This window comes from Saccharothrix xinjiangensis, assembly GCF_039527585.1.
Taxonomy (GTDB): Bacteria; Actinomycetota; Actinomycetes; order Mycobacteriales; family Pseudonocardiaceae; genus Actinosynnema; species Actinosynnema xinjiangensis.
Genome location: NZ_BAAAKE010000010.1, coordinates 131,014 through 246,356, shown reverse-complemented (window position 1 = coordinate 246,356; position 115,343 = coordinate 131,014). Strand labels below are relative to the sequence as shown.

Annotated in this window: 92 protein-coding genes, 2 pseudogenes and 6 CRISPR repeat arrays (2 of these 100 only partly in view); of the genes and pseudogenes, 43 read left to right on the top strand and 51 right to left on the bottom strand. The window is 68.5% G+C overall.

Going from position 1 to position 115,343, the window contains the following annotated elements:
- Window positions 1-65, bottom strand: the start of a protein-coding gene (locus ABD223_RS22455) for an alpha-galactosidase (protein WP_344038355.1). The gene continues 2,017 nt to the left of window position 1, outside the view; the window shows 65 of its 2,082 coding nt (coding positions 1-65); it begins with the start codon at window positions 63-65; its stop codon lies beyond the left edge, outside the window.
- A 263-nt stretch (window positions 66-328) separates the two neighbouring features.
- Between ABD223_RS22455 and ABD223_RS22450 the strand changes: the two genes are divergently transcribed.
- Window positions 329-1,357, top strand: coding sequence for a LacI family DNA-binding transcriptional regulator (locus ABD223_RS22450; RefSeq protein ID WP_344038337.1), 1,029 nt, complete (start codon window positions 329-331; stop codon window positions 1,355-1,357).
- Window positions 1,358-1,361: 4 nt separating this feature from the next.
- Here ABD223_RS22450 and ABD223_RS22445 read toward each other — a convergent pair whose 3' ends face one another.
- Entirely contained in the window at window positions 1,362-1,637 is a 276-nt protein-coding gene (locus ABD223_RS22445; protein ID WP_344038336.1) for a hypothetical protein, read from the bottom strand.
- Window positions 1,638-2,126: 489 nt separating this feature from the next.
- Here ABD223_RS22445 and ABD223_RS22440 point away from each other — a divergent pair, with 489 nt between their 5' ends.
- Window positions 2,127-3,113 carry a winged helix DNA-binding domain-containing protein gene (locus ABD223_RS22440; RefSeq protein WP_344038335.1) on the top strand — a complete coding sequence of 329 codons (987 nt, stop codon included), beginning with the start codon at window positions 2,127-2,129 and terminating at the stop codon, window positions 3,111-3,113.
- A gap of 55 nt (window positions 3,114-3,168) precedes the next feature.
- Here the strand turns inward: ABD223_RS22440 and ABD223_RS22435 are convergent, their stop codons facing one another.
- Window positions 3,169-6,051: a carbohydrate binding domain-containing protein gene (locus ABD223_RS22435; RefSeq protein ID WP_344038334.1), complete on the bottom strand. Its 2,883-nt coding sequence runs from the start codon at window positions 6,049-6,051 to the stop codon at window positions 3,169-3,171.
- 947 nt (window positions 6,052-6,998) lie between these two features.
- Here ABD223_RS22435 and ABD223_RS22430 point away from each other — a divergent pair.
- The 5 genes and pseudogenes from ABD223_RS22430 to ABD223_RS22410 form a co-directional block, all read left to right on the top strand.
- Window positions 6,999-7,229 carry a hypothetical protein gene (locus ABD223_RS22430; RefSeq protein WP_344038333.1) on the top strand — a complete coding sequence of 77 codons (231 nt, stop codon included), beginning with the start codon at window positions 6,999-7,001 and terminating at the stop codon, window positions 7,227-7,229.
- Between the two features lie 17 nt (window positions 7,230-7,246).
- Window positions 7,247-7,741 carry an integrase core domain-containing protein gene (locus ABD223_RS22425; RefSeq protein WP_344038332.1) on the top strand — a complete coding sequence of 165 codons (495 nt, stop codon included), beginning with the start codon at window positions 7,247-7,249 and terminating at the stop codon, window positions 7,739-7,741.
- 68 nt (window positions 7,742-7,809) lie between these two features.
- Window positions 7,810-8,010: an ArsR/SmtB family transcription factor gene (locus ABD223_RS22420; protein ID WP_344038331.1), complete on the top strand. Its 201-nt coding sequence runs from the start codon at window positions 7,810-7,812 to the stop codon at window positions 8,008-8,010.
- A gap of 174 nt (window positions 8,011-8,184) precedes the next feature.
- Window positions 8,185-10,167 (top strand): ATP-binding protein, encoded by a 1,983-nt coding sequence (locus ABD223_RS22415; protein WP_344038330.1) that lies wholly within the window; start codon window positions 8,185-8,187, stop codon window positions 10,165-10,167.
- Between the two features lie 91 nt (window positions 10,168-10,258).
- Window positions 10,259-10,692, top strand: a pseudogene (locus ABD223_RS22410) (transposase family protein); the annotation flags it as partial.
- 296 nt (window positions 10,693-10,988) lie between these two features.
- Here the strand turns inward: ABD223_RS22410 and ABD223_RS22405 are convergent.
- A complete protein-coding gene (locus tag ABD223_RS22405; RefSeq protein WP_344038329.1) occupies window positions 10,989-14,939 on the bottom strand; it encodes an nSTAND1 domain-containing NTPase in 3,951 nt (1,316 codons plus the stop codon).
- Between the two features lie 16 nt (window positions 14,940-14,955).
- Window positions 14,956-15,900, bottom strand: coding sequence for a hypothetical protein (locus ABD223_RS22400; RefSeq protein WP_344038328.1), 945 nt, complete (start codon window positions 15,898-15,900; stop codon window positions 14,956-14,958).
- Window positions 15,901-16,076: 176 nt separating this feature from the next.
- On the opposite strand from ABD223_RS22400, the gene ABD223_RS22395 reads away from it, so the two are divergent.
- Window positions 16,077-16,211: a hypothetical protein gene (locus ABD223_RS22395; RefSeq protein WP_344038327.1), complete on the top strand. Its 135-nt coding sequence runs from the start codon at window positions 16,077-16,079 to the stop codon at window positions 16,209-16,211.
- Window positions 16,212-16,525: 314 nt separating this feature from the next.
- Window positions 16,526-17,042: a CRISPR direct-repeat array (repeat unit 28 nt; unit sequence CTCGACCCCGCGCACGCGGGGGTGTTCC).
- 970 nt (window positions 17,043-18,012) lie between these two features.
- The gene (locus ABD223_RS22390) at window positions 18,013-18,837 is read left to right on the top strand and encodes an NB-ARC domain-containing protein (protein WP_344038326.1); all 825 of its coding nucleotides are present in this window, start codon (window positions 18,013-18,015) and stop codon (window positions 18,835-18,837) included.
- A 19-nt stretch (window positions 18,838-18,856) separates the two neighbouring features.
- On the opposite strand, the gene ABD223_RS22385 is transcribed toward ABD223_RS22390, so the two are convergent.
- Window positions 18,857-19,849, bottom strand: a complete 993-nt coding sequence (locus ABD223_RS22385; RefSeq protein ID WP_344038325.1) for an IS630 family transposase — start codon at window positions 19,847-19,849, stop codon at window positions 18,857-18,859.
- Window positions 19,850-20,081: 232 nt separating this feature from the next.
- Here ABD223_RS22385 and ABD223_RS22380 point away from each other — a divergent pair, with 232 nt between their 5' ends.
- Together ABD223_RS22380 and ABD223_RS22375 are read left to right on the top strand one after the other, a co-directional pair.
- A complete protein-coding gene (locus ABD223_RS22380; RefSeq protein ID WP_344038324.1) occupies window positions 20,082-20,852 on the top strand; it encodes a hypothetical protein in 771 nt (256 codons plus the stop codon).
- Window positions 20,849-23,005, top strand: coding sequence for a cell division protein FtsK (locus tag ABD223_RS22375; protein ID WP_344038323.1), 2,157 nt, complete (start codon window positions 20,849-20,851; stop codon window positions 23,003-23,005). Before ABD223_RS22380 ends, ABD223_RS22375 begins: the two co-directional genes overlap by 4 nt.
- A 901-nt stretch (window positions 23,006-23,906) precedes the next feature.
- Here ABD223_RS22375 and vsr read toward each other — a convergent pair.
- Window positions 23,907-24,299: a DNA mismatch endonuclease Vsr gene (gene vsr / locus ABD223_RS22370; protein ID WP_380647192.1), complete on the bottom strand. Its 393-nt coding sequence runs from the start codon at window positions 24,297-24,299 to the stop codon at window positions 23,907-23,909.
- A 522-nt stretch (window positions 24,300-24,821) separates the two neighbouring features.
- On the opposite strand from vsr, the gene ABD223_RS22365 reads away from it, so the two are divergent.
- The 15 genes and pseudogenes from ABD223_RS22365 (at window position 24,822) to ABD223_RS22300 (ending at window position 45,539) form a co-directional block, all read left to right on the top strand.
- Window positions 24,822-26,393 (top strand): nuclease-related domain-containing DEAD/DEAH box helicase, encoded by a 1,572-nt coding sequence (locus ABD223_RS22365; RefSeq protein ID WP_344038321.1) that lies wholly within the window; start codon window positions 24,822-24,824, stop codon window positions 26,391-26,393.
- Window positions 26,394-26,431: 38 nt separating this feature from the next.
- The gene (locus tag ABD223_RS22360; RefSeq protein WP_344038320.1) at window positions 26,432-29,551 is read left to right on the top strand and encodes a helicase-related protein; all 3,120 of its coding nucleotides are present in this window, start codon (window positions 26,432-26,434) and stop codon (window positions 29,549-29,551) included.
- Window positions 29,548-31,335, top strand: coding sequence for a DrmB family protein (gene drmB / locus ABD223_RS22355; protein WP_344038319.1), 1,788 nt, complete (start codon window positions 29,548-29,550; stop codon window positions 31,333-31,335). The genes ABD223_RS22360 and drmB overlap by 4 nt, the downstream gene beginning before the upstream one ends.
- Entirely contained in the window at window positions 31,332-34,490 is a 3,159-nt protein-coding gene (locus ABD223_RS22350; protein ID WP_344038318.1) for a sigma-70 family RNA polymerase sigma factor, read from the top strand. Before drmB ends, ABD223_RS22350 begins: the two co-directional genes overlap by 4 nt.
- Window positions 34,487-36,232, top strand: a complete 1,746-nt coding sequence (locus ABD223_RS22345) for an AIPR family protein (protein ID WP_344038317.1) — start codon at window positions 34,487-34,489, stop codon at window positions 36,230-36,232. The genes ABD223_RS22350 and ABD223_RS22345 overlap by 4 nt, the downstream gene beginning before the upstream one ends.
- 147 nt (window positions 36,233-36,379) lie before the next feature.
- Window positions 36,380-38,248, top strand: a complete 1,869-nt coding sequence (locus ABD223_RS22340) for a DNA cytosine methyltransferase (RefSeq protein ID WP_344038316.1) — start codon at window positions 36,380-36,382, stop codon at window positions 38,246-38,248.
- 19 nt (window positions 38,249-38,267) lie between these two features.
- Window positions 38,268-39,266, top strand: coding sequence for a hypothetical protein (locus tag ABD223_RS22335; protein ID WP_344038314.1), 999 nt, complete (start codon window positions 38,268-38,270; stop codon window positions 39,264-39,266).
- Window positions 39,267-39,707: 441 nt separating this feature from the next.
- A pseudogene (locus ABD223_RS43605) lies at window positions 39,708-40,195 on the top strand (IS30 family transposase); the annotation flags it as partial.
- Window positions 40,196-40,443: 248 nt separating this feature from the next.
- Window positions 40,444-40,767, top strand: a complete 324-nt coding sequence (locus ABD223_RS22330; protein WP_344038313.1) for a hypothetical protein — start codon at window positions 40,444-40,446, stop codon at window positions 40,765-40,767.
- Complete coding sequence (locus ABD223_RS22325; protein WP_344038312.1) at window positions 40,767-41,180, top strand: hypothetical protein; 414 nt, start codon at window positions 40,767-40,769, stop codon at window positions 41,178-41,180. The genes ABD223_RS22330 and ABD223_RS22325 overlap by 1 nt, the downstream gene beginning before the upstream one ends.
- On the top strand, window positions 41,177-41,626 hold the full coding sequence (locus ABD223_RS22320) for a hypothetical protein (protein WP_344038311.1): 450 nt from the start codon (window positions 41,177-41,179) through the stop codon (window positions 41,624-41,626). The genes ABD223_RS22325 and ABD223_RS22320 overlap by 4 nt, the downstream gene beginning before the upstream one ends.
- Window positions 41,627-41,635: 9 nt before the next feature.
- On the top strand, window positions 41,636-43,201 hold the full coding sequence (locus ABD223_RS22315; RefSeq protein ID WP_344038310.1) for a hypothetical protein: 1,566 nt from the start codon (window positions 41,636-41,638) through the stop codon (window positions 43,199-43,201).
- A 35-nt stretch (window positions 43,202-43,236) separates the two neighbouring features.
- Complete coding sequence (locus ABD223_RS22310) at window positions 43,237-43,833, top strand: RNA polymerase sigma factor (RefSeq protein WP_344038309.1); 597 nt, start codon at window positions 43,237-43,239, stop codon at window positions 43,831-43,833.
- On the top strand, window positions 43,823-44,548 hold the full coding sequence (locus ABD223_RS22305) for a helix-turn-helix domain-containing protein (protein ID WP_344038308.1): 726 nt from the start codon (window positions 43,823-43,825) through the stop codon (window positions 44,546-44,548). The genes ABD223_RS22310 and ABD223_RS22305 overlap by 11 nt, the downstream gene beginning before the upstream one ends.
- 97 nt (window positions 44,549-44,645) lie before the next feature.
- On the top strand, window positions 44,646-45,539 hold the full coding sequence (locus ABD223_RS22300; protein WP_344038307.1) for an ImmA/IrrE family metallo-endopeptidase: 894 nt from the start codon (window positions 44,646-44,648) through the stop codon (window positions 45,537-45,539).
- A 205-nt stretch (window positions 45,540-45,744) separates the two neighbouring features.
- Here the strand turns inward: ABD223_RS22300 and ABD223_RS22295 are convergent, their stop codons facing one another.
- Entirely contained in the window at window positions 45,745-46,272 is a 528-nt protein-coding gene (locus tag ABD223_RS22295) for a flavoprotein (RefSeq protein WP_344038306.1), read from the bottom strand.
- Complete coding sequence (locus ABD223_RS22290; protein ID WP_344038305.1) at window positions 46,269-47,483, bottom strand: helix-turn-helix domain-containing protein; 1,215 nt, start codon at window positions 47,481-47,483, stop codon at window positions 46,269-46,271. The genes ABD223_RS22295 and ABD223_RS22290 overlap by 4 nt, the downstream gene beginning before the upstream one ends.
- A gap of 180 nt (window positions 47,484-47,663) precedes the next feature.
- On the opposite strand from ABD223_RS22290, the gene ABD223_RS22285 reads away from it, so the two are divergent.
- The 3 genes from ABD223_RS22285 to ABD223_RS22275 are packed head-to-tail and all read left to right on the top strand — an operon-like array spanning window position 47,664 to window position 49,218.
- Window positions 47,664-48,038, top strand: a complete 375-nt coding sequence (locus ABD223_RS22285) for a hypothetical protein (RefSeq protein WP_344038304.1) — start codon at window positions 47,664-47,666, stop codon at window positions 48,036-48,038.
- Window positions 48,035-48,895, top strand: coding sequence for a bifunctional DNA primase/polymerase (locus ABD223_RS22280; protein ID WP_344038303.1), 861 nt, complete (start codon window positions 48,035-48,037; stop codon window positions 48,893-48,895). Before ABD223_RS22285 ends, ABD223_RS22280 begins: the two co-directional genes overlap by 4 nt.
- Window positions 48,892-49,218: a hypothetical protein gene (locus ABD223_RS22275; RefSeq protein WP_344038302.1), complete on the top strand. Its 327-nt coding sequence runs from the start codon at window positions 48,892-48,894 to the stop codon at window positions 49,216-49,218. The genes ABD223_RS22280 and ABD223_RS22275 overlap by 4 nt, the downstream gene beginning before the upstream one ends.
- A 45-nt stretch (window positions 49,219-49,263) precedes the next feature.
- Here the strand turns inward: ABD223_RS22275 and ABD223_RS22270 are convergent, their stop codons facing one another.
- The 3 genes from ABD223_RS22270 to ABD223_RS43600 all read right to left on the bottom strand — a co-directional run bounded on the left by ABD223_RS22270 (window position 49,264) and on the right by ABD223_RS43600 (window position 50,399).
- Window positions 49,264-49,776 (bottom strand): plasmid mobilization protein, encoded by a 513-nt coding sequence (locus ABD223_RS22270; protein ID WP_344038301.1) that lies wholly within the window; start codon window positions 49,774-49,776, stop codon window positions 49,264-49,266.
- A 151-nt stretch (window positions 49,777-49,927) separates the two neighbouring features.
- On the bottom strand, window positions 49,928-50,146 hold the full coding sequence (locus tag ABD223_RS22265) for a helix-turn-helix transcriptional regulator (RefSeq protein WP_344038300.1): 219 nt from the start codon (window positions 50,144-50,146) through the stop codon (window positions 49,928-49,930).
- Window positions 50,136-50,399, bottom strand: coding sequence for a helix-turn-helix domain-containing protein (locus ABD223_RS43600; protein WP_380647176.1), 264 nt, complete (start codon window positions 50,397-50,399; stop codon window positions 50,136-50,138). The genes ABD223_RS22265 and ABD223_RS43600 overlap by 11 nt, the downstream gene beginning before the upstream one ends.
- A gap of 104 nt (window positions 50,400-50,503) precedes the next feature.
- Here ABD223_RS43600 and ABD223_RS22260 point away from each other — a divergent pair, with 104 nt between their 5' ends.
- Both ABD223_RS22260 and ABD223_RS22255 read left to right on the top strand, forming a co-directional pair.
- Entirely contained in the window at window positions 50,504-51,088 is a 585-nt protein-coding gene (locus ABD223_RS22260; protein ID WP_344038299.1) for a hypothetical protein, read from the top strand.
- Window positions 51,089-51,108: 20 nt separating this feature from the next.
- Window positions 51,109-52,278 (top strand): tyrosine-type recombinase/integrase, encoded by a 1,170-nt coding sequence (locus tag ABD223_RS22255; RefSeq protein ID WP_344038298.1) that lies wholly within the window; start codon window positions 51,109-51,111, stop codon window positions 52,276-52,278.
- A 453-nt stretch (window positions 52,279-52,731) separates the two neighbouring features.
- Window positions 52,732-54,101: a CRISPR direct-repeat array (repeat unit 28 nt; unit sequence CTCGACCCCGCGCACGCGGGGGTGGTCC).
- A gap of 282 nt (window positions 54,102-54,383) precedes the next feature.
- A CRISPR array of direct repeats spans window positions 54,384-54,839; the repeat unit is 28 nt.
- A 653-nt stretch (window positions 54,840-55,492) separates the two neighbouring features.
- Here ABD223_RS22255 and ABD223_RS22250 read toward each other — a convergent pair.
- From ABD223_RS22250 to ABD223_RS22240, 3 genes are read right to left on the bottom strand one after another with little or no spacing between them, the layout of a single operon-like run.
- Window positions 55,493-56,350 (bottom strand): diguanylate cyclase domain-containing protein, encoded by an 858-nt coding sequence (locus ABD223_RS22250; protein WP_344038297.1) that lies wholly within the window; start codon window positions 56,348-56,350, stop codon window positions 55,493-55,495.
- Window positions 56,347-56,580: a GH25 family lysozyme gene (locus ABD223_RS22245; protein ID WP_344038296.1), complete on the bottom strand. Its 234-nt coding sequence runs from the start codon at window positions 56,578-56,580 to the stop codon at window positions 56,347-56,349. Before ABD223_RS22245 ends, ABD223_RS22250 begins: the two co-directional genes overlap by 4 nt.
- Before the next feature lie 39 nt (window positions 56,581-56,619).
- Window positions 56,620-56,895, bottom strand: a complete 276-nt coding sequence (locus ABD223_RS22240) for a hypothetical protein (protein WP_344038295.1) — start codon at window positions 56,893-56,895, stop codon at window positions 56,620-56,622.
- Between the two features lie 254 nt (window positions 56,896-57,149).
- Here ABD223_RS22240 and ABD223_RS22235 point away from each other — a divergent pair, with 254 nt between their 5' ends.
- Window positions 57,150-57,512, top strand: a complete 363-nt coding sequence (locus tag ABD223_RS22235) for a hypothetical protein (RefSeq protein WP_344038294.1) — start codon at window positions 57,150-57,152, stop codon at window positions 57,510-57,512.
- On the opposite strand, the gene ABD223_RS22230 is transcribed toward ABD223_RS22235, so the two are convergent.
- From ABD223_RS22230 to ABD223_RS22210, 5 genes are all read right to left on the bottom strand, one after another.
- Window positions 57,502-58,248 (bottom strand): hypothetical protein, encoded by a 747-nt coding sequence (locus tag ABD223_RS22230; protein ID WP_344038293.1) that lies wholly within the window; start codon window positions 58,246-58,248, stop codon window positions 57,502-57,504. The two genes, ABD223_RS22235 and ABD223_RS22230, sit on opposite strands and share 11 nt — an antisense overlap.
- A 12-nt stretch (window positions 58,249-58,260) precedes the next feature.
- Entirely contained in the window at window positions 58,261-59,499 is a 1,239-nt protein-coding gene (locus ABD223_RS22225) for a hypothetical protein (RefSeq protein ID WP_344038292.1), read from the bottom strand.
- A gap of 283 nt (window positions 59,500-59,782) precedes the next feature.
- Window positions 59,783-60,649 carry a hypothetical protein gene (locus tag ABD223_RS22220; RefSeq protein ID WP_344038291.1) on the bottom strand — a complete coding sequence of 289 codons (867 nt, stop codon included), beginning with the start codon at window positions 60,647-60,649 and terminating at the stop codon, window positions 59,783-59,785.
- A gap of 6 nt (window positions 60,650-60,655) precedes the next feature.
- Complete coding sequence (locus ABD223_RS22215; protein ID WP_344038290.1) at window positions 60,656-61,948, bottom strand: phage tail protein; 1,293 nt, start codon at window positions 61,946-61,948, stop codon at window positions 60,656-60,658.
- Window positions 61,949-63,262, bottom strand: coding sequence for a hypothetical protein (locus tag ABD223_RS22210; RefSeq protein ID WP_344038289.1), 1,314 nt, complete (start codon window positions 63,260-63,262; stop codon window positions 61,949-61,951).
- Window positions 63,263-63,423: 161 nt separating this feature from the next.
- On the opposite strand from ABD223_RS22210, the gene ABD223_RS22205 reads away from it, so the two are divergent.
- The gene (locus ABD223_RS22205; RefSeq protein WP_344038287.1) at window positions 63,424-63,609 is read left to right on the top strand and encodes a hypothetical protein; all 186 of its coding nucleotides are present in this window, start codon (window positions 63,424-63,426) and stop codon (window positions 63,607-63,609) included.
- Window positions 63,610-63,677: 68 nt separating this feature from the next.
- Here ABD223_RS22205 and ABD223_RS22200 read toward each other — a convergent pair whose 3' ends face one another.
- From ABD223_RS22200 to ABD223_RS22190, 3 genes are read right to left on the bottom strand one after another with little or no spacing between them, the layout of a single operon-like run.
- Window positions 63,678-63,857 (bottom strand): hypothetical protein, encoded by a 180-nt coding sequence (locus ABD223_RS22200; RefSeq protein WP_344038286.1) that lies wholly within the window; start codon window positions 63,855-63,857, stop codon window positions 63,678-63,680.
- Window positions 63,854-64,849 (bottom strand): SU10 major capsid protein, encoded by a 996-nt coding sequence (locus ABD223_RS22195; RefSeq protein WP_344038285.1) that lies wholly within the window; start codon window positions 64,847-64,849, stop codon window positions 63,854-63,856. The genes ABD223_RS22200 and ABD223_RS22195 overlap by 4 nt, the downstream gene beginning before the upstream one ends.
- A 16-nt stretch (window positions 64,850-64,865) precedes the next feature.
- Window positions 64,866-65,525, bottom strand: a complete 660-nt coding sequence (locus tag ABD223_RS22190) for a hypothetical protein (protein ID WP_344038283.1) — start codon at window positions 65,523-65,525, stop codon at window positions 64,866-64,868.
- A gap of 218 nt (window positions 65,526-65,743) precedes the next feature.
- Between ABD223_RS22190 and ABD223_RS22185 the strand changes: the two genes are divergently transcribed.
- On the top strand, window positions 65,744-66,223 hold the full coding sequence (locus ABD223_RS22185) for a hypothetical protein (protein ID WP_344038282.1): 480 nt from the start codon (window positions 65,744-65,746) through the stop codon (window positions 66,221-66,223).
- A gap of 50 nt (window positions 66,224-66,273) precedes the next feature.
- Here ABD223_RS22185 and ABD223_RS22180 read toward each other — a convergent pair whose 3' ends face one another.
- Both ABD223_RS22180 and ABD223_RS22175 read right to left on the bottom strand, forming a co-directional pair.
- Window positions 66,274-67,257, bottom strand: coding sequence for a hypothetical protein (locus ABD223_RS22180; RefSeq protein ID WP_344038281.1), 984 nt, complete (start codon window positions 67,255-67,257; stop codon window positions 66,274-66,276).
- A 5-nt stretch (window positions 67,258-67,262) separates the two neighbouring features.
- On the bottom strand, window positions 67,263-68,810 hold the full coding sequence (locus ABD223_RS22175; protein ID WP_344038280.1) for a phage portal protein: 1,548 nt from the start codon (window positions 68,808-68,810) through the stop codon (window positions 67,263-67,265).
- 389 nt (window positions 68,811-69,199) lie between these two features.
- Between ABD223_RS22175 and ABD223_RS22170 the strand changes: the two genes are divergently transcribed.
- Complete coding sequence (locus ABD223_RS22170) at window positions 69,200-69,415, top strand: hypothetical protein (protein WP_344038279.1); 216 nt, start codon at window positions 69,200-69,202, stop codon at window positions 69,413-69,415.
- 215 nt (window positions 69,416-69,630) lie between these two features.
- Here ABD223_RS22170 and ABD223_RS22165 read toward each other — a convergent pair whose 3' ends face one another.
- Together ABD223_RS22165 and ABD223_RS22160 are read right to left on the bottom strand one after the other, a co-directional pair.
- On the bottom strand, window positions 69,631-71,271 hold the full coding sequence (locus ABD223_RS22165) for a terminase large subunit (RefSeq protein ID WP_344038278.1): 1,641 nt from the start codon (window positions 71,269-71,271) through the stop codon (window positions 69,631-69,633).
- Between the two features lie 100 nt (window positions 71,272-71,371).
- On the bottom strand, window positions 71,372-71,827 hold the full coding sequence (locus ABD223_RS22160) for a phage terminase small subunit P27 family (protein ID WP_344038277.1): 456 nt from the start codon (window positions 71,825-71,827) through the stop codon (window positions 71,372-71,374).
- A 310-nt stretch (window positions 71,828-72,137) separates the two neighbouring features.
- Between ABD223_RS22160 and ABD223_RS22155 the strand changes: the two genes are divergently transcribed.
- On the top strand, window positions 72,138-72,665 hold the full coding sequence (locus tag ABD223_RS22155; protein ID WP_344038276.1) for an RICIN domain-containing protein: 528 nt from the start codon (window positions 72,138-72,140) through the stop codon (window positions 72,663-72,665).
- A gap of 425 nt (window positions 72,666-73,090) precedes the next feature.
- Here the strand turns inward: ABD223_RS22155 and ABD223_RS22150 are convergent, their stop codons facing one another.
- Both ABD223_RS22150 and ABD223_RS22145 read right to left on the bottom strand, forming a co-directional pair.
- Window positions 73,091-73,504, bottom strand: coding sequence for a hypothetical protein (locus tag ABD223_RS22150; protein ID WP_344038275.1), 414 nt, complete (start codon window positions 73,502-73,504; stop codon window positions 73,091-73,093).
- A complete protein-coding gene (locus tag ABD223_RS22145) occupies window positions 73,488-74,117 on the bottom strand; it encodes an adenine nucleotide alpha hydrolase family protein (protein WP_344038274.1) in 630 nt (209 codons plus the stop codon). The genes ABD223_RS22150 and ABD223_RS22145 overlap by 17 nt, the downstream gene beginning before the upstream one ends.
- Window positions 74,118-74,377: 260 nt before the next feature.
- Between ABD223_RS22145 and ABD223_RS22140 the strand changes: the two genes are divergently transcribed.
- On the top strand, window positions 74,378-74,512 hold the full coding sequence (locus tag ABD223_RS22140; RefSeq protein ID WP_344038273.1) for a hypothetical protein: 135 nt from the start codon (window positions 74,378-74,380) through the stop codon (window positions 74,510-74,512).
- Window positions 74,513-75,096: 584 nt separating this feature from the next.
- Here the strand turns inward: ABD223_RS22140 and ABD223_RS22135 are convergent.
- The gene (locus ABD223_RS22135) at window positions 75,097-75,258 is read right to left on the bottom strand and encodes a hypothetical protein (RefSeq protein ID WP_344038272.1); all 162 of its coding nucleotides are present in this window, start codon (window positions 75,256-75,258) and stop codon (window positions 75,097-75,099) included.
- Between the two features lie 450 nt (window positions 75,259-75,708).
- Here ABD223_RS22135 and ABD223_RS22130 point away from each other — a divergent pair, with 450 nt between their 5' ends.
- Window positions 75,709-76,047 carry a hypothetical protein gene (locus tag ABD223_RS22130; protein WP_344038271.1) on the top strand — a complete coding sequence of 113 codons (339 nt, stop codon included), beginning with the start codon at window positions 75,709-75,711 and terminating at the stop codon, window positions 76,045-76,047.
- Between the two features lie 119 nt (window positions 76,048-76,166).
- Here the strand turns inward: ABD223_RS22130 and ABD223_RS22125 are convergent, their stop codons facing one another.
- The 4 genes from ABD223_RS22125 to ABD223_RS22110 form a co-directional block, all read right to left on the bottom strand.
- A complete protein-coding gene (locus tag ABD223_RS22125; protein WP_344038270.1) occupies window positions 76,167-77,081 on the bottom strand; it encodes an esterase/lipase family protein in 915 nt (304 codons plus the stop codon).
- A gap of 127 nt (window positions 77,082-77,208) precedes the next feature.
- The gene (locus ABD223_RS22120; RefSeq protein ID WP_344038269.1) at window positions 77,209-77,961 is read right to left on the bottom strand and encodes a thioesterase II family protein; all 753 of its coding nucleotides are present in this window, start codon (window positions 77,959-77,961) and stop codon (window positions 77,209-77,211) included.
- Window positions 77,958-85,439 (bottom strand): SDR family NAD(P)-dependent oxidoreductase, encoded by a 7,482-nt coding sequence (locus ABD223_RS22115; protein ID WP_344038268.1) that lies wholly within the window; start codon window positions 85,437-85,439, stop codon window positions 77,958-77,960. Before ABD223_RS22115 ends, ABD223_RS22120 begins: the two co-directional genes overlap by 4 nt.
- A 17-nt stretch (window positions 85,440-85,456) precedes the next feature.
- The gene (locus ABD223_RS22110) at window positions 85,457-86,287 is read right to left on the bottom strand and encodes a class I SAM-dependent methyltransferase (RefSeq protein WP_344038267.1); all 831 of its coding nucleotides are present in this window, start codon (window positions 86,285-86,287) and stop codon (window positions 85,457-85,459) included.
- A gap of 368 nt (window positions 86,288-86,655) precedes the next feature.
- Here ABD223_RS22110 and ABD223_RS22105 point away from each other — a divergent pair, with 368 nt between their 5' ends.
- The 3 genes from ABD223_RS22105 (at window position 86,656) to ABD223_RS22095 (ending at window position 88,982) form a co-directional block, all read left to right on the top strand.
- Window positions 86,656-86,976, top strand: a complete 321-nt coding sequence (locus ABD223_RS22105) for a hypothetical protein (RefSeq protein ID WP_344038266.1) — start codon at window positions 86,656-86,658, stop codon at window positions 86,974-86,976.
- Entirely contained in the window at window positions 86,973-88,481 is a 1,509-nt protein-coding gene (locus ABD223_RS22100) for an ABC1 kinase family protein (RefSeq protein WP_344038264.1), read from the top strand. The genes ABD223_RS22105 and ABD223_RS22100 overlap by 4 nt, the downstream gene beginning before the upstream one ends.
- An 87-nt stretch (window positions 88,482-88,568) precedes the next feature.
- A complete protein-coding gene (locus ABD223_RS22095; RefSeq protein ID WP_344038263.1) occupies window positions 88,569-88,982 on the top strand; it encodes a hypothetical protein in 414 nt (137 codons plus the stop codon).
- Window positions 88,983-89,043: 61 nt separating this feature from the next.
- On the opposite strand, the gene ABD223_RS22090 is transcribed toward ABD223_RS22095, so the two are convergent.
- Entirely contained in the window at window positions 89,044-90,375 is a 1,332-nt protein-coding gene (locus ABD223_RS22090) for a Vps62-related protein (RefSeq protein WP_344038262.1), read from the bottom strand.
- A 705-nt stretch (window positions 90,376-91,080) separates the two neighbouring features.
- On the opposite strand from ABD223_RS22090, the gene ABD223_RS22085 reads away from it, so the two are divergent.
- Window positions 91,081-92,157, top strand: coding sequence for an integrase core domain-containing protein (locus ABD223_RS22085; RefSeq protein ID WP_344038354.1), 1,077 nt, complete (start codon window positions 91,081-91,083; stop codon window positions 92,155-92,157).
- Between the two features lie 178 nt (window positions 92,158-92,335).
- On the opposite strand, the gene ABD223_RS22080 is transcribed toward ABD223_RS22085, so the two are convergent.
- On the bottom strand, window positions 92,336-94,936 hold the full coding sequence (locus ABD223_RS22080; RefSeq protein WP_344038261.1) for an NACHT domain-containing protein: 2,601 nt from the start codon (window positions 94,934-94,936) through the stop codon (window positions 92,336-92,338).
- 245 nt (window positions 94,937-95,181) lie between these two features.
- Window positions 95,182-95,635: direct repeats of the CRISPR family, unit length 28 nt.
- A 218-nt stretch (window positions 95,636-95,853) separates the two neighbouring features.
- Between ABD223_RS22080 and ABD223_RS22075 the strand changes: the two genes are divergently transcribed.
- Window positions 95,854-96,924, top strand: a complete 1,071-nt coding sequence (locus ABD223_RS22075; RefSeq protein ID WP_344038260.1) for an integrase core domain-containing protein — start codon at window positions 95,854-95,856, stop codon at window positions 96,922-96,924.
- Between the two features lie 30 nt (window positions 96,925-96,954).
- Window positions 96,955-97,715: direct repeats of the CRISPR family, unit length 28 nt; unit sequence CTCGACCCCGCGCACGCGGGGGTGTTCC.
- Between the two features lie 287 nt (window positions 97,716-98,002).
- Here ABD223_RS22075 and cas2e read toward each other — a convergent pair.
- The 15 genes from cas2e to ABD223_RS22000 form a co-directional block, all read right to left on the bottom strand.
- Entirely contained in the window at window positions 98,003-98,281 is a 279-nt protein-coding gene (gene cas2e, locus ABD223_RS22070) for a type I-E CRISPR-associated endoribonuclease Cas2e (RefSeq protein ID WP_344038259.1), read from the bottom strand.
- Complete coding sequence (cas1e, locus tag ABD223_RS22065) at window positions 98,278-99,273, bottom strand: type I-E CRISPR-associated endonuclease Cas1e (RefSeq protein WP_344038353.1); 996 nt, start codon at window positions 99,271-99,273, stop codon at window positions 98,278-98,280. Before cas1e ends, cas2e begins: the two co-directional genes overlap by 4 nt.
- Before the next feature lies 1 nt (window position 99,274).
- Window positions 99,275-100,045 (bottom strand): type I-E CRISPR-associated protein Cas6/Cse3/CasE, encoded by a 771-nt coding sequence (gene cas6e / locus ABD223_RS22060; RefSeq protein ID WP_344038258.1) that lies wholly within the window; start codon window positions 100,043-100,045, stop codon window positions 99,275-99,277.
- A 4-nt stretch (window positions 100,046-100,049) separates the two neighbouring features.
- Window positions 100,050-100,961, bottom strand: coding sequence for a type I-E CRISPR-associated protein Cas5/CasD (gene cas5e / locus ABD223_RS22055; protein ID WP_344038257.1), 912 nt, complete (start codon window positions 100,959-100,961; stop codon window positions 100,050-100,052).
- Window positions 100,958-102,091, bottom strand: a complete 1,134-nt coding sequence (gene cas7e / locus ABD223_RS22050; protein WP_344038256.1) for a type I-E CRISPR-associated protein Cas7/Cse4/CasC — start codon at window positions 102,089-102,091, stop codon at window positions 100,958-100,960. The genes cas5e and cas7e overlap by 4 nt, the downstream gene beginning before the upstream one ends.
- A gap of 56 nt (window positions 102,092-102,147) precedes the next feature.
- Window positions 102,148-102,720, bottom strand: a complete 573-nt coding sequence (gene casB / locus ABD223_RS22045; RefSeq protein WP_344038255.1) for a type I-E CRISPR-associated protein Cse2/CasB — start codon at window positions 102,718-102,720, stop codon at window positions 102,148-102,150.
- 1 nt (window position 102,721) lies between these two features.
- Window positions 102,722-104,476 (bottom strand): type I-E CRISPR-associated protein Cse1/CasA, encoded by a 1,755-nt coding sequence (gene casA / locus ABD223_RS22040; protein WP_344038254.1) that lies wholly within the window; start codon window positions 104,474-104,476, stop codon window positions 102,722-102,724.
- Window positions 104,477-104,739: 263 nt separating this feature from the next.
- Window positions 104,740-107,712, bottom strand: coding sequence for a CRISPR-associated helicase Cas3' (gene cas3 / locus ABD223_RS22035; protein ID WP_344038253.1), 2,973 nt, complete (start codon window positions 107,710-107,712; stop codon window positions 104,740-104,742).
- A 527-nt stretch (window positions 107,713-108,239) separates the two neighbouring features.
- Window positions 108,240-109,488: direct repeats of the CRISPR family, unit length 28 nt; unit sequence GGAACACCCCCGCGTGCGCGGGGTCGAG.
- A gap of 316 nt (window positions 109,489-109,804) precedes the next feature.
- A complete protein-coding gene (locus ABD223_RS22030) occupies window positions 109,805-111,004 on the bottom strand; it encodes a tyrosine-type recombinase/integrase (protein WP_344038252.1) in 1,200 nt (399 codons plus the stop codon).
- 63 nt (window positions 111,005-111,067) lie between these two features.
- Window positions 111,068-111,448: a helix-turn-helix domain-containing protein gene (locus ABD223_RS22025; RefSeq protein WP_344038251.1), complete on the bottom strand. Its 381-nt coding sequence runs from the start codon at window positions 111,446-111,448 to the stop codon at window positions 111,068-111,070.
- A complete protein-coding gene (locus ABD223_RS22020) occupies window positions 111,445-112,347 on the bottom strand; it encodes a deazapurine DNA modification protein DpdA family protein (protein WP_344038249.1) in 903 nt (300 codons plus the stop codon). The genes ABD223_RS22025 and ABD223_RS22020 overlap by 4 nt, the downstream gene beginning before the upstream one ends.
- Entirely contained in the window at window positions 112,344-112,835 is a 492-nt protein-coding gene (locus ABD223_RS22015; RefSeq protein ID WP_344038248.1) for a VUT family protein, read from the bottom strand. The genes ABD223_RS22020 and ABD223_RS22015 overlap by 4 nt, the downstream gene beginning before the upstream one ends.
- Window positions 112,836-112,939: 104 nt before the next feature.
- Window positions 112,940-113,893: a hypothetical protein gene (locus ABD223_RS22010; protein ID WP_344038247.1), complete on the bottom strand. Its 954-nt coding sequence runs from the start codon at window positions 113,891-113,893 to the stop codon at window positions 112,940-112,942.
- A complete protein-coding gene (locus tag ABD223_RS22005; protein WP_344038246.1) occupies window positions 113,890-115,176 on the bottom strand; it encodes a DNA cytosine methyltransferase in 1,287 nt (428 codons plus the stop codon). Before ABD223_RS22005 ends, ABD223_RS22010 begins: the two co-directional genes overlap by 4 nt.
- A 62-nt stretch (window positions 115,177-115,238) precedes the next feature.
- A protein-coding gene (locus ABD223_RS22000; RefSeq protein ID WP_344038245.1) for a TRM11 family SAM-dependent methyltransferase crosses the window boundary here: on the bottom strand, window positions 115,239-115,343 show its 3' portion. Its footprint extends 1,113 nt past the window's final position; only the last 105 of its 1,218 coding nucleotides appear in the window; its start codon lies beyond the right edge, outside the window; the stop codon is at window positions 115,239-115,241.

Here is a 115,343-nt window from a genome sequence, read left to right as displayed (position 1 = left end):
TCGGGACCGAGGTCGGCACCCCAGTGCAGGATCTCCGGCAGCCCGGAACTCTTGCACCGCAGCACCAAGCTCACGCCGTCGGCTCGCAAGTGGACGATTCGGCCGACGACGCCGACCCGGTCGACATCCGGTGCGGGGACCGGTGGGGCGGTGGACACACAACCTCCATGCGGTGAAGCGCTCGTCACATTTAACGTTCCATGGACGATGTCAGCCGTGAGCGCGGCGGGTCAACGGCCACCACGGTCACGAGCACGTAACATTTAACGTTCCATGTGCTCGAGCCGTCACATACGGTGAATGATGTTCTGGGACGAGGAGGTGACCTGTGCTCAAGGCCGGCATGGAGCAGGGACGGCGGCGCGTCGGCATCGTGGACGTGGCCGCAGCCGCGGGCGTGTCGCGGCAGACCGTGTCCAACGTCCTCAACGGCCGCGACGAGTACTACTCCGCCGCGACCTACGAGAAGGTGACCAGCGCCATGCGGGCCTTGGGCTACCAGCCCAACCGCGCCGCGCAGACCCTGCGCTCACGACGCTCCATGCAGATCGGCTACCACATCTTCGGCGAGCAGCTTGACCGGGCGCAGGGCTTCACCCTGCACTTCCTGCTCGCCCTGGTGAAGGCCGGCTCCGACGTCGACCACCAGGTGCTCGTCTTCACCCACCACCACGACGACCCGCTCGGCGTGTTCAAGGACCTCGTCGCCCGGCACGCCGTCGACGCCGTGGTGCTGTCCGAGTCCGGTGTGGAGGACGCGCGGGCCCGCTTCCTTGCCGACAGCAACATCCCCTTCGCCTCCTTCGGCCGCCTCGCCCCGGACCTGCCCCAGCACTGGGTGGACGTCGACAACGCCGCGGGCATGGGAGCGATGGTGGACCTGCTCGTCGCCGAAGGTCACCAGCGGTTCGCCTACCTCGGCACCGACGGCGACCAGTACTGGAAGGCCGAACGCCTCGACGGTTTCCTCCAACGCCTGTCGCACCACGGCCTCCGCCTACCCAAGACCTCGGTCTTCCTGGGCCCCGACCAGGGCATCCGCCGCCGCGCGCAGCAACTGCTCACCACCAAGAACCCACCCAGCGCCATCGTGACCAGCAGCGACGCCGTCGCCGCGACCGTCCTCAGCGTCGCGCACTCCCTGGGCCTGCGGGTCGGCACCGACGTGGCGATCACCGGCTTCGACGGCGGCGCCGTCGGCCTGGTCACCGAACCCACCCTCACCACCGCCCGCATCCCCGTCGAGCGCATCGCCCGCGAGCTGATCGCCCGCTGCCTACGCCAGGTCGAGCACGGCCACGACGGCGAACCCGGCCTCCTCCTACCCACCGACCTGGTGCGCGGCGGCAGCGCCTGACAGGTCACGAGGCGAACGAAAGGGAGGCTGACCGGCACGTTTTGCGTTGTTCTTCAACAACTTTCTCCCTGCGGCCCCACAGTGCGGTGAGGATCGAATGTTCGGCTTCGGCGGCGATCGAGAAGTAGACCTTCCGCTTGTTGTCGTCAAGGGTGGGGCCGAGGCGTGCGGCTTGGGCGACCTCGATCAGCGCCGATGCGATCGTGACCGGTTGCTCGCCTGCACGACGACGGTACTGTCGGTTCACCGCCGACGCGCGCCGGGCGTCGTTCCGCTCCACCACACCAGCCTTGCGAGCACGCCAGGCGATTCGGCCGCCCGCACCCGTCCACCATCCTGGCCGGCAGGGGCCGAATCGGCTCCACCGCGACCTCCCAAAGCGTCTGTCACGACGGTATTCTGACTTCCGGCGCGAACACCATCTTTTGCCTTCGGCACAACTGATCCGGCCCACCACGCCGTCAGCCCGAGGCTGTGCCTCGACAAGGGACCCATCACAACCCCGCAGTCAGCGCGCGTGCGCAATCGCTCCACCGTCACGCGGTGCGCACCCGGCACGTCCGGCGAGGAGAACCCGCCTACCGCAAGGGATCGGTGACGTCTTGAGTTCCCACAACCTGCGAAGAACCCGCCAGCGGCTGAGTGTGACCGCGCCGGCTGCGGCTCTGCTGCCGGCGACGACGGTGGTCCCGGCCATCGGCGCCCACACAGGACAGCGCTACCGTGTCATCCGCGCCGTTCCGACCCGCACGATGGACACGGCGCCGAGATGACCGCCGACAGGGCAAGAGCGCTGCGTATGCGGGCACAGCGACTGACGACGCCCGACCGCTCACTGCTCGGGCTGCTGCGCGACGTGCTTGCCGTGCAGGCACAGGACCTCGCCGCCGCCGGGCTCGCGGTGCGGGCTCGCACTACCGGCGTCACGCCCGCCGAGCTCGCCGCCGCGCTGAACTCCGGTGATGTCGTGCGCACCTGCGCCATGCGCGGTGCGGTGCACCTGCTGCGGCGCGAGGACGTGGGCTGGTTGGTGGCACTGCTCGGCCCGGTGAACCTAGCCCGGTCCCAACGCCGCCGACGGGAACTCAGGCTGACCGACGAACTGTGCGCGCGGGCGTTGGACGCACTGCGGGAAGTGCTGACCGAGCCGCTGACCAAACCTCAGGTCGCCGCCCGGCTCGCCGAGGCGGGCGTGGTGCTCGACCCGACCACCGAGATGGTGTCCTACCTGCTCGCCTACGCCGCGAACAAGGGCGTGCTGTGCGCGGGCCGGTCGACCTACCGATTGCTCCCCAGGTCCGACCGGATCCCGCCAGGTGCCGCACCGCGCGGCGTCGCGAGGTTGGTCCGCCGGTATCTGAAGGCTTACGGTCCCGCCACGGTCGAGGATTTCGTCGCGTGGAGCGGGTTGCCCGCCGCCGAGTCGCATGCCGCGTTCCCGTACGACGAATTGGTGCATGGCGAGCACGGTTGGCAGCTGCCGGCCGCCGACGCCCCCGATCTCGACGGCACGGTGCGGCTGCTCGGCCCGTTCGACACGTTCCTGCTCGGCTACCGGGACCGCGATCTGCTGCTCGACCCGGCGCATGCGCCGCTGGTGCAGGGCGGCGGCACACCGGTACCGCACGTCGTGGTGGACGGCCAGGTGCGCGGCACGTGGGGGCGGCCTGACGGCCGGGTGGTGGTGGAGCAGTTCGGCTACATCCCGGTGTCCGAACTCCACGCCGAGGTGGAGTCGGTGCTGGCCTGGCGCTGAACCAGTGGGATCCGGCGGGCGGGCGGTGGGGAGAGGCACGCCCGCCCGCCGGAAGTCACTTCAGGTAAGGGCCGTCCGCGCCGACCTTGCCCGGGGCCGGGTTGCCCGGCAGGTCCAGCACGTAGACCCGTGCGTTGCCCTTGCCGCCGGGGTTCGCGGTGAGGCTGCCGCCGGTGACGGTCTTGGTGTCACCGGTGACGGCGTCGCGGTAGGTCCCGTTGGGTACGCCGGTGAACGTGGCAGAACCCGAGATCGCGACCAGCGCGAAGCTGTCCACCGCGCCGGAGGTGTAGCGGCGCTTGAACGCCATCCCGCCGGACACGCCCTCCGTCGAGTACTGGCCCTTCTGCAGCGCGGGCACCGCACGGCGGATCTGGTTGAGCCGCTGCACGTGCTTGACCAGCGGCTTCTGCAACGTGGTCGCCACCGTGCCGGACGCGAACGACACGACGCCGTAGTCCGACGCCGTCACCGAGCCCGCCAGGTGGTCGCCGTAGTACGCCCGCCCGGTCGTCGCCAACGGGCAAGTCGGGCCGCAGTCGATCGGCTTGCCGGCCTGGAACTCGATCTCCGAGCCGTAGTAGAGCGTCGGGATGCCCCGGAACGTCCACATCAGGCTCATGTTCTCCGCCCACGCGTCCGTGCCGCCCGCGTAGCGCACGCTCGACTTGTTCGGCCCGAAGTCGTGCGAGTCCACGTAGGTCACGTTGTAGGTGGCATCGTTGGTGGAGTCGTCGGAGTCCTTCGCGTTCCAGAACGCGTTGTTCGCGTCGCCGAAGTTCATGTGCATGCGCATGTCGATGATGTTCATGCCGGAGAACTTCGAGTGGTCCGGCGCGTGGTAGGCGTTGCCATCGAGGAACGCGTTACGGCTCGTCGGCTGCCCGCCGGTACCCTGGGCCTGCTCGTAGTCGTACTGCTCCAAAGCAGCGGTGGCGTCGTCGGCGCTGTAGCCCCGGCGTTCCTTCCAGGTGAAGAACTGCGCCGAGTGGTTGACCGAGCCGCGGTTCCACTTGTCGTTGACGAACGCGGCCACCTCGCCGAAGACGAAGAAGTCCCGGCCCTTGTCGCCGAACCTGGCGGTGGCGTGCTGTTGGATCGCGGGCAGGAACCGGCGGTTCCAGGTCACCCTGGGGATGTGCACGGCGGTGTCCACGCGGAACCCGTCAACACCCATGTCGATGAACCGGTTGTAGGCGTCGATCAGGTACTTCTGCACGATCGGGTTCTCGGTGTTGAAGTCGGCCAGGTCGTCGTGCAGCCAGCAGGACCGGGAGTCCTCGCCCTCCCAGTTGCCGATCCAGCAACGGTGGTAGAGCTGGGCCGGGAACATCCCCGAGGTTGGGCTGGGCCACTGGCAGTTGTAGATCCGGTAGCCCTCGGGGCTGCTGTACTGGGTGGGCTTGCCCCAGTCGACGCACGTATTGCCGGTCGGTTCGGTGGTCGACCACAAGTCGCCGTTGTAGTAGGACTTGCCGGTGTTCGGGTCGATCGTCAGGCCGTCGTACTCGAAGCCCTGCACCGGCTGGTCGTAGTGCCAGCTCCACTGGTTGTCGCGAATGCCGAAGACCTTCGCCTGGAACAGGCCCTTCGCGCCCCACCGCGAGCTGTGGTTGTAGACCACGTCCTGGTAGATCTTCAGGCCCTTGGCGTGCGCCTTGTTGATCAAGTCCTGGTACGACGCGCCGGGGGTCTCCAGGCGGGGGTCGACGCGGTAGAAGTCCCAGCCGTGGTAGCCGTGGAAGTCGTAGTCCGAGCGGTTGAGCACGACCGGCGTGATCCAGACCGCGGAGAAACCCAGGCCCTTGATGTAGTCGAGCTTGTCGACCAGGCCCTGGAAGTCGCCCCGGAACATCGGATCGTTGTTCGCGGCGTTGCCCGAGCGCACGTGCTGGCTCCCGCCCCGGTTGTTGGTGCTGACGCCGTCGTTGAAGCGGGCGGTCATCACGAAGTAGATCGAGTCCTCCCGCGGGTCGCCGCCCAATGGCGTGCCACCCGGTGGCGCGGGCGGGGCGTCGCCGGTCGTCACGGAGGCTGACGCGGTGGCCGCGGACTTGTTGCCCGCTGCGTCGTAGGCCTTGAGCGCGTAGGTGTATGTCGTGTTCGCGGTGAGCGGCCCATCGGCGAAACCCACCGTGCCGGTGTTGCGCACGACCGTGCCCAGCGCGCCGCCGGTGCGGGTGATCTCGTAGCCCGCCACCGCGACGTTGTCGGTGGACGCGGTCCAGGACAACGACACGGTGAGCGCGGACGCGGCGGCCCGCAGGTCGGTGGGCACGCTCGGCGCGATCGTGTCCTGCGGGGCAGGGGGTCCGCAGGGATCGGTCGCGGCCGGCGTGACCACGCCGTCCTTTACGGTGCTGCGCCCGGTCCGCAACGCGTAGTCGGCACCGTTGTTGTTGTCCCACTGACCGGAACCGTTGTTGAATGCCGCCTTGAGACCCGAGGCCTGGCCCAGATCCACCGAAGCGCGAGCCCAGTCCGCGCAGACCTGCTCCATCGCCACACCCGGCACCGCGGTCCACGTGCCACCGGTCGGCTGGTAGTGGATCCGCGTCGAAGTCCAGCTCCGGGACTTGGTGAAGTAGTAGACCTCGGCGTTGTTCGTCGGTCCCGGATCCGGATCGGGTTCGGTCCCGCACGGGTCGCCGACGCCGGTCACCCCACCCGCGACAGTGACGGTCCCGGTGCCCAGGCTGTAGTTCCGCCCGTTGTTGTTGTCCCACGTGCCCGAGCCGTTGTTGAACACCGCAACCAGGCCGGTGGCGTCGCCCAACGACACGGCTTTGCGCACCCAGCCCGCGCACGCCGCCGGTTCCATGCGTTCGCCCGGCACGGCCGTCCACGGTCCGTTGCGCGGCTGGTAGTGGATGTTGGCCGCCGGCCACCCCGAAGGCAGCCGGTAGAAAACGGTCGTGGTGTTCGCCGCCGTCGTCACGGCTGGTCGTGGCGTCGAGTCCTCGGCAAAACCACTCGGCGCGGCCCAGCTTGCTGCGGCCGCAGCCGCAGCCGCCAACAAGGCTGTGAGCCGTCGTGAACGTGCTCGCATCATCGCTCCCATCACGCACCTTTGCGCAAAGTGCTGCAACTGTTTGCAGGGTAAGCTGGCGGCTACAGACTGACAACGGCGTGAAGAGCAGTTACGTAAGACGATCTTTGAAAAAGTTTGCATCAGTGTGTCCGAACCGGCAGCACGGTGCTGGTCGGACCGCCGTCGGTGCACTCCCGGTGTTGGTGATGGGTGGCCAAGCGCGCCAACTGGTGGAGGCGATCATCGCCTGGCGTGGAACCCGGGAAATCTGCCCGTGTGCGCGCGGATGCCGTTGTGCCGGACGTGGCTCGCGCCGGTCGACCTCGCTGAGTAAGTAGCCGTTTCCGAGTTACTGGAGGGTCGAGCTATGACCTGGCGTCCTGCACGAACACTCCGGCGGGTCCACAATCAAGTCCGAGTCCCAGCGCGCGTAGACAAGAGGAAGGCTGTGGGGTTTCAGGACTCTGCACTGAGGCGCTGAGCTGCGGCGATCGCGCACCACGTGCCGCAGGAGCATCATCGTGAGGCGTGGCGCTACGACTGCTCTAACTGATCTTCGTCCGGGTCGTCGGCTGGTTGGTTCTGCTCGGCCGGTCATCGGCTGCCAGGGACGTGGAGCTGCTGGTGCTGCGACACGAGGTCACCGTGCTGCGCCGGGCCAACCCCCGCCGCGACTGGACTGGGCCGATCGTGCCGTGCTCGCCGCGTTGGTGCGACGCCTGCCCGGCTGGTTACGGGGACACCGGTTGGTGACGCCGGGCACCGTCCTGCGATGGCACCGGCGACTGGTCGCGAAGAAGTGGACTCACCCGAACCGGATCGGGCGCCCGCCAGTCGACGATGCCGTAGTCGCGTTGATCGAGCGCATGGCCCGGGAGAACACCGGCTGGGGCTACCGCAGGAACCAGGGCGAGCTGCTCAAGCCCGGCCACCGGGTCGCCGCCTCGACCGTGCGCCGCGTGCTCAAGCGCCTACGCATACCGTCCGCACCCGAGCGCGACAGCCACACTTCGTGGCGGCGGTTCCCCCGCACTCAGGCCGCGAGCCTGATGGCCTGCGACTTCTCCCACGTCGACGCGCCCTGACCCTCAAGCCGGTCTACGTGTTCTTCGTGATCGAGGTCGCCACCCGCTACGTCCACATCCTCGGCACCACCACCAACCCCGACGGAGCATGGACCACCCAACAGGCCCGCAACCTACTCATGGACCTCGGCGACCGGGCAGACGACTTCCGATTCCTCATCCGCGACCGGGCCGGCCAGTTCACCACCTCGTTCGACGCAGTCTTCTCCGACGCAGGCATCCAGGTCGCGAAGATCCCACCACGGTGTCCACGAGCCAACGCCCACGCCGAACGATTCGTCGGCACCGTCCGACGCGAAGCCACCGACCGACTGCTCATCATCAACGCACGCCACCTGCGAGCCGTGCTGGACCACTACGTGAACCACTACAACCACCGCAGACCACACCAAGCCCTACAACTCGCACCACCACAACCAGACCAGCCGATCGCAGAGCCAGGCTGCACGTCGATACGTCGACGACCAGTCCTCGGCGACCTGATCAACGAGTACGAGCCCACAGCAGCGTAACCGCAGGTCAGATAGTGTGACCGACTTCTGGCACCCCACAGGAGTTCACCGACAACACCGAGCTCACCGTGGGCCAAGTTGCCGAACGAGCAGGCATCGCCCACTCCATCGCCTCCGAGCAGCTCTCCCTGCTCCGCCAAGGCGGCCTGCTCACCTCACGCCGCGACGGCAAGACCGTCTACTACCGCGCCAACCCACCCGGCATCACCACCGCGCTCGCCGAACTCCAGCAACACCTCGGAACGTGCTGCCCGCCTCATCCGGCATAGGAATGACTCAGACCAAGCGAGCATGTCCCCTACCCGTCTGTCCCGTGCTCCGGCGCAGCGGTTCGTGAATGCCCGCTCACATCCCGTGCGTTCGCGCCGCCACCTGGTCGCACGCGCTGCTGCACACGGGTGGTTGTGCGTGCGGATGTGTGACTGTTCACGCAGGATTTCCGGATGGTGTGGAAACAGGTGCACACGGGACGGGACTTCCTGGGCAGACAGACCTACACCAAGGCGAGCGCCGTCGATGCGATCAGCGAGCTGGTGTGGAACGGTCTCGATGCCGAAGCCGACCAGGTCGACATCGACATCGAGACCACGACAGCCGGGCCCAGGGAGCTGCGGTACGTCACGCGTGTCATCGTGACCGACAACGGCCACGGCATGGACCGCGAGCGGGCGGAGTCGGCGTTCCTCTCCCTCGGTGACTCGTGGAAGCAGTCGCTGAACCGTCGCACCGTCAACAACAAGCGTGCCTTGCACGGCGAGAAGGGCGTAGGCCGGTTCTACGTCTATTCCATCGGTGGACATGCTCGCTGGACCAGCGTAAGCGCGAACCCCGATGGTGCGGGCAACAGCAGGGTCGAGGTCGTCGGGGAACAGCATCGGTGGGAAGGATTCTCGATCGAGGACCCCGTTCCCACCGACGAGCCCACCGGCACACGAGTGGTGATCCACCCAGAACAAGGCCGTTCCAACACCTCGCTGCTGCGCGACGACTTCGCCCTTCAGCTCACCGCGCGTCTCGCGAGCCACTTGTTGGCCAACTCCGACATCGTGGTCCGCGTGAACGGCTTTGCCCTGGCCCCCTTGAGTTTGATCGAGGGCGGGCCGTTCGACGTCCTTCTGGATCAGATTCCGGCTGGGCAGCTCAACGGGCACGAGGTGCCCAAACTGACGATCGTGGACTGGACCGACCGCATGGGCAAGATCCCAGCGCTGATGCTGTGCAACGAGAACGGCATGGCATTGGTGGCCGCGGACCACCCGAAGGCGAACGCAGCGGTCAAGTCGACCGGCTACCTCTGCTGGTCCGGTTTCGTCGACTCGCCGGCCGACCTGGCTCTCGCCCACGTGTACCACCACGACCTCCTGGAGGAGGCGACCAGGGTCTACGAGGAGCACGTCCGGGAGCGCCTCGACGCGACCACCGCCACGGTCGTCGCCCGGCTGCAGGCCGAAGGCATCTACCCGTATCCGACCGATCGGGTGGACGACCCAATCCTGAGCGTCGAGCGAGACATGTTCGACCTGGTCGCCGTGACCGCCCGGGGCACATTGACCGGCGGCAACCGCCAGCAGCGGGAGATGAACTCCCGACTGATCAAGCTGGCGTTGGAGGAGCGCTCGGAGAGCCTGAACGCCGTGCTTGCCGCGACGCTGGAGATGTCGCACGACGAACAGGACCAGCTGGCCTACATGCTGCGCCAGTCATCCCTCGGCCACATCGTCGGTGCGGCCACCGAAGTCACTCGACGCGTCGACCTGATCCTGGCGCTGCGGCAGGCCATCTACGGCAGTGACATGCGCAGACGGATGCGCGAGGTCGACCAGCTACACCCGTTGGTCAGGGACAACGCGTGGCTGTTCGGTGAAGCGTGGCGGCTCAGCCGCAGTGAAGCCGGTTTGACCACCGTCCTCCGCGATGCCGTTCACGACGACGCGCTGCTCGAAGCGGATCTTCTTTCGTCGGGTGGTCAGGTTCTCCGTGACAACGGGCGGGGCGGCCGGTTGGACCTGGTGCTCCAGAGAACAATCCATACTCCGGGACTGCAGCACCGACTCGTGATCGAGCTGAAGCGCCCGAGCGTTGCACTGGGCGACAAGGAACTGAGCCAGGTCCGTAGCTACGCGCGAGCGCTGAGCAAGAGCGCGGCGACCGGGCGGGGCAAGTGGACCTTCTGGCTGGTCCGCGCCTCTATCTCCGAAGAGATCGAGGACGAGGTCAACCAGACCGATCGCGAGTGGGGTCACGTCACCAAACAAGCCGACTACGACATCTACGTCACCCAATGGGGACAACTGCTCGACAACGCGGCCAAGCGCCTGGAGTTCTACCGCGAGCAACTCCGCTACGACATCAGCCAAGAGGAAGCCGTCACCCGAGTGCGTGAACGCCACTCAGCCCTACTCCCCGACGAACAACGCTCCGCTTAGTATTTCAGCCGCGCTTAGTGATCATATTACTCTAAGGGATGTCACGTGACTCGGTGATCGGTCGCCGGGCTGGATCGGGGATCATGATCGGGTGCAGGTGATTTCGGCGTCCCGGTCGGAGTGGATCGTACCGTTCACGGGCTTGCAGCCCGGGCAGTTCCGCAAGTTGGTGCGGGTGGTGGCCGAGAAGGCGGGGACGCGATCGCGGACGGGCGCCCCGGCAGGCAGTGGCGCCTGGACCTGGCCGACCGGGTATTGCTGCTGGCCACCTACTGGCGTACCAACCTCACGATGCGGCAGCTCGGGCCGCTGTTCGGGGTATCGCACGCCGCGGCGCACCGGGTCATCGACACCGTCGCCCCACTGCTCGCCCTGGCCCCGGTGAAACGCCGCCGGATCGACCAGGTCGCGATCGTGGACGGCACCCTGGTGCCCACCCGCGACCACCGCCTGGCCGCACGGTCGAAGAACTACCGCCACTCGACCAACCTGCAGGTCGCCATCGACGCCGACACCCGTCTGCTCAACCAGTAGCAACGACAGGGCTGCGACCGGTCCTTCAGCTCGAATCGTTGATCACGCAATCAGCGACATAACCGCTCATTTGACAGACCGTCCTCGCCAGGGTCAGGGCTTCCTGCGGCGTGGGCAGTTAGAACGGCCCGGCACAGCTGGTTGTGGGCGGTGCGAGCATGTACGGGTGCTCTTGGGTGTCGAGGTGTTCGCGGCAGTTCGGTCGGAAATTGGGCAAGTGCCGGTACAGCCGGACTGGTTCGTTCACACCGTCGCGGGAGAGGTTGTCGGGGCGCGGTTTGTGGCAGTTAGCGCTCCCATGTGAAGTCGCCGAACAGCCCGGAGGCGTTGAGGTCGGACATCCGGTCGATGACGTCCAGGCATCGGCTGCGGACGTCGTCGTGTCCCTGCCGATAGAGCCTCAGCACGATGGTGACCATGTCATGGCTGACTGCGGCGGTTGCGGTCCTGATGTCGCCTAGGTCTCCGCCGGCGATGTCGATCGCTCGGTCGCAGGCATCGAGGATCGCTTCGGGGAGTAGCGCCAGGCTGTCTTCCAAGGCGCGGAACAGGTTGTCGAAGTGCTCGGTGAAGGCCGCGCTCGTGGTGAATGCCGTGACGAGGGTCTGCGTGGTGGCTGTGTCGGTCTGGTCGAGTGAGGTGACGGCTGCCGCCGCCGCCTCACGGACGGTCGCGTCGCTGTCGTTGAAGAAGCGCGTCATGAGATCGGGCCTGACCCCGGGAGCGGTGGCCAAAGTGGTCGCGGCACCTCGTCGGGCTGCGACGGCGAGCATGTCCGGATCTGCGGGTATGGAGGGGTCAAGACGATCATTGCCGAGGGCGTTGGCCCAAACGTGTCCTGCGCGTTCCGCGATCGCCTCCGGTCCCGCCAAGGCCCGGGCGAGGTGTCCGGCGAACCGCTGTGGTTCGAGCAGTGCCACGCTGGTCAGCAGGTGGGTGGCCGGATCGGAGTCGAATATGTCGATCTTCGGTTCGCTGAGTAGTTGGTTTGCGAGGTTCAGCGCTTCCTCGGGGTGGGTGTTGAACAGGGCGAGGACGGCTTCGGTGGTTTGTGTGCGGACGGCCATGATCGGGTCGTTGGCCAATCGGGCCACTGTGGGCAGCAGGCGGTTGCCGAACTCGGGTCGGGCGAAGAGCACTTGGCCGATCGTTTCGGCGACTGCACCTCTCGTGCAGTTCATGCCAGCCGTGTGAAGGTCGCCGTTGTAGTACCACTGGCCGGGTCGCGACGCGGTGCGTGCTGTCTCGCGTTCGGGGTCGCTGTCCTGGGAGTAGTGCGCCAGTAGTCCCAGTAGGACTTCGTCGATGTCGCCCGGATTTGCTTGGATCGCGCGGCATACGGCACGGCCTGCCGCCGGGCCCGCGACGAGATGGGCATGGGCGCAGAGTTCGGACAGCAGCGGGGTCGGGATCTTGCCGGCGACCGCTTCGACGACGTGGACGATGTGGTGGGCGGGGATGTCGGCGTCGAAGGTCAGGGCGAGGCGGGTGAAGCGCTCCGGCTCTACCTGGGCCGCGCGACCGAGCATCCGGGCCAGTTCCAGAACCCCTCCGACCGCCGCGGTTGTGGAGTAGTTCCTGGTGTTGTCGTGGTACTTCCCGATGGCCCGTAGCCAGTCCTGGTCGGTCATGAACCCGGATGCCTTCTCGGGCACGGGTGGTCCGACGAAGTGCGCCATCATCGGTTGGGGTGCCGTAGGTGGGTCGTGGGGGAAGCGGCGTTTGAGTTCCGCGATGCGGCGTGCGCAGTCCGGAAGCAGTCGCTCTCGGTCGATCGCGGTGAGTAACTGGTATTGGCTGTAGCCGTGTGCGGAGCGGCCGTGCACCGTGGTCTCCCACGGCGGGTAGTACTGGAGCAGCATTCGGCACAACGCGGCCAAGTGGTCGTCGTCGCAGTGGCGTGAAGCGGCTTCGACGAGCTGACGGGTGGCCCATCGAGGGCTGTCGCTCCAGCCCAGACGAAGGTTACGGGGGTCGGAGAGCAGCCAGTCGACTGCCTCGTCGGCGGCTTGTTCCGCACCGGCGGTGTATGCCCTGCAGGCCAGGAAGCGTAGTGCCTCCAGGTCGCTGCCAGCGAGGGTCCTGATCGCGTTGTCTTCTGCGGTCACCATGCGGGAGGCGGTGGCACACAACGCTTTTTCGACACCGGTGAACAGGGCGCTGTCAATCTGCGGGTTGCTTTCGATGACGCGATAGCGCCATCGTGGGCTGACGAGCAGTTCTTCTGGATCGTCCCGGAAGCCGGTGGCCTGGATGACGGCGACCAGGAACGGGAGGACTTCGACGAGGAACTGTTCCGGTGCGGCCTCGGCGATGTCGATTACCGTGGACGCGCCGCCGCTGGAGCCGCTTTTGAGATGTCCCGAGGCGAACGGGTCGGGGCTGCCGTCCTCCTGAGCGCGTACCTGTGCACGGCGCAGGTGCGCGCCGATGATGCGCGCGGCTCCACGTGGCTCGTCGTCCTTGAGGCCGTAGAGGATGCTCCAGAAGTCGCTGTTGATCGCGATGGGGCCGCGGGCGTGGTCGAGTAGGCCCTGCTCGGCCAGTTCCACGGTGAGGTCCACAAGCCCGGGGGTGAGGGACCATTCGACCATCGATCTCAGCCGGTTGTTCCACTCCTGCGAGGTACCGATGTGGGGACGGACGAGTTCGGCGACGCGCTTCGGCCGTTCCCTGGCCGCGATGACCAACTGGTTGGCCGCACCGACCCTGTCGGGATCGCGGAGCATCACCTCCCAGCGGCCTGCCCGGTCTGCCGCGTCGAACCACCGCGCCGAGGACAACAGCCCGGTCAGCTTCCCGCTCCGCCGGGAACCACCGAACGCCAGCGGTTCGAGCGCCGACCAATCGTCACCATCGGCATCGATCCCGCCCAGCACGCCGACGACCACATCTAGGAGGTGTGACCGGACGGTGGTGCTGGCCAGCAGCTCGCCGACGGTCGCGTGAAAGGCTCGCCGGTCGGTGCCCGCAAGGTGTTCCAGCACCTGGCGGGTCTGCGCTCTCCGGAACAGGTGCTGGCCGGACCGCACCAGGAACTCATGGAGATTCTCTCCCCGCGCGACGAAGGCCCTGGCGAACATGAAGTCGAAGTAGGTCTCGTGACAGAAGCTGATGGTCACCGTGTCGTCCAGGAGAACACCGGCGGACGCCAACGCCGACACCTGCCGGCGAGGCACCTCGTCGAGCACCGCTGTAGGTACTTGAAGCACCTCGTTGTCGCTCATGTGCGACACGAGGGTGGTGGTGATCGTGGCCCAGTCCAAGCCGCCCAGCTCCGTCTCGACCGCTTGCCGGGTCTGGGTGGTGAACTGCTCGTACAGGTCGGGCAATGTCCGGTACGTCAGACGCTGGGACTTGGATGACAGCCTGCTGAACACGGCGAGGTGCAGCGGCAGGCGCAACAGTTCCAAGGTAGGAGGTTGGATCGACGCCACGTCGACACCACCGGCTTGGAGGGCGGCCTTCACCGCGGTCGCTTCAAGGTCGGCGATCTCCATGCTGCCGACCCGCGACTCGTCGGACAGCAGCGACCGCATGCGCGGATCGGCTTCGAGGTCGACCGTCCTGACCACGAGCACGATCTTCACCTGCGGATGCCGCTCCGCCTCCTCCAGCATTTCGGCTACCGCGTCGTAGCTGTCCGGCATCCGACCGCTGTAGGTGCTGACCGCGTCCAACTGGTCGACCACGACCACACGCCGTGCATCACCGGCGGTCTCGTCGACCACCACGACCGGGGAATCCGGCAGGCCACAGGAACCACCCAGTTCCTCAGCCGAGGCTGAAACCTGCCTGATCGCGTCCATGCGGACCACCCCGGCCGTCCACCCGGCCTCGATCAGTTCCGTCACGGCATCGGCTACGACGCTGCTCTTCCCCGAACCTGCCCGCCCGTGCACGACAAGCACCTGCCGCGAGTCCGCAGCCAGCCATCCCACCAGGACCTGCACCGCCGGATGCACGGCCATGAACCGCGGTCGGGTCGCCCCGTTGCGACGACGATGCCGCTCGACGGTCCGTCCGAGCGCTTCCCTCTCGCCCTGGGATGAACGCCGCTTGCCGACTGGCGCCCCGGACATGATCAGGTCGCCCTGAACGATGACGTCCCTGGCCTGGAGGACATTGCCTATGACGTTGTGCACGGAATTGGAAACCACCTCACCGGTACCCGGACGAGAGGCGCCTTGGGCTTCCTGATCCGATGGTTCCGCCTTCTTGCGGCGCCACGCTGCCAACTCCTGACCTCCTTTCTCAGCGGCGGAACGGGCGTCGTGGGTCGCGTGGTGTCATGTGGTCGAAGGTGGTGAACCAGGCAGGTGGGGTGTAGTCGCCCATGCCGATGCCGCGGTTCTGCTCGTCGTCGGGGTCTTCGATGCCGTCGCGGCCCAGGTCGAAGAGTTCGAGGATGTCGTGGTCCTTGAACAGCACGTCCGCGAGCAGCGTCCACCGCAGGTCGTTGTCGCACTCGGGCAGGTGGGCGAAGTGGGTGTCCAGGCCGGACGCGCCGTCGTCCGTCAACTCCTCGCCGTAGCGCAGCATCAGGTGCAGCGCCATCTCCTCGGCAGGGCACGTCGGCTGCGGCCATCGCCCGGCCAGCAGGTCGGCGGCGAGATCGTCGAAGGCGCGGGCCGCCCGCCGACGCCAGATCGCGTCCTGCCGCCAGGTGATCCTGGGAAACTCGTGGAACACCGACCACATCGGGTCATCGGGATCCACCGGGTCGTCACCGTGTTCGATCACGTCGTCGTAGGCGTGGTCGGCGAGCAGCCCGGCCATCCCCCACAGCACCGCCGCCGTCCGCGGCGTCAGGTGGCCGGACGCGCAGTCGTCGCAGTCCGGCACGTCGCATCCGCACACGGGGAACAGAGCCGTGAAGTCCGGCCACGACGGGACCGGGCGGTCGTGTTCGTCGACTTCCACTGCCTCGCACTCGGAGCCGGAGAACTCCACACCCTCGATGTCGACCATCAGGTACGGATCGACCAACTCCAATAGCGCGGCCCTGAAATCACCGCACACCCTGTCCCGCTCTTCGGCACGTACCTCGTCGAGGGCCGACCCGCTGTCGTCGACGCAGTAGTCGGCCTCGTCGACGTGCCGCAGCGCCGCCCGTTCCAACGCCGCAGGGTCGGTCACCTCGACCACCACGGCCGCCGTCACCCGCAGCCTGCGCACGATCGCGTCGGTTCCGGTCATCCGGCGAGCCTACGACCCAGGTCAGGTCGGGTCCGGGCGGTTGGCGGGGCTTGACGCCGGTTCACTCCAACGGGTGATGTTTGGCGGCGGTTGGCCACATTCACCCGTTCGAGGCGACCCCATTTGGCGTTGGTCAAAGATCCGGAGCCACTCGCTCCTGATTTCGCTCCTAAACAGTGTTCACCAAGATCGCAGAGTTACCAGTACGTGACCAAATGAAGATCATCTCTATCGCGCGAAAAAACCCGCTGACCTGGGAAAATATCCAGATCGAGCGGGCTTCTTCAGACCGTCGGGACGACAGGATTTGAACCTGCGACCCCTTGACCCCCAGGGTGGACCCGATCAAGGCCTGACCTGCGGAAACAGTCGTCAGAGGCTCCGAATTGGCTTCGTTGAGCTCAGTTCAGGTCACGCCAATCCCGTTGTGACACAACGAAGTCTCCTTCATCCACTCCCTCCTGCTCGGTCACTTGATCCTGACCAAGTGACCCACTGGGCCGTGCCGTCCCCTCGGGCAGACCTGTGGGACCGTAGGTGCATGCGGGTACGGCGATGGGAAGTTGCGAAAACCGGAGTGAATGAAAAACACCGTTACGGTTCGTAACGCTGCTGGTCGCGAAGCCTCGACCCCGCGCACGCGGGGGTGTTCCCTGCTTGACGCGGCGACCCTTGAGCAGCCGGTACTCGACCCCGCGCACGCGGGGGTGTTCCTGCCGACCAGAACGGGTTCAGCGTGGCCGTCGGCTCGACCCCGCGCACGCGGGGGTGTTCCCAGGGCTGGGCCCTCGGGAACACCCTGGCGACGCTCGACCCCGCGCACGCGGGGGTGTTCCCGCCACCTCACACCGACACACATACGATCACTGACTCGACCCCGCGCACGCGGGGGTGTTCCGTCCACGACCAGGACGCGCGCGCCGTGGTAGACCTCGACCCCGCGCACGCGGGGGTGTTCCCTGCATCGTCCCGGACGGCCCCCGCATGGGCGACTCGACCCCGCGCACGCGGGGGTGTTCCCGCCACCACGGGCGCGGTCTACGTGGACGTGACCTCGACCCCGCGCACGCGGGGGTGTTCCCAGCCTCTGTTGCACCGCCTGCTGGATCGGCTTCTCGACACCGCGCACGCGGGGGTGTTCCCAGAGTGATGCCGGTGTTCAGCGCCTCGTTGAGCTCGACCCCGCACGCGGGGATGGCCCAGTAGCGCAGTACCGCGGGTGGTTCTGGACCGCCTCGACCCCGCGCACGCGGGGGTGTTCCCGACGACTGCGCCGTGTTCGAACACGCAGCCCTCTCGACCCCGCGCACGCAGGGATGTTCCCGTTCATCGTGTGTTCGATGTGTCTCGGGTGAGCTCGACCCCGCGCACGCGGGGGTGTTCCGTTGTCCACGGTCCGGGCCTGGTGCTCGGCCACCTCGACGCCGCGCATGCGGGGTATTCCCGGCTACATCATCGACCGCCCCGGCCCGACCTGCTCGACCCCACGTACGCCTCGACCCCGCGCACGCGGGGATGTTCCCAAGAACCCGGACGGCACGGTCCGAACCCGGGCCTCGACCCCGCGCACGCGGGGATGGTCCGATTAGCCTGATGACAAAGCAGTGACGCAGGCTCTCGACCTCGCGCACGGAGACGGTCCGCAGACCGCGAGCGCGGCGCGCCTGGCCGAGCTGCTCGATCCCACGCACGCCAGGGTCATCCGCCCATACGGGCACTGCTGACCGCCGCCTGGACCGGCCCCGCGCCAGCGGCCAGCCGCTCGATGTCGCCCAAATCCCAACAGCGACCCTGAACAGCATCGCGATACGATGCAGCCGCACTCCACCAGGCCGACTCCAGCCAAACCTGAAGAGGCGACCACTTATTCACGCGGTAAGCCGCACAGACTCCCCCCAGGGTGGATTCGATCAAGGTCTGAACTGCGAAAACAGTCACCGGAGACTTCGGGTTAGCTGCTTTTAGCGCAGTTCAGGTCACGCCAACCCCGTTGCGGCATAAGGAACTCTCCTTCGTTTTCTCCCTCCTGTGCCCCATCACTTGATGCCTCAGGCAGGTGCCAGACATCTGTTTTCCGCCTTCAGGACGGGGTCGTGCGGTACAACGGACCTTGTGCACAACGAGCTGACCGGGGACGTGCACGGGTTCGTGCTGCAGGCCGCGGATGTCCACCTGCAGGTGCCCGCGGTGACCGCGTTAGCGGGGCTGCCGCCGGTGGACGCAGGATTCACCGGCCGGACGGCCGACCTGGCGCTGGTCGCCGAGGCGTTGCGCTCCGCGCGGCCGGTCGTGGTGTCCACTGTCATGGGCCTGGCGGGCGTCGGGAAGACCACGCTGGCGGTCAGGGCGGCGCACGACGCCGTCGAGGCGGGGCTGTTCCCCGGTGGTGTGCTGTTCATCGACCTGCAGGGCTACTCGACCGGAACGCGGGTCGAGCCGCGGGCGGCCCTGGCGGTCTTCCTGCACGCGCTGGGCGTGCCGGCCGGGCAGGTGCCTGCGGAGCAGGCGGCCAGGGAGGCGCTCTACCGCACCAGGCTGGCCGAGCGCACCGCGCCGGTGCTGGTCGTACTGGACAACGCATCGTCAACGGACCAGGTCAAGCCACTGCTGCCGCCCGGTACGACCCATCGGGTGCTGGTGACGAGCAGGCACACCCTGGGTGGGGTGCAGGGCGCACGGAGGATTCCGCTCGACGTACTTCCCGAGGCCGAGGCGGTGGCGATGCTGGACAACGTCCTGCGAGCCGCCGACCCGGCCGACGAGCGGATCGACGCCGACGTCGAAGCGGCGCGGGAGATCGCCGCGCTGTGCGGACGGCTGCCGCTCGCGCTGGGCATCGTCGCCGCGCTGCTGGCCGACGACCCGGAACTGCCGCTCGCCGGGATGACCGCATCACTGCGCGAGGCGACGACCAGGCTCGGCGAACTGACCTATTGAGCCGAAAGTGTTCGGTTGCCTACATGGCGGCGTAGCGGACGTGCGGTGCCTGGAAGTAGCCGCGGACGATGTGCGGTTGGCGTTGGCGGCGTCGTAGGAAGCGTCGGGTCTCGTGGGCGAGTCGGTCGACGTTGTGGGCGCGGGAGGCGTTGACGTTGCGTTTCATGTCCGCGTTGAGCAACTCGTCCGGGTTGAGCTCGGGGCTGTAGCCGGGCATCAGGTGCAACTCGACCCGGTCGGCGTTGGCCTCGAGCCAGGCGCGGACGGCCTTGCTCCGGTGGACCGGGTGCCGGTCGGCGATGACGTGGACCTTCCGGTCGGCCTGGCGGGCCGTGCGGTCGAGGAAGGTGATGAACACCGGTGCGGTGAAGCGTTCGGTGAACACGGTGAACCACAGCGCGCCGCGTGAGGCAACCGCGGACATGACGCTGACCCGCAGCCGTTTCCCGGTCACCCGCACGATCGGCGTGCGGCCCTTCGGCGCCCACGACCGGCCGGGCGGTGCGGCGTCCGAGCGCAGCCCGCACTGGTCGACCCACGCGATCGCGGCACCCTCGGCCTTCGCCCTGGCCTCGATCGCCGGATACTCGTCGTCGAGCCATGCGCGCACCGCGGCGGGCTGCTGCTCGTAGGCCCGCCGGGCAGGACGCTGCGGGGTGAAGCCATGGCGGCGCAGCCACAACCCCACGCCCTGTTCGGTCATCTCGACCCCGACGACCAGCCGGATCAGCTCGACCACCGCCTGACGGGTCCACAGCGACCCTCCGATCAGCAACTCCTCCGGCGTGTAGTCCGCCATCGCCGCGAACAGCGTGCCCCGATCCTCCGCACCGATCAGCTCGGCGGGGCCGGGCCTTCCCGTCCGGGTCGCCAGGCCGTCACGGCCGTCCCGCCGGTAGGCACGCCACCAACTGCCCACCGAGCGCTCCGAGACCCCGAACACCTCCGCCGCCTGCCGATAGCCCGCGACCGCCCCGGACTCCAACGCCGCCACCACCCGCAAGCGCAGCACCTCACGCTCCGCAGGCGACAACCGGTGCGCACCCTCGACCCCGATCACGAGCGATCAACCTACCGGAAGGCGATCACTTTCGACTCAATACGTCGCCGCCCACGCCCCGACCACAGCCGACCCGATTCCACCCGCCATCGCACCGGCCACCAAGCGGGTCCGCGACCTCCGCGCCGAGGTCGACGAAGCCCACCTCCTACTGGAGCTGCAGTCCGACGCCGCGCCACTGCTGGTGGACACCAACCGGGTCCGGCGCAGCCGCAAGCGCGCCGCCGAAGCCGCCCGCCTGCACACCCTCGCCCAAGACCCGGCCGCACGGGCATGGCAGGCATCGCGGGTGCGCCTGGTGCTCACCGCCGCGGCACTGACGGCACTGGTCGGGGCACTGGCGTGGTCCACCACCGGCGTTCACCACACGCTCACCCGAGGCATGGTCGAACACACCGCCGCGTGGTGGGGCGCCTGGGCGGTGGAACCCGTGATCTCGACGGTGCTGCTGGTGGTGGTCGGGGCGCGGGCGTTCCTGGCGACCCGCGGCCGGGTGCTGCACCACCCCCACCTGGCGGTGGTCGAGTACGGGGCGCTGGCGGTGACGCTGACCTTGAACGTGTGGCCGTATCTGCCATGGGTGTCGGTGCCGTGGACGCGGTTCGACCCGATGCAGCTCCTCGCCCACGCCATCGGCTCGCTGGTCGCGGTCGGCGCCGTGGCAGTGCTGCCAATCATCTGGACGGCGTTCGCCGACCTCGACCACGGCCTACCGGTAGGCCCTACTCCTACCTCCTTTACCCCGGAGTACAGGCAGAACGCACCCGACACAGCAGTGACGCAACAGAGGGCCACCAGCGACCGAGTGGCCCTACTGGTAGACCGCGCCCGCTGGATGATCGCCGCCGGCCAACTGTCCGCCAACCCGTCCGCGACGCGACTGCGGGACGCGCTCGGGTGCGGAACCGACGCGGCCCGCGAGGTCCGTGATGCCCTCCGCAGGGGTGCAGCATGAGCCTGACGATCCAGGGCGACAGGGGCGGCGAGTTGATCCCGTTCCCGAACGTCCCGGTCGAAGCGAGCGCCGAGGACGCAGGTGCGGTGGAAGCAGCCGCACCTGCCTTGGACGGCGAGCTGATCACCGAAGCCGAGTACCAGCGTTCCCGCCTCCGCCGCCTGGCCGAGTCGGCGGTGTCCCACCTGCCCGCCCAGTGGCAAACCCCCGAGTCCGCCCGCCAAGCCGGGGTTGCATTGGTGAACCAAGTACTGCTGGTGCCTATGCGCTACCCGGTGGCGGTTGGGCGCGGCCTGGCGGTATCGGCCCGTGCCTGGTGGGCCTGGGTACGGGTGACGGACTTCTATGAGGCGGCCAAGGCCGCCGACCTGCTGGCCGACAAGTGGCAGGAGATCGCCGTCGTACGCCGCCGTCGAGGCGTGATCTCCCTGGCGGGGGCAAGTGCGGCCAGCTTTGCTGGTCTGGTCGCCAAACTGACTGTCGGCTCCTTGCCACTGCTGGTCGCTGCCGGCGCGATGTCTGCGGTCATGGCGGTGGCAGGTCGACGCCGGGAGGGCGCAGGTGGACGTAGCACCCGCTTGGGCTCGCGGTCGCTGGCGTGGCTGATGAACGGCGACCACCTGGTCACCGCGTTCCGCGACGCCAAGCTGATCGGCCGCGATGAGTCGTTGATGCTGGTCAAGGCTCCGCGCCACGACGGTGCCGGGTGGGCGCTGACGCTCGACCTGCCGCCGTCGCGCAAGGCATCCGACGTGATCGGCAAGCGGGAAGCCCTGGCCTCGGCACTAGCGGTGGACGAGGTGCGGCTGATCGTGGAACGCGTCCGGGGCGACGACGGCCACGCCGGGCGGCTGACGCTGTGGGTGGGCGACGCCGACCCGTACGCCACCGACCCGATCCCCAGTCCGCTCGCGTCGGCGCCGAGCTGGGACCTGTGGCGGCCAGTACCCTTCGGCACCACCGCCCGCGGTGCGACCGTGAACTTGCCGGTGGTGTGGACTTCCTTGCTGATCGGTGCAATCCCCCGTCAAGGCAAGACGTTCGTCGCCCGCTTGCCACTCACGGCCGCAGCGTTGGACCCGCACGTGCGGCTGATCATCGCCGACGGCAAGGGTGGCAAGGACTTCCGTCCGTTCGAACAGGTGACACACCGCTTCATCCGAGGCTCCCGCGAGACGGACGCCCGCCGGCTGATCCGCGTGCTGGAGGAGTGCGCGGCGGACGTGGCCGACCGGTTCGACCGGCTCGCCGAGATGGATGACGAGCTGTGCCCCGAGTCCAAGGTCACCCCGGAGATCACTCGCGACCCGACCCACGGGATGCCGCTGACCGTGATCGGCATCGACGAGGTCCAGAACTTCCTCGGCTTGGACGTGCCGCTGGACGATGACAACCCCAAGGGCAAGAAGGTGGGCGCACGCATCTGCGAACTTTTGACCTACATCGCCAAGACCGGCCCGGCCGCGGGCTACTCGCTGGTCCTGGCCGCCCAGAAGCCCGACGCCCAGGTCATCCCGGACGGGCTGCGCGGCCAGCTCGGGACGCGATTCGCGCTGAAGACCATGACCTGGCAGGCATCGGAGACCATCCTCGGCGCTGGCACCTACAAGGCCGGGATGGACGCCTCCAAGCTGCTGACCAGCCATAAGGGCGTCGGTTTGCTGCTGGGTGCCGACGGTGAGACCGAGCTGTCATCCGGGGAAGCGGTCACGGTGCGCACGCACCTGCTGCACATCACCGCGATTCGCGCCGCGTGCGAACGCGGCCGAGTGCTGCGAGAGCAGGCCGGAACGCTGACCGGGGACGCCTCCGGAGAGCACGACCTGGCGGTACTCGATCCGGTGGCAGCCTCGCGCCTGGCCGGAGAGGTCGCCATCACCACTGCCGGTGCATCAGAGCTCGCAGGCGCCGGAATGAGACGCGAACCACCGGAAGTGCTAACGCTACTGGCCAACGTGATCGGTGAAGACGAGCACGGCCTGATAACTCGATCGGAGCTGGCCAGGCGTATCGGTTGGGAGGTCAAGGCGTTCGGCGAGGCACTGCGCGCCGCCGGGGTGCCCTCGACGGGCAAGCGGCGGATGCCAGGCCACGACAACCCGGTCAGCGTGGCCGACCTGGACATGATCCGCACCGTCATCCACGGCGGCTGAGCCCGGAACGAGGTCGGCACAGGCGTGTCGACCCACCTGGCCGTTCCAACCCCGCAACGACGATAAGAGCCAACTCTGACCTGCTCAAACAGGTGTTGTTCCGACCCTGTTGGACATCTGCGGTTCCTTGGGCTCCTCCTGCAACCCGGCCGAGGACCTCTCGTTCCGGCCCTGTGGGCACATCGCTGGGGGTGGACACAGGAAATCTTTGTCCACCCCCGGATCGCCGTCGCCAAACTGCCTTGCCCTCAGCGGAAGCCCGATCCTCGGGCAGTGGCCGCAACTTGTACGACGGCACCGCCCCGCTCGGGTAGCAACGCCGATGACGACGCGGGTCCGGAGGCCAGCTGAACGACCTCGAGGTCTACACCCCGACACCCACCTGATCCGCTGAGCCAAGCACCGGTCACGGGACTCACGGGCTACAAGGGAAACCCTTGTCGAATACCTCCCTCGGCTCCACGTCGTCAGAGTCCGCTTTGAGGCGGAACAAGCTGTCCCCGATGGGCCCGGTCGGGTCGAGAGCACTCCACACCGCATGGGCAATGGCGTACTCGCGGGTATTCACGTGAGCAGGGAACAGGACTTCAAGGCGGAGGTTCACCGCTTCACTGTGCCCCTGGACCGTCGGCCACACGATCCCTCAACTGGGCGGTGTGGAACGGACGATGTGACCAGCAGCCCTGTTGAGAAGCTCTCGTCGTCTCAGCGACCGCGACCCCCTTTGGACTGCACGCAACCTCGCTGACGTGAGTCCGTTACCGCAGCGTCGAGGCACAGCCCACGGTCGAGTGCAGATGAGCCCGAATCGGAGTGCAGAAACAGCGATGATCCGCTGACGAGGGAGAGGACGATGCGGTTGGCTGTGGATCTCGCTCCGAGTGTCACCGGACAAGCAGGATCAGCTGGCTGGCCGTGTGGTGCGCAGCGCGACCAAACCGCGTACGCGCTCCGCCGCCTCTGCGGGGTCTTCGTGCTCCCATACCCTGACCACCAACCACCCTGCTGCGGTCAACTGGGCGTCCGTGTCGCGATCGCGCAACACGACGCCCCGCAACTTCAACCGCCACCACGTGCGGTTGGCTCGCGGGAGTTGACCGTGCATCGGACAGGAGTGCCAGAAGCACCCGTCGACGAACAGGGCGATCCGCGCACCGCGCAACAGGATGTCAACGCGCCTGCGGCGGTCCGTCCCGGGCGGAGCGCGATCCACGACGAAGCGCAAACCCAGGCCGTGAAGCGCACTGCGCAACGCCAGCTCGGGTCGCGTGCCGGACCGCTTCATGCGGCGCATCACCTTCGCGATGGCTGGGCAGGAGGTGGTGGGCCAGGATCCAGGTAGGTGTACACGCCCTCATGTTGCCTGCGACCCCCGACACCCTGGCACATCTCGACAGCCGTCGACATCGCTCTGCGAATACCGCGCGCTTACGAGATGAAGTCGGCCTCAGGGGGTTGCGCCGCAACGGCGCGATTGGCCGTAGCCGCGCCGCGTCCGAACAACTGACGACTTCAGCGTCTCGAGCTTGTTCACAGGTGCTATCGCACGGGTATTTCACCAGTTGGGCGACACAGCATGAACCGCAAAAATCGGGTTCGCAGGCACGCTGGAAGTACTCTGCCCGGACAGCGGCCCCGGCATGCACACGTGACTAAAGCTCGCATTTTTTGCCGTGTAACCATGTCACCCGAACGAGCGATGGATCGTTCGCGCACGACTGCTTAGGTGATCCATGAGGGGGACTCCGCTGAACTGCTCGAACACACTTTCGACCGCCTCCCCCACTCGTCGCAAAGCAGGCAGGTTATCGTGCGCATGATCCCGGATTCGGTGCATCCCGGTGCCAGTCGGGCCGAGCAGGAGATCTTCTCCCAGTTGGCCGCACTCGAAGTGGCTGGGTGGGAATACGCCATGCACAGCACCAACCTGCCCGAGCACGACCGCAAGCGGGTCTGCGAGATCGACTTCTTGCTGCTGGGTGCCCGCGGCTTGCTGGTGCTGGAGGCCAAGGGAGGCGAGATCCTCCTGAAGAAGGACGTGTGGCACACGCGTGACCTCAAGGGCAAGCGGCACCGGCTCAAGGAGAGCCCGCTCGACCAAGCCCAGACGAGCATGTTCGCCTTGGCGAAAGTCCTCCGCCGCACCACCGCCGACCCGGCGTTGGTCGACCGCACGGTGTTCGGGTACGGGGTCGTCTTCCCGGAGAGCGAGTTCGACGCGGTCAGCGTGGAGTGGACTCCCGAGATGGTGATCAACTCAGCTCGCCTGGCGTCCGAGGGGTGGGCGGACTGCCTCGACCGGTTGGGCGCGTTCTGGGAGAGCAAGCCCGGCAACTGGAGCTCCCTGTCGGCCGATGACGTCGAGCGCTACCTCAACGTCCTCCGCCCCGACTTCGACCGAGTGCTGTCCCTGCGCCGTCTCGACGACATGGTGGAGAAAGAGCTCGTCGCCCTCACCAAGAGCCAGTACAAGGCACTCGACCAGCACCGCAGGAACCCGCGATTGGTGTTCGAGGGCGGTGCCGGGACGGGCAAGACCATGCTGGCGGTCGAGATGTGCCGGCGTGCCCGGGGTTCCGGTGAACGCATCCTGCTCACCTGCGGCAGCCACGTCTTGGCGGCCTTCATCCGATCGCAGCAGGACTTGGAGGGCATCACCGCGGTCCCGTTCGACGAGGTGCCCGCTCTCGACGCGAACGCCTTCGACGTGGTCGTGGTGGACGAGGCGCAGGACGTCATCAACGAACGCGACCTCGACGTGCTGGACACCGTGCTGGTCGGCGGGTTGGCCGATGGCCGCTGGGCCTTCTTCCTCGACTCCAACAACCAACGAGGGCTGGTCGGGCGCTACGAGGACGATGCGAAGGTCAGGTTGGACTCGCACCGCCCGACGTTCGTCGACCTGATGGACAACTGCCGGAACACCATCGAGATCGTCCGCGCCACGCAGGAGCGGACAGGAGCCGATCTGGGAGTGACAACGGCCGGCCACGGCCGTGAGGTCGTGGTGGTCGAGGAGAACCGCGAGAAGTCGATCACCGTCGTCTCGGCAGCCTTGGCCGAGTTGGAAGAGCACGGCGTGCCGCTCGAACAGGTCGTGCTGCTGTCGCCGCACGGCTTGACTGCATCGATCTTCACCGAGTTGCCCGCTGAGTGGTTGGAGCGGGTCGACGTGCTGGACCTGATGCGCATGCGGCGACCCGGCCGGGGACGCGTCGGCTTCGCGCAGGTCGCCGACTTCAAAGGGCTGGAGAGCCGGTACGTCTTCCTGGAGGTGGACGAAGCGGCGGACGAGCGGGCAGCGCGCGCCCAGCTGTACGTGGGCATGACCCGGGCCAAGGCCGCGCTGTGGGTGGTCAAACCCAGCGGAACAGGGGTCGACCGGTGACCGGGGTGTACAACACGGGGTTCCCCGACCGGGACCGGGTGCTCGGCTACTTGCACGACCAGTTGGTCGGCCCGGTCGACGGTGACGACGAGGTCTTGTACGAGAAGGCACCGCAGCACCGGTATCTGACCGCAGTGCTGTTCCCCCTGTCGCTCACCACATCCGCCACCGACGCGAGTGGCCCGGCCGATGATGCAGAGGAAGTCGACGAGCACGCGGGCGCGCTGCCCCAGGATGACGACGAGGATCCCATCACGCTGGCAGGACAGAGCCGGCCGAGTTCTGCCGGTATCAGTTTCATGACCACGGCCCGGTCCGCGATCACCGTGGAGGTGCGAGCAGCGCGGTACCGCAGCCTCGCGGATGACGAGTGGCAGCGTGAGCCACTCGACCTCGTGGCGGCTGCGGCGCTGCTGATCGAACCCCCGCTCTCGGGAACCAGCCGCAAGGAGGAGGTCTGGGGCGGAACGGCCAGCGTCGAGATCACCTGGCGCCCGCACCCCGACGGCGTGATCGTCACCCTCGTGCTGGTCAACCGCAAGGTGCAGGAAGAGCGTCGAGCGGTGAACCCGGAGGACTGCCTCTTCCAGGTCGGGCTGCGCTGCTCTGTCGCGGAGGGCGCCATCATCCGCTACCCGGCGCAGCTGCGGGCCCACAGCGACGAAGAGGCGGAGGAACTCGAACTCCAGTACCACGACGTGCCGGTGTACGCCGTCGGCCACGGAACCGCAGCTGGCTGGGACACCACCGGTGAGAAGCCCACTTGGGTCGGCACGTCGTTCCTCCCCGTGCACGTCGTGCCCGGTGTCACCTCCGAGCTGCCCGACGTGGCGGACGCCGTTCGCCTGAAGGACCTCGCCCGGATCGACACCGATCCCGAGCCGGTGTTCGCCGCCTTGGCCCACTTCGTCGACCGCTACACGGACTGGATCGAGAGGACCTGGGGCTCGCAGGCGGCAGATCTCGCCCCGCGGCTCCGCCCCGCAGCCGACCGCTTGCGGGACCGCGCGACACGAGCTCGGGACCGCATGCTCGCAGGCCTCGCCTTCCTGCGGGACGACCAGAAGGCGCTCAAGGCGTTCGCCTTGGCCAACAAGGTGATGGCCATGCAGATGGCGCACAGCCACCCGAGCCTCGGCGGATCGCCACACGCCCTCTCGGAAGCACCGGACCCGCGGGTCGACCACGACGCGCTCGACCTCACGTGGCGTCCGTTCCAGCTCGGCTTCCTGCTGATGACGGTGAAGGGCGTGGTCCAGGAGGGTGAGGACCGCGACCTGGTCGACCTGATCTGGTTCCCCACCGGCGGTGGCAAGACCGAGGCGTACCTCGGACTCGCCGCGTTCACCATCCTCCACCGACGACTGACCCTGGGGGAAGCGGGAGCGGGTACGGCAGTCGTCACCAGGTACACCCTGCGCCTCCTCACCAGCCAGCAGTTCCAGCGCGCCGCGACCATGATCGCCGCCTGTGAGCTGGTGCGCCGCGACGCCGAGGAACAGCTCGGCAGCCGCCCCGTCTCGATCGGCCTCTGGGTCGGTGGCGAGAACAGCCCCAACAGCTACGCGGAGGCCCGCCGATTACTCGCCCGGGCACGTGACGGCATCGCGGCCGATCAGGGGTTCCAGATCGAGTCCTGCCCGTGGTGCGGTACGCGGATCGTGCCCAGCGGACCGGACGACGAGCAGCGCTGGGGCATCTCAGCGACCAACAACTCCTTCCGCGTGCGCTGCCTGAACGACAAGTGCCCGTTCCACACCGAGCTGCCGATGTCTTCCGTGGACGAGCACCTCTACGACAACCCACCCACCATGCTGGTCGGCACGGTCGACAAGTTCGCCCGCACGGTGTGGAACGAGAAGGCCGGGGTGTTCTTCGGCACGGGTGCCGACCCGGGGCCGTCACTGATCATCCAGGATGAGTTCCACCTCATCTCCGGACCGCTCGGCACCATCGTGGGGCTCTACGAAGCGGCTTTCGACGTGCTGATGGAGCACTTGGGGAACACGCCCAAGATCGTCGCCGCCACGGCCACCATCCGCCGAGCGGACGAGCAGACCAAGGGCGTCTTCGGGCGCCCAGTCGCACTGTTCCCGCCCGCCGGCGTCGACGCGGCCGACTCGTACTTTGTGCGCACCGACCGCGAACGACCCGGCCGCGCCTACATGGGGGTCATGCCGCAGGGGCACACACCGCTGACCGCGCTCATCCACGTCGCCGCAGCGCAGTTGCAGGCCCCGCTCGAGGTCGAACTGACACCGGCGGTGGAAGACGCCTACTCAACGCTCGTCGTCTACCACAACAGCCTCCGCGAGCTCGGCAAGACCATCAACCTGGCATCCGACGACATCCCGTCGAGGTTGAAGGTGATCGCGCAGGCCGAGGACCACGTGCGGCACCTCGACGACGACAACGTGGTCGAGCTGACCAGCAACGTGGCGTCCGCGCAGATCCCGCAACGCCTGGACCGGCTCAAGAAGCCGCACGACGCCCCGGGCGGGGTCGCCTTCCTGGCCAGCACCAACATGATCTCAGTCGGCGTCGACGTCGGCCGGCTCGGCGTCATGACCGTCGTCGGCCAACCGAAGACGACCGCCGAGTACATCCAGGCGACCAGCCGCGTCGGCCGGAGCACCGACCGCCCCGGTCTCGTGGTGACCGTCTACTCGCCGTCCAAGCCGCGCGACCGGTCGCACTACGAGTCGTTCACCCCGTACCACGCGAGCCTGTACCGCTGGGTGGAACCGAGCTCGGTGACCCCGTTCTCGGTGCCGGCGCGGTTGCGCGCCCTCCACGCGGACTTGGTCGTGCTGGTGCGCCACGCACTCGGTCTGTCAGGTGACGGGGACGCCGCGTCGTTCGACCGCGACGACGAGCGTTTCGTCGCGCTCGTCCGAGCGTTCCTCGATCGCGTGGGACGAGCCGACGAGACCGAGCTCGATCGGGTCCGAACCCACTTGGACAACCTCATCGAGACGTGGGCGAAGCGGGCCGTAGACGCGGAACCCTTCGGCGGCCTGCGCTACAGCCAGGGCGGACGCGAACGTCCCAAGCTGCTCAAGCGATTCACCGACCGGGGCGAGAGCTGGGCGACGCTCGACTCGATGCGCAGCGTCGACGTGGAGATCCAAGTCCAGGTGAGAGGGGCTCGGAAGTGACCGTGCGCAAGGTTCGGCGCTCGCAGGTCATCAGCCCGTTCGGTCCGGGCGCGATCATCGATCTCGTCGGCGAGTCGTTCGTGGTGGAGGACGCGGGCAGGTGGCGCGGCCCGCGCGTGGCCATCGACTTCCCCCGCCTGGCCTCCTACCTGGGGGTGGACGCACTCGCGGCGCCGTCACCGTCACCTCGCTGGCCCATCCCCTACTACCGGTTCCCCCAGTGGTTGTTCTGCTCCAGCTGCCGGCGCATGAGCCGGTGGTCGTACACGAAGGAAGTCGCCAACAGCGCACCTTCCTGCGAGCACTGCCCCGGCCGCAAGCAGCTCATCCCGATGCGGTTCGTGGCGGTGTGCGCCAACGGGCACCTGTCGGACGTGGACTGGGTCCGCTGGGCGCACTCCGCGATCCGCCGCGACCGGAACCAGAACCAGTGCCAGCGGCCGGACCTGAAGTTCCTGAACAAGGCCAACGTCGGCGGCGGCTTGAACTCGCTCGTCGTGCGCTGCGCGACGTGCGGCGGCGAGAGGTCGTTCGACGGCCTGACCACGAGGATCGGCCTGACCCAGATCGGCAGCAAGTGCTCGGGCAGGCAGCCGTGGCAGGACCAGAGGGACGCGGTGATCTGCTCCGAGCAGGTGGTGGCGATGCAGCGCGGGGCATCGAGCGTGTACTTCCCCACCGTGGAGAGCGCGATCGACATCCCGCCCGACTCGGCGTGGAGCACCGTCAGCTCCCCGCTGACCACCCTCCGGAAGAGCAGCGAGTTCAAGTTCCTCCTCAGCGAGCCGAACCACGAGCTGGCCAAGGAGATGATCGGTATCGCCGCCCGCAAGTACGGCCTCTCCCCCACCGAGGTGGAAGCCGCACTGGCGCGGGAGTCGACGGACCCGCGCGCGCCCGTCGAGGGCGGGCCCGAGAACATCCGTCCGGACGAGTGGGCGGCCCTGATCAACCCCCAGGAGAACCACGACCCCCAGGACTACTTCATCTCGCGCCGGGCGGATCGACCGCTGGGAGACACCGAGGGAGCCACGACCGGATGGGGCGCGCTGGTCTCGGACGTCGTGCTGGTCGACCGCCTTCGCGAAGTCCGCGTGCTGACGCACTTCGAGCGCCACACCATGCAGGAGAAGGTACCGTCGAACCTCAGCGACGAGGGCGACTTCCTGCCAGCCATCGAGGTGTTCGGCGAAGGCTTCTTCCTCAGGCTCGACGAGGAGGCCCTGATCACCTGGGAACGGTCCGGTCCCGTGGTCGACCGGTGCCGGAAGTTGGTGGAGAGGCACAGGGCCAAGGGCGCGAAGTGGCTCTCCGAGCCCACGCCGCGCTACGTGCTGCTGCACACCTTCGCCCACCTCCTTTTGCGCAACACCGCCTTTGAAGCCGGTTACTCGACTTCCGCGTTGCGCGAGCGCCTGTACGTGACCAAGAACGGCGCAGGTCCCGCCATGGCCGGGGTGCTGATCTACACCGCGGCCGGTGACTCCGAGGGCACGCTGGGCGGCCTGGTCAGGATGGGCGAGTTCCCGCGCTTGGGCAGGCTCCTCGACATGTCGATCACCGCAGCTCGGTGGTGCTCGTTCGACCCCGTATGCGCGGACCACCCCGGGCAAGGGCCGGACGGGTTGTCGCTGGCTGCGTGCCACGCGTGCTCGTTGGCACCGGAGACCAGCTGCGAGGCGACGAACAGGCTCCTGGACCGACGCCTGCTGGTCGACCCGGAGTTCGGGTTCTTCAAGGACTTGGCAGCAACCATCGGCGGCGTTCCGGGGAACGCGCTGTGAGCGCCGCGTTACGCGGCCCGATCCACGAAGCGCCCCGTTACGACGTGGTGGTCGCCGTTCCCGGCGTGGATCAGGTGGTCAAGGCGGTCGCGACCTACCGCCGCCTGCGCGGGCACGGCAAGGAACTCCACGTCATCACCAAGTCTAGCGTGCTGAAGAACCGCATCCGCACGTTGATGCCCTTCGAGAGCCGCGGCGACGCGGTGATGACCTACCACTCCTACTTCGCCGACGTGTGGCGCGCGGTGCTGCAAACCAGAGCACCGGAAGCGGACGACTACGACATCGACTTCTGGGAGTTCGAGCAACGCCTCCGAGCTCGTCACATCCGGCCGCTGAAGCGGCGGCACGTCATCGTGGTCCAAGGGCAGCAGCTACCGCCCGACTTCTACGCGGTGCTGCGATTGCTGAGCGTCGAAGCGACGGTGTTCGTCGATCCCGTGCAGGTGGTCGACGAATCCGGTACCACGCTCGACGACCTCGAAACGCTCCTGGGCGTGCACACCCCCACCACGTTGCACGACGTCGACGGCGGCACCGCACAAGTCCACTCGCTGCTGGAGCACCTCGCTGGTGGATCCCCCCACGCGAGCACCTCCCGCCGTGACGGCCCACGTCCCGTGCTGCTCGACCACGACGACGTCGACGAGGAGATCCGGTTCGTCGTGGAACAGGCGGAAGCGCACCGCGACCGGCAGATCGGGGTGCTCCTCCCGACCAGGGAACTGGTCCAAGCCTTCAAGAACGGGATCGGCGACTTGTTCGGCGGCAGGACGCAGTGGCACCTGTCCGACGTCAAGGTCCCGAGACACGCTGCGGTCACCACGTCCGAGCCCGGGGTCAAGGTTCTGACCTGGGTGAGCGCCATCGGGATGCGGTTCGACCACGTCGTGCTGGCAGGACTCGACCAAGTGGAGGACCGCTTCCGGTTCGAGAACGCGCTGCGGGTCCTCGGCCCGACGACCCGCTCCGGGTTGTTCCTCTCCTATTCCGGTGCGGGCCGTCCCACGGCACTGTCCGCCCTACCACCTGCTCTGCTTGACGACCGCACGCGCAAGTCGGCCGGCGACGTGTGGGTGGAGGTGGTGTCCACCGGCACGCTCACCACTCCTCCTCCCGCCGCACCGGAACGACTGCCAACGCCCGGCCGATCAGCCGTCGACAGCGCCCGCGCCGTGCTCGCTGCGCCGATGCGGAGCAAAGACCGCGCCAAGCGCCTGCTGACGGCCGTGGAAGAGGTCGGGTTGGCACAGCTGATGCGGCCCACCGGTGGAGACCTCGCGGAGGAACTGCCCAGGGGGTTCCGCTCAACGCTGCGCAACAACGACGAGCGGGCAAAGGCGTTCGACGCCATGGTGCTGCACAACACCGGTCTCGTGGGGTCTTGCATCCCGAGGCACCTCGGTGCCGGCCTGGACTACGAGGACCTGTACCAGCACGGGGTGCTCGGCCTGATCCGGGCGATCGAGAAGTGGGATGGCTCTCGCGGGCTGAAGTTCTCCACCTACGCTGTGAACTGGATCAACCAGGCCATGGGCCGCGCCATCCCCGACGACGGCACGACGATCCGGTTGCCGGTCCACAAGTACGAGGAAGTCCGCAAGGTCCGTGCCGTCCGGGACAAGCTGCGCCTCGAACAGGACGACGTCTCCATCACGGACATCGCCAAGCACACGGGGTTCTCCCCGGCGAACGTGGTGAACTGCTTGCGGCTGTCCAGGGGCTTGATCAGCCTGGACGCCCCGTTGGGCGCGGACGGTGAGATCTCGCTCGCCGATCTGGTGCCCATCCCGTTCGAGCACGACTCGAACCCCGACTACGTGGTGGACCGCGCACTGGGTGCCGACCTCGTGCGCCAGGCCGTGTCGCGGTTGAAGGAGCGCGAGGCCGAGGTCCTCCGGCTGCGGTTCGGCTTCGACAGCGGTGACGACCTCACCCTGGAGAAGGTTGGCGAGCACTTCTCGGTCACCCGCGAACGGGTGCGGCAGATCGAGAGCAAGGCGAAGAGCAACCTGATCGGCAAGCTCGCCGAGGTCGGGCTGATTGCCGGTGGCGCGGATCCCGTTCCCACTCCCCCGCCAGAACGTCCGACCCGTCGGTTGGACGTCGTGCGCACACCGGTCCACGAGAAGCGCCCGACCGGCACGGAGATCGCCACGGGGTCAGGACTCGTGGAACGGCTCGGCGCCGCAGGCGGGGACAGTGCCGTCGGGCACCTGCTGATCGCCTTGGTGGACCGCGCGTTGCGATCCGGTGCCCGCCACATCCGCATCAGGAGCGCGGGCTCCGGCACGAGTTCCAGGCTTGGGCTCGTCCACGACGGTGCGACCTTCGCCGGGTACACGTTGCTCTCGACCCTCTGCGAGGGCCGCGAGGTGTCGCGCGGATCGGTGGCCCTCGGTGTTGCCGCTTCGCTGTACGGCGAGATCACCACCTGGGACTCGCACGCGTCCTCGGCCTGCCTGGTGCTCACCTCCGCGGTGGACACCGACACGTGGTGGTTGCACCGCACCTCCCGGAGGCTCCCCGCGGGGCTGCTGCCCGAGGTCGACGCGGACCGCTGGTCGGCGGTGCTGCTCCGCGTCCCACGGCCGCAAGTCGCACGTGCGCACCTCGGGACGATCCTCGACCGGTGCGTCCGCGACCTCGGCGTGGTGTTCGGCGAACTGTTGGAGCGCAAGATCGGCATCGACGTCGACGGACGTGCGGTGACCGCCAAGGACCCGTTCCTGTGGAGCAACCCGGCAGGGCAACACCTCGGGGAGGAGCGGGTGACCGCCGCGGGGTTCTCGGTGGTCGCCAGCCCTCGCGTCCTCCCCCACCCGGACCTCCTGCGCGCCGATGACGCGGCCTCGGTCGGCGACCCGGTCGACTGGCGGGCCTCCCAGGGCTTCTACGTGCGGTGCGACGGGCGATACCTCTCGCGCGGCGGCTGGCTCGGGCTCGACGGCCTGGACATGGCGGAGAGCACGGCACTGGCCAGGGTGCTCGTCGAGGTACCGCTCGAGCAGCGCGCCGCGTGGGGCGAGGACCACCCCGGCGCTGCGGTCGTGGCTCCGGAACCGTTGCGGTCGAGGCTGGCAGCTCTCGGGCGCATAGCGCGCGGCAAGGCACAACTCGTGATCGAACGACACCGAACCAGGGGGACGACGTGACGGACGGCGAACTCGCCGCCTTCGCAGCAGAGCTGCGGCGCAGGGTGGAGGACCGGGTCCAGGCCGAGCCGGAGCTGATGGCGCGGGACGCCTTCGTGACCCTGGTCGGCGAGCACCTGATCGACGACGGGGCGCTGGACGACTTGGACACCTGCTACCTGTTGGTGCCCTGGCAGGGCCGCCGCGTCGAGGTCGCGGGGTACGACATCACGGGGGACGGCACGATCCTGCACCTCGTCGCGGCCGACTACGGCTTGGACGCCGAGTCGCTGAAGCGTGAGCGGCTCACCCAGTTGGTCCGCCGCGTGGGCGCGTTCGCGGAGTTCTGCCGCAACGGCCTGCACGAGCAGCTGGAACGGACGAGTCCGGCTTACGACATGGTCGAGCGCATCCACGGTGCGTGGCCGCAATTGCAGATGATCAAAATCTTCGTCTTCACCGACGGGAAGACCGGGTTGCGCCGCGCGGAGGAGGCCACCGTCGCCGGTCTCCCGACCCTGGTGAACGTGTGGGACGTCAACCGCCTCCAGAAGCTGATCAGCTCGGGTGCCCAGCAGGAGGACATCCTCATCGACGTCGCGAAGATGGGGTACGAGGTGCAGTGCCTGGAGTCACCCGAGCAGGCCGACGGGTACCGCTGCCTGATGGCGATGCTGCCTGGGAAGCTGCTCGCCGACCTGTACGACGAACACCACAGCCGCCTGCTCCAGCGCAACGTGCGCGCCTACCTCCAGGCTCGGGGGAAGGTCAACAAGGGGATCGCGGAGACGATCAAGGAACAGCCCGGTCGGTTCCTGGCCTACAACAACGGCGTCTCCGCCACCGCTCGCGCAGCGGACCTCGAACGGACGTCGAACGGACTGGTGCTGCGCAGCCTGACCGAGTTGCAGATCGTCAACGGTGGGCAGACCACGGCCTCGCTGCACCACGCGGCCCGCAAGGGGATCGACCTGTCCGAGGTCACCGTACCCGCGAAGATCACTCTGATCCCCGACGACCGGCTGGACAGCATGGTCCCGGAGATCTCCCGCTACGCGAACTCGCAGAACGCCGTCACCCCGGCCGACTTCGAGGGCAACAGCCGCTTCCACGTCGGGCTGGAGCGGTGGTCCCGCACCATCTGGGTGACCCCTCTCGGTGTCGACGTCGAGCAGACCCGTTGGTACTACGAGCGTGTGCGCGGGCAGTACGACGTCGAGAAGAACAAGTTCACAACCGCCGCCGCGCGGCGCAAGTTCGACCGCGAGAACCCCGTGCGGCAGCGGTTCGGCAAGACCGACGCCGCGAAGTACGAGTACGCCTACTCGCTCCGGCCGGAGGTCGTGTGCCAGGGCGCTGAGAAGTGCTTCCGGACCTGGACGTCGGACGAGGGTTTGGCCGAGCGCGAAGCCCCCGACGACGTGTACTTCCGCCACTTGGTCGCCAAGGGGATCGTGTTCCGCCAAGTGAGGTCGATCATCCAGAAGCAGAACTTCGGAGGCTACCTCGGGCAGACCGCGGCGCACACCATGTCGCTGATCGTGCACACGCTCGGTGGGCTCGACCTGGACCGGCTCTGGCGCGAGCAGACGTTGCCCGAGGCGATCGCCACGGCGGTCCCCGACGTCGCGAAGGCGGTGCGGCGGGTGCTCACATCACCCCCGAGCGGCGGGAACGTCACCGAGTGGGCGAAGAAGACCGCCTGCTGGGAGCGCGTCCGCGCCGTGGGCTGGGCTCCCCCCGCCGACGTTCTCGCAGGTTAGTCGACCTCATCCCTTTTCTTCATCGTTCGTACGTCGGGGCGGCCGAACGGACCGGTCCCGGGAAGTGGCATGGCAGAAGTTGAGCAGAACCAGATCGTCGGTGGTGGAGGTCCCGCGCGGGTCCCTGTTCGGAGGACAGGAGGCGACGTGGCGGTCTACGCGGTGAAGCTCGAGCGCAGCGACCTGCTGCAATTGCCGGTGCACCCGGACGCGTGCACCGAGGAGACGTTCGAGCAGTGGTGCGCCGAGCGGGTAGCGAACGGCGCCCGGCTCGCGGTCGACCTGTTCTCCGGTGGCGGTGGGTTGAGCCTGGGCTTGACCGACGCCGGGTGGACCGTCGCGGCCTCGGTCGACCACAACAAGTTCGCGCTGCAGACCCACCGGGCGAACTTCCCCGGCCTCGCGCTCGACGTGGACCTGGGAGACCCGAAGAAGCGCGGCGCGTTGATCAGGGTGCTCAAGCGCGTCGACATCGACCTCATCGCCGGTGGACCACCGTGCCAACCGTTCAGCAGGGCCGGACGCAGCAAGATCCGCAGTCTGGTGGACGCGGGGGCGCGCGACGAGTTCGACGAGCGCAAGGAGCTGTGGCAGGCGTACCTCGATGTCGTGCTCAAGGTGAAGCCTCGTGCGGTGCTCATGGAGAACGTCCCCGACATGGCTTTGGGCGATGACTTCAAGGTCGTGCGACGGATTGTGAACGACCTGGAAGACGGCGGGTACCGGACCAACCTCCGCCTGGTCGACGCCTGGCAGTACGGCGTTCCCCAGCACCGGAAGCGCCTGATCCTGCTCGCCCGCCGCGACAGCGACACCTTCACCTGGCCCAGCCCCGGCAAAGCGGTGACCGTCCGGGACGCGATCGCCGACTTACCCGGCCTCGGCCTCACCACTGGCAGCCGGAACCTGCCCTACTCACCCACCGGCGAGGTGTCGGAGTTCGCCAAGGTGATGAGGCGCGGCACCGGTGAGAAGAGGGTGTGGGACCACATGACCCGACCGGTTCGCGACGACGATCGCGAGATCTTCGCTTTGATGACTTCCAAGACGCTTTACGCGCACATCGACCCCAGTCTGCGCAGGTACACGGCGGATACATTCGACGACAAGTACAAGCGGTTGGACTGGGACGAGCTGAGCCGCTCCATCACGGCGCACATCGCGAAGGACGGCTACTGGTACATCCACCCGTCGGAGAACCGCACCCTCACCGTCCGCGAGGCCGCCCGCATCCAGACGTTCCCGGACGACTTCCGCTTCGCGGGCACCCGGAGCCACGCGTTCCAGCAGATCGGCAACGCCGTGCCTCCGATGCTGGGCAAGGCCGCAGCCACCGCCTTGGTCCCGGTGCCGGTCACCGACAAAGCCCGGCAGAACCGGTGGCGCGCTCTCGCCAAGCACTTGGCCGCTTGGGCCGAGGAACGGCGTGCCGGGAACTTCTGGTGCGTGCTCCCAGGGGACCAGCTGACCCCGCCCGTCGCCGCGGTCGTGGCGATGCTGGACCCGTTACCCGGTGAACTGGCCGCGTACGAGCGTGGCTTCCGGGAGGTGGCCGCGAGGGGGCGGGTCACCAAGCGAGCGACGGACCTCATCGAACACGCGGCGGTCAGGCGGGGAGCTGCTGCAGCGGTCGCGCGCTTGCGGCAGTTGCAAGACGACCGGAAGCTCTGGCTGCACCCCCAGGACATGCCGGAGGTCCTAGGGCTCCCTCCCGGGAAGACCGCACTCTTGAAACTCTTGGCCGGCGACGACGTCCTGCTGACCAGTCAGCCGGTCATCCGCGTGTCATCACGCGTGCTCAACACCAGCTCGGAAAGGGCGAACAGCCTCACTGACGGCAGGGTCGACCTCTCCCGCTTGGTGGGCGGTGATGCCAAAGCACCATTGCGCATGGCGGGACTACGGCTGATCGGCCAGCTGTACTGCCATAAAGAAGAACCAATATGCAACCAATGCCCATTGGTGCATAAATGCGCAACGGCGCCGACACTCAAGAAATCGCACCTCCTTTTTTGACACATGATTCAACCCCCACATGAGGGTTCCAATTATCGAGATCCGGAAACCAGTGAAAAAAGACTTATGTTCAGCGTGTTACGACGTGATTTTAACTCAAGGAAGCTCCACGAGCGGACCACTCGCAGAAAAGTTGCTCTTAGCAATTACCGCAGCACTGCTCGGATTTCTCTCATCATACGCCATCGAGCGCGTGAAGGCTCGACGTGAACCTCACCTAAGACTTTCCTGGGACGCCTTCATCGAGCAAGCTTTGATCAAAACCAGCGATAACATGAAGCCTAAGGTTAGCATTGTTTACGACGGCAAAGAGGTTGTTCATCTAACACACATAAAATGTACGATTTCAAACACCGGAAATCGCGCGGTAAACGATCAGGCACTACGATTTCCGTTCCCCCGTGGCACAGAATTGCTTGAGCATTACCTAGACCCCGAACCCAAGCCGGAAGTGCGCGTGGAATTCTCTTCGGCAACCTTGGATAAAAACGAAGATCTACAATGTAGATATCAAGTCGGACAGCTGGAAAGAGGCGAGTCCATATCATTCAACTTCGTGACCGCAGGGATGCACCTGACAAATTGGGAACCGATTTCACGAACCCAAGAAGGAAGTGTCGAATTCCATCGCCGGGACGTCAGCATCGCAAAAGAAGATCAAGAACACTTGCGCCCATTCCTGATCTTTACCATTCTGTCACTAGCGATCCCACCGATCGTAGCAGTGTTCAATCTAGGCTATTTCAGCGACGCAGCTGTCGTCATTGTCCGGCTTGCACTCCTAGGGGCACTTTTTCCTCATGTTACACCGGTCATCAGGGTAATCGAACGTATAATTAGCCACTATCTTTCGTTGAAGCACGAATCAAAAATCGAGGCTCATGCACATGGCGATCAGGGCGTTATCATGCAAATTGGAGGAGACATCGACGGGAGTGTGCGCTTCTCACCCCGGACCACACCAGGGAGAAGAGCAGATAAAGAACTGTCAGAGAAAAACGAAACTCCGCAACAGTGAAGTGATGCGTCGCAGATGGAGGCTCGCAGAGGGCAGAGTCCGCCTGACGTCGCCTGACCACAACACCTTGATTACCATTCGACGGCTGTGGGATGTCAAGAATGAGCACTAGTCTGCCGATCTGCGGTGCTCGTGCCCCATGCACCACGGCGACATGATCGTGAGACGTGACGCTACAACTGCTGCACCTGAGCAGGTTCAGACGGTCGTAGCATGTGATCCTGGTGCTCGCTGGGGAAGGATCGCCCGCCGTGTGTCGGATGCCGCCCCTGGCCGATCGGGATGATATTTCCCGAGGACTGGCCGAGTCGTTGGAGCACAAGTAGATTGCGGTTCGAATCGGTTTCGGCGCCTCGGTTGACTCCGTGAGGTGAGTCGTCACGGCGGTCACGGGGATTACCGGGCCGTAGTAACCGACCAAGTCGCGGGCGCGTCCTGGTCGAGGCCGATTACCGAGCCGTGCGCGGTCACTGGGAAGGCGACCTGATGATCGACAAGGGCGGTCGCCGCGCGGTGTCCACCCTGGTCTAGCGCACCAGCCACTTCCTGATCCTCGTCCCGCTGCGCGGACGCGACTCGCTCACCGTCACCGACGCGATCATCGCCGCTGTCGGCGACCTTCCGTCCTTGATCAAACGCTTTCTGCCCTGGGACTGCGGATCCGAGATGGCCCTGTACAAGCAGGTAACCGCCACCGGGGTACCGGTTCTCTTCGCCCACGCGCACTCACCCTGGGAACGCGGCAGCAACGAAGACCTCAACCGCATCGTCCGCGAGTTCCTGCCTAAGGGCGTCAACATCCCTCCGACCCGCGCTACCTCGCAGCCATCGCCGCCGAGATCAACGACCGCCTCCGTAAGATCCACGACTGGAGAAAACCCAGCGAGGTATTCACCGAACTCCTCGAAGCAGACGTTCCCGCTGCCTGAACTCGCCGATCGCCGGCGTACACCGCAGGCCGACGTTTCCGGCTTGGCGTGATGGCAAGGCTCGCGACGGACTCTCGCATCAGTGGCGGCCTGCACTCGTCCTGGGCGTGCGCGGCCTGTCGTCTGCGCGCATCGACCGGCACCACCACGACGATGGCAACGAACCCAGCCTGACCTGCGGATTTTCACTCGTGGCGCGTCTGTCGTCTGGATGGTGAGGGGGGAACGGCGAAAGGGAGAACAACGCAATGTCGGAGACGATCGGTTCGAGGAGTCACGAGGACGCCCGCGAGAAGGCCGGCAACCGGCCGTTCAAGATCAGTGTTCGGACGTTGGCCGGGCACAGCTTGAAGGACACGGTGAAGCCGGACGACCTCGTGTCGGAGGTGGGCGACCGGGCCGTGAAGCACTTCGTCGCCAAGGGCGAGTTGGCGCCAGGCGACTACGCGCTCACCCTGCCCCGCACGGGCGGCGAGGCGGAGTTGGACCCGACCGCTTCCCTGGCGGAAGCCAGCGTGGTCGAGGACGACGTGCTGGTTCTGGTCAGCCGCAAGCCTCAGGTCGACGGCTGATGGCGCTGCACCCGGCGGTCCTGGCCGACCTCCTGGACGCCGAGGTCGAGTTGGCCCGCAGCCGACTGGGTGCGCGTGCCTTCGACCTGCACCGCGATGGAGACGCGTTGCTGATGAGCCTGGTCCGGCCGGATGGGTCGTGGACGCTGCGGCTGGACGGTGCGCGGTACGACGCTGAGCCGTTCGACGTCGCCCTAGTGGACGACGACGGCGCTGTCCTCCCGGTCGAGCGGTGGATCCCGAACCTTGCGGGCGGGATCCACCCCGTTCTCGGAGTGCCGTGGGTGTGCGTGAGCGGGACTCGCGGCTACTACATGCACCAAAGTCACTACGCGGAGCGGTGGGATGCCGTGCGGTACTTGCAGCGGGCGGAGAGCCTCATCGCGCACCTACTCGCCAAGGTGGGCTTGTGAGAACCCTGATCTTGACCAACGAGGTACTTGCGCGTGCAGGCGCCTACTTCGAGGACTGTGGTGCCCACGGCAACGAGGGCACCGCGATGATCAAAGACGGGCCAAGCGGGATGGCTCTGGTCGTCCCGGACCAGGTGCCGCGGCGAGGGCCGCTGGGTGTGTCGGTGGAGGTCACCCGCAAAGGGCAGATGGACCTCGCTTTGGCGGTGGAGGCGGACGAACTCTACGTCGCCAGGATCCATTCGCATCCCTACCAGGCGTTCCACTCGCCAGCGGACGACGCGAATCCGGCGCTGACCTACGAAGGCGCTTTGTCGATCGTGGTGCCCTTCTTCGGTCTCGGACTGCGCAGAGGGTTGGACGCGTGCGCGGTGCTGCGGCGTGAGGGTGACCGATGGCGAGATCTTCCGGTCGGTGCTCGCGACCGGTGGGTTAGGACGGAGTAGGAGAAGCAGATGGCCATCGACCCCCGGCTGCGTCTCCTGGGAACGGGAGGCGGCGGGACCGTCGCGCCGCAACTGCTGCGGGCGCTCAACGATACCCATGTGGTGATCCGCACCGGCCCTGACATGGCGGGTGCCGGCACGACGGCGCTCGCCGCGTTCATCGCACTGGCCGCCCGTCTGTTCGGCGCGGTCTCAGCTGAGACCCCGGTCGCTCTTGCGGCGAACTGGTGGAACAGCTCCGACACCACGGAACTGCTGGCCGCGCTGCACGCTGTGCGTCCGCAGCCGGCCACTCCCGCGATTCGAACGATCGTCGTGACCTTCGGTGACCAGGTGCCGCCAGGTGACTTCGGCATCGGCGGCGACGACTACACGGTCCGCCTTGGCCGAGGAGCCCAACCACTGGGACCGCTGAACACCCACGCTCTCGGGGTGCACGCGGCGAGTTGCCTGGCCGTGAGCCAACTGCTGCTCGAAGTGCTCGGACCGCACGGATTTCCCGGTGTTCCGGTGCAGGAATCCTATGTCACCAATTTGGTTGATTACCGGCTGACCGAAGCGCCCGAACTGGGAACTGCGTCCGACATACGCCCCCTCCGCCTCGCCGTCATGGGCGTCGGATCGGTGGGCACCAGCACCTTGGCCCTGCTGGCAACCGCGCTCTCACCCCGGCTCGGCGCGGCTGCCGTCGTCCGGCCAGCCGAAATCATCGCAATCGACGACGACAGGATCGACCCCCAGCGGAACCCCTTCCGCTATCCGGCGCTGCTCGGGGGTGAAAGCGGGCGAAAGGCAGAGTTCTTCGCGACGCGGCTGACCGATCTCGGGCTCCCCGCCACAGGAGTTGCGCGGACGGTTGCGGAGTGGACTCGCGGCCGGGCCGAGCCCGGGTTTGACGGCTTGGTCGTCTCCTCGGTGGACACTTTGGGGGGACGGCTCGACGTGACCGACGTCCTGGCGCGCTCGACGCTGTCGATCGGCGTGTCCGGGTTGGCGCTGCACGCCCAGCGGGAGGAGTTCGCGGACGGGTTCGCGTGCCCGTTCTGCGACTACGTCAGCGCCGACCCACCCCTGACTCAGGCAGGTGTGTACGCCCAGGCGACCGGGCTGACCGTTGAACGAGTGCTCGCCCTGCTCCAGGAAGGTGCGCGGCTGACCGCGGCCGACGTCGAAGCCGCCATCGCCGGGGGCAGGTTGTCCCCCGACCGGCGCGACTCGCTGATCGCAGCGCCCCTGACCGACCTGGTGCGGCAAGCGTATGCGGAGATCGAGGTGCGCGGAGCTGGTGGGCAGGTGTCCGCCGACGACGTCGTCGCCGTCGCCGCGCCGCAGGTCTCGTGGTTCGCGGGCGTGTTGGCCGCCGTCGAGGTCATCAAGCAAATGACCGGGATGCCCACGGTGGATCGCCGGGTCGACGTCGACCTGAGCGGGTTGCCTCCCGGCCTCGTCCGGCGGGTGGCACCCGACGGCACCGGCCGCTGCCTGTGCCGATCCGGTATCCGGATCAGGTGGTACCGCAAGCTCTACGGCGGCCACACGAGCACCGACAGCGGCCCGCCTGCTGGAGTGTCGTGACGGCTGGCCGAACGCTCCAACCGCATACTGCACTTATGAGCGTCGAGTGGGAATCAGCCGAGGAGGAGGCCCGCGACGCGCCGGTAGTCCCCACCCGGCTCGACGTTGCGGCGCTGTACCTGCGGTACCACGCGATCTTGGACGGCTACGCCCGTCGATATCTCCCTCTCCAGCGGCATGACGATGCGAAAGACGCCGTGATGACCGTGTTCAGGCGTCTCACCGACATGAAGGCGAAAGGCACCCTTCACGACCAGCCGAACTGGGAGGCGTACCTCAAACGCGCGGCCAGGAACGCCTGCCTGGACATCGTGGGCGGGAACCGCGACCACGAGGAACTCGACCCAGAAGATCTTCGGATCCACCGGGACGCGGCGGCTGACCCCACCGGTGATTCTGTCGTCGACGCCATATTACGACGTGAGAAGCTCGTACGCGCGGTTGCGGCGTTGGACGTCCTGGACGCTATTGACACGAGGTTGCGCCCCATCGTCATAGGCAGGCTTTTCGAGGAACGGACCGATCGCGATATCGGGGAACAACTCGGCATCACAGGCCAAAGAGTCGGACAACTATACAAAAAGGCCCTTCCATTGCTGCAAGAGGAGGTGAACCGGACAAATGGCCGATGACCCCGCGAAGGCTGGACATGAACGTGACCCCGAGCTGACCTCGATCGACCACGCGTTCCACGCGCTGCGACGAAACCGGCCCATACCTCCCGACTTGGACCTCGACGACGCGGAGAGGCAGCTCGTTGACGACCTCACCCCCTGGCTGGATGCCCTGGAAGCCGCAGCACACGCCCCACCTCAGGCGCAAAAGACGCCTTCCGGTGGCCCTCCACCGGTCCGCCATGACGACCCGGTCGCGCTGATGCTCGGACTGGTACCCGACCCGAACATCGCACTCGACGGCAACCGGCTCTCCATCGCACGCAAGAAGGCGAAGCTGAACCTGGCTGAATTCCTCCAACGTCTCAACGAACGGGGCTGGGAAGTGACCATCCAGCAGACGTTCCAGTGGGAGCAGGGCACGACGGCCCTGGCACCTGCGCTCATCGACGCAATCGCTGACGAACTCGGCGTCGACCGCCAAGCCCTGCTGGCCTCCGCGGCGGTTCCTTCCGAGCGAGACGACTTGTTTGACGACAGCCGCGTCCGCGCGTTTCTCAGCCAGTGGGCCGATGAAGCAGAAGTGACGGTTGACTTCCTTCGTGACCGTACAGCCAAGATGCTCGCCACAGCCGCCTATCGCAACAAAACTAGCGGTTCGGTCGACGGCTTGCTAGGCGTCCTCCAGGTTCTGAAGGAAATTCCCAACCTGTTGGATCCATATGACCCGTAGACAGCACGCGAAGCGTATCGTATACCGAGTACCAGCATATGCACGGCAATTGCTCGGCGCGGATCCTCATGCGGCACTCACAAATATGGGGCTCCACGTGAGATCGGTACCCGCGCTACGGTTCAATCGCGGGGCAGGCGGCTGGTGCGACGGCCTGTCGTTCACTGAATACGGAACAATCCTCTACGCGCGAACCGCCGACTCACGGCGCGAGAACTTCACCTTGCTCCACGAGTACGCGCACCGACTCGTCATGGAAGACGCCGAGGTGTTGGTGTGGCTGGCCGACCAGGACCAGCGTGACAAGGCACTGGAGCGGCTCTGCGACGAAATCGCGGGAATGCTCCTGGTGCCCGAGCACGTGGTCGACCGCATCGTGGGGCACGGGCCAGTCACGGGGCAGCACCTCCTCGACCTCTCCAACCAGACCAGCGCGAGTCAGATGGCCTGCGCGGTCGCACTGGCGAGACGCCTCACGTGCACCGGCGCGATCATGCTCACCGACCGGTCGACCAATAAGGTCGTGTACGCAGCGCTTGTCGACTCGCCCGTCGTCTATCCCAGCAGAAACCAAGCCATCCCGACCGACCACCCACTGTCCCGCATCGCACCCAGACAACAGATCTGCCGCGAATCGTTCTGGTCGACCCCGTGGGGCGCCCGGCACCCGTACTACCTGAACGCCACCGCCCGGGAAAAGCGCACCTACGGCGTCCTGGCCGAGCGGGACCTGTGGAACTGCGAAGCACTTCACCTCAACACGCCCGGATTCGGCGACGACGGCCGCCCTTGTACCACACTGACATGTCCCTGCGGGTTCGACGGCTCTGTCACCGGATGGCCGTGCCCCCAGTGCAGCAAGCCCTACTGCCCACGGTGCAACCGGTGCGACTGCGAGCGACGAGAAGCACTCGAAGGGCGCTGTACCAAATGCTTCCTGCACCTCCCTCGGCGAAGCCTTGTAAATGGTGTTTGCAGCGACTGCCGGTGACAGCACCCGCGATGACTGCGGACTTTTGGAATCCCGACAGCGGTGCGACCTGTCCGGTCTAATGTCGCAGGCTTTCGAACGTCGACGCGCCTCAGTCTCACCTTTGTTAGATTCCTTAGCTGGTTGGTTCCGCTTGGCTCGACATGAGAGAGCTTTGGCACGCCATTAGAGTTTACAGAGGCAGTTGCAAACAGACTGACACGTGCTACTGCATCGCTTCGATGGCGGATCGCCACGGGTAGCGGACCAAAGCGCGCCCACCTTGCCGAGGCAGGTGGGGCTCGAATCCACCCGGCCCGAACAGCACTTTCACGCCTGAGGAACGCAGCACTTCGAAGCTTCGGTGGAGTACGGCGTTGTTCGCGAGTGCCGTGTTCAGGAAGGGCAGGACGGCGATCGGCACGCCCAGGCCGGTGAGTTCCGCGAGCTGCGTCAGGACGTAGGTGTCGGCGATGCCCGCCGCCCACTTGTTGATCGTGTTGTAGGTGGCCGGTGCGACGATCACCGCGTCGGCAGGAGGAAGCGGCGGCTGACCTTGGCGTTGGTAGCCGGTTCGCACGGGGTGGCCGGTGAGCTGGTGCAGATCGTCGAGGTCGAGGAAGTGCTCGACGGCGGCTGGTGTGGCGATGCAGTAGACCGACCAGCCCGCTTCCTGTGCCAGCTTGATGGCGGCGTCGACGTGGCTGGCGGGTCCGGCACCGCAGATCATCAGGTAGAGGACTCGTTCGGTCACGCGGGCACTCCGGCTCGCTCGGCCATCTGCTTCACCATGCGAGCGGGGTCGCCAGTGGTGTTGGACAGCAGCATCCTCAACAAGCCGTGGGCCAAGGGGCGGCTGCGGACTTCTTGGGGTGCGGTTCGCTCAGCTTGGGCGAGGGTGCGGGTGGCCTCGGCGAAGTTGCCGCAGCGGGCGTTGGCCTCGGTCAGGTCGAGCAGGTGGTTGGCCCGGCGTTCTGGCGGTAGCTCGTTGAGAGCGCTGCTGGGGATCGTCGCGGCGAAGTTGAGAGCTGCTCCGGCTTCGTAGAGGCGGACGAGCGCGGCGACGCGGTGGATGGCGACGTTGACGCGACCGAAGTGGGTGTGGTGGGTGTCGTAGTGGCGCTCCATGCGTTCAGCAGCCTGGGTGGCTTCCTGGTGCATGGACAGGGCCAGGGATGCGTCTTCCTGCTCGGCTGCGGTGATCGCGGCGGCGAGGTGGAGCATGCCGTGGAGGGAGAGCAGGCTCGTCGGGTGCTTGGGTACTTCGGGGCGCATGCGGTCGGACATGCTCAGCAGGGTGTCGACCGCCTCGGTGCGCTGCCTGGCTGCGCTCATGGCGCGGGCGACGCTGCGCGTGGCCCGCGCCTGCGACCAGGTGTCGTCGACCGCCAGGGCGGTGTGCATGGCGCGGTCGGCTGCCAGCCAGGCGACGTCGTGGCTCTCGAACTTGAGCAGCATCGAGGAGGCCAGGCGGTAGGCCGCGATGAGCACGCGGTAGGCGTCGACCTGCTCGGCCGGCGGTGCGGCGAGGGCTGCGCGCTGCGCTGCTTCCAGCAGCTTCGGCAGGTGTTGGGCGACGGTGGTGAAGTGGGACGACGTCCAGGCGTGCTCGATGTAGTCGGCCTGGCGAGCGAGTTGGGCGACGCTGGAGGGCTTGATGTCCGCAACCGCCAGGCCGGGGTAGCGGCCGAGTGCCGCGCGGATGGCGCTGACCTCGGCGGCGTCCACGCGGTCGGCGGCTCGGGCTGCGGCGGGTGCGTCGGTGAGGACGTTGGGGTCGATGGCGAGGGCGTCGGCGACCAGCTCGATGATCGGGATGCGTGCAAGGCTGCGCTCGCCCGACTCGACCTTGTCCAGCCACGAGGTCGAGCGACCGATCATGTCGGCAAACTGCTTGCGGCCGAGGTTGCGGCGCAGGCGCCAGTAGCGGACTCGCTTGCCGATCTCACCGGCGGTGTCGGGCATCCGACCTCCTCGGCTTCTCCCGAGTTGATGACGCAAGGGTAGCTGGGGAGAGGTTGCACATTTTGTACGACTCGTGACGCTCGGTCGTCCCTAACTTGGCCACCGGTACCGAGCTTCGGACCGTTGAGCGGATGACGGGTGGTGAGCAGGCGTGGCAGCGCCTCGAGGTGCACAGCGAGCGTGCTTGACGAGTTGGGCCGGTGGTTGGGGGTGACCAGGGACGAGCTGCTGTTCAACGCTTGGCTGAGCAGCGTCAACACCGAGCTGGCGCGCTACATCGTTCGACTGGTGGACGAGAGCGCGCATGCGTCTCCTCCGCCGTCCGGACCTAGTGGCGAGCTGCGTGGCGCCCTCGATCTGGCCGAGGTCGAAGCGGCATTGGCCTTCGACCTCGCCGAGGTGGCCAAAGCCATCGCACTGAAGGCCAGCGGGCAGCCCTATCCCCGGCGGGGAAGGATGCAGGCGGGTGGTCCGCCGGCCCGACCTGACCTACCGGCCTTGGCTGCTGCGGTTGACGGGGGCCAGCGCGCGACCGGCGGTTCGGCTGCAACATGATCAAGAAGCAGCCCGCCGGCGCGCCCCATACCGTCCGACTGCGTTCCCGCAGGTTCGGCAGCGCGGCCAAGCTCGCCGGCTTCCACTCCGATTACGCCCTGGCCAAGGCGATGGGCGTCAACCGGTCCACCGTGTCACGGGTGATGCACGGCGCGCTCCAGCCAGGCCCTGCCTTCATCGCCGGCGCCTTGGTCGTGCTCGTGCCGATGCAATTCGACGACCTGTTCGAAGTCGTGCCGGTCACCGCAGGTTCGCCATCGGCTCCTACGCCCCTGGCAGATGACGCGGCGCTACGCAGCACCTCGAATGCTTCCGGTGAGATGGGGGCAGCGTTGGAGTACGCCGCACTCGGCTGGCCGGTGCTGCCAGGAGCCGTGTGGCGCGGTAGTCGGTTCGTCGACCCCGGCGACGGTCAACCCACCACGGGTGCCGTATTGCGTCCCGTCGAAGCAGCCACGACCGACCCCGGTGTGATCCACCAGTGGTGGACTGCGGCAGGTGGTCAGGCACCAGCGGTGCTCACCGTTACGGGGGCGAACCTCGGTGCAGTGTCCGTGCACCAGTCATTGGCGAAGGACATCACCGATCACCCGAGGTTCAGCTCCAAGCCGACACCCGTACTGGCTCTGCCCAGGGCTCCGCTGGCCTACTTCCTGATCGAACCGCCGTTCCCGTTGGTCTTGGCACGGAGGAAGGTGCGCGCGCTGCGGGGCGGGTCGCCGCTGCCCTTGCCACCGACGGTGATCGGCGAGACGGCAGCGTCATGGCTGGTGTCCCCCGAAGAGACCGGGCACTGCCTGCTGCCCGGAGGCGAACTAGCCAACATCATCAACGACCTGAGAAGGGGCAGCACGTGAGCGAGCCGGTGCACATCACCTCGGAGCACAAGACCGACGACGGGTTCGATGTGTTCGTGAACGAACTCGCACGGGAAGAGGCGCCGCGACCGTTCGCCATCGTCGAGGAGTACGGAGACCGCCAGTACGCACGCGTCGCGGGCTACGGCCTGGACTACGGCGACCGGGCCGACGTCAACTCGGTCGAGGGTGACTTCCGCTTGGTGTCGGACAGCGCGGAGCGCGCCCTGATGACCTTCGAACTCAGCACGGGAGACGCCGAGGTGCGACAGCTGCACCTGGTCTGGCTGGGCGGCACACCGGCAGTCGCCCGGGAGAGGTAGGACGGGGCGGAGTGCTGAGCACTCCGCCCCGTCCTGCTCCCGTTCTCATCGCATCTTCGCCCGGATCTGGAGGAGCAGTTCGTCGGTGGAACCCACCACGCGGCGAACGAGGCCCAACAGCCGCGCCGCGGCCTCCGGGTTGTCGATGCCACCGGTCGCGTTGGTCGCCTTCGCCAACTGGTTCAGGTTGCCGCCCACGTTGGCCAGCACCCTGCGCTGCTCCTGCACCGCTGCCGCCAGAGCGGCGAAGGCGTCGCGGTCGAGCCGGGCTCCGCTGTTGTGGTGGGCGGCCTCGTCGAACGCGACCCGAGCGATCCACGCTCCCGCCCGCATGCCGTCCAGCGAAGCCGCGATCGTGATGGCCGCCCACTCGATGTCGGTGAAGGACACCGACGTACGCGCTCGGCGCTTCGCCGTCCCGCTGGGCACCGCCTCGCGGTTGCCGAGCCGCACATCGCGGCCAGTGCCACGCCGGTGTTGCTCGTTGCTCACAGCACCCCTCCCCCATTCCCGGCCCGCCGGCCAGAGGCGTGCGCGGTAGGGCTGCTCGCCGAGCACAGCGGTTCGGGTCGCGTGGCGACCTTGGTGCGAACTATCAGTTCGCACATATCTTGCTCTCCCCGGATCGGCTCCCCAGGCAGTTCGAAGAGGTAGCGGAACTCGCCGTGCGCACCGCTCATGTGTCTGTCGAGATGTGTGAGCGACATCGTCAGTCCCCTGCGGACAGAGCACGAACGACCGACTCGGTGATGACCACGAGCCGCCTCCCGTACCTCGCCACCTTGGCCGGGAACTCGCCACGAGCGATGAGGTCGTACGCCTTGCTGCGGCTCATCCCGAACGCCAAGGCCGCCGTCGTGACGTCCACGGCGGGCGGCCAGGTCGCCTTGATCTCTGCCAGCGTCGGTCGGTTCTGCCTACTCCCCACCCCACTCACCTCCCCGCTGTTCGTGCTCGACGAGGTGTGCGAGGAAGCTGTGGTAGGCCAGCATGTTGCGGCCGCGAGGCAGCCGGCTCCCCGCTTCCCAGCGGTGCACAGTGGACGCCGAGACCTCGCAGTCCTGTGCGACCAGAGCTTGGCTGAGACCCGCGTCGACGCGCAGCCGCCGCGCTCTTCCCGTCCGAATCCATGTCTGCAGCTCGGCGGATCGCTCCGCCCGAGACTGCCCCCCGGTAGTCATGTCATCGAGGGTAGCATGCAAAGACATTGACCATGCCGTGTCGATGACATACCTTGGGTCGCACAAGACCGCAGAGATCGGAAGGAGGTGCGTATCGTTCTGCCGTGCCTCGCCTGCCGAAGAACTTCCGGATCGCTTGGGTGTCCATCGACGAGTTGGCACCGATCGGCTACCTGGAGACGGGTCCGGACACCGCCGTGCCGACCCGGTTCCAGGCCAACTTCGCGTTGGAGGAGCCGGACGTCGCGACGACGATGGAGGTGTTCGTCGGCACCGACCTGCGACCCGTGGTGCTGTCGGTGACCGTGAAGGGCAAGGCCGCGGCGCCGGTTACCACGTCGGTGATGCGGCAGATCCTCGTCGACCAACTCGTGCGCGCTGCTGTCGAGAAGGCGACCGTGCCCGCCTCCGTGCGGGACGAGTGGCTGGCCACCTTGCCGCTGGGCGCACAGGCGGTCGACCGTCGTGAAGCGTCTTCGACCGCGGACGAGCGCGTCCGCAACCAGGCCGACGACGACGCCCGGCGCGCGGCGCGGATCTACTCCGACGCCGTGGCTGCCGGCAACAGGGCACCCGCGGTGGCCGTGGCCAACGTGATGAACAGGTCGCGGACGCAGGCGGCGCGGTACATCCGCAGGGCCCGGGAACTCGGATTGCTGCCCCCTCTGGGCTCGTCAGAGGGGGCCTGAAACTAAGGAGCTGCAAGCTCGTGGGGGACCCGATCAAGAAGATCGAGTTGAAGGACGGTACGACGAGGTACCGGTTCGTGATCGACATCGGGCGTGACCCGGCGACAGGCAAGCGTAGGCAGTTGACCAAGACCTACGACACCAAGAAGGAAGCCCGCGCCGAGTACGTCAAGGTCAAGCACCAGACCGACGAGGGGACGTTCGTCGGACCCGACAAGACCACGGTGTCGGCCTGGCTGGACACCTGGTTGAAGTCCACGACGGTCGACGTCGAGAAGGCCACCGCCGCCAACTACGCAGACGCGTTGCTGCCGGTGCGCGAGCGGCTCGGCGGGAAGCGGCTCCAGGACGTCACCGAAGAGGACGTGGACGAGCTGGTCAGCTGGATGCTCACCTCCGGTCGGAAGCGCGGCGGGAGGGTCGGCAGCGGGCTCAGCGTCCGGTCCGTGCAGCTCACACTGGGGCGCTTCAGGTCATCGTTGAACGTGGCGATGCGGCGCAGGTTGGTGGTCCGCAACGTCGCCCAGTACACGCAGATCCCGCGTGAAGCGCGGCGCAAGGCGGCGGCTGCGGCGGCCTTGCGAGTGCCCTGGAGTGAGATGGAGGTGAGACAGTTCCTCGCCGCGATCCGCGACCACCGGCTCCACGCGCCCGTGCTCCTGGCGCTGATCGGGATGCGGCCCGCCGAGGTCTGCGGACTCAGGTGGAGCGCCGTCGACCTCGACGAGGGGACGCTGTCGATCGAGCTGACGCGCACGCTGGTCGAGGGCGAAGTCGAGGAGAAGGGGCCGAAGTCGGAGAAGGGCAAGCGCAAGCTGCCTCTACCCACGCCCCTGCACGCAGCACTCAAGGCGTTCAAGGCCAGGCAGGCCGCGGAGGCGATGAGAGCCGGTGAGCTGTACGAGCGGTCAGGGTTCGTGCTGGTCGACGAGCTGGGCCAACCCTGGAAGACCGATCGACTTCGGCGCGCGATTCACAAGCTGATGGACCAGGCCAAGGTGCGCAAGGTCCGGCCGTACGACGCCCGGCACGCCTGTCTGACCTACCTGGCGACGTCCGGTGTGCCCGACGTGATCGTGAGCGCCTGGGCGGGCCACGCGGACCTCAGCTTCACCAAGCGGGTGTACATCCACCCGAACGTCGAGCACCTCAGGCAGGCGGCCGACCAGCTCGGTGAACTCCTGGGCTGAAAGAAGCAGTACGAGCGTTCGTGAGAAATTGTGAGACAACACGCCCTCAAACAGAAACAGGGCCTTGTCTCACCGTAGTGATCCAAGGCCCTGACCTGGGCTTTCGCCTTACTTCGACCGTCGGGACGACAGGATTTGAACCTGCGACCCCTTGACCCCCAGGGTGGACCCGATCAAGACCTGACCTGCAGAAACAGCCGCCAGAGGCTCCGAGTTAGCTCCGTTGGACTCAGTTTAAGTCGTGCCAATCCCGTTGTGGCAAAACGAACTCTCCTTCATCCGCTCCCTCCTGCACCCCATCACTTGACTCGAATCAAGTGGCTCACCAGGCTGTGCCGCTCCTCTGAGCGGGTGTGAGACCGTAGGTGCATGCGGGTGCGGCGACGGAGAGTTGCGAAAACCGGAGTGAATGAGAAACGCCGTTACGGTTCGTAAAGCTGCTGGTCGCGAAGCCTCGACCCCGCGCACGCGGGGGTGGTCCCACGCGCTCGACGTCCAGCAGCCTCCCCAGTCGCTCGACCCCGCGCACGCGGGGGTGGTCCCGCCTGGCCGTGGCTGTGGGGCTCCGCGTTCGTCTCGACCCCGCGCACGCGGGGGTGGTCCGCAGCGCCCGCACCGCGTGCGTCGTCGCCCGCTCTCGACCCCGCGCACGCGGGGGTGGTCCCCTGATCCTGCGGGTCGAGCAGGCGATCGACGACTCGACCCCGCGCACGCGGGGGTGGTCCCGTGATGTCGATGACCGACGCCGCGTGTCGCGCCTCGACCCCGCGCACGCGGGGGTGGTCCCACCAGACGAGCGCCACCTACTTGGAGAAACCGCTCGACCCCGCGCACGCGGGGGTGGTCCGTCCGCGACGGGCCGGTCGAGGCCGGTGAGGTCCTCGACCCCGCGCACGCGGGGGTGGTCCCGCGCTCGACGAGGCGTGGGCGTCGTGGATGCGCTCGACCCCGCGCACGCGGGGGTGGTCCCCGGGTGTTGTGCCGGCGCTTGGCCTCGCGGACCTCGACCCCGCGCACGCGGGGGTGGTCCCGCGACGCTGTGCTGCCACGACATCGACGCCAGCTCGACCCCGCGCACGCGGGGGTGGTCCCGCCAGGCCGGCCGCGTACTTCGTGTGGTGCTGCTCGACCCCGCGCACGCGGGGGTGGTCCCGCGTACTCCATCTCCCGGGTGGTCTGCTCACCCTCGACCCCGCGCACGCGGGGGTGGTCCTGCGACGCGGTCAGCGTCAACGCGCCCGACGCGCTCGACCCCGCGCACGCGGGGGTGGTCCCGCGTCACCGCGTTCGCCGCGGGCCGCACCCCCCTCGACCCCGCGCACGCGGGGGTGGTCCGTCGTACCGGGGTGGGACGTGGCACTGGCCCGACTCGACCCCGCGCACGCGGGGGTGGTCCCCGACGTGCTCGGGTGCGGGGCGTCGTCGTGCCCTCGACCCCGCGCACGCGGGGGTGGTCCCGGGACGGGGCACAACATGCGCTCCGTCGACGGCTCGACCCCGCGCACGCGGGGGTGGTCCTGAACGAGGGCCGGATCGTCACTCGCCCAACAGCTCGACCCCGCGCACGCGGGGGTGGTCCGGCGTTCGGCGTGCCGGTGGACCAGATCAGAGGCTCGACCCCGCGCACGCGGGGGTGGTCCCGCCTTCCGCTTCTACGTGGACGGGTTCATAGTCTCGACCCCGCGCACGCGGGGGTGGTCCGCACGTGACGTTGGGCTACGCGGGCACCGTCCACTCGACCCCGCGCACGCGAGGGTGGTCCGGCACCGAAGCCGACCCCGAGGCGCTCGCGCTACTCGACCCCGCGCAGGCGGGGGTGGTCCGGGGGGAGGGCTGCTCGGGGTTCATGCCGCAAACTCGACCCCGCGCACGCGACGGGGATGTTCCGCTCTTCCGGTCACAGAAGTGCTCATTGATCAGCCCGACCTCGCGCACGCGAAAGCCAGTCGTGCGACGTTGCCCAGAATCAAGTGGCTCACCAGGCCGTGCCGCTCCTCTGAGCGGGTGTGAGACCGTAGGTATATGCGGGTGCGGCGACGGGGAGTTGCGGAAACCGGAGTGAATGAGAAACGCCGTTACGGTTCGTAAAGCTGCTGGTCGCGAAGCCTCGACCCCGCGCACGCGGGGATGTTCCCCCGTATCCACGGCCTGGCCCGACTGGACGGCTCTCGACCCCGCGCACGCGGGGATGTTCCCGTCGAGGGTGTGACCGGCGGTAGCGCTCCCACCTCGACCCCGCGCACGCGGGGATGTTCCCGAGTCACGGACGTGCTCCTGGCCTACGGGACGCTCGACCCCGCGCACGCGGGGATGTTCCCCGCCGTCGCGCCGACGCGGTCCGGAACATGCCCTCGACCCCGCGCACGCGGGGATGTTCCCGCGGCGTGTGCAACCAGACCGACCCCGAGGCGCTCGACCCCGCGCACGCGGGGATGTTCCCCCGAGGTCGTCCGCGTAGGCGCGGCCGGTGTGCTCGACCCCGCGCACGCGGGGATGTTCCGTAGGCGTCGGGGGTGACGCCGACGCGGTCGTTCTCGACCCCGCGCACGCGGGGATGGTCCGCCGATTCCGGTCCAGATGAACACGCAACCCAGCTCGACTCCATGCACGCGGGGATGTTTCCGCGGCCCACGGGTCGGTAACGGACTGCTCTCCTTGACCCCGTGCACGCCGGGACACTCCGCCGTCCAGCTTCTCTGCGTGCTGCTTGCCGACCTCGACCCCGCGCACGCGGGATGGTCCGACGGGCGAGGTCGAGATGGGGTTGGCAAGCGTCTCGGCCCCACGCACGCGGAGGTGTTCCGGTGGAGGTGATCACCGAGTCGCGACGCACCAGCTCACCCCCGCGCGGGGGTGCTTCCGCCATACCTGCTCGACGCCATGCGCGAGGTCGTCTCGATCCCACGCACACGGTGGGCCAGTCGCGCGATGGCGCCCAATGCCCCAACAGTCACCCCACACCGCACCGCGATACGATCCAGCCGCACTTCTGCAGGTCGACTTCAGTCGAATCCGAAGAGACGACCACTTATCCACACGGTAAGTCGCACGGACTCCTCCCCCAGTTTCGCCCTGATCAAGGGCTGACCTGCGAAAACATTACCGACTGCCAGAGTGACCGGTCAGTTGAGCGCAGCTCGACGCAGGTGAACTCCGTTGCAGTACAACGAATTCTCCCGCATCCGCTCCCTCCTGCTCGCGCCCTTGATGAAAATCAAGTGACCGAGCCCTTCGTTGGCAGCAACACGGTTGTAGCCGCATCAGCGGCGTTGGAAGCTCTGTCAGGCTCGAAGAGCGCCCACCGTGACTTGCCGTCCGCCTTCGCCCAGTACAGCGTGATGTCCGCGTCACGCATCAGGTCAGCGGCCACGGCGCCAGCCACAGCTCGTTCCACGATGCCGATCGACGCCGACACGGTCGGCTCGTGCCCGCCGATGTGGATCGGCGACCCCAGCTCCCGCAGCACCCGGTCGGCCACGTCGACGACGTCCTGCGTGTCCTGCGTGTCCCCCACCAGGATGACGAACTCGTCGCCACCCATCCGGGCCACCAGCTTGCCCTCGCCGGACACCGACAGGTCCAGCCGCCGCCCGACCTCGACCAGCAACTGGTCGCCGATATCGTGACCGAGGCTCGTATTGATGACTTTGAAGTCGTCGAGGTCCAGGTAACACAAGCCCATGCGCCCCTTGGCACGTTTGAGCATTCGGCCGAGGCGCTCCAAGAACAGCGCCCGGTTCGGCAGGCCGGTCAGCGGGTCGTGCAGCGCCTGGTAGCGCAGCCGGTTCTGGAGCAGGTGGCGGTCGGTGACGTCCTCGATCATCGCCACCTGGTACTGCGGCTCGCCGTGGTCGTCGCGGACCAGCGACAGCGTCAGGTGCGTCCACACCTGCTCGCCGTCGGCCCGCCGGAACCGCTTCTCGGCCCGGTAGTGGTCGCACTCGCCCGCGGTGAGCTGGTCGTACAGCCGCCAGACGTTGCTGCCGTCCTCCGGGTGCATCAGGTCGCGGATGTTGTACTGCCGCATCTCCTCGACGCTGAACCCGAGCATGTCCTGCAACGCCTGGTTCACGTCCAGGATGCGGCCCTCGATGTCGGCGATGCCGATCCCGATCCGTCGACCTGGGCGGTGGCGGCGGGGTTGATGTAGCCGGTGGCCTCGGTGACCTTCACCGAGGCGAAGCTGATGTTGTTGCTCTTGACGGCGTTCCAGTCGATCGCGGAGCCCTGCCAAGAGCTGATGTCGATGCCGTAGTCCACGTGTTCCTTCCGGTTTTCGGGCATGGCGAAGCGGCCGAACACCGGGGGGGGTGTCGGCTCGCGGGTGGGTTGGTGGATGGGTCAGGCGGGTGGGAGTTCGCCGCGTCGGGCGGCGGCGGCGTCGTCCTCGGCGCGGCGGCGGCGGTCGCGTTCGGCGTCCAACTCGCCTTCGAGTCCGGCGAGGCAGCGTTCGAGCTTGCCGATGCGGGTGCGCAGGGCAGCCAGTTCGGCGGCGTGCGAGGTCTCCCTCGCCGCAAGGGCCGTCAGGCACTCGGCCCGGTCGGACTGGTTGGCCGTCATGAGCCGGTGGTTGGCAGAGAGTAGGTAGCCGACGATGAGCACCAGCGCACCGGCCACACCGAAGTTAGGTAGGAATGACAGGTCCAGGACGGTTACCTCCTGAACGGGTCCCTAAACTGCACGAATAGGGCATACAAACTCCGGTTTGTAGCGATAAGTCCAGTATGTTCTCAGAATTCCCACTCAACTGGGTGAATTCGGGCGTGCGAACGAGTGGGCAGGGCGACAGGGGGGCGCAAGTATGGTGTGCCGATTTTCGGGATACCCGGGTGGCGACTCATCCGGGTTGGCGAAAGACATGGAGGTGCGCGATGGCGTCTGCACGTGAAGTTCCTACGGGAGAATCCCAGCTGGAAGGCGTCGACTATTTCGCAAAGGACCTGACCGCCGTCGGCCGAAAAGACGCCGACGGCTGGTTTCTGCTGATCAAGAAGGAAAAGTCGATCTGGGTAAAGGAAGGGGAGACGGACAGGAGTCGAGTTGAGACCCTTGCCGAACGATTCCCCGGCCTAGGTTCCGGGTCGGACTTCATCCACGGCATCGATGCCATCAGCCACATCAACGAGTGGACCCTCCTGGTCAGGGGTGAAAAGTCGGTTTGGACGAAGGAGCACTCCGCCGAAGCAAGGCCCGTACAAAACCTCGTAGACCGATTCCCCGGCCTCACCGGCTAACTGCAATACACATGCCGCGTATAACTGTGCCCGTAGTCAGGATCTCGACGTCCCCGAGCACGGGCAGCGGGGAGGCGGCGACGGCGAGCAGGTAGGACGCGACCGAGGTCTGCAACCACGGGGTGGCCGGCACCTGGTAGACCTGCGCGCCGTAGCGGGTGACGCTGGTGGTGTCGGTGCGCCGCAGCAGCCTGCGGGAGGGGCCGTTGTCGGCCAGTTCGACGGAGTAGATCGACAGCGACGGCGTGTTCGTGCTGGTGAGCATGTAGACGGTGCTCGACCCGGTGTTGCGGAAGGTCACCCGCAGGGTCGGGCCGTCGCGTTCGGTGGTGGACTCCACCCGCCCGTGCACGCCCGCGCTGCCGTCGCTGGCGGTCGACCAGCGCACCCGCGAGGTCGAGCCGGGCGTGATGGCGACGTAGGCGATCGGCGGCGGGGAGTCGTACTCGGTGACGTCGTAGTCGTAAGTCAGGGTCAGAGTGGAGAACGCCGCGATGCTGCGCCGGGTGGTCTCGGTGAACCGTTCCCGCGTGGAGCCGATGGTGTAGAGGGAGTAGGGCACGTCGATGACGTTGCGGACGGAGTCGATGGCCTCCGACACCCGTAGGCCCGCGATTTCCCGAGCGCTGGTGGCGGTGAGCACCGGGTTTCCGGGCGAGGTGAAGCGGGTGTTGTTGCGGTAACGGAAGATCCCGTGTTCATCGAACGAGGCCGTGGCCTGTTCGGCACGGGCCACGGCGCTGATCACCTACCACGCCGAGCCCTGGGTGGGTGGGATCGCGGTCAGGGTGCTGGTGATGGTGTCGAGTACTGCGCCGCGTTGCCAGGTCTGCTCCTCGAAGTCGTCGCGCGTCGGTCGGGTCACGGGCATCCAGACCTGAACGGCTTCGACCGGCAGGCCACTGGTCAGCACCACGTAGTTGAGCTGGGTTCCTGTGGCGGGCATCGCGCCCAGCGCGCCGGGGTCATTCTCGTAGTAGTAGCCGTCCGGGCCGGACATGAAGATGCGCGCGGAGGGCTGTGTGCCGTTGAACGTCCAGTGGCAACCGAGGTGCCACCGCCCTACCGGCAGCGGCGTCAGGAACAGCACGATGGCCTGGTTGCCGTCGGAGGTGGCCCACGCCCGGTTGGTGGAGGACTTGAAGTCCGCGCCGAAATCGACGCCGTTGGTTGCGCCGTCGGCCTGGTAGAAGCACGACAGCGAGACCGCGCCGGTGTCGGGGCCGATGTTGCGGGTGTCGACCCACATCTCCACGAACAGCGACCGGCCGGGAACGGTGGTGCGGGTACGCGGGTCCCAGCGGACGCTGAACGAGGTGGTGGTGGAGCCGGGCAGCGCGGCCATCTCCCACGGGGCGCGGTCGCGGGTGTAGCCGATCGAGCCGGAGTGGGTGCGGTAGTAGCCGATGTCCGGCGCGATGCCGCCGTGCATCGAGGCGTACAGGACGCAGTCGGGGCGCGGTGGCGGGGCGGTGTGGATACCGGCGTCGCGCAGTAGGTTGTCCACCACCCACGTGCCCGAGGCGATGTGCACGGTGTTGACCGACACGGCGGCCGGAAGCTTCGCCGCGCCGCGCAGCCGTTCCGCGCCGTCCAGCGCAGACACCTCGACGCGGCCGGTGGCGGAGTCGGCGACGCGGTCGCGTACCAGGCCCCGGAACGCGGGTAGGGCGTCTTCGTTCAGGCCCCAGCCGTGCAGGACGGATTGGCGGGGTCGGGCGATGTCGGCGGTGGCGTGTGGGGCGTAGGGGCTGTAGAGCTGGGCGGCGGTTTGCTCCCCGGTGCCGGTCAGGGTCATGCGCAGCTCTGCCGAAGCGCTGCCGTTGGTGGCGCGCATGGGGGCGGGCAGGTCGGAGTCGTAGGCCCGGTCCAGCGTCCAGGCGGTGACCTGCTCGGTGAGGTCCTTCCCGCCCAGCCTGGTGAGGCTGGTGTGGACCCGTTCGGGTTGGCCGGGGGCGGCGACGAGTGCGGGGTCGGCATCAAGCACGGCGCACCTGCCAAGCTGGTCACGGGCGATCGGACGACTTTGGTTACGCCGATTAGGTGGCAACTCGACGAATTTCGGCTGGTTGCGCTACACGAAGGTCACAACAACGCCGGACGGACTCAGGATCGGTGCGTGGAAGGAGTGCCGGTGGGAGTCGTGGTGCTGTTGGTGGCCGTTGTGACGGCCAGTGTTCCGGTGTTAGTACTGGTCATCGCTCTGCGAGGTTCGTTGCCTTCCGAGCGTCCGGCGATCATCAGGGCACTGACGGGGTTCATCCGGGCGATCAGGAAGCCGGGTGCGTCGGACCGCTCGCTTGGCAGCACGCGAGACCCGTGATGGTGGTGGTCGGATCAGTTCGGCACACGGCGCACCTCCACGAGGGTGAACGACAGGTCGCGGTATGGGAGCCGCGGGCGTCGGCGTAGCCGGTGACGGTCATGGCCGGGCAGCCGTCGCCGACCGGGATCGGTTCCGCGGCGTCGATGTGCTCGCCCAGGCGTAGCAGGGCGCCGCCCACGGGGGTGGGCGTGGTGATGGCGGGCAGCCACACCTTGGGCAGGACGAATGCCGCCCCGGCAGGCGGGACGGCGGTCACGACGGGTGCGGCGGGGCCGATGGTCTGGATGTAGGCCCCGGTGGCGTCCCAGAAGTCGAGGACGGCTCGCGCTCCGCCGTTGCGGGTCAGGTCGGCGGTGAAGCTGACCCGCACACCGGGCAGTACAGGCCACCCGGTCCAGTAGGGCGAGTTGTAGTAGAGCTGGCTGCTGTTGTCCCGCGTGTCGGTCACGGTGAGCACGCCGTCGGCGCGATCGGCCAGGGTGCCCCATCTGGCCAGCGAGATGCGACGCGGTGTGCGCCCGAGGGACTGGCTGGCCTCCAACAGGTTGTCGGCCGCCGGGTCGAGCACGGCCAGCGGTCCGGGTCCGTGGGCGCGACGGGCCAGGGCGTCGAGCCAGCGCGCGTGCTCGGGCAGCAGCGCCGACCAGGACAGGGTGAGACGGCGGGGCGGGGTGGCCAACCGGGTGGTGGTCACCCCGCCCGACAGCGAGGCGAAATCCTGCACCCCGAGGGAGACCGACCGGTCGTAGTTGGTGGCGGTGTCGGGGATCTCCCGCAACCCGCCGGGTGGGCCAATCCACAGTGACCGCACGGGCGCTCACCTCCGGGACAGGATGCGTTCGCCGTCTGCGGTGGCGCGGGCGATCTCGGTTGCGCCGACCTGCACCACGACCGGCCGCGCGGCCAGTTCCCGCACCGCGTCCACGAGGTCGCCCCACTCCGGCGATATCGTCCCGGTGACCTCGGAAGCGTTGGTGCTGCGCGTGATCACCCGTTCCGGTGCGGTTCGGCCGGACGTGCCCTCGGGCGCGGCCATGCGTGGGATGCTGCGCGTGAGGTCGGACAGGTACGCGCGCACGGCGGGCTCCTCGGCCTCCAGACCGGAGAGCAGCCCGCGCATGATGAGGACACCGTTGCCGCGCAACAACTTCGCGTCGCGATCGGGTGGTCCCTTCCAGTCCGGCAGGAGGTCGGTCACCTGGCGCAGCTTGTCGCGCAGCGAGTTGATCATGGACTCGATGCCGCGCAACAGGCCCCGGATCAGGTTCTTTCCGGCCTCGACCAGCAGCGATCCGAGGTCGCCGAGCGCGCCGAGCAGCCGTGAGGGGATGCCCGCGACGAAGCTGATCAGGCCGCCCGTGGCGAGGTCGACGCCGGACCGGATGGCCTGCCAGGCTCCCGAGACGATGTCGCGCACGCTCGACCAGGCGCGCGACCAGTCGCCGGTCACCACGCCCATGACCAGGTTCAACACGCCTTGGATGGCGCGCAGTGCGCCCGAGACGGTGTCCACGATGCGCGCGAAGATCGGCGCGACGGCGTTGTCGATCAAGAACCGCAGGGTCGGGATCAGCTTTGACGTGACCTCGGCCGTGACGGCGGCGAACATGGCCGTCCAGGTCGCCAGCACCCCTGTGGCCTGCACGATCACCGGCACCAGGAGCGCGACGAGCTGGAGCACCGAGGGCAGTAGTTCCGAGGTGAGCTGGAGCAGCAGCGGTGTCAGCGGGAGCAGACCTTCGGTCGTGATCCGCAGCAGGCCTTCAACGAGCGGCGGCAACAGGGGTAGCAGCCCGGTCAGTCCGACCGTCAACGTCTCGCCGAGCAACCGTCCAATCTGGACCAACGTGGGCGTGGCGGCGGAGAGCCCGACGGACAGGACTTCGGCCAGGCGCTGGACCGTGGAGACGATCACCGGGAGTACCGGCAGCGCGGCCGTGAGCCCTGCGAGCAGGACTTGAGCCCAGACGTCGGCCAGTTGCCCGACCAGCGGCAGGACCGCCGCCAGGGCCGTGAGCAGTGCTCCGCCGACCTGGACCGCGATCGGCGTCAAAACGCGAAGTAGATTCGCAAGCGCAGGGGCCGCGATGTTCACGGCCTGCACGAGCAACTAACCGAGTTGGACGATCAGCGGCGCGGCGGCCCGTGCCAGGCCGATCAGCGCGGAGGCCAGCGTGCGGACGCCGTCGGCCAGCGCGCCGCCGACGAGTTCGCCGACCAGCAGCGAGACGGTCGGTGCCAGCTCGGCGGTGACCCCGGCCAGCAGCTCGACCGCCGGGACCAGCAGCGAGGCCAGCGCCTGGGCCGCGACCCCGGCCAGCGGGCGAGTGCGGCCAGGACGCGCCCTGCGGGTTCGACCCCGGCCACGAGCACGGCCAGGCCCTGGGCGACCATCGGCCCGAGCTGGGCGACGGCGGGCGCGAGGACCGACGCGGCCACCCGAGCGACCTCGGACAGCAGCGGCAGCAGCGCCGCCGCGACCGTGCCCAGACCGCCGAAGATCTGTTGCAGGGCAGGGGTTCCCTCCGCAGAGCGGAGGAAGGTGAGCATGGAGCCGGCGCGAGGTTGCCCACCAGCGTGGCCAACTCGCCCAGCGCGGACAGGCCGGCGGACAGCCACTCGCGTAGCTGTCCGGTCTCGCGGGCGGTGGCGATGAACTGCGCGAACCGCTCCGCGCCCTCGCCCAGCGACGAGGCGAAGCCGGGCAGGACTCGCTGCCCACGGCGGCGATGTCGCGGATGGCGCGCAGCAGCGCCGCCACACCGCCCGCGAGCGCTCGGACGGATTGGCCGGTGGTGTCCAGGATCAGCCGGACGTCATCGACCGTGCGCGCTTCGCCCGCGAATCCCGCCGCCTGGCGGGCGGCCTGGTTGTAGCCCTCGGCGATGCCGACCAGGCCGTCACGCAGCACCGGCAGGTACCGGTCCCCCAGCCGGGAGACCTCACCGCCGAGCCCTTCGAACAGCCGGGCCTGCACGTCGAGCTTCAGGCCGTCGAGCGCAGGGCGCAGCGCCCGGACCGCGTCGGTGGTCTCCCGCATCGCGGGCGGGAAGTCGCGGACCGCCTTGGCGTAGTCGGCCGGTGTCTCGGCGGTCAGGGCGTCGTTGAGCCCGTCGACCCCGAGCTTGAGCGCGCCCAGCGCGGCGGCTGCGGCGATGCCGACCGCCGGGGTGCGCGAGTGACCGCCCACCGTCTCGGACTTGTTGCCGTCCGGCGGCGACGCCAACGCCCGCAACACCGCCGTGGCGATCACACCCGGCGCGGTCGCAGGCGGCGGGTCCGGTAGGTCCGGCACACGGGCGCGGACGATCGCCGAGGCGTCACCCACCAGCACCGCCGCGCGGGCCTGCTGCTCGGCGGTCAGCTGCACCTCGGTACGGGCCTGCACGTCGGCCACGGTGGCAAGCGGGGCGGGAGCGGTCACGTCGACCACCACCCGACAGCCACATGGGGGACCACAGTCCACTTTCACCCGATAGTGCTCCGACCAACGGGTACACCCAGTGCAGTTCTAGCAAGACGGTGCGCACCGCTCCCGACCCCGATCACCCGCCAAGGACGGCGGGTCTAACAGAGGAGTACGCGATGAACACTCGTCATCGGATCGCCGCGACGTTGACCACGCTTGTCGCCGCCGTCACTCTGTCCCTGGCCACCGCAGGCACCGCTTCTGCGGCAGACAGCCGCGACCTCGCGGATGGCATCGCAGACCTCGTCGAAGCCATCACCCCCGAGATCACCGGACTCCTCTCCGTGCTGGCGGGAATGTGACACGGGGCGGGCCTGCCGCACAGCATTGCTCACGGCAGAACCCGACCCGCGAGTGACGCCCTGACCGGTCAACCCTGTGCGGGCTCCTTCGGCGGACGACCGCCGGATGCGCGGACTCCTAGCTCTGCGGGGAGCCCGCGCAGGGCCTCGATCGTGGTCTTGTCGGTCACCTCGGCCTCGCCGTCGGTGAACCTCACGTCCAGGTCGTGGATGACGAGCTGCTTGTAGCGAATGCTGGTGAACTTCACGCACCGCCTCCGGTCGGGCCAGTGGCCAGGCCGGTGATCTTGCCGTGCGCGATCTCCGGCCCGTACTCCAACGAGATCTCGCCGTAGATCTGCGCCCGGTCGGAGCTGCCGGTCTTGGCCAGCGGTTCCGAGAAGAGGAACCCCTGTCCGGGCTTCTCCAGCATCACCGGGGCGCACTGGTCGAGGCTGACCACCTGGACCGTGTCGGTGGGCATGTACCGGTTGAGCATGATCGACAACCGGCCGAAGTCGGTCTCGATCGTGGTCACCGCGACACCGGCGATGTTGCGGGTCTCCTCACGGTAGTTCTTCTTGGTGATGAACTCGTCGGTCAGCCGACGCTTCTGCCAGGCATTGCACATCAGCGTGGCCGTCTCGCTGACCTGGATGCCGCCGTTCTCCCACACCTTCTGCAACAGGTCAATGACCATGCCCTCGGTCAACGGCTGCGGGGTGGCGTTGGTGATCACGTTGGTGCGGGTGGCCTCGATGATGCCCCGCGTCCTGCGCACCGTGGAGTTGTCGGTGGGCTCCTGGTACTGGCCGACCAGGAACGTCAGCTCGACGTCGCGGGCGATCTGCACGAGCGCCTGGCGGGTCTGCCAGTCCATCTCGTTGGGCACGGCGTTGGTGCCGCCGATGGCGGCGGCGTTGGGGTTGGCCGCGCCGGTCCCGGCGAACATGTTCTGCGTGGACTGCCGGGTGTAGGTGACGCCTACCGTCTCCTGGTGGATCTCCAGGACGTTGCGGTCCTGACCCCGCACGCGGGTCTCGGCGGGCGGCGCGTCCGCACCTTCGAGCCGCTGGCGGTTGGGGTCCGGCGGGCGCAGGTCGTACACGGTCCACGTGTGGACCACGGCGTTCGCCCGCCGCCCGCCGGTCAGACCGCCGATCGCGGATAGAAACGGCGTATCCGTCGGGGTGAGGCCGAACAGCTCGCCGACGTAGTTGGGACTGTTGTAGGTATTCGCAATCGCAGCGATACCAGGCAAGGATTCTCCTTACGTGTCAGGGGGTTCGGGGTGCCGCTGCGCGGGCCTGCTCGGCGACGATCCGGTTCTTCAGGCTGATCGCGGTGGCCCAGTCGCCGCGCGACTCGGCCTCGCGGATCTGCTCGGCGACGCCGGACGGCCCGCCCTGCCGTTGTCCCTGCGAGGGGTCCGGGGCTGGGCGGCGCGGCCCGTCGACGCGGGCGAGGTGCGGGCGCTGGGCGAGCACCGCGGCGAGGTCGGCGGCGATGGCGGCGGTGTCGACCGTGCCGTCCTCGGACAGGTAGCGGTCCCGGTCGTCCAGGTAGCGCGGCGCGTCGGTCGGATCGGCCCAGCCGGAGGCGGCGGCGCGGATCTCCGCGTCCACCGCCGTGCGCCGCAGCGCCGCGAGCTGGGCTTCGGCGGCGCTCGCGCGCTCGACGGCCTTCTCCGCGTCGGTCTTGTTCGCGGCCTCGATCTCGTCCAGCCGCGCGGCCTTGGCGCGGTTCTCCCGCGCGGTGGTCTCCGCACGGGTCAGTTTGGCGCGGGTCTCTTCGTACAGCCCCCGGTAATCCAGTTCGGAAGTCTTGCCGGTGTCTTGGGTCGAGGTCGGGGCAGGCTGTTCGGCGGTCGGTGACGGGCTGGTCAGTGGCTGCGCGGGCGGTTCCGGGGTGGGTGGAGTGATCGGACTTTCAGGCAAGGCGGAAACCCCCTTCCGGGTGACGTGATGGGATAGTGCGGGTGGTAGAACCCATGCGAAGACCGTTCCGGCGCGCGCTTCACTCTCGTTGATGCACGAAGCCGGGGCGAGATCACCCTAAAGTGTGAGATCACGTTGCTATCGGTGTGGCGATTATGGGTATCCCAGGCAGGAAGACATTCCGCGAGCTCCGCCCATCATTCAGCGAGGGAAACGAGATGAACAGCGCACAGAAAGCCCCAGAAAAGAAATCGGCATGGAAGATCTTCACCGTGGTGGCGATTACCGCTACAACACCCATGTTGTCCGGTTCCGGACAGGCTGGCGCAGTCGCACCGACATGCGGGACGACGTTGGAGAGCTGGACCGGGCCCGACGATACTGCCGTGTACAACGGACGGCTACGCCAGGGATGGGGCGACCCCGCCTTCCATACCATCGCCCTGGTTAAAGGTAAGGCCACCGACCGTGTGACCGGGCAAAACGGAAAATTCTACTTCCAACTTAAGGGTGACTACTCGGCGAGCGATGTGAAAGAAAACGTTCTGCAATTTTGGGTCACCGATCCCCAGGGCGAAGAGTTGAAAAACGAACTTGAGTTCTCGCGTCCCGTCTGTGACGATTCCGGAAACGTGACCAGTGCTGGGCTGTCGTTCGCCGCCGGGAAGCACCTCGGCCAGGTCGATCGCGTCCACTGAACCGCAGGACGCTCTCGGTGCCTCGTCCGGTCCATACTTATTTCGCTACTTCAAAGGAAATAGCCGAATCGGCGAAGTTGGCGGACCAGTTCATCGGTGTCGGAGCCCACCGCGTTGACGAGCTGGGCCGCGGTGGGCCGAGGTATCTGGGAGCGTCGGTACCGGCCGCCTTGCTTGGCCAGCTCCCCGAGTTGGCGTCCGATGCCCCGGCTGGTGATCGCTTCGCGGGTGAACTCGTACCCGCCGGCCACGTAGACCTGGACAGCGCGGCGGGCGTTGACCACGCGGCCGATGTCGGCACCGGCCCGGATCGCGGCGGCGTCGCCCTTGCCGAACGCCTTGTCCTGCTGGGCTCGGGTCATGCCGTTGAACAGGGCTTGTGGCGACCGGTTCGCGCCGTCTTCGCGCCACTGGTCGTGGGTGACCGGGCGCATCGAGCAGTCGCAGCGCGGGTGCCGCAGGAACCCGGTCGAGTACCGGTAGAGGCGGCCGGACAGCAGGATGCAGCGCCCGCAGGCGGGCAGGTGCACCACCCGTTCGTATCCGGCCACCTCCGGCTCCACGATGCTGCCGACGTGCAGCGCGAGGCGGGCGGTGTCGGCGGTCTCGGTGGACACGTAGGTCAACAGCCGGGCCAAGCCGATCGCTCGGGCTTCGGTCTCGGGCACGTCGGCCAGGCGGGCGCGGCGGTAGTAGCCGAACGCGAAGTCCAGCAACGCGCCGAGCAGCAGCCCGTTGGCGGCCAGCCCGACGAACGCGGAGGCGACCAGCAGCCGCAGCGGCGCGGACACCGCACCAGCGGCGGCGAGCGTGCCCGCGATGTAGAGCGGCGCCAGCGCCGCCGGCCGCTCCTGTGCCTGCTCCACCGCCGCCACGACCTGGGGCCGCACCTGCTCGTCCCACGACCGGGATGCGTCGCGCGGGTTGAGCTGTGCCCAGGCGGCCTGGGCCTGGTCGACGGCCGCGCGGACGATGCGCTGCTGAGCCCGGTAGTAGTCCGCGTCGAGGTCGGCCGCGCCTGCGGGAGCACCCACGGGCATCACCTCCCGGCGAGCACCGGTTCCCGGAACTGCACCGCCAACGGCGGCCCACCCACCGCCGGGTCGAGCCGGACCAGCGCACGGCGCGCGGGCACGCGCTCGAACTCCGGTTCGTCGTCGGCCGGGTCACGGGGCGCGGGCAGCGGCTTGGGACCGAACTCACCCGCCTGGTCACCGATGGCCCGGCTGTACGCCTCGGCGTCCTCGGCTTCCATCTCCCGGATCTGGGCATCGGAGTAGCCCAGCGCGCGACGCGACGCGCGGCGCGGCAGCAACCGGTCCGCGCTGAACAGCTTCACCACGCCATCGGCCTGGGCGGCGAAGGTCGGCGTGGCCGCGTCGACCCACTGCGCCTCCATGCGCAGCGCTTCGTCCGGCACCCGCCCGTCCCGCACCAGCAGGACCGTGCGCATGACCTCCTCCCAGCCGTCACCGAACGACCGTTGACGGCGTTCGGCGCGCTTGATGTGCCGGGACTCAGAAGACCGGATGCCGTCCGCGCTGGCGGGGTTCTCGGTGGCGTAGCCGAGGAAGTGCGGCGGCAGCCCGGTGAGGCTGGCGACCAGCCGCGCCAAGGCGTTGAGGGTCGAGTGGAAGTTCGACAGGTCGGCCTCGGGGAACTGCCCGACGCTGACGCCGTCCTCCTTCGGGCTCTTGGGCGAAGCCCACAGGACACCGGCCACCGCTTCCCACGGCGTCAGCGGCCGGCCCTGGGCGTCGACGAAGTCCTCCTTGTCGAAGCCCAGCGCGTACCGGCGCGGCATCGCGTGGTACTCCGCGCTGACCATCATGTCCGTGGCGATCTTCGACGCCGCGTCCGACAGCGGCAGCACGGCGGCCAGCTCCGAGCGCCCGAGCCGGGGCGGCGCGGTGCGGCGGCGGCGCGTGCGGGGCCGGTTGACGATCGGCACCACCGGGACGCGGCCGAGACCGTGTTCGTCGCGCTGGTCCTCGACCCAGGTCCCGCCGCCGTCCTCGGAGGTGTACCAGATGGTCTCGTTGGGCAGGTACAGCGTCGCCCACGCCTCCGTGGAGCCGTCCTCGGCGTCATCGCTGAACTGCCGCTTGAGCGCCGCGCGGACGCGGCGGGTCCGCGGGTCGAGGTCGACGTGGACGTCGAGCGGGGACTCCACCGTCACCAGCGGGGTGGCGGCGTCGGCCTCGTTGGTGCCGACGATGGCTAACGCCCGCCCGAGGGCCAGGGCGTCGACGTGGGCCTGTTCGGCGTGCAGGTCCAGCCGGTTGGCCTGCCAGATCTGCCACAGCTCCCGGTCGGCGGCCTGCTGCCCGCCCAACCGGAACCCCGTCAGGTCCAGCCGCTCATCCAGCGCGTCGACCACGAGCTGAGGCCAGTTGATCACCACCTGGCGCACCCGGCCATCCAGGCGGCGGATCAGCTCCGGATGCATGTACGACAAGGGCTGCTCGCCCTCATAGTAGGCGTCCAGAAGCTCCAGTTCGGGGAGCTGGGCGTTGTGCAGCCGCGCCAACCGCGCCACCCAGTGAGTGGGCGACAACTCGGACTTCATGGTGATCAAGACGTTCACCACCTAGACAGAGACCAGAACAGCGATCCAGTCACTACCGGGCGGGAGTTGCCTGGGTTTAGGTTCATAGCCGGATGGATGCAGTGCGTTTGATATGTGATCAGTCCGCATATTGCACTCTGGGTTGCACGTTTCCATGTGACTAGGCATGATCCGATCTGTGTTCGGGCTTCCGAATTCCGAACTTGACCACCTTGCGCCATTCGGTTGGCTTCCCCTTGACCCCGAGTTAAGGCTACGAGAAGGTTGACATCTCGTGCGAACTCGACCTGGGAGTCATGTTGCGTAAGGTTCTGTTTGGCCTGATCACTGCAGTTTTGTTCAGTGTCGGAGCGGCTGGAACTGCTTCGGCGACACAGTTGTCCGCATCGGCGGGGTGTCAGTACCGTGTGAACGAAACGCTGGTTGGCGTGTTCGAGAAGCCGACTACCACTTCATTCCTCTTGAAGAACAAGGGGTATGGTGCGATTGTGACAGGGGCCAATGGCACGTGCGACTGGACGCACTACAACCCCACCGAGAACCGGGAGTACCTGGCGGTTGACATTGACATCGCCGAAGACGGCATTGGGTGGATGCGCCGCGCCGCCCTGGTCAAGATCTAGTGCTCAAGTCGGGCCTGTCGTCACATGACGCGCTCGTAGCGCCGGGGTAGGCGGCAATCAACATCACCATAGTTGTCGGATAGGTTGGCAGGTAAGAAATCGGGTGCGATTGCTGTTCATCCTCTTCGTTGAAGAGCAATCGCCCCGCTCGCGGCCTCGCTCTTTCGGTATTTGGTAGGCGTTTGCCCGCAGGTCGAATAGATAGGATTCCGATTTTACCCGAGAACTGTCATCTGGCTGGATTTTCTGGGTTTGACGCCGCGCAGCTTCCATCCGCCTACGGCCATCGCGGCAGTAGGGACGGCATCGATGCGTTTGCCGGTCTTGCCGCGTTCGGGCTTGTCCGGGCGGATGAGGTCGGGTTCGCCGGGAGGGTGGCGGACCTCTACGGAGTCAAAGCACCACTCGGCGACAGGGTTGCCGTGGTGGGACCAACGGCGTGATTTGGTCAGCGCCATGAGTTCGGTCATGCCCGCAGTCATGCCCTTGTAGGTCTGCGCCACCGGGAACATCGGTACGCCCGTCCGCTTCTCCAGTCGTTGGCGGACCGGTTCACCGCTCCACTCGTCGTAGGAGATGTCCGCGACCCGCAACAGGCCGGTGTCGGCGACGATGTCCGCTTCCACCTGCTCGTAGTCGATGACCTCCCCGTCGGTGACGGTGATCCAGTCCTCTTTGGCCCAGCGGGACACGCGGCCGTCGGTGCGTTCGTCCAGGAACTTCACCCCGGCTTCGGGCAGCCAGAACCGCCACAGCGCGGAGGGGTGGCCGTCGATACCGTCCGGGACGATCAGGCACCAGGCGGTCAGGTCCAGCTTCGAGGCCAGGTCCAGCCCTCCCCAGGCAGGTCGACGCGCCAGCAGTTCGCGCAGCCGGGCGGGTTCGTCGTGCGCGGTGCCGGTGCACGCCGCGTAGAGATGCATCGGCATCCACCGCGAGGACTGCGCCACCCACTGGTTGAGCCGGAACTGCCGGAACGCGTTCTCTTTGAGCGGGTCGTTGCGGGCTTCGAGGGCTTCTTCGCGCAGCGCGGCCAGTGACAGGAAGTCCCCGAGTGCGGGGTTGGCGTGGTACCAGTTCGCCTCGTCCCAGGGGTCGGCGTCCTCGGGGGTGTTGCGCAGGTACACGAACCGGTGCGGCGCCCGCGACGGGTCCTCCGCGATCTTGGCGAACTCGTCGTGCTCGGCCTTGGCGAAGGAGGCCGGGTCGTTGCCCGCGGTCGTGGCCGCGATCAGCAACGGCTCCAGCCGCGTGCCCATGCCGGTGCGCATCGCGTTCCAGAAATCGCCGTTCGGCTGGGTCAGCACCTCATCGAAGATCACGCACGAGGGGTTGGAGCCCAGGTTGCCCAGCGCGTCGGCCGGGACGACGGCGTAGACGGAGTTGGTCTTCTCGTCCACGATGCGCGCCGAGTGCTCGATGACCCGCAGCCGCTTCGACAGCACCGGGGAGAGCCGGACCATGCGGGCGGCGACGTTGAACACCAGCTTGGCCTGGTCGGTGTCGCGGGCACAGCCGTAGACCTCGGCCGACTCCACGCCGTCCCCGACCAGCAGGTACAGCGCGACGAACGCCAGCAGCTCGGACTTGCCGTTCTTGCGGGCCAGCTCGATCCACGCGATCCGGAACCGGCGGACGTAGCACTCGGCTTCGTCGTCCCAGCGGACCTCGCTGAACAGCGGACGCACGATGTCGTCGCGCTGCCAGTCGGCGAGGATGAACGGCCGCCGCGCCCACCGGTCCTTGGTGTGGACGCAGATCTCCTCGGCGAACGCCTGGGCGTGGTCGGCTCGGGGCTTGCAGAGGTGATCGCCGCGCTTGCGGCAGGTGTGGCCGTCGAAGGTGCGCCCGCACACCGGCAACCGCGCCCCGCGATTGGTGGTCTTGGTGGTTGTTCGGGGCGTAGCGGTGCCGGTGCGCGAGCTGGCGTTGGTGCGCTTGGGGTTGGCGCGGGGCTTAGCTGAGGAGGCGGCCTGCGCCCTGGTCCTGGTCGCCGCCCACCTCCACCTTGATGGACTGGCGATCGGACGGCGTCAGCCCGAACCGGGCGGCGTAGGTCAGGAACGTGCGCTCGGCCTCGGCCTGCACCTGCAACGCCGGGTTCTTCATCAAGCCGGACCCGCCCTGCACCAACAACGCCGAACCGTTCACCAGGGCGGTGGCGTTGCGATAGCGGGCCAGCGCCTCACACAAGATCAGGAAGGCGTCCACGTCCCACGTGGTCAACACCTTGCGCTTCTCCAGGTCCGGCGCGAGCCGCAACCAGATCTCCCGCGCGCCGTCCGAAGCCCACTCCGGGCACAAGATCTCGCCCACGGGCGGTACCGGCTCCCGGTCGTTGATCCGGTCGGCACGGTCACCGTGCAGCACGCGCAGGGCGGTGGGCTTCGCCGCCGGACCGCGTTTACCCACAGAAACCACCTCCGGGCACTTGCCTGCCAGCCGGGTGACACGCAGGACACCGACGCTCGGTTTAGCTGACTGCGGATCAATATTGATCAGCGATTCGAATACGGGCAGTGGTTCACCCGTTCACCCACTCTTCCGCGACTCGCAGAGATCGAGGATCGCCCACAACATAGATTCAGTGGTTTAGTTTCGCAACAGGGTGAAAATTGGTCACCCACATTACTGAAGCATCTCCCTCTTCGTCTTCAAGTCAGATGTGAGTGGTACTTTCAGAGCGCTGGACCCTTTAGGCTTATACGAAGGAGGCAAAGCCGTGTTGCACGTTTTTCGAAGGTTGTCCTTGCCTTCTGCCTTCGCCATGCTGGCGCTCTCGGCTCCCGCTGTCGCGCAAGGGACCCCGCCGTCCGAGTCGATCTCAGGTTTCGAACGGGTTCCTCCGTCAGGGCTTTACAACGTGATCAATCATGCCGCCAGGTCCTGTCTAGCTGCCCCCGGCAACACCAGCGCCGCCACCACATATCAGTGCATCGACTCCTACACCGACCAGTACTGGTACTTGGAGCCAGCCGAAGACGGTTACTACCGCCTACGAAACGCGGACAAGAATGAATGCCTGGCGATGCCTTGGGGCGGGCAGGGCGAGCACGGGACAACCTACCGGTGCATCAACAGCTACCATGACCAGAATTGGAAGATCGAGAAAATCGACGGCGACAGTTACCGATTGCTGAACCGGAAGCATGACCTTTGCCTCAGCGGTGGAGCCAGCGGCTACGTAACTCAGGAACTCTGCGTGCACGACCACTGGAACCAGTGGTGGGACTTCAAGTTGCGAGACTAGCAGCTACGTCCGTCCAGCTTCACCAAGCCGAAGCTTCGAGGTGAGCCGCTTTGGCGGCGTGAGTGCCGTCGAACCCGAAACAGGAGGCGTGTAGGAATGTACACAATTTCCTGTTTCTGGTTGGTGTCAGCGTGAGGGCTTGCGGCGACAAAGCGATTTTCCGCAGATCGGGATTGTGAAGCGTTGCTCCGCCAGGAGTTCCTCTGTGGTCGTGTCTCACATGTCGAAGGCGCGATGCTGGCCCAAGCGGAAGTCGAGTTCCGCCTGGGCCAGCATTCTCAGCCCTGGCCAGGGCGATGGCCTTTTTTGGGCATCCCGCTCTGTCAGGAACCGGAGCTGCGGCCTCGTGACGGGCTGGCCGCGCGCCGGGAAAGCGCGCGACGGGCACCCGCGACGAGACGGCCGAGTCGGCCTCGCATGATCGTTTAGTCCTCCTCTCCGGTATCGGGTTCGGGCAGGTCGACGCCGAGTGCCGACGCGGCGGCATGGCCGTCGAGGTACTTGTCCCCGAGGTGGAGCAGCCGCGCGGCGCGCAGGAACTCGTCCTTTTCCTCGCGGGACTTGAAGCACAGGACGAACCAGAACTCCGAGTCTGTGGCGAGGCGGAACCGTTCGTCCTCCCGCGCGGTGCGTTCCCGGAAGCCGCGGGCCAGGGCGTCGAGTTCCGCGGTCGAGTCGGTGGCCAAACCACCTGTGTAGGTGACATCGGCCAGCGGGTCGGGTTCGGGGTCGGCGTTGAGCTGGGCTAGCAGGTCGGCGTTCGAGGTCGGTCCGCCGATGGCGGCGGTGGCCTGGAGCTGGGCCAGGAGGTCGGCGTTGGGGTCAGCGGGCAAGGTCACGGCGGAACACCTCCAGGTCGGCGAGCGGGAACCAGGACAAGATCCGCTCGTAGTCGTCCGGGGCGTGGCGCCGGATGGGGTCGAGAAACCGGAAGTCCAGCCCGTCGAAGCTGCGGCCGAACCACTCGTATTCCGGGGGCAGCGGGCAGTGGTGGCGGGCGAGGGCTTCGCGGACGTCGGCGATGCGCCAGTCCCACACGATGCTGACCTTGCGCAGGTGCTCGCGCTTGGGTCCGTGGGTGACCATCGCCATCCTGCGGTTCGGGGAGTCGGCTGCGCGGACGCCGTCGGCGTTCCAGGCCGCGGGCAGGTCGACGTCCGTGCGGATCAGGTCGGCCAGCTCCTCATACGTCGGTTCCGAGAGCTGGGCGGCCTCGATGATCGCCGCTCGCTCCGGGGGCTGGAACATCAGCGTGTTGAGCCAGCGGAACAGCGTCGGGTGCGGCAGGTTCAGGATTGGCGTGCCGAAGAAGTCCTCGTAGAACTTCAACGAGTCCTCGATGAACCGCAGACCCGGCACCAGGTACAGGTGGTAGGGCACCACCTCGATCCCGGCTTCCCGCATCGCCAGCCACGCGGCCAGGCTGTCCTTGCCCCGGCTGAAGCCGAGCAAAACCGGTTTCCCCTCGGCCGCGAGTTCGGCGCGGATCTGCGCGGACAGGGTGATCCCGTCGACAATTATGGGTACGGCGCACCTCCGGGTGTAGTGATGCGTGGCGCATCGGTGATGCGGGCTGCATCACCGGACGGGCGGGTTCAGGTGGTGCCGTCGCGGGCGAGCATCCGGCTCACCGTGGACTGCGCGACCTGGGCGTGAGGGGCGATCTCGTGTTGGGTCGCGCCCAGCTCGTATGCCTGTCGCACAAGGGATTCGTGCTCGTCCACCCAGGCGTGGACCTGGTCGGCGGCGAGCGCCAGGCGGTCGAGGATCGCGGCCAGTTCGCGCCCGGCTTCGCTGTCGGCGGGGACGGGTCGGCGGACGTGGGATCGGCGTTCCCGGAAACCTGACCGGACGGAACCGGGCCTCAGTGGCTTGTGCCCTTCCGCGTGGCTCAAGGGGCACCCCCCTGGGGCGGGCGGAGCCGCAACCGGTCACGCGCGGCGCGGGGGCGGCCGGCTCACGGACTGTTCCACCCTCCTCGGGTCCGACGGTCACGGGCGGTGATCCGGGCATGGCACGGCCCACACAGCCCTCGGCCCCGGTCCGGGTGATCAGGGTCAAGCCCGCGCGCCACCAGCTCGCGACGCGTGAGCGGCCAGTGGTCAGCCACAGTGGACGGTGAGCCACAGCTGACCCCCGGATGGTCAGGGCAGTCTGTGAGGTCGCAGCGGCACACCCGGTCACCGGTGCGGGAGAGCACTCCTGGACGGAAGCGGGATCGGTGTTGCCCGGTGTAACCGCGCTGGGCGCTGGTGCCGTGGGCACGGCGGGCACGGCTTCGGCAGTCGGGACACATGCCCCCGGTGCCAGTGCGGTTGGGGCAACCGGGGCGGGTGCAGGGGCGGGAGGCACGGGAGGGCAAGGGCCTCGACCCCCGTTCACGGGACTGCCCCCGGCATCGGGATGCCGGGGGCAGTCGGTAGGGGTGAGGTCAGGTCCGGTGCCACCACGGGGCGGGTGGGAAGCCTCCCCGGACCAACCAGGTGCCCAGGTCTTCCCAGACCTGGGCCAACCGGTCCAGGTCCACCGGGTTGCCCTGGGAGTGCTGGTTGAAGCTCTCCCGGATTTCCCTCAGCCAGTCATCCGGCCCCATGATCAGGCCCCTTCCACCAGGAGGTTCAGGGCGGTCTGGGCGGTGTTCAGGCTCTCCCTGGCAGGAAACACGGCGGAGTAGGCCCGATCCTGCAAGCCCCGGTCACCGGCCACCTTGGCGGGCTAGAGGTTCTGCACCCAGCAGGTCACGGCCAGCAGTGCGGCCCTGTGCATGCCGATAACCTTATCAACGCAGGTAGAGGGCGTACGTAGCCTAATGGTCCGAAGCATTCACAGCCCACGGTCGCCATCCGCGTGATGTCTACCAGCACGGCATGATGACCGGCTGTGCTGCTCCGAGTGGCCTACCTCGGCGTGACCAACGCCTTCGCGCTGCTGCGACTGCTGCCCATGAGCGACCGGGACAAAGACACGGAGATCCTGGCGCTTCGGCACCAGATCACGGTCCTGGAACGCCAGCTGAGTAACGTCCGTCCGCGGTTCTCTCCCGGTGACCGCCGCGTTCCTCGCGGCACTGCTGCACCGACTTCCGGCCACCACGCTTCATCGACTCCGACTGCCGGTCCGTCCGGACACGGTGCTGCGGTGGCACCGGGACCTCCTCGCGCGCCGTCATGCGACGAGATCCCGTCCCCAGCGGCCCGGCCGACCACGAACCATCCGATCCATTCGGCTCCTGGTGCTGCGCCTGGCACGGGAGAACCCAACGTGGGGTTACCGCCGCATCCACGGCGAGCTCCTCGTCCTCGGTATCAAGATCGCTGCATCCACGGCACGGCAGATCCTCAAAAACGCCGGAATCGACGCGGCTCCCGAACAGCAGGGCTGAGGGTTCAAATTGATCGACAAACCAAGGCTGCAACGGCAAACAGCGCGGTCCATAGCTACTATGCTGACTTCTGGCACCCCACAGGAGTTTGTGTCGTAGTTCCGAGCACCTGCCTGTGGTCAGCCCCCGTCGACCGGCAGCACCAGTCCGCATGTCACCGGTTCGGTGTGGGCGGGATCCAGGGCGTTGAGGACGTGCTGCAGGGCTGCGGCGTCGAATGGCAGGGCGAAATGCTCGGAGGCGTGCAGCGGGCCGCAGAGGTCCTGGAGGGTGATATTGGTGGTGTTCGGACCTTCGAGGAACGCGGATGTGTAGGGCGTGACGACCTCGTCGTAGCGCGTGGCGATCACCGTGTAGTGCACGCCCGGCACGGTGTCGCCGCCCTCGTTGAGCTTGAGCATGAAGTCGGAGCCGGTGATCTGATCGGTGACGGCGGGGCCGATGCCGGCGGCGAGCAGTTCGGGTACGCCGGGCACGTGGGCGAGGCCGGAGATTGTGGTGCCGTGGTTGGACGGCGCCAGCCCGACCAGCGTGTGCACCATGTCGGCGCCGCCGAGGAACTTGAGGTAGTAGCGGGGCATCATGCCGCCCTGGCTGTGGCCGACGATGTCCACTTGGGACGCCCCGGTGACGGCCAGCACCTCGTCGACGAACGCGGCGAGTTGGGCGGCGGACTCCGGGACGTGGGCGACGCCGCCGGCCTGGCGGGACCCCGGCAGGCCGACGTGCAGTCCCGGGAGCTGGCCGTAGTTCAGGGCGAAGACGCAGTAGCCGTGGTTGGCCAGCAGCGGGGAGAGCGTGTGCCAGTTGTAGGTCATGTTCTCGGCGGTGCCGTGCACCAACACCACCGGGCGGGGGTGCCGGCGCGTTGGGCGGCAGGTCGGGTCGTTGGCACCGGCCGGCGGGGTGTCGGGGTGCAGCGCGGCGTGCGCCAGCGCCACCGCACCCGAGTAGACCACCGGGTGCCGCGCGGTGTCGGCCGACGCCGTCGGCGGGACGAGGGTCAGGGGGATCACTGCCAGCAGGACAAGCATCCGTCGCACCATCGAGTCCTCCGCTGTTCGCCGTCGGTCGCGTGAGGGTAGGTGCGCGGTGCGGGTGTTCCGGGTGCGGTTCGACGGCGCGTACGGGTGATCGCGGTTTGGGTCCGCGACTGGTCGGTCAGTCGTCGCGGTCGGTGGCGGCCTCCAGGTCGTGGTGCAGTTGGGTGACCAGTGCTTCGGCCTGCTCCGCGGGGTAGGTGTGCCCGCCGGGGAACAGTCGCGGGGTGACCGGGGTGGTGGTCAGGTCGTTCCAGGCGGTGAGCTGGTCGAGGGTGGTGACGGGGTCGTCCTGCCCTCCGTAGAGGGCCAGGTCGCAGTCCAGCGGGGCCTCCTGCTGGTGTCGGTGTTGCAGGAGGAGCAGCAGGTCGCCGAGCAGCGGGACGTAGGCGGCCGCCAACCGGGCGAAGTCGGTGGCGGCGCCCGTGTGGATGCCGATGGCCTGGTTGGCCGCGGTGTGCCCGCTGAGCAGCAACGCGCCGAGGGTCTGGGTGTAGGGACCTGAGTGGGGTGCGGGCAGTGCGGACAGCGCGAGCAGCGCGGGTTGGCGACCACCGGTGCGCCGCAGGCGGCGGGTGGTGGTGAAGGCTGACAGCGCGCCGATGCTGTGGCCGAACAGGGCGAAGGGCCGAAGGTCGTCCTGTCCGGTGATGAGTTCGGCCAGTTCGGTGGTGAGCGCTTTCGGATCGGTGGTGCACGGTTGGTCGGCCAGTGGACCGCGACCGGGCAGTTGCACGGCGCACAGCTCGATGGTGGGTGGGATGGAGGGGCACCAGGGCAGGTAGAACTCCGGTCCCAGCCCTCCGGGCGGTATGCAGTACAGGCGCCACCGTGCTTGCGGGCGGTGGGTGAGCACGGTGAGGGTCGGGCTCATCGGGACCCGGCCGCGGGGACGTCGCCGACCCGGCGTCGGTCCTCTTGGGCAGGGCGTTGCCCAGGGATGTCGGTGGGCGCAGTGGTGCTGCGCAAGCGGGCGTGGATGCGGTGGGCGAGGGAGGACACGCCGGGTGCGCCGGCGAGTTCGACGGCGGGGATCTCGCAGTCGAAGCGCCGGTGCACAAGGGTGGCGAGTTCGGCGGCCATGAGGGAGTCCACTCCCAGTTGGTTGAGGTGGCGGGTGCGGTCGACGCGGTCGGCGGTGGTCTGCAACACCTTGGCCAGCAGGTCGGCCAGCGCGTCTTCGACGAGGACCATGGCTTCGGTGGCGGTGGCGGTGGCGAGAGCGTGGCGCAACCGGTCTGCAGAGGGGGCGTCGTCCTGCGCGGACAGCAGCGCGGCGGTCCGGGGAGCGGCGAGGGCGGGCAGGATCCGCGACAGCCTGCCCCAGTCGAAATGGCCGACCGCGACCACTGCGTCCGGGAGTTCCAGCAGCTCGTCCAGCGCGCGCAGGGCGTCGTCGGCGGGCAGCGCCCCGATGCCCAGGGCGGTCATCTCGTCGGTGCGGTCGGTGCGGTGGACGTACCCGGCGTCGCCGATGCCGCCCCACTGCACCGCCAAGCCGGGCAAGCCCGCTCGGCGGCGGTCGCGGACCAGGGCTTCCAGCGCGGCGTTGGCCGCGGTGTACGAGGTTTGGCCGATGTTCCCCACACAGGCGGCCGCCGAGCTGTAGACGACGAAGAAGTCCAGGTCGCGGTGGCGGGTGAGCCGGTCGAGCACGTGCCCGGCGGTCAGCTTGGGTGTCAGGACCGCGCGCAGGTGGTCGTCGGTGAGGTCGGTGAGCGGCGCGTCGTGCAGGATCATGGCGGCGTGGACGACGCCGGCGAGCCTGCGGCCGGTGGCGTCGAGGCCGGTCAGGACTTCGCGCATCGCCTCGGGATCGGCGGCGTCCGCGGCGTGCGCGTCGACCCGCACGCCGAGCGCGTTCAGGTGGGCCAGGAGGTCTGCGGCCTCGGGGGCGCTTGCGCCGCGCCTGCTGACCAGCACGAGGTGGCGGGCGCCGCGGGCGGACAGGTGGCGGGCGGTGGCCGCGCCGAACCCGCCCAGGCCGCCGGTAATCAGGTAGGCGGCCTCGCCGTCCAGGTCACGGGGTGTGGTGCGCTGGTCGACGGGGATGGGATCGCCGAACTCGACTACGACCTTGCCGACGTGCCGGGAGTGTTGCAGGCTGCGGAACGCCTCTTTGATCCGCGAGGCAGGGTAGCTGCGGTGGGGCAGCGGCCGGTAGGTGCCGGCGCGCAGGGCCTCGTCCAGTTCCTTCACGGCTTCGGCCAGTTGGGCGGGTTGGGTGTAGAGGACGGCGAGGTCCACCCCGAAGAACGCCAGGTTGTCGGCGAACGGCGCCTGGGGCAGCGCCGCGTCGGCCATGAAGTCGCGCTTGCCCAGTTCCAGGAACCGGCCGTGCGGTGCGAGCAGGCCGAGGCTGCGGATCTGTGCTTCGCCCGCGAGGGAGTTGAGCACGACGTCGACGCCGCGGCCGTCGGTGAGGTCGCGGACCCGGTCGGCGAAGTGCAGGCTGCGGGAGTCCAGGACGTGTTCGACGCCGAGCAGGTGCAGCAGGTCGCGTTTGGCGGGGGTGCCCGCGGTGGCGATGACGTGCGCGCCGACGCGCCCGGCGTACTGCAACGCGGCCAGGCCGATACCGCCGGCCGCGCCGTGGACCAGCACCGTCTCGCCGGTTCCCAGCCTCGCCAGGTGGTGCAGACTGCGGTGCACGGTCATCGACACCATGGGCAGCGTGGTCGCCGCGGTGAAGGTCGTTCCCGGGGGCACTGGCAGGGTGTGGTCGGCGCGGACCACGACGTGGGAACCCAGGCTCCCCGTGGTGACGCCGACGACCCGGTCACCGGGTGACACGTGGTCGACGCCGGGTCCGACGGCGGTGACGACACCGGCGCACTCGCCGCCGATGTCGGCGGCCTCGGACCACTGGTCACGCATGGTCACGGGGATCATGCCGAGGGCCAGCAGGACGTCGTGGTAGTTCAGTGCGGCGGCTCCGACCTCCACCACGACCTCTCCCTGTCGCGCGACGAGCGGGGGTACGGGCCGCCAACCCAGGCGGTAGCGCGAGCCCGGTTGGGCCAGGGCCAGGGTGTACGGGGTGTTCGTCCCGCTCCCGGATGACGGGCGGGTCGGCGGGATCGGCGCGCGGAGGCGGGAAACGAATCGACCCGCGCGGGTGAGCAGCACCTCGTCGTCCTCGGATCGTGCGCTTGCTTCCCGCAGCAGCAGCGTGACGAGGTCCGCCCCGGTGTGCCGGGCCGGCCCGGCGAGGGCGATCCTGCGGACGGTCAAGGCGGGGTGTTCGTTGGCCAGGCTGCGCGCCGCACCCCACGCGGCGGCGCCGGGTCCCGCCGGAGCGCATTGCCCACCGCCCTCGGCCGCGGGAACGACCAGCCACAACGTCAGGTCGGAACGGTCGGGGAGCTTCGTGGACGCGGTGGCCAGCCTGCGCAGCACGGCGCACTGCCGCACCGCCTGCTCGGTCGCCTCGGCCGGGGTTCCGGCGGCGGGGGTGTCGACCAGCAGCAGGACGTCGACCGGGCCGGGTTCGCGCGACAGCAGCTCGGTCCACCGCTCGGCGTCGTCGACCGGCACCGGGTGGACCGCCGAGTTCCCGACCCGGTCACGCAGCGCGGCCACCACCCCGGGCGTGAGCCCTCGCCCTGGGGCCGTCGCGGGCATGTGGCCGACGAGCCACCGGGTGGCCGGGGTGTCGGTGGGCCGGGCGACGGGTGTCGCGCGGTTGTCGCGGGCGGTGAGGATCACCGAGTAGTCGCCGTGCACCGGGTCCCCGGTCTGCACGGTGGAGGTGAACCCGCAGTCCGCCAGCAACCGCGGCCAATCCTCCCTCGCCACCAGCGGTCCGTCGGGGCGCACATCGGTGTCCTCGTTGCCCCAGAACGAGTCCAGCAGCCCGAATATCGGTGAGAACAGGGCGGGGTTGTGGATCTCGATGGCCAGCAGCTGCCCGCCGTCGGTCAGCAGGTCCGCCACCCGGTGCAGGCTGCTGGTGAGGTCGCGGGTGGCGTGCAGGACGTTGGCGGCGATCACCAGGTCGAACGAGCCCAGCGTGAAACCCTGTTCGACCGGGTCTGCGTCCAGGTCCAGCACCCGGTGGTCGAGGAAGTCGTAGTCGCTGAAGCGTTCGGCGGCCTGGGAGAAGAACGCCGGCGAGATGTCGGTGTAGGTGTAGTGGGTGCGTTCGGCCGGCAGCAGCGGCAGCAAGGAGGCGGTTGTGCCGCCGGCGCCGGCGCCGATCTCCAGCACGCGCAGCGGCCGATCCGCGGGCCAGGTCGCGACCAGTGCGCGCAGCAGGCGGGCGGCCACCCGGTTGTGGTGATGTCCCACCGGGACGCTGTCGTAGAACCGGGCGGCCAGGTCGTCCGGCTCGGCGAACAGGAGCTCGAGCGGGTCCTGCTCGCCGCGCAGCACCGCGGCCAGGTGCAGCCCGCACACGCCGTAGCCTTGCAGGCTCACGCTCTCGGCCGGCAAGTCGCGCAACGCGGCTTGGAAGAGAGCGTGCGGTTCCGGTTCGCGCCCCCAGCCCCAACGCCCCTGTCCCGTCTCGGTGAGCAGACCGTGCCGAACCGCCGAGTCGATCAGCACGGTCAGCAACCGGTGGTGCTTGGGCACAACGCCCGCAACGGCCAAGGCCGGAAGGGTGACGGTGTCCGTTGAGGGCAGCAGTTCACGTAGGGCCGCCGCGGTGAAGTGGGCGGCCAGCTGCGCGACGCGGCGGCGCACCTCGCCGTAGGGGTACTCACGCCACCGGTCGGCAAGGGCGGCCAGATCCGGCTCGCAGGTGGTGAGCACGGCCTGCGGCGACGGCAGCGCAGTGGGCTCGGACGGGGTGTCGGGTAGCGGAGCAGCGCGCAGCACCTCCACCAGGCGTGTCGGTCGTGGCGGGCGGGCGCCCTCGAAGCGGTGAGCTCGACAGCCCAAGATCTCCAGCGCCACCGCACCGTCAAGGTCGGTGATGGTCATGTCCCAGGAGACCTCCTGCGCGTCGGAGGTGCGGGCACGCAGGTGCACCAGCCCGACCGCGGGCATCGACCGCCAGCAGCGCACCGCGTCGATTCCCACGGGCAGGTGCGCGGTCGGTTCGGCGATCAGCGACAGCCCGGCTTGCAGCGCGCCGTCGAGCACCGTGGGGTGCGCCAGGTGGCGGTCGTCCGGTTCGATCGCAGCCGAGTACGCGGCCAGGACCTCGCCGTCGCCGACGTGCAGTCCGGTCAGGACCCGGAACGCGGGCCCGTAGGGCAGCCCCGCTCGGGCGCAGGCGGCGTAGTGCTGTTCCGCGGTGATCGCGCGGGGCAGGCGGCCGGTGATGGGGGCGACGGCCAGGGGCGGGGGCGCATCGCGCAGCAGTCGCCGCACCCGGGCCGCGGCGTGCTCGACCCAGTCGCCGTGCTCGCCCACTCGGGCTGCCACGCCGAAGCGCGCGTCGCGGCCCAGCGCGGTGTGCAGGTGCACCGGGGTGTCCGGATCGTTCCACGGCAGGGTCAACGCTCGGTCGATCCTCAATCCGGTGACTTCCACCGGAGCGTCGAACACCTCGCGCCCCGCCGCGAGTGCCATGTCCACGTACGCGGCGGCGGGCAGCACCACGGCGTGGCCGACCCGGTGGTCGGCCAGCCACTCCAGCGGGCCGGGTTCGACGTCCTGCGACCACGCCGGCTCCGGTCCCGGCTGCCGGGAGCCCAGCAGGGGGTGGCTCGGCGCGGCGGCGTCCCGGGTGGTGTCCGACAGCCACCAGTCGGGGTGGCCGTTCCAGTGCCGTTCGCGCTGCCAGGGGTACGCGGGCAGGTCCACCACCCGGCCGGGGTGGGGGAAGAAGACGTCGTGGTCCACCTCGGCGCCGGCCGCCAGCGCGTGGGCCTGGGTGAGGTCCAGCGCGTCCGGCCCTGGCGTGGCGCGGGTCGTGGTCGGCACCAGGGCCACCGGGTCGGGCGAGTCTGCCGTCACCCGTCGCAGGTAGGTGCCCAGCACCGGGTGGGGGCCCACTTCCACCAGCACGTCACAACCCTGCTGTCCGACCAGGGCGTGCACCGCGTCGGCGAACCGCACCGGCAGGCGCACGTTGCGCCACCAGTACCCGGCGTCCAGGTCCGCGCCGTCGACGGGGGCGCCGGTGACCGTGGAGACCATCGGGATCCGGCAGTTCGCGGTGCGCAGCCCGGTCAAGGCGTCGGTCAGCTCACCGTGCAGCGGGTCCATCACCGGGCTGTGGAACGGGTAGTCCAGCTCCAGGTCGCGGAAGAACACGCCTCGTTCCCGCGCTGTCTCCCCCAGCGCCGCCAAGGCGCGCTCGTCCCCGGAGACGGTGACGTCGCGGGCGCTGTTGATCGCCGCGACCACGAGGTGTCCGGTGTGCCCGGAGTCGGCCAGCAGGCGTTCGGCGTCCTGCGCGCCCAGGCCGACCGCGGCCATCCGCCCGGTGCCCGCGGTCGCGGCCTGGGCCCGGCTGCGGGCGGCGATCACCCGGCAGGCCGCGACCCGGTCCAGCGCCCCGGCGCAGTAGGCGGCGGCCACCTCACCGACGCTGTGCCCGATCACCGCCGCCGGCTTCACCCCTCGCGCGGCCAGAGCCGACACCAGCCCGGCCTGCACCGCGAACAGCAGCGGCTGGGCGATCTCGGTGCGCTGCCACCCCCGTGCGTCCGGCTCGGTGATCTCGCCGAGCACCGACCAGCCCAGCAACGGCGTCAGCACCTCGTCCACCGCGGCGACCCCGGCCCGGAACGCCCGGTCGGCGACCAGCAGCTCACGGCCCATCCCAGCCCACTGGGAGCCGTTGCCGTCGAACACGAACCCGATCCGCCCCCGCCGGACCGCGGTGGCCGACGCGCCTGCGCGGGCCGGTTCGCCTTCGGCCAGGGTCCGCAGCGCGCGGGCGGCCTCGCGGGGGTCGGTTGCCACGACCGCGATGCGCCGCTCGTGCTTGCCGCGCCGGCCCGCGGTGAAAGCGGTGTCGTAGAAGTCCTCCGGGGCGGTGTCGGCCAGGTGGTCGGCCCAGCCGCGGGCGGCCTCGGCCAGCGCCCGCGGCGTCCGGGCGGTCACCACGACGGGCAGTCGCAGCCCGGTGCTCGGGGCCGACGGGGGTAGCGGTGGCGGGGCGGCCAGCACCACGTGGGCGTTGACGCCGCCGAACCCGAAGCCGCTGACCCCCACCACCTGGCGCCCGGAACCGGACAGCGGGCGGGCTCGGGCGACCGGCTCCAGCCCCAGACCGGCGAAGTCGATCTCCTCGCGGAGTTCGTCGAGGTGCAGGGTCGCCGGGATCCGCCGTTCCCGCAGCACCAGCACCGCCTTGAGCAACCCGGCCACACCCGCCGCGGACTCCGAGTGGCCCACGTTCGACTTCACCGACCCGATCGGCAACCGCCCGACGTCGGCGCCCCGCCGGCCCAGGACCTCGCCCAGCGCCGCGCACTCGATCGGATCACCGGCCTGCGTGCCGGTCCCGTGCGCCTCGACGTAGGCCACCTCGTCCGGATCCACGCCCGCCTCGGCGTACACCTGCGCCAGCAGCGCGGCCTGCGCCTCCTGGTTGGGCAACGCCAGTCCTGTCGTGCGGCCGTCGGTGTTGGTGCCGCTGGCCAGGATCACCGCGTGCACCCGGTCACCGGCGGCCAACGCCGCCGTCAGCGGCTTGAGCACCAGCACGCCCACGGCCTCGGCGCGGGTGAACCCGTCCGCGCGAGCCGAGAACGGGCGGCACCGCCCGGTGGGCGACAGCATCGATGCCTGGGAGAACCCGGCGAAGCCGCCTGGGCCGAGCAGCAGGTTCACCCCACCGGCCAAAGCCACGGCGCTGCGCCCGGAGCGCAGCACCTCGCACGCCTGATGCACCGCCACCAGCGTGGACGAGCAGGCCGTGTCCACGGCGGCCGACATCCCGTGCAGGTCGAACGCGTAGGAGACGCGGTTCGCGACGTTGCACGACGCCACGCCGCCCATCGTGTAGGCGTTGAACCCCCGCGGTCGCCGCAATTGCAGGTCCCAGTAGTCGTGGGACGAAACACCCATCAGCACCGCGGTGTCACTGCCCGCCAGGGCGTCCGGGGCGATCCCGGCGTCGTCCAGGGCTTCGGCGGCACACTCCAGCACCAGTCGCTGCTGCGGGTCGAGGTGGGCCGCCTCTTTCGGAGAGATGCCGAAGTAGTCCGCGTCGAAATCCGCCACGTTCTCCAGGAAGCCGCCCGCGGCGGTGTACGACTTACCCGGTCGGGCCGGGTGGCCGGTCACGAAGCGCGCACTGTCGAACCGGTCGGCGGGCGCGATCCCTACCAGGTCCCGCTCCTCGCGCAGAGCATTCCACAAGCCGTTCAACGAGTGGATTTCACCGGGCAGCCGGCAGCTGAGCCCGACGACCGCCACCGCCCCTCGGGAGTCGTCGAGCGCCGCCATTTCTACCTCACATGGGATCAAGAGTGGGTGTTGTCGTCGGAGAACGCGTAATGAAGTGTCCGCAGACTGCCTCGCAGCGCTGGAATGGAGCGCAGCACGGTGTAGAAAACCCTGGTCTTACGGGGCAGCGATACCACCTCGGGTTCGCCGAGGACCGGGCGTTCGGCGATGAAGCGCAACCGCGGGCTCCAGCGCTCCACGACCCGGCGGTCGGGCAGCACCGACCGGATGGTCGCGCCCGTCGCCCGGAAGCTGGGCTGGCACCTCATGACGGTGGCGCCGACCCTGGAGAAGACGTCGAACATCACCTCCCCCTCGTGGAAGTGCCCGACGACCCGGGTGACCAAGCGCTCGACCTCGGCGTCGGGCAGGTACATCACCAGGCCTTCGGCGACGACCATCGTCGGGCGGTCCCCGGGCAGGCCCTCGAGCCAGTCGGGTTCGGTGACGTCGGCGGCCACGCTCCGGTAGCCGGGCCGCTCGGGGTACAACGCGCGGCGCAGCTCGACGACCTCCGGGTAGTCCACGTCGTACCACTGCACCGTCGCCGGCGGATCCACCCGCCACGCCCGGCTGTCCAGCCCGCAGGCGAGGTGGACCACGACGGCGTCGGGGTGACGTGCGCAGAACCGGGCCACCTGGCGGTCCATCGACAGCGCGCGCAGGGCGACGAGCGGGTCGCCGCGCTTGCTGTCGAACCGCGTGAAGTCGTAGTCCAGGCACGCCACCAGCCGCTCGGCCATGGGGTCGCCGAGGACCGGTGTGGTCGAACGGCTTTCGAGCGCACGCAGGTACAGCGTGAGGAGAAGGGTCTGCTGCACGTTGGTCAGGCGCACGGGAAGCCGCATTTCACCGTCTTTCCGACAGGATCACACCACTCCGAAGGAGCAGCGAAATGGAATCCGATTCGTTCACCGGAGCGCAGCCGCGCCCCACCATTTCCACCTGTGATCCGGATTTGATTCGGAGTGGAACACGACCAACCGTAGCGGGGACGAACTCACGCGGGAACGACCGTTGGAGGTACGTTCGGCGCCTGATCATCCAAACTCGACAGAGTGAACATCACTACTCTGCGTGATAGCGCCATACCGCTGTTCGACCGACTCGGTAACCCCGGGTCGTGATCGAGTGAGCCCTCTGTCTGCCCAGGTCCACTGCACCCACTATCCACAGGGGAACAGAGAATGGAACCGCCCGCCGGAATACGTTACCGATGGAGGCCATGACCATGACGCAACGCACCCGACGCCGGGGGATCATCAAGTTGATCGGTGATATCGCCGACGACAGCAAGGAGTTCATCGACGACCTCCTCGACCGCACCAGGGACGTCGACCGCGACTTGCGCGACACCGTCCGTCACGCCGTCGACGAGGAGGAAGACGACCAGGACGACGACCACGTGGTCACCACCAGTCAGCTCGAGGCGTTGCAAGGGCAGCTGGCGTCCTTGGCCGAGCAGGTGGGTCGACTCGCCGAACTGCAACAGCAGCAGCTCCAGCACCGAGAACAGCCCTCCCAACCCACCCGGTGACCGGCGTGGAGGTCGCCGACGCGGGCGCATCCCGCCTGCGCGTCCTGACCGGGGCGCTGGGATCGCTGCTGCACTCGGAACTGGGCCACGCGCTCGGACGGGGCACCCCAGTCGGCGAGACGTCGCGACGACGGGCACGCGACGTGCGCCGCACCTTGGAAGGACTGGGCCCCTTCTACGTCAAGATGGGGCAAATACTGTCCACCCGGCCGGACATCGTCTCCGACGAGATGATCAACGAGCTGCGCACGCTGCACGACACCGCCTCGGTACGGCCGTTCGAGGAGTTCGAACCCGTGCTGCACGACGAACTGGGCCCGCGGTGGCGCAGCCGTTTCCGGGACGTCGACACCACCCGACCGCTGGGCGCGGCCTCACTGGCCCAGGTGTACGCGGCGACCATGCCCGACGGGCAACCGGTCGTGATCAAGGTCCAGCGCCCCGGCATCGCGCCGGTGGTCGAGGCGGACATGAGGCTGCTGCGCCGAGCCGTCCGCCTGTTCTCCCGGTTCGCTCCCACGCTCACCGAACTGATCGACCTGGAAGCCATGCTGGGCATGCTGTTCGACGCGATGCGCGCCGAACTGGACCTCACCGTCGAGGCCCGGCAGATGGACCAGGTCAGGGCCGACGTGGCGGACTTCAAGCACCTGGACGTCCCCGAGGTGCTGCTGGTCACGCCGCGCGTGATGATCCAGAGCCGGGCCCCGGGCCGATCCATCCGCGACGTCGACCCCGCCGAGTTCCCGACCGCCGAGCGCATGGCCATCGGCCGCGACCTCATGGCGTTCATGTACCGCAGCTACCTCACCACGCGGGTGTTCCACGCCGACCCGCACCCCGGCAACATCTTCGTCTGCCCGGGGCAGAAGGCATCCCTGCTCGACTGGGGCATGATCGGACGCATCGACCGCCGCACCAGCCACGCCGTGCTGATGCTGCTGCTCAACATCTCGATGAACGACGGGCAGGGCGCCGCCCGCGCCTGGATCGGCATGGGACGCGCCACAGGCCAAGCCGACGTTCCGGCGTTTCAGAACGACATGGAAGCGCTGGTCCCCAAGCTCACCACCGCCTCGCTCAAGGAGCTCGACTTCGGCCTCACCTTCACCAGCGTGCTCAAGAGCTCCACCAAACGAGGCATCAGGACCAACCCCGCGATCGCCGTGCTGGGCAAGTCCTTCGCCAACCTCGACGGCTCGATCCGCTACCTGGCGCCCGAACTGAGCACCGCCGAGGTCTTCCGCGACGAACTGCGCACCCTGACCACAGACCTGCTGACCGAAACGCTCTCCGACCAGCACGTCGCCCGCACCGCACTGGAGCTGCTCACCGTCGACGACGCCGTGGTGCAGTCACAGACCGTGCTGCGCGACCTCGCCAACGGACAGCTCCAGCTGAGACTGCCCACACCGGCTCCGACCGACAAACGTCGGGGAAAGATCTGCTTGATCCTCGGCGCAGCCCTGGCAGGTTTCCTGTGGCGCAGAAAACCCCCGAGGTAGAGCGACGTCGAGGATCGACCAGCTCGTCACCGTCCCGGCGAGTGAAGCTCGTGTCCACCCGGGCCGCCGCGAGCGCGCCGGCAACCGGTGTCCATCCCACAGGAAAGAGACGGCCATGCCGCAATCACGCGCACACGGGAGTGGCGCGAAGACGGCGCGAACCGGTCGCCGCGAGCCCTGTTCGACGGCATGACCCGCGCCCAGCAGGACAAGGCGTTCGGCAAGGGCGACGCCGCCGCGATCCGGGCCGGTGCCGACATCGGCCGCGTGGTCAACGCACGCCGCCGGGGACAGGTGTACGTGGCCAGCGGATACGAGTTCACCCGCGACGCCACCACCAGCCGGGGCATCGGCCGCCAGCTCGGCGAGCTGGCCAAGCAAGGCGGCCGATACCGGCGCTCCCAGGTTCCCCGCCCCACCGCCGCCCAGCTCGTCAACGCCGTGGGCGAGAACCGGGAGGAGCTGGTCCGGCAGCTACGTCGCTTCGGCTATCTGCGCTGACCGGACCTTGGATCAGGCGACGGTGGGCCGGTGGGGACCGGGTGTGCGACGCGCTGTGCTGTTACCGGACGGCGGTGGGCGTGTCCGCTTCGGCCGGGGTCGGAGACGGGATGTCGATGTCGTCGACCGTGGTGAATGCCCGGTCGTCGGCGTGGTTGGTGTGCAGCACGTTGCTGCCGGGTGGGTACTCGCCCTTGGTGAAGGACTTGGTGGGCACGGTCAGCACGCCGCCGCCGATCTGGCTGCCGTCCTTGCGGATCGGAACCAGCACGTGGGTGTTGGACCACAGGCAGCCCGCCGCCCCGGCCGGGACGGTCAGGTCCTGGTCGTTGCTCTCCGAGGCGAACTCCGAGATGCCGAACCGCTGGCTGTAGCCCAGTTCGAGGGACATGCTCACGGTGACCTTGGCGCTGAACAGGTCCAGGGCGCTGACGCCGGCCTCGACGGAGACGCTCATCCCCGTCTTCCGCGAGAATTCCGTGCTCTGGTCCTCGGTCACCCCGGTGGTGACCCGACGGGTGCCGGTGTCGGGTTCGCTGCCGGACCGGTTGTCGAAGTAGTGCACCACCTGGAAGAACCGCCGCCGCTCCAGCGTGTAGAACGGGGAGTGCTCCACCCTCCACGGTTCGGGCTTCTCGGTGTCGTTGACCATCGTGTAGGGCACGACCACCCGGCGGTCCACGGCCATCGTGCCGTCGGGCGGCTCCTCGTAGGAGTCCATGACCGGCCGGGTCGGGCCGCTCAACTCCTGGACCACGGCGGGGAGGTCCAGTGCCCACGTGACCGGCGAGGGCGGCGGTGGCGAGCCCCGGTAGTAGGCCGGGTAGGCGGTGAACAGACCCGGCGCGAGGATCAACCGGTTGTGGTCGTCCACGCCCGGGTACGCCGGTGCGTCCACCCGCCACACCGACACGTCCCGGTCGGCCTCGGAGTCGTCGTCGTTCCAGATCTGCTCGCCCACCCGCGCGTCACGGATGTACTGACGCCCCTGGTACTCGCGCCGGACGCACGCCATCGCGTTCAGCGGGGGCTTGCTCCACCCCGACCAGCACAGATCACCCAACGCCACGTACCCCGCCGGGGGCTTGGGCCGCCAGATCGCCCCGTCCCGATCGGCTCCGCTGCCACTATCGGTCCAGATCAACTCGTAGTCGACAGGTGCTCTGAGCAGGCCGCTCGCCTCGTCGGCCACCCTGGCCACCAGGCCGCCGCGCTGCCCGTTGATGTTGTCGTGCCGGTCGGTCGCGAAACCGCCCAACGCCCACCACCCGCTCGGCGGTTTGGGTCGCCAGAAGCTGCCGTTGCGCGGAGCCCCGGACCCCCGGTCGTCCCACAGGAAGTCGAACTGCGTCGTGAACCCCAACTCCAACGGGCCGTATCGCTGCGTGATCACTACCGCGCACCTCGTTCCACGACCGCCGATCATGACGTTCGATGGTTGTCCGACTACCTTCCGTTCATTACAGAGGGTCGCTCGACGTCCCAGCTAGGCATGTCTCCCGACCAGGTGGCACAGCCTTTCGACCGCGCCCACGCCCGGCACATCGCCTGTCACCGGGCACGCGGACGCACGTCCCGGCCTGTACGCAGCACTTTCACACCCCATCGCCACACCTCGCCCGAAAGGGGGTTCCGTCCTGTCCGACACTCCGCTCACCCCGGCACCACCGGAACAGCCCACCAGCCCGCCACCGGCCCCCGAACCACCCGCCTCACCTCCACCGCCGGAGGTCACCGGCGAGACCGCCGAGCCGGATTACCAGGCGCTGTACGAGGAGACCCGCACCAAGCTGACCAGCGCGGAGACCAAGGCGCGGGAGAACCGCGAGAAGGCCCGCCGCCTGGACGAGATCGAGGCCGCGAACAAGACCGACGCGGAGAAGGCCGCCGAACGCGCCACTGCTGCCGAAGCCCAGCTCGCCGCGCTGCGGCGCACGACCGTGGACGCGGAGATCCGCGCCGCCGCCTCCGGCTGGGCCGACCCGACCGACGCGCCGCGCTACCTGGACGACCGGGACCGCTACCTTGTGCCGCTCTAAAAGTCATCGTCGCTGGTAGAGCAAGGCCGCCACAGTGTTGCGACCATCTACGGGTGATCATGTCCTTGCTGTACAAGGTGACCCGAAAGCTGTTGTCGGTCCCGTCGGTGCTGCTGCGCGGTGAGGCGGCGAAGGACGCCGAGCTGCTCGTGTTGCGGCACGAGAACGCGGTCCTTCGTCGGCAACTGACGGGTCCGGTCCGCTACGAGCCCGCGGACCGGTTCTGGTTCGCCGCCCTCGCCGGGCTGGTGGATCGTCGACGGTGGCGGGAGGTCTTCCCGGTCATGCCGGGCACCCTGCTCGCCTGGCACCGCAGACTCGTGGCCCGCAAGTGGGACTACAGCGCGCGGCGACGCATCGGGCGCCCACCGACCCGGACGGCGGTCAAGTCGCTCGTACTGCGGCTCGCCAGGGAGAATCCACGATGGGGACACCGCCGGATCCAGGGTGAGTTGGCCCGCCTCGGCCACCACATCGCCCACTCGACGGTCTGGCGGATCCTGCACGACGCGGGCATCGACCCGGCACCCCGCCGCACCGGCCCGACCTGGCGGCAGTTCCTCACCGCCCAGGCCCAGGGCATCATCGCGGCGGACTTCCTCCACCTCGACACCGTGCTCGGCACACGCCTCTACACCCTGGCGTTCCTCGAACACGGCACCAGACGCCTGCACATCACCGGCGTCACCGCCCACCCGACCCAGGAGTGGACGACACAGCAGGCCAGAAACCTCACCGCCGACCTCGGACACCGGACGGAGTCCTTGCGCTTCCTGCTCCGCGACCGCGACGGCAAGTACAGCCAGACGTTCGACACCATCTTCCAGGCCGACGACCTGCGCGTGATCAAGAGCGCGCCGCAGGCACCCCGGATGAACGCCCACTGCGAACGGGTCATCGGCACCATCCGACGCGAACTTCTCGACCACATCCTCATCACAGGAGAAACCCACGCACGACAGGTCCTCAAGACCTACGAAGACCACTACAACCGACACCGACCCCACCAAGCCCGCGACCAACTACCACCCGAGACCCAGCAGCACCCTGCCGCAGAACACGACCTCGACACCCACAGAGTGCTCCGCACCCGCATCCTCGGCGGCCTCATCAACGAATACAGACATGCCGCTTGACCAGCAGCGATGACTTTTCGAGCGGCACAAGTTCAAGTTATGCCAACCCTGTTGCGGCACAACGAACTCTCCCGAATTCGCTCCCTCCTGCTCGGTCAATTGACTCAAATCAAGCGCTCTGTCGACGCGAGCGGCGCAAGGACAACCCAGCTCACGGTCGTCATCGCGGAGTGTTGCTTCAACCAGCCGATCTTTCGTCTACAAGCCGGTCTTGCAGGCGAGGGTGCTTGAACTGGTACAGCGTGCCCACGGTGCGCAGCACGCGGAGGTCGCGCTCCACCTCGAGCGAGGAAACGCCGCGGATCCGGATGCCTTGCAGCCTCAGTTGCAGGCACACCAGTGTCGTCCGCCACGCATCGCAGGAACCGATGCCGAGGCTGAGTCCCACCATGACCGTGATCGCCGAGAAGGTGATCGCCCCGGCCAACGGTCCGTGGACCACCCCCTGCTTCAACCCTAGCGGCACGCCTAGGGCCAACCCGCAAGTGAGACCGAAGGTGATGGCGCGTTTCACGTCCTGGACCCATGCCACATACGGATCCGTGGCGGTCTGCATGGACGGACGGCCGAAGCCGACCATGACCCCGAAGACGAACGTCATCGTCAAGCCCGCGCCGATACCCTGCCGCGGCCCGTCGGTGAACCCGTAAGCCAGTCCGATGGGCAGTCCGCCCGCGAGACCCGACAGCGGGTGGAACCGGCTCGCGAGCGATCGCCACCGCGAGCGATCGCCCGTCCGTAGCGGAGCCGCAGCGCCGGTCGGCCCGCGCCAGATCACCACGCCCGCACTGAGGCCCGCCAGGACCCCGAGGCCCCACTGCGTCTGGTTCCCGACCGCGATGACCGTGGCGACCCCGGTGGTCACCGCCGCGCCAAGGCTGAACGCTGCAGTGTTGCCGCTCGTCTTGGCGAACCGGCGGGAATGGCGCAGTTCGGACATGAGACCGGTCAGCAGGCCGAACACCAGGCCGATCGCGGACAGGTAGACGAGGCCGAAAGTGGCGCCGGTGGATCCGTCGACCATGTACCTGCCATGCGGTCCGAACATCATCGGCCCGAACACCGCGCCCAGGACCACTCCGATGACCGCGGGAACGCTCACGCGAACCGCACGCTCGTGCCACCGCTTCACCCACCGGTGGATCTGCCACCAGGCGAGGTCGCGGGTGTTGTCCTGTTCCAGCATCCGCGCCGCGACGAAGGTCAGCAGCGCCCGGTGCTCACCGGTCCCGACGGAGCGGTCGAGCAGCGCGTTCTCCACCTCCTCCCGAACGTTGAACCTGCCCGGCGTCAGCAGGTCTCGAACGAGGTCCGCGTCGGTGTGGTCACGCAACAGGGTCAAGGTGAGCGGGGAGTCGAGGGCCTGCGCGACGACGCTGTCCGGGTGCTCGCGCAGGTGAGCGGTCAGCTGTGTCCACTGCGGTGCGGCGTCGTCGCGGTTCAGCCCGTCGAGGTAATCGGCTGCGTCCGCGGCCGGGACCGGCAACAATTCGAGTGCCGCAGCCGCGTGCACGTGCTCGCCGGTGACCACCGCGTCGGCGAACTCCCTCGTCCGGGTCGCCAGCACCAGGCGGAATGTCGACGGCTTGCGGATGTCGTCCAGCGCCGCCGCACGCAACCGCGGGTCCATCTCGTCGAACCCGTCCAGGAACAGCGCGACTCCACCGCTTTTGACGAGTTGGGTGGCCATGCTGTCGCCGAACTGCTCGGCGCGCAGGAACGGGTGGTCCACGGCCAACCGTTCGGCCAGCCACTCCCCCAGCCGTTGATCGTCCGGGTCCCACCCGCTCGTGGTGAACAGCACCGGCACCGGCACCGCCGCCCGCTGCTGCGCCGCCAACCCCGCCCGGTGGGCCAACGCTTCGATCAGCGTCAGGATCGTGGCGGCCGATTTCCCGGAACCCGCGTCGCCGAGGATCACGGTGCGCCCGCCGTCGACTCCCGCGTACACGGAAAACAGGTCCCGCAGTCCACCGGACCACAAGCCCGCCGGACCGATCGCGCTCACCCCGGGCAGCAGCGGGAACAGCGGTCTTCGCCGCGGCGGGTCGTTCGCGACGACCCCCACCGTGCTGGTCATGCCCTTCGCCCAGTGCCAGCGGATGGGCACCGGCATCGGAACGCGGAGCCTCCTGTGGTCGGCCTCTGCGGCCCACTGGCTCGTCACCTCGATCGCCAGCCGGTCGGCCGCCACCGCGAGCCCGGCGTTCAGCAGCGGCGGGCTCGGCGGCTCAGCCAGTTTGGCCAGCACGTCTCCCGGCGTGGTGAACGCGGCGTACGCCCTCCTGATGTCGGCATGGCCGTCCAGGAAGCGACAGATCTGGTCGTAGTGCCACAACGCCCAATCGTGTAACCCCATCAACGAGGCGACGGACCTAAGCGTCTCTTTGACTTTGTCGATGCCGCCCGAGCCGGGTACGGCCGAGAGGACCACGTTCGTCGCGAAGATCATGTACTTCGGCCTGCGGGTGTTGCCGAACTCACCGCGGCGTCGGTTGAGCCACTGCTTGGCTTCAGCATTGATTTCAGCGCACAACCACGTGGCGTTCGCCGCAGGGTCACGTGGACGCTGGTGAAACTTGGCCTGGAGGACTCCGTACCCCTCCCAGGGCGCATCCGGCTCGGGATAGTGCGTCCTCCCGTCAAAGGTCGCTTCCCGGCCACCGTCGCGGCCGTCACCGAACACTTCCACCTTCGCACCGAGGATCCGAAGCGCCAAGGCTTGGACGAGGTGCTCGAACTCCCGCGTGCTAAGCCTCGTCAAGTCGTAGTCCACCATGCCATCTTGCCGTATGAGGCATGCACGCCTTCATGCGCTGTGCACGGCGCTGTCGCTGGTCGGACGGTCAGACACATGCCAGCAGTGGCGTTCTTGACTCGAATCAAGTGGCGCACCGAGCCGTGCCATCCCCCGGCGCGGGCTTGTGAGACCGTAGGCGTGTTCGGGTACAGCGACGGGAAGTTGTGAAAATCGAAGTGAATGAGAAACGCCGTTACGGTTCGTAAAGCTGCCGGTCGCGAAGCCTCGACCCCGCGCACGCGGGGATGGTCCCTTGTCGGCGGTGCGCTGGCGGGACCGGCGATGCTCGACCCCGCGCACGCGGGGATGGTCCAGGTGCTCATATTCGCCCTTCCGGTTAGCGAATCTCGACCCCGCGCACGCGGGGATGGTCCACGGCTGGCAGCGTCGCCCAGGGGATCCTGGAACTCGACCCCGCGCACGCGGGGATGGTCCCTCGCGGAGCGAGTAGACCCGCGGGGAGCCGTCCTCGACCCCGCGCACGCGGGGATGGTCCGCCGTCGGAGAACGGGCCGGGCGGCACCTGTGCCTCGACCCCGCGCACGCGGGGATGGTCCCCGGTCAGCGATCTCCAGGCGGCGCGCGGCCAGCTCGACCCCGCGCACGCGGGGATGGTCCGGGGGCCCGTGGAGTCCGACCTCCCCTGGGTGCTCGACCCCGCGCACGCGGGGATGGTCCCGGGGTCGATAAGGACTCCCTGTGGATCCCGCGCTCGACCCGCGCACGCGGGGGTGTTCCGGTGGCGACGGCACGCCGAGACCACCACGGGTGCTCGACCCCGCGCACGCGGGGGTGTTCCCGACCCGCCGCGGGCCTGTGGGGTGTCAGAACTCTGCACTGGGATGCTGAGCTGCGACGATCGCGCACGCAGGACCTCGAGGGCAGGATCGTGAGGTGTGGCGTTACGACTGCTGTACCTGATCTTCGTCCGGCTCGGCGACTGGCTGGTTCTGCTCAGCCGGTCCTCCGCGGCCAAGGACGTCGAACTGCTGGTACTGCGGCACGAGGTCGCCGTGCTGCGCCGGACCAACCCCCGCCCGAGGTTGGACTGGACCGATCGTGCTGTACTCGCCGCGCTGGTTCGCCGACTCCCCCGACGGCTGCATGATCACCGGTTGGTGACACCGGGAACCGTCCTGCGATGGCACCGACGTCTGGTCGCGAAGAAGTGGACCCACCCGAACCGCACCGGTCGCCCGTCAGTCGACGATGCCATGGTGGCGTTGATCGAGCAGATGGCCCGGGAGAACGCCGCGTGGGGCTACCGCAGGATCCAGGGCGAGCTGCTCAAGCTCGGCCACCGGGTGGCCGCTTCAACGGTTCGCCGCGTGCTCAAGCGCCTGCGAATACCACCCGCACCCCGGCGCGACACCGACATGTCATGGCGACGGTTCCTCCGCGCGCAGGCCGCTAGCCTGCTGGCCTGCGACTTCTTCCACGTCGACTGCGCGTTCACCCTCAAGCGGGTTTACGTGTTCTTCGTGATGGAGGTCGCCACCCGCTACGTCCACATCCTCGGCGCCACCACCAACCCCGATGGCCCCTGGACGACCCAACAGGCTCGCAACCTGCTCATGGACCTGGGTGACCGGGCAGACGACTTCCGGTTACTCATCCGCGACCGGGCCGGACAGTTCACCACTTCGTTCGATGCGGTCCTCTCCGGCGAAGCCATCAAGGTCGTGAAGATCCCGCCACGGTGTCCACGAGCCAACTGCTACGCCGAAAGGTTCATCGGAACCGTCAGACGAGAAGTCACCGACCGCCTGCTCATCATCAACGAGCACCATCTGCGGGCCGTGCTGAACCGCTACGCGGCCCACTACAACCACCGCAGACCACACAGAGCACTGCAACTCTTGCCACCACGACCGAACCAGCCGATCCCAGAACCGGGCCACATCTCGCTACGCCGCCGACCAGTCCTCGGCGGCCTGATCAACGAGTACGAACCCACTGCCGCCTAACCACAGGTCAGACCATGTAGCCAGCTTTTGACACCCCACAGCGCACGCGGGGGTGTTCCCACGTCGACCGGCACACCGGACGCCTGCGCGGACTCGACCCCGCGCACGCGGGGGTGTTCCCTCGGTGAGCACGTCGCGACGGTTCTGGTTCAACTCGACCCCGCGCACGCGGGGGTGTTCCGGCGATCGGCATGATGGCCAGGGAGCCGGCGGCCTCGACCCCGCGCACGCGGGGGTGTTCCCCGGGCCGCCCGCCACCACGACCGCTACCCCGACTCGACCCCGCGCACGCGGGGGTGTTCCGCCCACCGGCTGGCCCGCCACCCTGCCCCGCGACTCGACCCCGCGCACGCGGGGGTGTTCCGCCCACCGGCTGGCCCGCCACCCTGCCCCGCGACTCGACCCCGCGCACGCGGGGGTGTTCCGCCATCCTCGGCGGACCGCATGGTCGGGGTGAGCTCGACCCCGCGCACGCGGGGGTGTTCCCTGTTCCACGTAGCGGTGAACCGCCGGGTTGTCCTCGACCCCGCGCACGCGGGGGTGTTCCTGCGGGCGCTCGGCGAACTGGTCGGCCCGCACGCTCGACCCCGCGCACGCGGGGGTGTTCCCGCGCCGGCCAGCGCTGTGACGAGCCCCCCGATCTCGACCCCGCGCACGCGGGGGTGTTCCGCAGGCCCGAGGTGCGGGACCAGGTGTAGACCGCTCGACCCCGCGCACGCGGGGGTGTTCCGCCATTGCCGAACAGGTCGGGGTCTTCCTGCAGCTCGACCCTGCGCACGCGGGGGTGTTCCCAGGTTCCGATCACCCCGTCCGGGAATTGCGCCGCGACCCCGCGCACATGGGAGCGTTCTCCGTGCCCCGCCGGTCGTCCTGGCCCCGTGGCGTTCGTCTCCGCGTGCGCGGGGTCCAGGTGCACGGGGCTTTTCAGGAGCGACCCACGCGGCATAGCACCCTCAAGCGCGCGAGGTCCAGGCTTCATGACCTACAGTTCTACGAACCGTAACACCGTTTCTCATTCACTGTTGTTTACTCGGGTTGCGGTAGGTAGGTAGGTAGGTAGGTAGGTAGGGCATGGGTTTCATCGGCGTAGGCGGGCGGACAGGACGAGGCCGTCGTAGTCGACGGGGTACCAGCGGTCGCGGCCGGCGGTGCGGACGGTCCAGCCTTGTTCGTTGTCGGCGGGTTCGGTCATGACGGCTTGGCCGTCGCGGATGCGGTCGGAGAGCAGTTCCCAGAGGCGTTCGCGGACGCGGCGGCTGGGGGTGCCGACGAAGATGCCGGCGGAGACTTCGACCATCCAGCGGGTGAGGTGGCCGCGGAGTCCTTCGGGTGCGGCGATGAGGACGATGACGGTCAAAAGTCCACCTTCGCGGGTGGGGTGTCGTCGAACTCGGGGCCGATGACGACCATGTGTTCGCCGAGTGAGGTGTCGGTGTCGGCCGACCAGTTGACGCCGCCGGAGACGGCACCGAGTTCCTCGTCCCAGAGTTCGTGGGGGTCGTGGTCGAGCAGTTCTTGGCCGTCGGGGAGGAGGAGGTGTTTGACGTCGCGGACGATGCGGTGCAGGAGTTGTGTTTCGACGATGCGGTCGCGCAGGGCGGTGCGGGCGTCGCGTTCTTCGACGAGTCCTTGGGCGGTGAGGTCGAAGGCGAGCGGGATGGTGAGTTCGGCTTTGTAGAGGTCGGCGATGTCCATGACGAAGGAGGTGGCGGAGCCGGTGTGGACGAAGCCGAGGCCGGGGCTGGCGCCGAGTCCGACGATGACGGCGTGGCAGATGCCGTAGAGGGCGGAGTTGGCGGCCGAGAGGACGCGGTTGACGTCGTCTCCTGCGGCAAAGGCGTCGCCTGCTTTGTATTCGCGGCGGGTCCAGGGAACGCCGGTGCGCTGGGAGTGGTGTTGGTAGAGCTTTTTGACGCGGGTGCCCTCCCTGCCGCGCAGTTGTTGCATGGTGAGGGTGGAGGTGTCCTCGCCGGGGAAGCGCATGGCGTACATGCGGCGGGCGACGGCGAGGCGTTCGGTGGTGCGGGTGACCAGCCAGGCTTGGCGCATGAGCAGGTGGGTGCCACGGCTGGCGCCTTGGCCGCTGGCGTACATGCGCACGCCGTGCTGGCCGACCCAGCACACGGCGGTGCCGGAGTCGCCGAGCAGGCGCATGGCGCCGTGGGTGATGCGGGTTCCGGGTCCTAACAGGACCACGGCGATCATGGCGGCGGGGACGCGGACGGTGCGTTCCTTGTTGACCAGGACGATGGCGTTGTCGTCGCGGTCGACGTGGGTGCGTTCTGCGTAGACGCTGGAGACGCGGTCGACCACGCGGTGCAGGTCATGGGGGTGGGCCTGCCACCACATGTCAGGCATCGGCGCCGCCACGGAGGGGGGCGAGGGTGAGCAGGCCGCATCCGTATGCCTTGCTGGGGCCGATGCCGCCCAGCATGGCGGTGCGCAGCTTGTCGGGGTCGGTGACGGTGAGACGGCCTTCGAAGGTGATGGCCTGCATGGTGACGGTGACCGGCTTGAGGTCGTCCTTCTTCTTGGGGATGGTGTGGCGGACGGTGTTGACGACGCGCACTTCGCGCGGGTCGGTGGTGTCGGCTGGCGGCGTCATGCCGGGTGCGGCGGTGTCGGTGCGGGAGGCGGGGATGGTGAAGCCCCATTTGTCGGTGCGGCGCAGCAGCCAGTCCAACTGGTGGGCGGTGGTGCGGTGGCCGAGGCGGAATCCGCGCGGGGGCCGGTTGTCGCCGTGGCGTTGCTGCTGGGATTTGGTGCGCTTGTCCGGGGTCATGGTGAGCTGGACGGGGTTGGCGGTGAGCCGGAACGCGAACTCCCGGCCCACGGCCAGGTGGCCCAGGGCCGGGGTGTAGTCGCGCACGAGGACCTGGTCGCCTTCGGCGTCGGGCCAGCCGGCTTGTTCGACGATGTGGGTCCAGTCGGGGCGGGTGGGGCTGAGCACGAGCAGGTCGACCCGGCGGTCGCGGGTGTCCAGGCGCCACAGGACGCGGCCCTCGCGCGGGGGTTCGGGGAAGCCGCCCATGACGGCGGCGTGCAGGGCTCGTGGGTTGCGCAGGAAGTGTTGTCCTTTGTGGCGCAGCGGGTTGAGTTGGACGCGGGACAGGTAGGTCATGCGGTCACCACCCCAGCAGTGCGAACGGGTCGTGGTCGGTGTGGCCGGCGTCGTCGGGTTCTCCGGTGGGGATGTCGACCCAGCCGTGGTGGACGGTGCGGGTGGTGCGGCTGCGGTGCTGCGGGTGGAACGACAGCGGCTGGTCGTGCGCCACGTCGGGATGCCCGGATCCGCCGGGGTCTCGGGGTTGGCCATCCGCGGTCTGTCCGTCTTGCGCGGCGGTGTCGGTGATGTCCACGGTGGTGGCCAGCGTGACGACCGCGGGGAGCTTGCCACGCCTGCGCAGTTGGTCTTTCATGTGGTCGGAGACCAGCCAGGGGGTGTTGCGCAGTGCGGCGGCCACCGTGGGCTGGGTGTGGTCGGCCAGCAGCAGGGGTTGGGTCGGCACGCACGAGCGTCGGCCCAGTGCCAGCGGGAAGGCGGGGTGGGTCAGGGCGTGGCGCAATGTGTCGATCAGGCCGCGAGGTCCTGCCACGGCGGCGAGAAAGACCGCGTCCTGCAGGTAGAACCGCTGGGTGATGTGGGTGTGTTTGACCGGTCCGGTCGGCTTCTGGGTGCCTTTGGCGTTCAGCGACGCCGACAGCAGCGGGACGCCGCGATAGTCGCTGACGGTGTGGTAGTCGCGCAGCAGGGTGCCGGGCTGGTCCACGCGCACTCCCAGCTGCAGGTCGCCGAGGTCGGTGATGGAGTCGGTGCGGGAGCGTCCCTGGGCGGCGGCCAGCAGGCCGATGATGCCGGACTTGGTGGGGCGATCGGCGGTCTCGCGACGGTTGAACGCGCTGGCGTGGCCCCACGACTGGATGGGGGCGGCCAGGCGCATCAACAGCACCGCGGTGTCGGCCGGCTCCGTCTCCGCGACGTGGGATGCCTGTCGTTCGGAGGTGTTCGTGTCGGGCGGGGTGGGGTGGGTGGTCATCGCGTGGTGTCCCCGGACAGCCAGTCGGTGGTGAACCGCTTGAGCTCGGTCAGCAGCTCGGGGAAGGGGCGGGAGGCGCCGAACGCGGTGTCCAGCCCTTCTGCGGTGCCGTTGTAACACGCCAGGGTGCGGACAGGGGTCTGCCCCCAGTTCCGGGTGGCGTTGCCGAGTTCGGCGGCCAGGCGGGTCATCGATTCCTCCAGCACGCCGGAGCGGGAGTGGACCGGCTTCTCGAACGCGGACACCAGGTTGACCGGCTGGTCCTCGCGGGCGACGACCACCACGAGGCTGGGCAGAGTGCGGTGGGCGAAGGAGTTGCCGTGCCCGGAGGGGATGGAGCGGGCGAAGCAGTCCACGAACAGCTCCACCGCCTCCGGCACACCGCCGACGCCGCCGAGGTTGGTCTCCAGCTGCGCCAGGCCGAGGGTGGCGTAGCGGTAGAGGGTGGCGGAGTTGAACTCGATGGTGCCGATCATCCCGGCGCCGGTTTCCGCGCGGGTGTTCTCGTCGTCGACCGCGGTGTAGTAGTCGAACTCGATCTCCACGGGGTGGGTGGACAGGGCGTGGGCGACCTGGCAGGCGGCGTCGACGTTGAGGTTGGGGATGTCGGCGACCATGCGCCCGAACAGCGCCACGTCCACCGGGTGCCCGGCGCCCAGGATCGCCTTGACGTCGACTTCCTCGACGGCCTTGTTCAGCGCCTCGTCGTCCAGCCCGGCCAGCTCGCCGAGGCGGTCCTGCACCGCGCCGGCGATGGCGTCGAGCTGGGGATAGCCGAAGAACAGCAAGTAGGAGGTCTGTTCGGCGTTCTTCTTGCTGGGTTTGATGCCCAGCGGCTTGAGCAGGGCGTTGCTGATGCGGGCGGCGTCCTCGGCCGATGCGCCGTGCGCCTCGGTCAGCCGCTTGGCCAGCAGGCTCGAGATCTGCTTGGTGCGGGTGGCCAGGTCGGCTTTGGGGACCCGGTCGGCGAAGGCGGTGCGGGTGGCGCGCTTCCACGCCTGAGAGGACACCCGCGCACGGCGCGCACCGCCGTAAATGGCCTGCTTGGGGCTCCCGGCATCGTCCCTGTTCAAATTCGACGGAGGCACGGTCTGCAGCACGTGGACGTCGAGGTAACGGTTGTCGGGCACGGCGTTGCTCCAAGGGGTATTCGAAGAACGGTCGGAAATCGAAGTGGACGTCCCGGTCAGGCGGGCTGCTGTTCGTCGGCCTCGGTGGCCTGCCAGGTGTAGAACTGCATGCCCCAGCGCCGTCGTACCCGCGCCGGGCCGTCCGGGAAGGACCAGTCGAGCAGATCGCGCCACAGACGCGTGTAGTCCAACGCAATGCCGTGGGACCGCAGTTGGGTGATCAGGCCTCGTAGGTGGGCGACGAGTTCGTTGACGCTGGTGGAGGTGGCTGCGGCGTTGAACCGTCGGGTGACGGCCACGTCGCTGACGCCTTCCTGCCTGCTCAGTCGGAGCAGTGCGGTTCCCAAGCCCACGCCCGGGCAGTGCATGGGCGTGCGTCGGGACTGCTGGTGCAGCCCGTACAAGCTCAACGCCGCGTGCTCGGCGGCCAGGCGGGGCGAGTTCTCCCCGTTGACGATGGCCTCGTAGAACCGCCACATCTGCGGCACCGTGCCGGCGGGTTTGCCCAGCCCTCGGCGCAGGGCGGCCAGCTCGTCCCCCGGCGGCATGCGGTCCTTGCGGCTCCACTGACCTTTGTCGTCGGTGTACTTCTCCCAGTACCACGGGTGTCGGCGGTCGGATTCGGTCATGTCAACTCCCCTGGTCGGGATCGGAGTCGGGGCGGCGGAACACCGCGGCCGCCAGCGGCAGGATCCGGGCGATCTTCGCGCGGAACGACAGCTCGGCCCGGGGTGAGCAGTGCGTCAGTTCCTTGCCGCTGCGGGTGTCGCTCACTCCGGTGAACTGGCGCGGCGAGGCGTCACGCAACAGCGGCTCGACGACGTCGAACGCAGCCCGCCACGCCACTTGCTCCCATGCCGTGCACACCGCCTCCACCGCCTCGTGGTCGCTGCGGACCTGCAACTTCTCCAGCAGTCGGCGTGTGGCGGGATCCAGGGCGTGCAGCAGCCTATCGCCGGGCCGCTGTCCCTTGTCCCACGGCAGTGGTTCCGATCCGGCGGCACGCCGCAGGTCGGCCGACAACAGGTTCGTGGCCCGTGCGAGCTGGTCGGCCTGTTCGGCGATCCGGATCACCGCGTCCCGAACGGCCACTTCCGTCAGGGCCGCCGCGGGCAACGGGATCGCATCGGCGATGACGTTCTCCACCACCGCGGACTGGTTGCCGTACTCGACCCCGACGGTGACCACCTGCAGGGGGTAGTCCTGGTCGAGCACCTCGGCCAGCGCTTCGAGTTGGCGGCTGGTCTGTGCCTTGGCGCTGCCCTCGCCGAGGGCGAGCAGCGCATCCAGGCCCCGCCACGCCGCCCGCCCGGAGGCATGGCGTCGCGGCCTCAACGGCGAGGCCCCTTTCTTGGGCTTGGGATCGACGTTCCACACGGTGTGCGGCTCGAACAGCGGCGTCCGCTCCAGCCGATCCCCGGCCGCCACCACCACCGAGGTCACCCGGATGCCCTCCGCTGTGTCCGTGGTGTGCAGGCGGACCCGCCGCGCCTGCCACGTCAACAGCTCCCTGAGCCCACCGGCCTGCGACGACGTCCACGTCGACGACCACGGCTCACGACGCCACTGCGGAACATCCTTTTCGGACAGACCATCGTAGATGATCGGCACGTTCAGCATGATCGTTTCAGCCAGCGAACGCCCCACCGGCACGACCATCCCCAGCTGTCCCAGCGGACCGGTCGGATTGCCGGTGGTCTTCCCGGCCTTGGCCTGCGGATCACCGACCGCTCCGCTCTTGATCGCCGCGGTGTCCCAGCACTGCGCGTGCAGCAGCCACCGTGCCGCCTCCGCCGGTCGCAACGGCAGCGGATCATCACCGGTCCTGCCGGAGAACAACGGCACGTTGTTGCCCGAGGCGATCGACGGAATCAGCAACGACGTCGACTTCGTGTCGCCGTTGGCCGTGCGCAGCCCGGCGACCTGGGCGAAAGGCCGCTCGGGGTGGAACAACCCGAAGGACTCCCGGTGCTCGGCGAAGTACCGGAGCAACGCCTCGCGCCTGGCCGTGGCCCACTCGTCCCGGACGCGGCCCTCGGCGGCCAGGCGCTCATCGCTCCACCACAGCGAGCCGTCGGTGAAAGCCCGCATCCACCGCTTCCACTCCCCCGCCGACCGGGGCACCCCCAAGGCGTCCAGCACCAGCGGCAGCAGGAACTGCCGCAGCAACACCGGCAGCATCGTCGGGACGTCCACGACCAACTGCTGGATCTCGGTCGACCGCAGGATCGCGTCCCGCCCTGAAACCTCGATACGGGAACCCTCGATCCGCACCGGAATCCAAGGATCATCCAGAAGGTTCATCCTCCCCCTTCTCCTGTCTCGGACGGCCCGTCGAGCCGATCCGACGCCGCTCTCGCCGTTGACGCCCTCGAAGGCACACATCCACCGCGTCGGCGAACGAAGCCACCGCCGTCGCGTCACCACGTGAGGCGAGCCGGAAGGCGATGACGACCACGAGGCACCTGAAGATCAACGCCAACAGTCCCGCCGTGACCAACGAGCCGACCACCGCCACCACGCCCACCTCCGGCTACGACTGCGAAGCACTCACCACGGAAGAACACTCCGAGATGAGGCTAGCAGATCATTGAAGTAGCTTACGCTAGCTCCTAGCCAGGCCGCGTCGTGGTCGTACCAGCTGGCGATTAACCTGGTGACAGGTCGACGCGGCTGGTTGTCCCTGTGATCAGGGGTCTCCCCTGGCTGACGCTGGCTCGGGAGCTGGTTCGGGAGTCGTCCCCGCTGGGCGGGGTTTGCCGCGTCGACCCCTTCCCGACCCGTCGGACGGTCAGCCCGAGGTGATGGTCGTAGGACACGAGCCGGTCGCCGAGCTCGGCCACCCCGTCGTGGTCCTCCGGCAGGACGAGGGCCCGGGTGTGTTTGAGCCAGGGGTGACGGTTCCACTCCGACAAGGGCTTGAGTTGGGCGAGGGCTGCGGTGGTCAGGCTCGCGGGCAGGCGCACGGTCCCGGCGACGACGTCTTCGAGCGATTCGGGACCGCGTTCACCGTGCATGCCCAGTCGTACACCTCGGTAGGTGCTGTAGCCGTGCTTGCCGTGTCGCAGCAGGACCACTTCGACCGATTCCTCGCCGTCGCGGACGAGGGCGTCCAAGCGTGTCTGTTCCTCGGCGCCGGCGACGTGGGCGTAGTGCAGTCCGGCCAGGGTGGGGGTCGACCACTGGCCGTGGGCGGACAACAGGTACTGGCCGGCTGTCGTGGCTCGTGCGTGCTCGCTGTGCTGCCAGCCGGTCCTCGCGGCTTGTTCATCCTGCGGCCACGGAGTGCCGGTTCCTTCGGACGTGGAGTACACCGCCTCGACCAGGGTGGGTACGTCGGCGGGGATCGACCAGGGCTTGCCCTGCTCGGCGTCCAGGACGAGGGCGGCGGTGCGCAGCAGCAGGTAGCGGCCGTAGATGGCTTCGCTGCTGCCCAGGAAGCCCGGCGCGGTGACACCGCGGGCGTCGAAACCGGTGATCACGGCCTGCGGATCGGCCAGCTTCGCCGGCCTGCCGCGCCGGTCGTGGCGGTGCAGGCGGCCGATTCGCTGGAGCAGCAGGTCCACGGGGGCGAGGTCGGAGATCAACAGGTCGGCGTCGACGTCGAAGGACTGCTCGGCGAGCTGGGTGGCGACCAGGATCATCCGCTCCGGTCTTCTCGGGCCGTCTCGGCGGGGCGCGCCGAGCAGGTCCAGGCACTCCTGGGTGCGGGTGGCGCGGGGCTCGACGGCAAGCCGGCCGTGCAGCAGCCGAACGTCCTCGCCGAAGCTGCGGACCAGCCACCGGTAGGTCTCCTGCGCGCGCTGCACGTCGTTGCGGATGACCAGCGCACAGCCGCCGTCGGACAGGCGGTCGCGCAGCAGGGCCGTGAGCTCGTCGAACTCCCCTTCGCCCGCGTTCGTTTCGGTCAGGGTCCGCACGTGAACGGGCTGCGAGGTCCGCCACCCCTCGGAAGGCGTCGCCTGCACCGGCGGCTCATCGTGGACGCAGGCGGTGGTGGTGTTGGGGTAGCCCGTGACACTCGGCGGCGAAGACGGTGTGGCGGCCTCCCCGGTACGGGCGCCGGTCAGGTACGCATCGAGGAGTTCCCGGCGCTGGTGAGCCGGCAGCGTGGCCGACAAGAGGATGACCGGAACACGGGCCTGCCCCAACCAGCGCAGCGCCTCGTGCAGGAACTGGGACATGTACACGTCGGCAGCGTGCACCTCGTCCAGGATGACGACCTTGCCCAGCAGCCCCGCCATACGCAGCATCACGTGCTTGGTGCAGGTGGCGGCGTGCAGCAGTTGGTCGACGGTGCCGATCACGATCGGTGCCAACAAGCCCCTCAACCGCCCCAACAGCCACTGCGCGGGCCCCGAAGGATCCGCTTGGCCGCCGTCGAATCCGTAATCGTCGGTCGACATGCCGAACTCGTCCTCGCCGACGCCGCGGAACCAGTCGTCCGGGTCTCCGCCACCGGCCTCGACCATCTTCTTCCACTCGGCGTTGAAGTCCCGTTTGCCGTGCAACAGCACGACATGATCCTCAAGTCCAGGCGACACCCCGGCCACCCACCTGCGCACGCGGGTGAACATCGGGTCGCAGGTCGCCTGCGTCGGCATGCCCACGAACACACCGTCGGCGCCGAACCTGGTCGCCAGCACCTCCGCCGCCGCCAACGCCGCCTCGGTCTTGCCCTCTCCCATCGGCGCCTCGCCGATCAGCAGGCCCGGAGCCGGCATACACCGGGCGCGTTCGACCAGATCACGTTGGAAAGGCCGGGCCGGACACCCGAAACGGGCCGCGACCACGTCTCCTTCGACGGCGTTCAACCGTCCCCATCCACCGCGCAGCCGCAGCGCCTGCCATGCCTTCCCGGCCCGTTCGCGCGCCGAGGACATGCTCACCGCGCCGAGATCGTCGATACCGACGAAGTGCCGCTCGTCGCTGGCGATCCAGTCCGCCATGACGACCAGACCGCTCAGCTGCAACTGCTCGGCGCGGGTCGGCGCCTCCACCGGCTCTACCGATGCGAGGTCGGAAAAACCCACCGCCCGCGTGAACACCTCGACCACCGCGCGCTGCACCCGTGACCAACCCTCGCCGCGACCCTGTCCCTCACCCCGCGACTTGGGACCGCAGACCTGACGGTGGCTCGGGAAGATCCCGTGGTGGCCCCCGATCAACGGCCAGACCCACTCCACGCTGTCACCGGCCCACCCGGCTTCGGCCAGCCTGTCCATCGCCAAGCGGGCACCGGCCCGGTCGTGCCGCCAGCCCATACCGGGCCGCACCGCCGCAGACCAGGACAACCCCGTTGCCCTCACTCGCGAGGCGCCCTCGTCATCCAAGACCTGGAACGCCGGTGTCGCCTTCCCGCAGTCGTGGATACCGCACAACCACGCGAAGAACATCCGCCCGCGTCCGCCGGACACCCGGTCCAGCAACTCCTTGGTCGACCGGGCGAGAAAGTGATCCCAGATCATCTCGGCGACCGCAGCCGTGTCGAAAAGATGGGACAAGACCAGGTTCACGGTTCCGCCCGCATTTTTGCGGGACTTGCCCCACAGCGCTCCCAACCGAACGCAGGTCTCGGAGTCATACCCCAAGCCAGCGGCGATGGCGGCGGCGCCGACCACTCTCTACCCCCTCGACCACGGCAACACATCAAGAGCACACGCCGCAGGACTACAGCACCAACAGCGCTTCACACGCGGAGCATCTTCTGCGCGCCCGAACGCACGAACGATCAAATCAGAAGATGTTCACCCAATCGAGTTACACGGCGAGCGCGTTACACCCCGAGAGACAGAATATTGTGATCGTTCCTCATGTAAACGGCCATGACCGTCATCTATTCGCGGCCAACGACAAGCAACAGGATCGGGTATCGAGCGGCGCGGCACAGCTGGCCACCCGTGAGCGCATGCGCAACCAAGACCAAGTAGACCGCTTGTCCATCCCACTAAGCACACCTCGCACCACAAGGTGCCAGTGGGAACAGGGCAGGTCTGCCATGACGGAAGTCGGCCCACCACGGGATGCCAACCACTTACCCAAGCATGAGGCCCGGATCGCCTACTCCGGACTTATCGTGATCGAAACAATCCCGCATCCCAGGTACGCGGCTCGAGTCCTCCACCACACCAGCTGAGGCAGGACACAATGGAACACCCCGCGTGCGCGGGGTCGAGCCCTGGTAGCCGACAATCCCGAGGATCTCCAGCGGAACACCCCCGCGTGCGCGGGGTCGAGGACTCCCACTCGCAGTACATCCGGGTGCACGACGGAACACCCCCGCGTGCGCGGGGTCGAGCGGCTGCATGGCAGGGCCCTGTCTGGCGAACAGGGAACACCCCCGCGTGCGCGGGGTCGAGGTCGAACCGGATGCTCCCGGTCACGTCGCCGGCGGAACACCCCCGCGTGCGCGGGGTCGAGGGGGCCGTGGTGGGAGAAGCCGGAGTGGCGGGAGGAAGACCCCCGCGTGCGCGGGGTCGAGCCCGCGACCGTGACGTGCTCCCCGGGTCTGTAGGGAACACCCCCGCGTGCGCGGGGTCGAGTGGTCGCCCACCGGCGGCGGCGTCCGGTTCTGGGGAACACCCCCGCGTGCGCGGGGTCGAGATCCTGGGACAGGGACGGCCGGTGATCGTCAGGGGAACACCCCCGCGTGCGCGGGGTCGAGTGCCGAGCAGGAACTCCATGGCAGCTGTCCATCGGAACACCCCCGCGTGCGCGGGGTCGAGCCCGTGCAGCGGTTCGTCGACGTGCCCCTGCCCGGAACACCCCCGCGTGCGCGGGGTCGAGCAGCAGGGGGTGGGGCAACCCCATCTAATGGGGGGAACACCCCCGCGTGCGCGGGGTCGAGACCACCGAAGCCCTGTCGGTGACCGACGCCGTGGGAACACCCCCGCGTGCGCGGGGTCGAGATGGAGTTGTTCTTCAGGTTGACCGAGTCGAGCGGAACACCCCCGCGTGCGCGGGGTCGAGGGATGGCGTTCGCTGTCGCTACTTTACCGCCACGGAACACCCCCGCGTGCGCGGGGTCGAGGGCACCATTACCCGCGAGATCCTGCAACCGGCCGGAACACCCCCGCGTGCGCGGGGTCGAGCCAACGCGCGCTGGAACTCCGGCCACCACATGGGGAACACCCCCGCGTGCGCGGGGTCGAGCACTCCCCGCGTGCGGACCGGGTGCGCCGGCGCGGAACACCCCCGCGTGCGCGGGGTCGAGAAGGGCGGCCGCGGCTACGACGAGGTGGAGAACGGAACACCCCCGCGTGCGCGGGGTCGAGGTCGGGACGCTCGCCGTGCATCATCGCCTCGGTGGGAACACCCCCGCGTGCGCGGGGTCGAGTGGCCACGCCGGACTACACCCGGATCCGTGAGGGGAACACCCCCGCGTGCGCGGGGTCGAGGCTTCGCGACCAGCAGGTTTACGAACCGAAACAGTGTTTCTCATTCACTCCATTTCTGTCGGTCGCTCGTTCCCAGAGTTGCATGCGTCCACGGTCTCATACGCTGGTGGCGATGCTGAGCACGGTGGCGCACAGCCCCGTGTCCTGCCCCTGCGCCCGCCCTCGGCAACGGGTGGGCACCGGCCCTGGGCCGTGGAGTTGACCGTCATTCGAATCTTGTGACGGTGTCCGGCGTGACCGCCCTCTACGTCGCCAGCGTCCTGCGGGGTGTCTTCCGGGAAGGCGGTGGAGCTGGCGGGCAGTGGGCTGCATGTCATCAGGCTTCGGGCAGTCCCGGCGGGGACCATGGGGTATTGACGGGGCTGGTCGTGAGGTGGAACCCGGCGAGGGCGTCGGTCCATCGTTTCTGCAGGCAGTTGAGGAGTCGGGTTTCGACTTCGGGGGCGACGTGGGAGTAGATCTCCTGGATCTTGTCGGGGAGTTTGTGGCCGAGTCGGCGGGCTTGGGCGACTTCGGGCAGGCCATCGGCGATGAGCCAGGTTTTGTGGCTGTGGCGGAAGCCGTGGAAGGTCAGGCCGGGTTTGACCGGGTCCAGGCGGATGGCGGGGTTGTGGCGGTGGCGGTTGCCGTCGGCCGCGGGGCGCATGGCGCGGCGGGAGTGGTTGGAGCGGCGCAGCAGCTGGTGGTCGGCGGTGACGAAGACGTGGGGGTGGTCATGGGTGTCGAGGTGGTGGCGCAGCAGGTCGATCAGGAACGGGGGCAGGGTGATGGTGCGGGCGGACTCGGGGGTTTTGGGTGGGCCGAGTTCGAGCCGGCCGTCGACTTCGTGGAGGGAGCCGATGTCGGGGTCGACGACCAGGCAGCCGTCGTCGAGGTGGGTGTTGATGCGTTGCAGGCCGGCGAGTTCGCCCCAGCGGGCGCCGGTCCAGGCGGCGGTGATGTCCAGGACGCCGGCCCAGTTGCCGACCAGGCGGGCGGCTTGCAGGGCGATGTGCAGGACTTGTTCGGGGGTGGCCCAGAGGCGTTCGGGTGTGCGGGTGCGGTTGCGGCGTCCGCGTCGGCGGGGGCGGACGGGGTTGGTGGGGATGAGGCCTTCGTCGGCGGCGTCGGCGAGCATCATCGTGAGCAGCTTGACGATGGTCTTCACGGTGCTCACCGCCAGGCCTCGGGCGCGGAGTTGGTTGGCCCAGGTGTGCACCGCGAGGTTGCCGATGGCCTCGACGGGGTTGGTGCCCCAGCGGGGCAGGAGGTGGTTGCGGGTCAGGCTGAGGTATTGGGCGCGGGTGGTTCTGGCGACGTCGATGGAGTCGAACCACAGCTCGGCCCACTGGGCCATTGGCATCCGTCCGGCGGCAGGGTCGGGGTGGCCTGCGCCGCGTTGTGCCTTGTTGATGCTGTCGGCTTTGTCCTGGGCGGCGTCCTTGGAGGTGAAGCCGGACAGGGAGGCCAGGGCGCCGTCGTCGCGTTGGTAGCGGACGCGCCACAGGTCTTTTCCCGCTGGCTCGACGTAGGCCACGATCGTCTCCGGTGCTGTTCGGCGGTGCTGACGGACATATGGACGCGTGGTGTTCGGAGACAATCAAGCGCGTCGTGAAAGGCGACCGGTGTGGGTGAACGCCCTTGTCGGGGTCTGCGGTGTCCGCTTGGCCGCCTCGGCGATCTGGTCGATGTCGTCGCGGGCGAAGCGCAGGTGCTTGCCCAGGAAGCGGCACGGCACCGCGCGGGCGGCGGCACGGCGGCGCAGCCAGGACGGTCGGACCTGCAACATCGCCGCGGCCTGTTCCGGGGTGTAGAGCACCACGTCGGTGTGGTCCAGGATGGATCGCTCCGGGACGGTTGGGGTGTCGGCGTACGTCGAGGGTTCAGCGGAGGGTATTCCGATGGCCTGGTCCTCTGTGGAACGGGATGTGGTGATGCCGCGGCGGCGCAGTCGCCCCAGTGGGCGTCGTGTGTCGTTCATGCGGTGGCCCTTCTGGAGTGGTTCGGGTGCGGTCGGACCGGCCGGCGACCGGTGGTAGGTCGGGACGCCGGTCTGCCAGTTGGTGCCGTGGCAGGTCGCGGTCCGGTGGGTCTGGTTGTCGTGGTCCGGGTGGAGTTCGTGCGTCTCGGGTGGTCGGCTGCGGGCGGGGAGAGCGCGTGTTGGAGGCGGTCGTGCCAGCGCAGGGCGAAGGGCAGGCAGTTGGATTCGCTGCGGTGGCTCGGCGTGCAGCCGGGGGTGTAGCGGCCGTGCAGGCTCCAGGCGGCGGAGTCGCTGGAGGTGATGACGTCGGCGTAGCGGGCCAGGCCGAGGGCCTTGGCGCCGAAGGTGTGCAGGCGGTAGCCGCGGGCGGCCAGCGAGCGGACGATCTGTTCGACCTCGGCGGTGTGCTGGCGGCGGCAGACGCTGCCTACCCCGACGCGCGGGAGTGCGGCCAGGTCGATGTCGTGGTGTTCGTAGAGGTCGGCGCAGCGGTGGTAGTCGGTGATGGACTGTCCTTGCAGGACGGGGATGATGGGCAGGTCGGGTGCCAGGTCGCGCAGCCGGAGGTAGTTGGTGACGGTGCGGTGTTGGTGGGTGCGCAGGTTCGCCCCGGTGCGGGCCAGGACGTGGGGTTCGGTCATCCAGTCCTGGGGTGCGGCCCAGTCGAGCCGGCCGATCTCGGTGGCGTAGCGGCGCACCGCCGCGGCGTAGGCGGCCGGGGTGGTGCGCCACCGGCCGTGCAGGGACAGCTCGGTGAACCCGCCCGAATCCAGCGCCCACGGATCGGTGGCACGCGGGAGGCTGCGGCGGTCGGCCAGGCGGCGGTGGCTGACCAGCAGCGGCACGCCGAGGTCGCGGGCCAGCCAGGACGGCTGGTGGGTGCCCAGGTAGAACTTCACGGCCGTCCTGCCCGACGTGCGGCACCCGTGGCGTACAGGACGGTCAGGCTGAGGAGGGTGGCTACCGCTTTGCCTGCGATCTGGCCGGGCACGGCGGCGGGTCCACCGAAAGCCAGTGGGACGAACAGCAGGCTGTCGACCACGACCCCCGCCGCGTTGGACCCCGCGACCGCACCCAACCGGCCGCGGTGGCGCAGTCGTGCGTAGACCAGGGTGTCGAGGGCCTCGGAGACGGTGAAGGCCACCACACACGCCAACGCAATCCGGGGCGAGGCCAGCGCAGCGGACACCGCGGTCCCGGCCAGGATGCCCACGACGACTCCGGGTGGTCCGAGCGCCTCGTGCAGCAGGTCGCGAGCGGTCAGGCAGGCTCCGGCGAACACCGTGCCCGCCGGCACCAACAGCCCACCGAAGGACAGCGGCGGCCAGTGCGCTGAGGCGATGTTGGCCGCGACGAGCAGGAGCAGGTACCCAATTGACGTCGCCACCCCTTGGACCACGGGCCGCCATGGAGCCGGGCGCGATGTCGGCCTCGTCGCGGCGGAGGTGTCCTTCGAGGACGTGTCCGTCGCCGCCCTCGGTGGCGTTGCGCTCATGCCGCGCTCTCCCCGGGCCCGGTGTGCGGCGCCGGGTCGGTGACCGGTTCGCCGGAACGGCAAGACCACGGCGAGCAGCCGTCCGGGTCATCGTCCTCGTCACCCTCGGGCTCGGCCGTGACCAGGCGCAGATGCCGCTTGCCCCTCGCGGGCACGTCGAGGTCGACCTGGTCCAGCGGAAGGCAGGAGCGGTGCAGGAAGTACTGCCCGCGCAACTGCTGTCCTCGACCGGTGGCATGGGGGTAGCCGTGGCGGATGGCGCGGTCGAACTCGACCGCCTCGGCCCACCCGTGCGGGTCGTGGTCGCGTACCCAGCGCCAGCCCGCGTTGCCGTGGAACGGGCACCCGACGCAGGCCGACTTCACCGTCTGCCCGAAGCCCCGCTCGGCGAGGTACTCCAGACACTTCGCCCGGTCGAAGCCGAGGTTGATCAGCGGGAAGACGTTGCGCAGGAACCGCAGCCCGGAGTCGCGGGCGCGGCCGATCTCGTCGATGCTGATCCCGATGGCCTGCTCGACATAGACCCCGCGTGGCACGCGGCGTGGGTGCGGGTAGCCCAGCAGTGCGCGGGCGGTCTTCTTCAACGGGATGATCTTGTATTCGCTGGTGCACTGGCGACGGGCGAGCCCGCGGGTGCCGTCGGGGTTGAGGGTGTGCAGGGGCATGGAGACGAAGCGGTGCTTCGGGTCGAGGGCGTCGGTGCGGATGTTGCCGCCCGTGACCCGGTGCACCGGGATGCCGTTGCGTTCGGCGTGGGCGGTCAGGCGGTCGAGGTTGGTGTAGACGGCGCGTGGTTCCCAGCCGGTGTCGGCGAACAGCGCGGCGTCGAAGCTCGGGATTTCGCCTTCGCAGGCCAGCAGCAGCACGGTGGTGCTCTGCACTCCGGCGCCCAGGGACAGCAGTCGCAGGGCGGGTCCGCGATCGGGCGCCGCCGGGTTTCGTGCGGTCATGCCGCGAGCACCTCCTTGCCGGCCGGGGGCCGGGGGTCGGTGTGGCGAAGTTCGGCGAGGTCGTCGAGCAGCAGGGACACCGCGTGGGCGGCCTGCTGGGGGACCACGCCGTTGCCCAGTGCCCGCAGCTGCGCGGTGCGGGGCAGGGGGAGGTCGGTGACCCATCCGGGAGGCAGGCCCATGAGGTGCTCGACGAAGGCGGGTGCGAGCACCGGGCGGCCGTGGTTGCCGGGCTGGGTCGGGTGCGGCGTCGGACGGCCGAGCACGGTTTCCCAGCGGTGGATCGCCGGCTGGTAGACACCCCAGTCCACCGTCTCGGACGACGGCTGGACGGTCGCCTCGCCGGCGGAGCCGCCGGTCGGGTCGGGCGCGGCTACGAGGTGGTCTTTCCTGCCCGGCCCCTGGTCGGGGTGAGCAGCCGGATGACTGCCGAGGGCAGCATCAGGTCGCCCTTGGAGCCTCGTTGCGCGGGGCAACCTTTCGTGCCGTCGGTGGCGCGTGGTGTGGGCAGCAACGCCTCCGGCGCGACCAGCGGGAGCACCTGCTGCGACAGCGGCGGACGGAATCCCCGCCCGGCCTTGCGGCCCGCCGTTCCGGTGTCCGAGGCCCTGGGGGTCGGCAGCAGCCGGAGCTCGTCCTGCGGCGTCGGGCCACCCTGTCCGCTCGCGGCCGTGGTGCCGTTGGACGAGCCGTCGTGCGCGGCTGGCGTCCCCGTCTCCGCGACCGGGCCGGGGCACGCGGGGCCAGGCGAGCAGGAACACGCGTTCGCGGCGGTGGGCTGCTCCGATGTCGGAGGCGCGGACGCTACGCCATGCCGCGTCGTACCCCGCTTCGGCCAGGTCGCCGAGTACGCGGTGGAGGCCGCCGTTGCGCCAGCGAAGCGCGGCGACGTTCTCCACGACGACGAGCGCTGGTCGTAGTAGGCGAAGGCCTGCCACGATGTCGACCCAGAGACCACTGCGGCCTCCCTTCTCGATGCCGGCGCGCTTCCCGGCGGCGGAGATGTCCTGGCACGGGAATCCGGCGACGAGCACGTCGACCGGCTCGACCGCAGGCCAGTCGATGTGCCGCAGATCGCCGAGGTTGGCAACGCCCGGCATCCGGGCGGCGAGGATCTGGGCGATGTGCGGGTCGGGGTCGGCGACCCAGGCGATCCGGCCGCCACCGAGTGCGGTCAGCACGCCGAGGTCCAGGCCGCCGCAGCCGGTGCACAGCGATCCCACGACCGGACCGGCCTCGGCGTTGGAGGGGCCTCGCCCCGGCCCCGGCGTCACCGCCGGCACCGGGGCGAGAGCGAGCGGACGTGCCGCCCGCGCACGAGGCGAGCGGGGTGAACGGTGCCCGGTCATGCCGCCCGGCCTCGCCGCGCGGGACCGTCATCGAGGTGGTCGGCGGACCGTGTCGAACGGAACTGCCCGAGGTCGGTCACGCTCGCCGAGGACCCGCCTGT

Excerpts from the sequence above, each read along its gene's own strand:
- ABD223_RS22440 (WP_344038335.1), top strand. The coding sequence starts at position 2,127 with ATGACCGCCGACAGGGCAAGAGCGCTGCGTATGCGGGCACAGCGACTG.
- ABD223_RS22415 (WP_344038330.1), top strand. The coding sequence starts at position 8,185 with ATGGTGTGGAAACAGGTGCACACGGGACGGGACTTCCTGGGCAGACAG.
- ABD223_RS22400 (WP_344038328.1), bottom strand. The coding sequence starts at position 15,900 with ATGACCGGAACCGACGCGATCGTGCGCAGGCTGCGGGTGACGGCGGCC.
- ABD223_RS22375 (WP_344038323.1), top strand. The coding sequence starts at position 20,849 with ATGAGCCTGACGATCCAGGGCGACAGGGGCGGCGAGTTGATCCCGTTC.
- vsr (WP_380647192.1), bottom strand. The coding sequence starts at position 24,299 with ATGCGCCGCATGAAGCGGTCCGGCACGCGACCCGAGCTGGCGTTGCGC.
- ABD223_RS22365 (WP_344038321.1), top strand. The coding sequence starts at position 24,822 with ATGATCCCGGATTCGGTGCATCCCGGTGCCAGTCGGGCCGAGCAGGAG.
- ABD223_RS22335 (WP_344038314.1), top strand. The coding sequence starts at position 38,268 with ATGAGGGTTCCAATTATCGAGATCCGGAAACCAGTGAAAAAAGACTTA.
- ABD223_RS22330 (WP_344038313.1), top strand. The coding sequence starts at position 40,444 with ATGTCGGAGACGATCGGTTCGAGGAGTCACGAGGACGCCCGCGAGAAG.
- ABD223_RS22325 (WP_344038312.1), top strand. The coding sequence starts at position 40,767 with ATGGCGCTGCACCCGGCGGTCCTGGCCGACCTCCTGGACGCCGAGGTC.
- ABD223_RS22315 (WP_344038310.1), top strand. The coding sequence starts at position 41,636 with ATGGCCATCGACCCCCGGCTGCGTCTCCTGGGAACGGGAGGCGGCGGG.
- ABD223_RS22310 (WP_344038309.1), top strand. The coding sequence starts at position 43,237 with ATGAGCGTCGAGTGGGAATCAGCCGAGGAGGAGGCCCGCGACGCGCCG.
- ABD223_RS22305 (WP_344038308.1), top strand. The coding sequence starts at position 43,823 with ATGGCCGATGACCCCGCGAAGGCTGGACATGAACGTGACCCCGAGCTG.
- ABD223_RS22290 (WP_344038305.1), bottom strand. The coding sequence starts at position 47,483 with ATGCCCGACACCGCCGGTGAGATCGGCAAGCGAGTCCGCTACTGGCGC.
- ABD223_RS22280 (WP_344038303.1), top strand. The coding sequence starts at position 48,035 with ATGATCAAGAAGCAGCCCGCCGGCGCGCCCCATACCGTCCGACTGCGT.
- ABD223_RS43600 (WP_380647176.1), bottom strand. The coding sequence starts at position 50,399 with ATGACTACCGGGGGGCAGTCTCGGGCGGAGCGATCCGCCGAGCTGCAG.
- ABD223_RS22235 (WP_344038294.1), top strand. The coding sequence starts at position 57,150 with ATGGCGTCTGCACGTGAAGTTCCTACGGGAGAATCCCAGCTGGAAGGC.
- ABD223_RS22205 (WP_344038287.1), top strand. The coding sequence starts at position 63,424 with ATGAACACTCGTCATCGGATCGCCGCGACGTTGACCACGCTTGTCGCC.
- ABD223_RS22185 (WP_344038282.1), top strand. The coding sequence starts at position 65,744 with ATGAACAGCGCACAGAAAGCCCCAGAAAAGAAATCGGCATGGAAGATC.
- ABD223_RS22135 (WP_344038272.1), bottom strand. The coding sequence starts at position 75,258 with ATGGGGCCGGATGACTGGCTGAGGGAAATCCGGGAGAGCTTCAACCAG.
- ABD223_RS22125 (WP_344038270.1), bottom strand. The coding sequence starts at position 77,081 with ATGCTTGTCCTGCTGGCAGTGATCCCCCTGACCCTCGTCCCGCCGACG.
- ABD223_RS22120 (WP_344038269.1), bottom strand. The coding sequence starts at position 77,961 with ATGAGCCCGACCCTCACCGTGCTCACCCACCGCCCGCAAGCACGGTGG.
- ABD223_RS22115 (WP_344038268.1), bottom strand. The coding sequence starts at position 85,439 with ATGGCGGCGCTCGACGACTCCCGAGGGGCGGTGGCGGTCGTCGGGCTC.
- ABD223_RS22110 (WP_344038267.1), bottom strand. The coding sequence starts at position 86,287 with ATGCGGCTTCCCGTGCGCCTGACCAACGTGCAGCAGACCCTTCTCCTC.
- ABD223_RS22105 (WP_344038266.1), top strand. The coding sequence starts at position 86,656 with ATGGAGGCCATGACCATGACGCAACGCACCCGACGCCGGGGGATCATC.
- ABD223_RS22085 (WP_344038354.1), top strand. The coding sequence starts at position 91,081 with ATGTCCTTGCTGTACAAGGTGACCCGAAAGCTGTTGTCGGTCCCGTCG.
- ABD223_RS22080 (WP_344038261.1), bottom strand. The coding sequence starts at position 94,936 with ATGGTGGACTACGACTTGACGAGGCTTAGCACGCGGGAGTTCGAGCAC.
- cas1e (WP_344038353.1), bottom strand. The coding sequence starts at position 99,273 with ATGTGGTGGCAGGCCCACCCCCATGACCTGCACCGCGTGGTCGACCGC.
- cas6e (WP_344038258.1), bottom strand. The coding sequence starts at position 100,045 with ATGACCTACCTGTCCCGCGTCCAACTCAACCCGCTGCGCCACAAAGGA.
- cas5e (WP_344038257.1), bottom strand. The coding sequence starts at position 100,961 with ATGACCACCCACCCCACCCCGCCCGACACGAACACCTCCGAACGACAG.
- casB (WP_344038255.1), bottom strand. The coding sequence starts at position 102,720 with ATGACCGAATCCGACCGCCGACACCCGTGGTACTGGGAGAAGTACACC.
- casA (WP_344038254.1), bottom strand. The coding sequence starts at position 104,476 with ATGTGTGCCTTCGAGGGCGTCAACGGCGAGAGCGGCGTCGGATCGGCT.
- ABD223_RS22025 (WP_344038251.1), bottom strand. The coding sequence starts at position 111,448 with ATGAACGACACACGACGCCCACTGGGGCGACTGCGCCGCCGCGGCATC.
- ABD223_RS22010 (WP_344038247.1), bottom strand. The coding sequence starts at position 113,893 with ATGACCGCACGAAACCCGGCGGCGCCCGATCGCGGACCCGCCCTGCGA.